At 55.7% G+C, this 115343-nt stretch carries 112 protein-coding genes, 3 tRNA genes and 2 riboswitches (2 of these 117 only partly in view); of the genes, 50 read left to right on the top strand and 65 right to left on the bottom strand.

Features of this window, described 5'->3' with window-relative positions; genetic code table 11:
* From ACR0BD_RS01120 to ACR0BD_RS01110, 3 genes are all read right to left on the bottom strand, one after another.
* On the bottom strand, positions 1–206 hold the beginning of the coding sequence (locus ACR0BD_RS01120) for a DUF4910 domain-containing protein (RefSeq protein ID WP_480828409.1). Its footprint begins 1093 nt before the window's first position; only the first 206 of its 1299 coding nucleotides appear in the window; its start codon is at positions 204–206; its stop codon lies off the left edge, out of view.
* A gap of 1 nt (position 207) precedes the next feature.
* The gene (locus ACR0BD_RS01115; RefSeq protein WP_480828408.1) at positions 208–1476 is read right to left on the bottom strand and encodes a class I SAM-dependent methyltransferase; all 1269 of its coding nucleotides are present in this window, start codon (positions 1474–1476) and stop codon (positions 208–210) included.
* 425 nt (positions 1477–1901) lie between these two features.
* Positions 1902–2720, bottom strand: coding sequence for an alpha/beta hydrolase (locus ACR0BD_RS01110; protein WP_480828407.1), 819 nt, complete (start codon positions 2718–2720; stop codon positions 1902–1904).
* Positions 2721–3263: 543 nt separating this feature from the next.
* Here ACR0BD_RS01110 and ACR0BD_RS01105 point away from each other — a divergent pair.
* Positions 3264–3806, top strand: coding sequence for a hypothetical protein (locus tag ACR0BD_RS01105; protein WP_480828406.1), 543 nt, complete (start codon positions 3264–3266; stop codon positions 3804–3806).
* A 171-nt stretch (positions 3807–3977) separates the two neighbouring features.
* Here ACR0BD_RS01105 and ACR0BD_RS01100 read toward each other — a convergent pair.
* Positions 3978–4053: transfer RNA gene (locus ACR0BD_RS01100), tRNA-Lys, on the bottom strand.
* A 210-nt stretch (positions 4054–4263) separates the two neighbouring features.
* On the opposite strand from ACR0BD_RS01100, the gene dapF reads away from it, so the two are divergent.
* Complete coding sequence (gene dapF, locus ACR0BD_RS01095) at positions 4264–5106, top strand: diaminopimelate epimerase (RefSeq protein ID WP_480828405.1); 843 nt, start codon at positions 4264–4266, stop codon at positions 5104–5106.
* Complete coding sequence (gene mtaB / locus ACR0BD_RS01090; protein WP_480828404.1) at positions 5103–6359, top strand: tRNA (N(6)-L-threonylcarbamoyladenosine(37)-C(2))-methylthiotransferase MtaB; 1257 nt, start codon at positions 5103–5105, stop codon at positions 6357–6359. The genes dapF and mtaB overlap by 4 nt, the downstream gene beginning before the upstream one ends.
* A gap of 11 nt (positions 6360–6370) precedes the next feature.
* On the opposite strand, the gene ACR0BD_RS01085 is transcribed toward mtaB, so the two are convergent.
* The 4 genes from ACR0BD_RS01085 to petA all read right to left on the bottom strand — a co-directional run bounded on the left by ACR0BD_RS01085 (position 6371) and on the right by petA (position 9654).
* Positions 6371–6784: a nuclear transport factor 2 family protein gene (locus ACR0BD_RS01085; protein ID WP_480828403.1), complete on the bottom strand. Its 414-nt coding sequence runs from the start codon at positions 6782–6784 to the stop codon at positions 6371–6373.
* 139 nt (positions 6785–6923) lie between these two features.
* The gene (locus ACR0BD_RS01080) at positions 6924–7709 is read right to left on the bottom strand and encodes a cytochrome c1 (RefSeq protein WP_480698456.1); all 786 of its coding nucleotides are present in this window, start codon (positions 7707–7709) and stop codon (positions 6924–6926) included.
* Between the two features lie 17 nt (positions 7710–7726).
* Complete coding sequence (petB, locus tag ACR0BD_RS01075) at positions 7727–9058, bottom strand: cytochrome b (RefSeq protein WP_480698458.1); 1332 nt, start codon at positions 9056–9058, stop codon at positions 7727–7729.
* Positions 9059–9069: 11 nt separating this feature from the next.
* Positions 9070–9654, bottom strand: a complete 585-nt coding sequence (gene petA / locus ACR0BD_RS01070) for a ubiquinol-cytochrome c reductase iron-sulfur subunit (protein WP_480698460.1) — start codon at positions 9652–9654, stop codon at positions 9070–9072.
* A 491-nt stretch (positions 9655–10145) separates the two neighbouring features.
* Between petA and ACR0BD_RS01065 the strand changes: the two genes are divergently transcribed.
* Complete coding sequence (locus tag ACR0BD_RS01065; protein ID WP_480828402.1) at positions 10146–10592, top strand: c-type cytochrome; 447 nt, start codon at positions 10146–10148, stop codon at positions 10590–10592.
* A 17-nt stretch (positions 10593–10609) separates the two neighbouring features.
* On the opposite strand, the gene ACR0BD_RS01060 is transcribed toward ACR0BD_RS01065, so the two are convergent.
* Positions 10610–11224 (bottom strand): FMN-binding negative transcriptional regulator, encoded by a 615-nt coding sequence (locus ACR0BD_RS01060; RefSeq protein ID WP_480828401.1) that lies wholly within the window; start codon positions 11222–11224, stop codon positions 10610–10612.
* A gap of 55 nt (positions 11225–11279) precedes the next feature.
* Positions 11280–11430: riboswitch (FMN riboswitch) on the top strand.
* Positions 11431–11503: 73 nt separating this feature from the next.
* Here ACR0BD_RS01060 and ACR0BD_RS01055 point away from each other — a divergent pair.
* The 5 genes from ACR0BD_RS01055 to cobO all read left to right on the top strand — a co-directional run bounded on the left by ACR0BD_RS01055 (position 11504) and on the right by cobO (position 15473).
* A complete protein-coding gene (locus ACR0BD_RS01055) occupies positions 11504–11944 on the top strand; it encodes a 6,7-dimethyl-8-ribityllumazine synthase (protein WP_480828400.1) in 441 nt (146 codons plus the stop codon).
* Positions 11945–12089: 145 nt separating this feature from the next.
* Positions 12090–13190: a chorismate synthase gene (gene aroC, locus ACR0BD_RS01050; protein ID WP_480828399.1), complete on the top strand. Its 1101-nt coding sequence runs from the start codon at positions 12090–12092 to the stop codon at positions 13188–13190.
* Complete coding sequence (locus ACR0BD_RS01045; RefSeq protein ID WP_480828398.1) at positions 13174–13848, top strand: HD domain-containing protein; 675 nt, start codon at positions 13174–13176, stop codon at positions 13846–13848. Before aroC ends, ACR0BD_RS01045 begins: the two co-directional genes overlap by 17 nt.
* Positions 13849–13880: 32 nt before the next feature.
* Positions 13881–14816: a DMT family transporter gene (locus ACR0BD_RS01040; protein WP_480698470.1), complete on the top strand. Its 936-nt coding sequence runs from the start codon at positions 13881–13883 to the stop codon at positions 14814–14816.
* Between the two features lie 57 nt (positions 14817–14873).
* The gene (gene cobO, locus ACR0BD_RS01035) at positions 14874–15473 is read left to right on the top strand and encodes a cob(I)yrinic acid a,c-diamide adenosyltransferase (protein WP_480698506.1); all 600 of its coding nucleotides are present in this window, start codon (positions 14874–14876) and stop codon (positions 15471–15473) included.
* 50 nt (positions 15474–15523) lie between these two features.
* Here cobO and ACR0BD_RS01030 read toward each other — a convergent pair whose 3' ends face one another.
* The 4 genes from ACR0BD_RS01030 to ACR0BD_RS01015 form a co-directional block, all read right to left on the bottom strand.
* Positions 15524–17092: an alkaline phosphatase D family protein gene (locus ACR0BD_RS01030; protein ID WP_480828397.1), complete on the bottom strand. Its 1569-nt coding sequence runs from the start codon at positions 17090–17092 to the stop codon at positions 15524–15526.
* A 134-nt stretch (positions 17093–17226) separates the two neighbouring features.
* Positions 17227–17592: an SPW repeat domain-containing protein gene (locus ACR0BD_RS01025; protein WP_480828396.1), complete on the bottom strand. Its 366-nt coding sequence runs from the start codon at positions 17590–17592 to the stop codon at positions 17227–17229.
* A 109-nt stretch (positions 17593–17701) separates the two neighbouring features.
* Entirely contained in the window at positions 17702–18652 is a 951-nt protein-coding gene (locus tag ACR0BD_RS01020; protein ID WP_480698476.1) for an AraC family transcriptional regulator, read from the bottom strand.
* A 126-nt stretch (positions 18653–18778) separates the two neighbouring features.
* Positions 18779–19645, bottom strand: coding sequence for a branched-chain amino acid aminotransferase (locus tag ACR0BD_RS01015; RefSeq protein ID WP_480828395.1), 867 nt, complete (start codon positions 19643–19645; stop codon positions 18779–18781).
* 160 nt (positions 19646–19805) lie between these two features.
* Between ACR0BD_RS01015 and ACR0BD_RS01010 the strand changes: the two genes are divergently transcribed.
* The 6 genes from ACR0BD_RS01010 to dxs all read left to right on the top strand — a co-directional run bounded on the left by ACR0BD_RS01010 (position 19806) and on the right by dxs (position 25061).
* On the top strand, positions 19806–20318 hold the full coding sequence (locus ACR0BD_RS01010; protein WP_480698480.1) for a MarR family winged helix-turn-helix transcriptional regulator: 513 nt from the start codon (positions 19806–19808) through the stop codon (positions 20316–20318).
* Positions 20315–21016, top strand: coding sequence for a response regulator (locus ACR0BD_RS01005; RefSeq protein WP_480698482.1), 702 nt, complete (start codon positions 20315–20317; stop codon positions 21014–21016). Before ACR0BD_RS01010 ends, ACR0BD_RS01005 begins: the two co-directional genes overlap by 4 nt.
* A gap of 69 nt (positions 21017–21085) precedes the next feature.
* On the top strand, positions 21086–22012 hold the full coding sequence (locus ACR0BD_RS01000; protein ID WP_480828394.1) for a histone deacetylase family protein: 927 nt from the start codon (positions 21086–21088) through the stop codon (positions 22010–22012).
* Positions 22009–22251, top strand: coding sequence for an exodeoxyribonuclease VII small subunit (locus tag ACR0BD_RS00995; RefSeq protein WP_480828393.1), 243 nt, complete (start codon positions 22009–22011; stop codon positions 22249–22251). Before ACR0BD_RS01000 ends, ACR0BD_RS00995 begins: the two co-directional genes overlap by 4 nt.
* Entirely contained in the window at positions 22252–23118 is an 867-nt protein-coding gene (locus ACR0BD_RS00990; RefSeq protein ID WP_480828392.1) for a polyprenyl synthetase family protein, read from the top strand.
* A 14-nt stretch (positions 23119–23132) separates the two neighbouring features.
* Entirely contained in the window at positions 23133–25061 is a 1929-nt protein-coding gene (gene dxs / locus ACR0BD_RS00985) for a 1-deoxy-D-xylulose-5-phosphate synthase (protein ID WP_480828391.1), read from the top strand.
* A gap of 32 nt (positions 25062–25093) precedes the next feature.
* Here dxs and ACR0BD_RS00980 read toward each other — a convergent pair.
* Positions 25094–25169, bottom strand: a tRNA-Thr gene (locus ACR0BD_RS00980).
* 223 nt (positions 25170–25392) lie between these two features.
* On the opposite strand from ACR0BD_RS00980, the gene ACR0BD_RS00975 reads away from it, so the two are divergent.
* The 4 genes from ACR0BD_RS00975 to arsB are packed head-to-tail and all read left to right on the top strand — an operon-like array spanning position 25393 to position 29508.
* Positions 25393–26226, top strand: coding sequence for an arsenate reductase/protein-tyrosine-phosphatase family protein (locus ACR0BD_RS00975; RefSeq protein WP_480828390.1), 834 nt, complete (start codon positions 25393–25395; stop codon positions 26224–26226).
* Positions 26223–27221, top strand: a complete 999-nt coding sequence (locus tag ACR0BD_RS00970) for an ArsJ-associated glyceraldehyde-3-phosphate dehydrogenase (protein ID WP_480828389.1) — start codon at positions 26223–26225, stop codon at positions 27219–27221. Before ACR0BD_RS00975 ends, ACR0BD_RS00970 begins: the two co-directional genes overlap by 4 nt.
* Positions 27218–28483, top strand: a complete 1266-nt coding sequence (arsJ, locus tag ACR0BD_RS00965) for an organoarsenical effux MFS transporter ArsJ (RefSeq protein WP_480828388.1) — start codon at positions 27218–27220, stop codon at positions 28481–28483. Before ACR0BD_RS00970 ends, arsJ begins: the two co-directional genes overlap by 4 nt.
* 41 nt (positions 28484–28524) lie before the next feature.
* Entirely contained in the window at positions 28525–29508 is a 984-nt protein-coding gene (gene arsB / locus ACR0BD_RS00960; RefSeq protein ID WP_480828814.1) for an ACR3 family arsenite efflux transporter, read from the top strand.
* Between the two features lie 16 nt (positions 29509–29524).
* Here the strand turns inward: arsB and ACR0BD_RS00955 are convergent, their stop codons facing one another.
* Positions 29525–31960, bottom strand: a complete 2436-nt coding sequence (locus tag ACR0BD_RS00955) for a glycosyltransferase (RefSeq protein ID WP_480828387.1) — start codon at positions 31958–31960, stop codon at positions 29525–29527.
* Positions 31961–32273: 313 nt separating this feature from the next.
* Between ACR0BD_RS00955 and ACR0BD_RS00950 the strand changes: the two genes are divergently transcribed.
* The 3 genes from ACR0BD_RS00950 to ACR0BD_RS00940 all read left to right on the top strand — a co-directional run bounded on the left by ACR0BD_RS00950 (position 32274) and on the right by ACR0BD_RS00940 (position 37313).
* Positions 32274–34121, top strand: a complete 1848-nt coding sequence (locus ACR0BD_RS00950) for a M10 family metallopeptidase (RefSeq protein WP_480828386.1) — start codon at positions 32274–32276, stop codon at positions 34119–34121.
* Between the two features lie 310 nt (positions 34122–34431).
* Positions 34432–36225 carry a DUF4422 domain-containing protein gene (locus ACR0BD_RS00945; RefSeq protein ID WP_480828385.1) on the top strand — a complete coding sequence of 598 codons (1794 nt, stop codon included), beginning with the start codon at positions 34432–34434 and terminating at the stop codon, positions 36223–36225.
* Positions 36226–36368: 143 nt separating this feature from the next.
* On the top strand, positions 36369–37313 hold the full coding sequence (locus ACR0BD_RS00940) for a hypothetical protein (RefSeq protein WP_480828384.1): 945 nt from the start codon (positions 36369–36371) through the stop codon (positions 37311–37313).
* A gap of 56 nt (positions 37314–37369) precedes the next feature.
* On the opposite strand, the gene glf is transcribed toward ACR0BD_RS00940, so the two are convergent.
* From glf to ACR0BD_RS00925, 3 genes are read right to left on the bottom strand one after another with little or no spacing between them, the layout of a single operon-like run.
* Positions 37370–38527, bottom strand: coding sequence for a UDP-galactopyranose mutase (glf, locus tag ACR0BD_RS00935; RefSeq protein WP_480828383.1), 1158 nt, complete (start codon positions 38525–38527; stop codon positions 37370–37372).
* Positions 38528–39418 (bottom strand): hypothetical protein, encoded by an 891-nt coding sequence (locus ACR0BD_RS00930; RefSeq protein ID WP_480828382.1) that lies wholly within the window; start codon positions 39416–39418, stop codon positions 38528–38530. It abuts the gene before it with no gap.
* Positions 39415–40215 carry a glycosyltransferase family 25 protein gene (locus tag ACR0BD_RS00925; protein WP_480828381.1) on the bottom strand — a complete coding sequence of 267 codons (801 nt, stop codon included), beginning with the start codon at positions 40213–40215 and terminating at the stop codon, positions 39415–39417. The genes ACR0BD_RS00930 and ACR0BD_RS00925 overlap by 4 nt, the downstream gene beginning before the upstream one ends.
* A 583-nt stretch (positions 40216–40798) precedes the next feature.
* Here ACR0BD_RS00925 and ACR0BD_RS00920 point away from each other — a divergent pair.
* Positions 40799–42583 (top strand): ABC transporter ATP-binding protein, encoded by a 1785-nt coding sequence (locus ACR0BD_RS00920; RefSeq protein WP_480828380.1) that lies wholly within the window; start codon positions 40799–40801, stop codon positions 42581–42583.
* 49 nt (positions 42584–42632) lie between these two features.
* On the opposite strand, the gene ACR0BD_RS00915 is transcribed toward ACR0BD_RS00920, so the two are convergent.
* Positions 42633–42709: transfer RNA gene (locus ACR0BD_RS00915), tRNA-Arg, on the bottom strand.
* Positions 42710–42822: 113 nt separating this feature from the next.
* Between ACR0BD_RS00915 and ACR0BD_RS00910 the strand changes: the two genes are divergently transcribed.
* Both ACR0BD_RS00910 and ACR0BD_RS00905 read left to right on the top strand, forming a co-directional pair.
* Positions 42823–43848, top strand: coding sequence for a LacI family DNA-binding transcriptional regulator (locus ACR0BD_RS00910; RefSeq protein ID WP_480699233.1), 1026 nt, complete (start codon positions 42823–42825; stop codon positions 43846–43848).
* A 4-nt stretch (positions 43849–43852) separates the two neighbouring features.
* On the top strand, positions 43853–45064 hold the full coding sequence (locus tag ACR0BD_RS00905) for a winged helix-turn-helix domain-containing protein (protein ID WP_480828379.1): 1212 nt from the start codon (positions 43853–43855) through the stop codon (positions 45062–45064).
* Between the two features lie 3 nt (positions 45065–45067).
* On the opposite strand, the gene ACR0BD_RS00900 is transcribed toward ACR0BD_RS00905, so the two are convergent.
* Together ACR0BD_RS00900 and hpaR are read right to left on the bottom strand one after the other, a co-directional pair.
* The gene (locus ACR0BD_RS00900) at positions 45068–45766 is read right to left on the bottom strand and encodes a fumarylacetoacetate hydrolase family protein (protein ID WP_480828812.1); all 699 of its coding nucleotides are present in this window, start codon (positions 45764–45766) and stop codon (positions 45068–45070) included.
* 447 nt (positions 45767–46213) lie between these two features.
* Positions 46214–46648 (bottom strand): homoprotocatechuate degradation operon regulator HpaR, encoded by a 435-nt coding sequence (gene hpaR / locus ACR0BD_RS00895; RefSeq protein ID WP_480828378.1) that lies wholly within the window; start codon positions 46646–46648, stop codon positions 46214–46216.
* Positions 46649–46704: 56 nt separating this feature from the next.
* Here hpaR and ACR0BD_RS00890 point away from each other — a divergent pair, with 56 nt between their 5' ends.
* A complete protein-coding gene (locus tag ACR0BD_RS00890; RefSeq protein ID WP_480699239.1) occupies positions 46705–46884 on the top strand; it encodes a hypothetical protein in 180 nt (59 codons plus the stop codon).
* Positions 46869–47639: an HpcH/HpaI aldolase family protein gene (locus ACR0BD_RS00885; protein ID WP_480828377.1), complete on the top strand. Its 771-nt coding sequence runs from the start codon at positions 46869–46871 to the stop codon at positions 47637–47639. Before ACR0BD_RS00890 ends, ACR0BD_RS00885 begins: the two co-directional genes overlap by 16 nt.
* Positions 47640–47643: 4 nt before the next feature.
* Here the strand turns inward: ACR0BD_RS00885 and ACR0BD_RS00880 are convergent, their stop codons facing one another.
* Entirely contained in the window at positions 47644–48786 is a 1143-nt protein-coding gene (locus tag ACR0BD_RS00880; protein WP_480828376.1) for a DUF3095 domain-containing protein, read from the bottom strand.
* Between the two features lie 140 nt (positions 48787–48926).
* Between ACR0BD_RS00880 and ACR0BD_RS00875 the strand changes: the two genes are divergently transcribed.
* The 3 genes from ACR0BD_RS00875 to ACR0BD_RS00865 all read left to right on the top strand — a co-directional run bounded on the left by ACR0BD_RS00875 (position 48927) and on the right by ACR0BD_RS00865 (position 52304).
* Positions 48927–50099, top strand: a complete 1173-nt coding sequence (locus tag ACR0BD_RS00875) for an MFS transporter (protein WP_480699245.1) — start codon at positions 48927–48929, stop codon at positions 50097–50099.
* Between the two features lie 33 nt (positions 50100–50132).
* Positions 50133–51170, top strand: a complete 1038-nt coding sequence (locus ACR0BD_RS00870; RefSeq protein WP_480828375.1) for a glycosyltransferase family 4 protein — start codon at positions 50133–50135, stop codon at positions 51168–51170.
* Positions 51171–51281: 111 nt separating this feature from the next.
* A complete protein-coding gene (locus ACR0BD_RS00865) occupies positions 51282–52304 on the top strand; it encodes an aspartate-semialdehyde dehydrogenase (RefSeq protein WP_480699249.1) in 1023 nt (340 codons plus the stop codon).
* Between the two features lie 567 nt (positions 52305–52871).
* Here the strand turns inward: ACR0BD_RS00865 and ACR0BD_RS00860 are convergent.
* Entirely contained in the window at positions 52872–53564 is a 693-nt protein-coding gene (locus ACR0BD_RS00860; protein WP_480828374.1) for an imm11 family protein, read from the bottom strand.
* A 309-nt stretch (positions 53565–53873) separates the two neighbouring features.
* Here ACR0BD_RS00860 and ACR0BD_RS00855 point away from each other — a divergent pair, with 309 nt between their 5' ends.
* Positions 53874–53999, top strand: coding sequence for a hypothetical protein (locus ACR0BD_RS00855; RefSeq protein WP_480699255.1), 126 nt, complete (start codon positions 53874–53876; stop codon positions 53997–53999).
* Positions 54000–54086: 87 nt separating this feature from the next.
* Here ACR0BD_RS00855 and ACR0BD_RS00850 read toward each other — a convergent pair whose 3' ends face one another.
* The gene (locus tag ACR0BD_RS00850; protein ID WP_480699257.1) at positions 54087–54737 is read right to left on the bottom strand and encodes a carbonic anhydrase; all 651 of its coding nucleotides are present in this window, start codon (positions 54735–54737) and stop codon (positions 54087–54089) included.
* A gap of 144 nt (positions 54738–54881) precedes the next feature.
* On the opposite strand from ACR0BD_RS00850, the gene ACR0BD_RS00845 reads away from it, so the two are divergent.
* The 3 genes from ACR0BD_RS00845 (at position 54882) to ACR0BD_RS00835 (ending at position 57451) form a co-directional block, all read left to right on the top strand.
* Positions 54882–55271: a hypothetical protein gene (locus ACR0BD_RS00845; RefSeq protein ID WP_480828811.1), complete on the top strand. Its 390-nt coding sequence runs from the start codon at positions 54882–54884 to the stop codon at positions 55269–55271.
* A 63-nt stretch (positions 55272–55334) separates the two neighbouring features.
* Positions 55335–56717 carry a leucyl aminopeptidase family protein gene (locus ACR0BD_RS00840; protein WP_480828373.1) on the top strand — a complete coding sequence of 461 codons (1383 nt, stop codon included), beginning with the start codon at positions 55335–55337 and terminating at the stop codon, positions 56715–56717.
* Positions 56714–57451, top strand: a complete 738-nt coding sequence (locus tag ACR0BD_RS00835; protein WP_480828372.1) for a C40 family peptidase — start codon at positions 56714–56716, stop codon at positions 57449–57451. Before ACR0BD_RS00840 ends, ACR0BD_RS00835 begins: the two co-directional genes overlap by 4 nt.
* Here the strand turns inward: ACR0BD_RS00835 and ACR0BD_RS00830 are convergent.
* The 15 genes from ACR0BD_RS00830 to ACR0BD_RS00760 form a co-directional block, all read right to left on the bottom strand.
* Entirely contained in the window at positions 57448–57798 is a 351-nt protein-coding gene (locus ACR0BD_RS00830) for a DUF2794 domain-containing protein (protein WP_480699262.1), read from the bottom strand. The genes ACR0BD_RS00835 and ACR0BD_RS00830 overlap by 4 nt on opposite strands.
* Positions 57799–57870: 72 nt before the next feature.
* Entirely contained in the window at positions 57871–59538 is a 1668-nt protein-coding gene (locus ACR0BD_RS00825) for an ABC transporter permease (RefSeq protein ID WP_480828371.1), read from the bottom strand.
* A 120-nt stretch (positions 59539–59658) separates the two neighbouring features.
* On the bottom strand, positions 59659–60876 hold the full coding sequence (locus ACR0BD_RS00820; RefSeq protein WP_480828810.1) for a phenylacetate--CoA ligase family protein: 1218 nt from the start codon (positions 60874–60876) through the stop codon (positions 59659–59661).
* A gap of 19 nt (positions 60877–60895) precedes the next feature.
* Positions 60896–61729: an ABC transporter ATP-binding protein gene (locus ACR0BD_RS00815; RefSeq protein WP_480828370.1), complete on the bottom strand. Its 834-nt coding sequence runs from the start codon at positions 61727–61729 to the stop codon at positions 60896–60898.
* Between the two features lie 73 nt (positions 61730–61802).
* Positions 61803–63083, bottom strand: coding sequence for an ABC transporter substrate-binding protein (locus ACR0BD_RS00810; protein WP_480699268.1), 1281 nt, complete (start codon positions 63081–63083; stop codon positions 61803–61805).
* A gap of 72 nt (positions 63084–63155) precedes the next feature.
* A complete protein-coding gene (locus ACR0BD_RS00805) occupies positions 63156–64232 on the bottom strand; it encodes a branched-chain amino acid ABC transporter permease (protein ID WP_480699270.1) in 1077 nt (358 codons plus the stop codon).
* A gap of 3 nt (positions 64233–64235) precedes the next feature.
* Entirely contained in the window at positions 64236–64493 is a 258-nt protein-coding gene (locus ACR0BD_RS00800; protein ID WP_480699272.1) for a hypothetical protein, read from the bottom strand.
* Positions 64494–64495: 2 nt separating this feature from the next.
* Entirely contained in the window at positions 64496–65482 is a 987-nt protein-coding gene (locus ACR0BD_RS00795; protein ID WP_480828369.1) for a branched-chain amino acid ABC transporter permease, read from the bottom strand.
* 29 nt (positions 65483–65511) lie between these two features.
* The gene (locus ACR0BD_RS00790; protein ID WP_480699276.1) at positions 65512–66330 is read right to left on the bottom strand and encodes an ABC transporter ATP-binding protein; all 819 of its coding nucleotides are present in this window, start codon (positions 66328–66330) and stop codon (positions 65512–65514) included.
* A 29-nt stretch (positions 66331–66359) separates the two neighbouring features.
* A complete protein-coding gene (locus ACR0BD_RS00785) occupies positions 66360–66578 on the bottom strand; it encodes a hypothetical protein (protein WP_480828368.1) in 219 nt (72 codons plus the stop codon).
* Between the two features lie 23 nt (positions 66579–66601).
* Positions 66602–68545 (bottom strand): AMP-binding protein, encoded by a 1944-nt coding sequence (locus tag ACR0BD_RS00780; protein WP_480828808.1) that lies wholly within the window; start codon positions 68543–68545, stop codon positions 66602–66604.
* 264 nt (positions 68546–68809) lie between these two features.
* Positions 68810–69181: a hypothetical protein gene (locus tag ACR0BD_RS00775; RefSeq protein WP_480828367.1), complete on the bottom strand. Its 372-nt coding sequence runs from the start codon at positions 69179–69181 to the stop codon at positions 68810–68812.
* 75 nt (positions 69182–69256) lie between these two features.
* Positions 69257–69655: an 8-oxo-dGTP diphosphatase MutT gene (gene mutT / locus ACR0BD_RS00770; RefSeq protein ID WP_480828366.1), complete on the bottom strand. Its 399-nt coding sequence runs from the start codon at positions 69653–69655 to the stop codon at positions 69257–69259.
* Positions 69652–70878 carry a bifunctional glutamate N-acetyltransferase/amino-acid acetyltransferase ArgJ gene (argJ, locus tag ACR0BD_RS00765; protein WP_480828365.1) on the bottom strand — a complete coding sequence of 409 codons (1227 nt, stop codon included), beginning with the start codon at positions 70876–70878 and terminating at the stop codon, positions 69652–69654. The genes mutT and argJ overlap by 4 nt, the downstream gene beginning before the upstream one ends.
* A gap of 6 nt (positions 70879–70884) precedes the next feature.
* A complete protein-coding gene (locus tag ACR0BD_RS00760; RefSeq protein ID WP_480828364.1) occupies positions 70885–71733 on the bottom strand; it encodes a peptidylprolyl isomerase in 849 nt (282 codons plus the stop codon).
* A gap of 176 nt (positions 71734–71909) precedes the next feature.
* On the opposite strand from ACR0BD_RS00760, the gene secA reads away from it, so the two are divergent.
* From secA to ACR0BD_RS00745, 3 genes are all read left to right on the top strand, one after another.
* Entirely contained in the window at positions 71910–74627 is a 2718-nt protein-coding gene (gene secA / locus ACR0BD_RS00755; protein WP_480828363.1) for a preprotein translocase subunit SecA, read from the top strand.
* A 100-nt stretch (positions 74628–74727) separates the two neighbouring features.
* Positions 74728–75645: a hypothetical protein gene (locus ACR0BD_RS00750; RefSeq protein WP_480828362.1), complete on the top strand. Its 918-nt coding sequence runs from the start codon at positions 74728–74730 to the stop codon at positions 75643–75645.
* 24 nt (positions 75646–75669) lie between these two features.
* Positions 75670–77226, top strand: coding sequence for a phosphate ABC transporter substrate-binding/OmpA family protein (locus ACR0BD_RS00745; protein ID WP_480828361.1), 1557 nt, complete (start codon positions 75670–75672; stop codon positions 77224–77226).
* A 3-nt stretch (positions 77227–77229) separates the two neighbouring features.
* On the opposite strand, the gene radC is transcribed toward ACR0BD_RS00745, so the two are convergent.
* The 13 genes from radC to dnaK form a co-directional block, all read right to left on the bottom strand.
* Positions 77230–77985 (bottom strand): RadC family protein, encoded by a 756-nt coding sequence (gene radC, locus ACR0BD_RS00740; RefSeq protein ID WP_480828360.1) that lies wholly within the window; start codon positions 77983–77985, stop codon positions 77230–77232.
* 35 nt (positions 77986–78020) lie between these two features.
* Positions 78021–78755, bottom strand: coding sequence for an ABC transporter permease (locus ACR0BD_RS00735; protein WP_480699294.1), 735 nt, complete (start codon positions 78753–78755; stop codon positions 78021–78023).
* Positions 78752–79477 carry an ABC transporter ATP-binding protein gene (locus tag ACR0BD_RS00730; protein WP_480828359.1) on the bottom strand — a complete coding sequence of 242 codons (726 nt, stop codon included), beginning with the start codon at positions 79475–79477 and terminating at the stop codon, positions 78752–78754. The genes ACR0BD_RS00735 and ACR0BD_RS00730 overlap by 4 nt, the downstream gene beginning before the upstream one ends.
* Positions 79474–80148 carry a thiaminase II gene (gene tenA, locus ACR0BD_RS00725; protein WP_480828358.1) on the bottom strand — a complete coding sequence of 225 codons (675 nt, stop codon included), beginning with the start codon at positions 80146–80148 and terminating at the stop codon, positions 79474–79476. The genes ACR0BD_RS00730 and tenA overlap by 4 nt, the downstream gene beginning before the upstream one ends.
* Positions 80145–81080, bottom strand: coding sequence for an ABC transporter substrate-binding protein (locus ACR0BD_RS00720; RefSeq protein WP_480828357.1), 936 nt, complete (start codon positions 81078–81080; stop codon positions 80145–80147). Before ACR0BD_RS00720 ends, tenA begins: the two co-directional genes overlap by 4 nt.
* Before the next feature lie 20 nt (positions 81081–81100).
* Positions 81101–82066: a ThiF family adenylyltransferase gene (locus ACR0BD_RS00715; RefSeq protein ID WP_480828356.1), complete on the bottom strand. Its 966-nt coding sequence runs from the start codon at positions 82064–82066 to the stop codon at positions 81101–81103.
* Positions 82063–82659, bottom strand: coding sequence for a thiamine phosphate synthase (locus ACR0BD_RS00710; RefSeq protein WP_480828355.1), 597 nt, complete (start codon positions 82657–82659; stop codon positions 82063–82065). Before ACR0BD_RS00710 ends, ACR0BD_RS00715 begins: the two co-directional genes overlap by 4 nt.
* Positions 82656–83420, bottom strand: coding sequence for a thiazole synthase (locus ACR0BD_RS00705; RefSeq protein WP_480828807.1), 765 nt, complete (start codon positions 83418–83420; stop codon positions 82656–82658). Before ACR0BD_RS00705 ends, ACR0BD_RS00710 begins: the two co-directional genes overlap by 4 nt.
* A 2-nt stretch (positions 83421–83422) precedes the next feature.
* The gene (thiS, locus tag ACR0BD_RS00700; RefSeq protein WP_480828354.1) at positions 83423–83617 is read right to left on the bottom strand and encodes a sulfur carrier protein ThiS; all 195 of its coding nucleotides are present in this window, start codon (positions 83615–83617) and stop codon (positions 83423–83425) included.
* The gene (locus tag ACR0BD_RS00695; RefSeq protein WP_480828353.1) at positions 83601–84578 is read right to left on the bottom strand and encodes an FAD-dependent oxidoreductase; all 978 of its coding nucleotides are present in this window, start codon (positions 84576–84578) and stop codon (positions 83601–83603) included. Before ACR0BD_RS00695 ends, thiS begins: the two co-directional genes overlap by 17 nt.
* The gene (gene thiD / locus ACR0BD_RS00690; RefSeq protein WP_480828352.1) at positions 84575–85378 is read right to left on the bottom strand and encodes a bifunctional hydroxymethylpyrimidine kinase/phosphomethylpyrimidine kinase; all 804 of its coding nucleotides are present in this window, start codon (positions 85376–85378) and stop codon (positions 84575–84577) included. Before thiD ends, ACR0BD_RS00695 begins: the two co-directional genes overlap by 4 nt.
* 47 nt (positions 85379–85425) lie before the next feature.
* Positions 85426–85530, bottom strand: a riboswitch (TPP riboswitch).
* A gap of 175 nt (positions 85531–85705) precedes the next feature.
* Complete coding sequence (dnaJ, locus tag ACR0BD_RS00685) at positions 85706–86854, bottom strand: molecular chaperone DnaJ (RefSeq protein ID WP_480828351.1); 1149 nt, start codon at positions 86852–86854, stop codon at positions 85706–85708.
* 74 nt (positions 86855–86928) lie between these two features.
* Complete coding sequence (dnaK, locus tag ACR0BD_RS00680) at positions 86929–88836, bottom strand: molecular chaperone DnaK (protein WP_480828350.1); 1908 nt, start codon at positions 88834–88836, stop codon at positions 86929–86931.
* Positions 88837–89047: 211 nt separating this feature from the next.
* Here dnaK and ACR0BD_RS00675 point away from each other — a divergent pair, with 211 nt between their 5' ends.
* Positions 89048–89650: an alpha-ketoglutarate-dependent dioxygenase AlkB family protein gene (locus ACR0BD_RS00675; protein WP_480828349.1), complete on the top strand. Its 603-nt coding sequence runs from the start codon at positions 89048–89050 to the stop codon at positions 89648–89650.
* Here the strand turns inward: ACR0BD_RS00675 and ACR0BD_RS00670 are convergent.
* Entirely contained in the window at positions 89647–90474 is an 828-nt protein-coding gene (locus tag ACR0BD_RS00670; RefSeq protein ID WP_480828348.1) for an ABC transporter permease, read from the bottom strand. The genes ACR0BD_RS00675 and ACR0BD_RS00670 overlap by 4 nt on opposite strands.
* 122 nt (positions 90475–90596) lie before the next feature.
* Here ACR0BD_RS00670 and cysQ point away from each other — a divergent pair, with 122 nt between their 5' ends.
* The 7 genes from cysQ to ACR0BD_RS00635 all read left to right on the top strand — a co-directional run bounded on the left by cysQ (position 90597) and on the right by ACR0BD_RS00635 (position 98610).
* Entirely contained in the window at positions 90597–91394 is a 798-nt protein-coding gene (cysQ, locus tag ACR0BD_RS00665) for a 3'(2'),5'-bisphosphate nucleotidase CysQ (RefSeq protein ID WP_480828347.1), read from the top strand.
* Positions 91394–92194 (top strand): 3-deoxy-manno-octulosonate cytidylyltransferase, encoded by an 801-nt coding sequence (locus ACR0BD_RS00660; protein ID WP_480699322.1) that lies wholly within the window; start codon positions 91394–91396, stop codon positions 92192–92194. Before cysQ ends, ACR0BD_RS00660 begins: the two co-directional genes overlap by 1 nt.
* An 84-nt stretch (positions 92195–92278) precedes the next feature.
* Positions 92279–93262, top strand: a complete 984-nt coding sequence (galE, locus tag ACR0BD_RS00655; RefSeq protein ID WP_480828346.1) for a UDP-glucose 4-epimerase GalE — start codon at positions 92279–92281, stop codon at positions 93260–93262.
* A 7-nt stretch (positions 93263–93269) separates the two neighbouring features.
* Positions 93270–94337, top strand: coding sequence for a glycosyltransferase family 2 protein (locus ACR0BD_RS00650; RefSeq protein WP_480828345.1), 1068 nt, complete (start codon positions 93270–93272; stop codon positions 94335–94337).
* A 137-nt stretch (positions 94338–94474) separates the two neighbouring features.
* Entirely contained in the window at positions 94475–95461 is a 987-nt protein-coding gene (locus tag ACR0BD_RS00645; protein ID WP_480828344.1) for a glycosyltransferase family 2 protein, read from the top strand.
* Positions 95458–97158, top strand: coding sequence for a DUF5927 domain-containing protein (locus tag ACR0BD_RS00640; protein ID WP_480828343.1), 1701 nt, complete (start codon positions 95458–95460; stop codon positions 97156–97158). The genes ACR0BD_RS00645 and ACR0BD_RS00640 overlap by 4 nt, the downstream gene beginning before the upstream one ends.
* A gap of 6 nt (positions 97159–97164) precedes the next feature.
* On the top strand, positions 97165–98610 hold the full coding sequence (locus tag ACR0BD_RS00635) for a nodulation protein NodH (RefSeq protein ID WP_480828342.1): 1446 nt from the start codon (positions 97165–97167) through the stop codon (positions 98608–98610).
* On the opposite strand, the gene ACR0BD_RS00630 is transcribed toward ACR0BD_RS00635, so the two are convergent.
* The 8 genes from ACR0BD_RS00630 to hslO all read right to left on the bottom strand — a co-directional run bounded on the left by ACR0BD_RS00630 (position 98594) and on the right by hslO (position 107820).
* The gene (locus ACR0BD_RS00630) at positions 98594–99112 is read right to left on the bottom strand and encodes a L,D-transpeptidase family protein (RefSeq protein ID WP_480828341.1); all 519 of its coding nucleotides are present in this window, start codon (positions 99110–99112) and stop codon (positions 98594–98596) included. The genes ACR0BD_RS00635 and ACR0BD_RS00630 overlap by 17 nt on opposite strands.
* 61 nt (positions 99113–99173) lie before the next feature.
* Complete coding sequence (locus tag ACR0BD_RS00625) at positions 99174–99959, bottom strand: ion transporter (protein WP_480699334.1); 786 nt, start codon at positions 99957–99959, stop codon at positions 99174–99176.
* Between the two features lie 21 nt (positions 99960–99980).
* Positions 99981–101204: a class I SAM-dependent RNA methyltransferase gene (locus ACR0BD_RS00620; RefSeq protein WP_480828340.1), complete on the bottom strand. Its 1224-nt coding sequence runs from the start codon at positions 101202–101204 to the stop codon at positions 99981–99983.
* A 39-nt stretch (positions 101205–101243) separates the two neighbouring features.
* Complete coding sequence (locus ACR0BD_RS00615; RefSeq protein ID WP_480828339.1) at positions 101244–103076, bottom strand: ABC transporter ATP-binding protein; 1833 nt, start codon at positions 103074–103076, stop codon at positions 101244–101246.
* Positions 103073–104911: an ABC transporter ATP-binding protein gene (locus ACR0BD_RS00610; protein WP_480828338.1), complete on the bottom strand. Its 1839-nt coding sequence runs from the start codon at positions 104909–104911 to the stop codon at positions 103073–103075. Before ACR0BD_RS00610 ends, ACR0BD_RS00615 begins: the two co-directional genes overlap by 4 nt.
* Before the next feature lie 191 nt (positions 104912–105102).
* The gene (locus ACR0BD_RS00605) at positions 105103–106257 is read right to left on the bottom strand and encodes a CCA tRNA nucleotidyltransferase (RefSeq protein ID WP_480828337.1); all 1155 of its coding nucleotides are present in this window, start codon (positions 106255–106257) and stop codon (positions 105103–105105) included.
* On the bottom strand, positions 106254–106859 hold the full coding sequence (locus ACR0BD_RS00600) for a CoA pyrophosphatase (protein WP_480828336.1): 606 nt from the start codon (positions 106857–106859) through the stop codon (positions 106254–106256). Before ACR0BD_RS00600 ends, ACR0BD_RS00605 begins: the two co-directional genes overlap by 4 nt.
* Positions 106843–107820 carry an Hsp33 family molecular chaperone HslO gene (hslO, locus tag ACR0BD_RS00595; protein WP_480828335.1) on the bottom strand — a complete coding sequence of 326 codons (978 nt, stop codon included), beginning with the start codon at positions 107818–107820 and terminating at the stop codon, positions 106843–106845. Before hslO ends, ACR0BD_RS00600 begins: the two co-directional genes overlap by 17 nt.
* Before the next feature lie 76 nt (positions 107821–107896).
* Between hslO and ACR0BD_RS00590 the strand changes: the two genes are divergently transcribed.
* The gene (locus ACR0BD_RS00590; protein WP_480828334.1) at positions 107897–108340 is read left to right on the top strand and encodes an NUDIX hydrolase; all 444 of its coding nucleotides are present in this window, start codon (positions 107897–107899) and stop codon (positions 108338–108340) included.
* Here ACR0BD_RS00590 and ACR0BD_RS00585 read toward each other — a convergent pair.
* Entirely contained in the window at positions 108337–109608 is a 1272-nt protein-coding gene (locus tag ACR0BD_RS00585; protein WP_480699350.1) for a PP2C family protein-serine/threonine phosphatase, read from the bottom strand. The genes ACR0BD_RS00590 and ACR0BD_RS00585 overlap by 4 nt on opposite strands.
* Positions 109609–109753: 145 nt before the next feature.
* Between ACR0BD_RS00585 and ACR0BD_RS00580 the strand changes: the two genes are divergently transcribed.
* A complete protein-coding gene (locus ACR0BD_RS00580) occupies positions 109754–110083 on the top strand; it encodes an Hpt domain-containing protein (protein WP_480699352.1) in 330 nt (109 codons plus the stop codon).
* On the opposite strand, the gene ilvA is transcribed toward ACR0BD_RS00580, so the two are convergent.
* Together ilvA and ACR0BD_RS00570 are read right to left on the bottom strand one after the other, a co-directional pair.
* Positions 110080–111306, bottom strand: a complete 1227-nt coding sequence (gene ilvA / locus ACR0BD_RS00575; RefSeq protein ID WP_480699354.1) for a threonine ammonia-lyase IlvA — start codon at positions 111304–111306, stop codon at positions 110080–110082. The two genes, ACR0BD_RS00580 and ilvA, sit on opposite strands and share 4 nt — an antisense overlap.
* Before the next feature lie 59 nt (positions 111307–111365).
* The gene (locus tag ACR0BD_RS00570) at positions 111366–112091 is read right to left on the bottom strand and encodes a hypothetical protein (RefSeq protein ID WP_480828333.1); all 726 of its coding nucleotides are present in this window, start codon (positions 112089–112091) and stop codon (positions 111366–111368) included.
* Between the two features lie 177 nt (positions 112092–112268).
* On the opposite strand from ACR0BD_RS00570, the gene ACR0BD_RS00565 reads away from it, so the two are divergent.
* The 3 genes from ACR0BD_RS00565 (at position 112269) to msrA (ending at position 114679) form a co-directional block, all read left to right on the top strand.
* Entirely contained in the window at positions 112269–113495 is a 1227-nt protein-coding gene (locus tag ACR0BD_RS00565) for an argininosuccinate synthase (protein WP_480828332.1), read from the top strand.
* Positions 113496–113637: 142 nt separating this feature from the next.
* On the top strand, positions 113638–113919 hold the full coding sequence (locus ACR0BD_RS00560; RefSeq protein ID WP_480699360.1) for an SCP2 sterol-binding domain-containing protein: 282 nt from the start codon (positions 113638–113640) through the stop codon (positions 113917–113919).
* A gap of 88 nt (positions 113920–114007) precedes the next feature.
* Entirely contained in the window at positions 114008–114679 is a 672-nt protein-coding gene (gene msrA / locus ACR0BD_RS00555; RefSeq protein ID WP_480828331.1) for a peptide-methionine (S)-S-oxide reductase MsrA, read from the top strand.
* Here the strand turns inward: msrA and ACR0BD_RS00550 are convergent.
* A protein-coding gene (locus ACR0BD_RS00550) for a ribokinase (protein WP_480828330.1) crosses the window boundary here: on the bottom strand, positions 114676–115343 show its 3' portion. The gene runs 202 nt beyond the window's last position; 668 of the gene's 870 nt are visible here — the last part of the coding sequence; the start codon falls outside the window, past its right edge; the stop codon is at positions 114676–114678. The genes msrA and ACR0BD_RS00550 overlap by 4 nt on opposite strands.

Below are 115343 nucleotides of genomic sequence, written 5' to 3'. Positions count from 1 at the left end.
CGAATTGTCCATTCCTTGGGTACGTGCCAGTCCAACACGGGTTCACCAGTGGGTACTTCGGTGACGGTCAGTGGAATGCGCTCGCCGATGATAGATAGCGTTTCGCGCACACCCTGGCCTGTGATCGAACGACAAATGGGATAGAGGCGCTCAATCTGGGTAAGAAGTTCAGCCCCGACCGTCGCCTCTGAACCGGTATCAGTCATTTTAATCAAGGACCTCGACATGCGGCAGCGGCACAACGAAACGGCCACCCCATTCGGCGATCCCCTTCATTTGCTCAGTGATCTCTTCTGTGATGTTCCAAGGCAGAATAAGCACATAATCTGGCTTGGTTTCAAAGATCATTTCAGGCGCGTGGATCGGAATGCGCGTGCCAGGCAAAAGCTTACCCATCTTTGCGGTACTGACATCCACTGTGTATTCAAGCAGATCTGTCTTGACCCCGCAAAAATTCAGCAACGTATTCCCTTTGGCAGGCGCGCCATAGCCGACGACCGTTTTGCCAGTTTCCTGCGCATCCATGAGGAATTTCAACAAGTCGCGCTTTGTCTTGTGCACCTGCTTGGCGTAATCCCGGTAACGCTGCAGAGAAGTCAGGCCTTCGGACACTTCACGTGCTTCCAGATTCGAAACGGATGGATGAATCTCATGATGCGACCCAACGTCTTCCGCCCGACAAGCGAAAACCCGGAGCGACCCCCCCTGAGGAGCAATCTCTTGAACATCAAAAACCTTCAATCCATGCCGTTCGAAAATCGTCCGAACGGCGATCAGCGACAGGTAAGAATAGTGTTCATGATAGATTGTATCGTAATAGTTTTTCTCTATCAGGTTCAGCAGATGCGGAAATTCCATGGTCACCACACCGCCTTCTGCCAACGCAGGATGAAAACCGCTGACGAAGTCGTCTATATCGGGAACATGGGCCAGAACGTTCGCCCCATGCATCAGGTCGGCTTGCAACCCCTCGTTCTTCAGCCAATTGCCAGTCTCTGCGCCGAAAAAACGAATCTCGGTGGGAATGCCATTTTCTCGTGCGACATTGGCAACTCCGGCTGACGGCTCAATCCCAAGTGTCGGCACACCATTGGCATGAAAATATTGCAAAAGGTAGCCATCGTTACTTGCGATCTCGACAACCCGCTGTTCAGGACCAATCCCAAAACGTTCTGTCATTTCAGCGACGTAACCCTTGGCGTGGTTCAGGATAGTCGACGAGAACGACGAGAAATACGCGTAGTCTTCGTTGAAAATAGCTTCGCGCTGCTCGACGGCGGGCAACTGAACCAACCAACAGTTGGGGCAGACATACGCATGCAACGAAAAGAAAGGTTCAGGCTCAAGCACCTTAGATGGATCAACATAGGAATTCGCCAGCGGCGTCGTACCCAGATCCACAAATGTTTCCGTTAAATCTTCGCCGCACCCTCGACAAACGAGTTCGGCCCCCCCCGAAATAACCTGTTCAGGCATAACTACACTCTTAAAACTAACAAACACCAATTCGTTAGCATGGAACCCCCGTTGCCCAAAGCCATTTCTTAACACGTCAGGCAAAGCGTTCTGCACTCCGCCCCTGATTGTGCCGTGTATAGTAGCATTTAGAAGGTAACTGATGAATTCGCAGGCACTCCGCGGTGCGTGCAACAGGTCCTCTGCGCCACCCCCGTCTGGAGTTCATGCAGAGGTACTGCGGTAGAATGAAATCCAACTATCAGAAGGCTTTAGCACAAAGCATACGAGCGTTGACCAACTACTCATACACTGCCCTTCGACGCAATTTCTTAAGCTAAATTTGGAATCAACCGACTATCTGGATAAAGGTTTCCCAGCATCAACCGCATTCCCTCAGCAACAGGTGAATCGAGAAACAAGTACTCGCCAAGCCGGACACTGTCTCAGTTTGGAGGCAAATGTGTTTCTAGGAATTCGGTCAGCGCCAACCAGTACTCTGTACCGTCATTGCTCACAAGCGCTGAGGCACCGTGACGCCCTCTGCCTTTTGGTTGAAACCCGGTGACGGGACCCGCGATTTTTGCCTCAAACGGCTTCCACTGACCGGTTTCATTTCTTGCCGAGGTTAGGAAGACCGGCGCTTTCAGTTTTCCAAGCTCGTTCGATACATAATTTCGACCAAAATATTCACCCGGAGAAAAGGCCATGACGGCATCAGCAAAGCTCTTATCCTGAGAGGCAAGGACAAGGACCAAACCTGCAGAGTATGAAGACCCGATAACGCCGACATTTTTCGCGTTTGCGTTCTTTCTCGTCCAAGACGCCGCCGCTTGCATATCGGGGATCGCCTCGGTGTACGCGACATTTCCGCCCGCTTTGGCAGCGGTTTCGTTCCTGACCCCGTTGAACCTACCGCCCGAGCGCTGATCGACAGCAAGCGTCGCATACCCGAGTTCGTTAAGCCGTTTTGCGATATCAGAATATTCTCCACGGCTGGCACCTGCCATGTGGTATAGAATCAGAGCTGTTTCATAAGCTTGAGTTGGCTTCTGAAAATCGGCGGTCACGACAACACCATCAGCTGCCTTAAATCGAACAGTTTCGGCAAATACACCAGTGGCAGTGAGAAAGAAAACGGCAAGCGCAAGAAGTGGTCTTTTCATAGGTATCTCCTGAGGTTCAAGACACTCTATCACCCCGATCGCTTCGGCAGCGGTCACGTTTTGAGGATCGAGACGTGCAGGAGAAATCAGACGACTCATACGCGATGCTGACGCAATCGTTATTGATGATATGTCAGTTCATCAGAATAGCCTGGTTGCGCTCGAATGCGGTACACGATCAGGGCAGAACGCCAAGCGTTGGAATGCTACTAACGGACCAATGATCTCAGGCTTCAGATCGCAACTTTAGTTTGCTTACTACAACCAACGGCGCGATCGCGAGAGCCTGCAAAACTTCGTCCCGGTCAATTTCTTCTTCGGTCGCGGTCATAAAACTATGAAACAAAAAGACAAGACAAAACAGAAGACCATCGAAACCCGAGACTTGCTTCGCCGATGTTCCACGGCATAATTACAACAAGAAGATGTTGCAGTTCATCTCACTGCTTAGGCCGCCATCTGCTCCAAAGCCTCTGACGACGCACTTACATTGGTTAGGACACTATAACCAGCCACTAAACATTTTAACTACTTGACCCTGGTTACCGCATTTTAAGTTTAGGTGGCTAAGTAGCACAGATAACCTGCAGAAGAGATGTTGCTAAAACTAAGAAATTTCGCGTTTATGAAAGAGTTCCAACTTTGCGCAAAGTATTAATGTATCTCTGTGCCACTCTGCTCGCATGTGGATTATCCAACAAGACTTACGCTGATAGTCGTTTGACCGTCAGCACTTTTGCCGCACCGGAAAACTTCTTGCTTTACTTGCGCGAACACGATGAACGCGGTGGTAAGTTTGATGACAGTTCAAAATGGGTCAACCCATCTGATGCCAATGTAATAGTGATTTTTGTTGAGGACCTGAATGATATTCGGTTTGTCCCAGCCCTGTTATATTCACCGCTAGTTAAAGTTTTTTCGATCGTGGATACTCATTTCTACGAGCTTTCCAGCAAAACCTTCGGCGACTCATTTAGTTCAGATGTATATGTTTTCTCTGTCCAAAGGTTGAAACTTAAAATGGAAGCAAGCGAATCTCCTTCGAGGCTAGTGGAGAACGTCGACTATCTTTCCTGTTTCTCTGCTGGTTTATTAAACTCATTCTATGAAATTCGTAGTCTTGACGCTGATTACTCTAAGATTGGCTATTTCTGTGAAGAGCTTTTGGCAAGAAACGCGCAGTAGGTTCTCGAGGGGGCGTCTCAGACAAAAGCTTCAACCAGCATCTCAGATGACTTGCTCATTTTTTCGCAACGCGGTCCAACATACTCCCTCCCAGAAATCAACTTCCAAACTTCAAAGAAAAGTCTTCAGATCGCTATATCGACGTAAAGTATCGGTTCGATATCTAAAAAGTGGTGAGCCGTGCAGGATTCGAACCTGCGACCCACTGATTAAAAGTCAGTTGCTCTACCAACTGAGCTAACGGCCCACTCTTTTGTTGGATCTGTGCGATCCGTGGCGCTCTCTAAGGCATTTCCGTTGTCGGGTTCAAGACCTTATTTGCGCTTCGTTCCGCTTGAATTTATTTGACTTCCAGCGTCCCGATAGGCGGCCTAATTAGGCAGGTGGCGCAGGGGGGTCAACCCCTTTTTTCATGAATCTTCGCGATAGGGTGGATTCATTCAAACCACAGGGTTATATGCCCGCAATGCAACGAAGACTGAATACCGGTTTGCCCTTCATGAAGATGCACGGGCTGGGCAATGACTTTGTCATTGTGGATGCGCGCGCGCAATCTGTTGACGTGACACCTGCACTCGCAAAGGGAATTGGCCACAGACAGTTTGGCGTTGGTTTCGACCAGTTGGCCGTAATCGAAAATGGCACGTCAGATGCGCATCTGGTGTTTTACAATGCCGACGGGTCGACCTCGGCGGCGTGCGGGAACGCAACACGTTGTATCGCCCGTTTTCTTATGGAAGAGAGCGGTAAATCAGATCTGACCCTGACGACAGAGCGTGGTACGCTTTACGCGCGTGACTTGGGCGACGGCTTGACGTCGGTAAACATGGGCCAGCCCCAGTTGTTATGGAATGAAATTCCGCTGGCCGAAGACCTGGATACGCTTGAACTACCAATCGAAGGCGCTCCCACCGCAACTGGCATGGGGAATCCGCACTGTACGTTTTTCGTTGAAGATGCCGAGGTCATTCCGCTGGCAGAATTTGGTGCGCGTTATGAGCACCACCCGCTGTACCCGGAACGAACCAATGTACAGGTGGCCCATGTCATTGGGCCTGATCACATCCGGATGCGGGTCTGGGAACGCGGCGTTGGCATCACTCTGGCGTCCGGGTCGTCCTCTTGCGCGACAGCCGTTGCTGCCGCTCGGCGCGGTTTGACAGGGCGCAAGGTACAGATTGAACTGGATGGTGGAACGATCTGGGTTGATTGGCGCGAAGACGGTGTCTGGATGACCGGTCCGACATGTCATGTATTCTCAGGTGTACTCACGCCGGAATTCCTGAGGACACTGGGATGAGCGCGCCAAAATTCACCACGCTTGGCTGCCGCCTGAACGCTTATGAAACCGAAGCGATGAAAGAGTTGTCGCGGAACGCCGGCCTGACAAACGCCGTGGTGGTGAACACTTGCGCAGTGACGGCGGAGGCTGTGCGAAAGGCGCGGCAAGAAATCCGTAAACTGCGCCGTGAAAACCCGGATGCGCGCCTGATTGTGACCGGATGCGCCGCCCAGACCGAGCCCGACACTTTCGCGCAAATGGAAGAGGTGGATGCCGTTATTGGCAATACCGAAAAGATGCAGCCCGACACATGGAAGGGCATGGCGGCAGACTTCATTGGCGAAACCGAAACCGTGCAGGTCGACGACATCATGTCCGTTACTGAAACGGCGGGTCATCTGATCGACGGATTTGGGACCCGGTCGCGGGCGTATGTTCAGGTGCAAAACGGGTGTGACCATCGCTGTACCTTTTGCATTATCCCTTACGGCCGTGGAAACTCGCGCAGCGTGCCTGCCGGTGTGGTTGTCGATCAGATCAAACGGCTTGTTGACCGGGGGTATAACGAGGTCGTTCTGACAGGCGTAGATCTGACCTCCTGGGGTGCGGATCTGCCAGCGCAGCCGAAACTGGGCGATCTGGTGATGCGAATCCTGAAACTGGTGCCGGATCTGCCGCGCCTACGGATCAGCTCGATCGATTCGATCGAGGTCGATGACAACCTGATGCAAGCAATCGCGACCGAGCCGCGTCTGATGCCGCACCTGCACCTGTCACTGCAACATGGCGACGATCTGATCCTGAAACGCATGAAACGCCGCCACCTGCGCGACGACGCCATTCGGTTTACCGAAGAGGCCCGAAAACTGCGCCCTCAGATGACCTTTGGCGCCGACATCATCGCCGGTTTTCCAACCGAGTCCGAGGCGCATTTTGAAAACTCAATGAAGCTGGTGAAAGACTGCGACCTGACATGGCTGCATGTCTTCCCTTACTCCAAGCGCGCAGGCACGCCCGCCGCCCGCATCCCACAGCAGGTCAACGGAACCGTCATCAAAGAACGGGCGGCACGTCTGCGTGCGGCAGGGGCAGCGCAAGTTGACAAGCATCTGAGCGCACAAGTCGGTGAAACCCATCAAATCCTGATGGAAAACGCCCATATGGGACGGACAGAGCAATTCACCGAAGTGACCTTTGGCGCTCCGCAGATCGAAGGTCAGATCGTAAAGGCCAAGGTTTCAGGCCGCACAGATTCGCAACTGACCGCGTGATCAGCGCAGGTTCAGGCCATAGCCGCTGACACCGCCGCAGTGTCGTAGAACTCCTCATACTCGCAGACCAATCCGCCCCGGAACCGGCAGATAATGACGATCGGAGTTTCTACCGTCTTTCCGCTGCTTTTGTGTGTCCACGCGCATTCACCAATGCCGACGACACGATCATCTTGGGCGATTGTGTCTTTCAGGGTCCAATGTTGCATCGTGAAAGCGCTGGTCAGATCCTCAAGATAGGCCTGCATTTCTGTGCGCCCGTCGCGCGCGCAGCTGAAATCCAGCCCGTACTGCCCACGACCCAGCGATCGCATACACAGATCGTCGGTCGTGTACTTTTCCCACATTTTAATGTCCAAGGCCTTGCATTCATTCCACTCTGCGAAAGCTTGCTGCATCCTTTTGACATTGCCCTGCGTGTCCATAATCCGTTTTCCCAAATGAAATTCGCTGAATATCGTCGACCCCCAAAAAAGGCGGCTGAGGAATTATAGCACCGGGCGGCACGCAATCAAAAAAGCCCGGCGCGATGCACCGGGCTTTACAAATTTCATTTAGTACCGATCAGACGGTTTTTTTGCCTTTTACACCAGCCCACAGGCGCTTGTTGACCAGATACAACAGCACCGACAGAACGGACAGGAACAGCACGCCGACAAAACCGGAATACTTCCGCTCCATCATTTTCGGCTCGGCCGTCCACATCAGGAAGGCTGCGATGTCTTCTGACATGGCTTCGACAGTGGCCGGATGGCCGTCCGCGAATTCCACCTGATCCTCGGACAGCGGTGGCCCCATCGAGATCCAGCCTCCGGGGAAGGCTTTGTTCTCATACAGGATGGTTCCCGCTTCTTCCTTTTCCTCGCCGGTATAACCATCCATCAGCGAGGCGATGTATTCAGCGCCACCCATGCCTTTGAACAGTTGGTTGATCCCCAGACCGTACGGTCCGTGGAAACCAGCGCGGGCCTTCGCCATCAGGCTCAGGTCCGGTGCGCCAACACCGTTATTGGCCGGGAAGTGGTCAGTCGGGATGGCCGGGCGGAAATCGTCCAGCTCAGGATCGAACACTTCGAAGTTCTCTGCCGAGTAGGCGATAACCTCTTCTTCCGAGTAACCCAACGCTTCGAGATCACGCAGAGGGACATATTGCAGGCCGTGGCAGGCCGCGCATACCTCAGTGTAGATCTGAAGACCGCGCTGCAGCTGGTTTTTGTCCCAAGTGCCAAAAGGCCCTTCGAAGGAAAAGCTAAAGTCCTCGATATGCTGGTCGCCGCCGCCTGCCGCGAAGGACGCAGCAGGGGTAAGAGCGATGGCAAACGCGGCACCGATTGCAAGTTTCTTGAACATGTTTCCGGTCCCTCTTCTTACTCGGCCGGCGTGGCTTCGGCGTCAGCCTTGCCATAATGCGCGTTGAAGTCTTCTTCGATGGTTTCCGGCTGAGCATCGGGTTTTTCGATGACACCCAGGATCGGCAGGATCACGAAGAAATAGGCGAACCAGTAGGCCGAAGCGATCAGCGAGAAGGTCGCATAGGGCTCTTCAGCCGGCATCGCACCCAGCCACATCAGGGCAAAGAAGTCGACGATCAGCAGGTAGAACCACCATTTGAACATCGGGCGGTATTTACCCGAACGTACGCTGGATGTGTCCAACCAAGGTGCCAGCGCCATGGCCAGAATCGCGCCGAACATCGCCAGAACACCAAAGAACTTGGCGTCGATGATACCGCCGGTGATGAAGCTGGCGAATTGCACAACCCAAACCTCACCGGTGAAGGCACGCAGGATCGCGTAGAATGGCAGGAAGTACCATTCAGGCACGATATGTGCAGGTGTGACCAGCGGGTTGGCTTCGATATAGTTATCGGGGTGGCCCAGATAGTTCGGCATGAAGCCTACAACCGCCCAGAACACGACCAGAATAACGGCCAGCGCGAACAGGTCCTTGATCACGAAGTACGGCCAGAAGGGCAGTGTGTCTTTCTCAGCATCGGCTTTCGATGTGCGGCGAACCTCAACACCCGTGGGGTTGTTGTTGCCGGTGGTGTGGAAGGCCCAGATATGCACGATCACCAGCGCCGCAATCACGAACGGCAGCAGGTAGTGCAGCGAGAAGAAACGGTTCAGCGTGGCGTTATCCACCGCAGGTCCGCCCAGCAGCCAGGTCTGGATGGCGTCACCCACGAACGGGATCGCACCAAACAGGCCGGTGATCACGGTCGCACCCCAGAAGGACATCTGACCCCAGGGCAGAACATAGCCCATGAAGGCGGTGCCCATCATCATCAGATAGATAAGCATCCCGATGATCCACGTGATCTCACGCGGGGCTTTGTACGAGCCGTAGAACAGGCCGCGGAAGATGTGGATGTAGACCGCAACAAAGAACAGCGACGCGCCGTTCATGTGCAGATAGCGCAGCATATAGCCGCCATTCACGTTGCGCATGATGTGTTCGATGCTGGCAAAGGCCAGATCAACATGCGGGGTGTAGTGCATCACCAGAACGATACCGGTGACAATTTGCAGCGCCAGGCAGAACGCCAGAACGATGCCCCAGATCCACCACCAGTTCAGGTTCTTGGGGGTGGGGATCATGATGGTGTCGTAAATCAGGCCGACGATGGGCAGGCGGCTGTTCAGCCACTTCTCGCCGTTTGTCTTCGGCTCGTAATGATCGTGGGGAATTCCGGACATCTGGGTCTCCCTTAGCCGAGTTTGATGGTGCTGTTGTCCACCCATTCAGCGGGCGGAACGGGCAGGTTTTCAGGCGCGGGGCCCTTACGGATACGACCTGCAAGGTCATAGTGCGAGCCGTGGCAGGGGCAGAACCAGCCACCAAAATCACCGGCATCGCCCAGTGGAACGCAGCCCAGGTGCGTACAGACGCCCATCTGAACGATCCATGCGCCTGCCGCTTCGCCCTCTGGCGATGGCATCACGCGGTTTTCGTCGGTTGCCGGCGCATCTGCGCTCAGGTTGAAGTTGCGGGCCAGCGGATCGGGCAGATCGCCAACGGCTTCTTCATCCTGTTGCTTGGCGTCCTGAATTTCGGCACCGGTACGGTGACGAACAAACACGGGCTTGCCCAACCATTTCACGGTCAGCTGCGTACCCGGCTCAACGCCGCTTACGTCCACACGGATCGAGGACAGCGCCTGAACGTCTGCCGATGGGTTCATTTGGTTGATCAGGGGCCATACGGCTGCACCCGTCGCAACGACACCTGCGCCGCCTGCGACGTAGTAGAGGAAATCTCTGCGGGTGCCTTCGTGGTCTTCTGCGTGGGACACGAGGTTTTCTCCGATTCCGGCGCCCGGAGGATACCGGGCAAACATGCATCAGCACCGCATCAAAGCGGCGTCTCATCGCGGCTATCTAGCCGGGAGAAATCGGTTCGTCCAGCGGTCATAGGCGCGCACTACGCCGCATCTGGGCATTCATGACACAACGAAAGCTGAAAAAAGGCCGTTTCAGCCGCGAACCTGCGGCTCAATGACTGCATTTGCGCGAATCGGTAAGCAACTGATTCGCAACACTCGAGGTCCTGTGCGCGGGCAAGAGAACAGCCGCGCGTCGGGCCACGAAAAGGCCGGAAAGTCACCTGAATTCGGCCGCGAGTTTGCCGCAGGAATTTCAATCTTCACACGTTTTCGAGCCACCTAAATTACATGTCTGAAATAGATATTCGCTGATGGCCCCGTTCGATCAGATTTTGATTGCACTTCCCCGACACGTGTTCTTACCCAGCGCCTATTCATTCCCCCTATGCACGAGAATAGCCATGTCAAAGATCATAGCCGCCGCCACAGTCTTCCTGCTCGCAACCTCAACGAACGCTCTGGCCGCCGGGGACCCGGTCAAAGGCGAGCAACTTTATAACCGCTGTTCATCCTGTCATGCGATCATCAAGGACGGTGAGGTTCTCGTCAAAGGCGGCATTACCGGGCCGAATCTGTACGGGGTCGTTGGCCGCGTCGCCGGTGTGGAAAACGACTATCGCTATGGCAGTGAGCGTTTGCCCATTGGCATGTTTACCGACGACATGATCCGCGCCGGTGAAGAGGGGTTGGTCTGGACCCAAGAAAACATCGTTGCCTATTCGCAGGATCCGATCGGGTTCATCCAAGAGTTCTTACAGGATGAAACGGCCCGTCCGAACATGAGCATCAAGCTCAAGAAAGGTGCCGAAGACATCGCAGCCTACCTTGTCACATTCAGTGATCAATAAAATCGCAAGCCTTATGGTCACGCTTTTCGCATAAGCGTGGCCAGATTGGCGGTTTCACTGCCCAACCCCACTTGTTCAACCTGATCCGCGGCAGCAAACCGCGCGGCATCAGGTTTGTTTTGATTCAGCTTCCACGTGCCTTCGATATCACTGATATGCAGATGACAGGGCACGATCATCCGAAGAAACCGCGCCAGCACCTCATCGCTCATCTTTTCGATCATCCAAGGCGGCTTTGGATGTAAACGCCCCTCAAAAAAGGCAGATTGCCGATCCAACATGTCGCGCAATTCGTCCTGTGGGCGCAGCTCCAGCCGCCCGGTCAGATGCACGGCCACGTAATTCCAAGTCGGTACCTGATCTTCGGTCTGATACCAGTCGGGCGAAATATAACCGTCCGCCCCAGATACAGCGATCCGTGCAGGCTGTGCGCTTTCCAGTCGCCGAACGATCGGGTTTGACCGCACAAGGTGCAATTCCGCCAAGCCTCCGTCCTCGTGCAGCAAGAACGGAACATGGCTAAGAAGGGGCGCGTCGTCGGTCGACAAGACCAGCACACCAAAGGCCCGCTCGCGGGCAAAGGCGATATGTCGATCCCGCGACTCGGCACGGAAGGCGGGGTTGGGGTGCATGATAGTCCTCCTGCCAATTTCTCTTGCAGAACGAGCCGGTCCTTGGCAAGTTCCGCGTCGTTCTCAGGGCGGGGCGGAATTCCCCACCGGCGGTATGCGGACAGCGATCCGTAAGCCCGCGAGCGGCCCCGGCCCAACCGGGGTGACAAGCAGATCTGGTGAGAAGCCAGAGCCGACGGTTACAGTCCGGATGAAAGAGAACGTGCAGCGTGCCGGTAATACGGCGCGCCTGCCCGTGATCGCCTTGGGTGAAGTGTCTGTTTTGCTAAGGAGATCATGATGACACACACCCGCTATGCTTTCGTCAAAGCCAACTGGCATTCCGATATCGTTGACCGCGCGCTGGACGGGTTCCAACAGCTCATCCCAGCTGACCAGATCGACGTCTACGATGTCCCCGGCGCCTTCGAAATGCCCCTGCTGGCCCGTGACCTGGCGCAAACCGGGCGCTATGCGGCCGTCGTGTGCGCCGCCTTTGTGGTCGATGGTGGCATTTACCGTCACGATTTCGTAGCCCAGGCGGTGGTCGACGGCCTGATGCGCGCCGGGATGGACACAGGCGTGCCAGTCCTGTCGGTCTCGCTGACCCCGCACCAGTATCAGGAAACCGACCATCACAACGCGATCTACCGCGCCCACTTCGTCGAAAAAGGCCGCGAGGCCGCGCAAGCCGCGTTGAAAGTCGCCGAAACTCGCCAATCCCTGAAGATCGGGACCTGATCCGCCCTTCATCTGGCCAAAAATATCCCGGGGGTGAATTGAGCCGCAGGCTCAAGAGGGGGCTGGCCCCCTCCCCGCCTTGCCGAAATCCGCTTGAGGCCGCGGGCCTTGCCCGCTAATCACGACCCTCAAAGGAGCATGCCCCATGTCGATGAACAGCTTTGGACACCTTTTCCGCGTCACCACCTGGGGTGAAAGCCACGGACCCGCATTGGGCGCCACTGTTGACGGCTGCCCGCCGGGCGTCTCGATCGACGAGGCCATGATCCAGCACTGGCTGGATAAGCGTAAACCGGGCCAGAACAAGTTCACAACGCAAAGGCGTGAGCCTGATCAGGTGAAAATCCTCTCTGGCGTGTTCGAGGGTCAAACGACCGGCACGCCCGTTCAGTTGATGATTGAGAACACGGATCAACGCTCGAAAGACTATGGCGACATCATGGACAAGTTCCGTCCGGGTCACGCCGATATCACCTACTGGCAAAAATACGGTATTCGCGACTATCGCGGTGGCGGGCGCAGTTCTGCCCGCGAAACTGCATCGCGTGTGGCAGCTGGTGGGCTGGCGCGTGAGGCGATCAAACAGATCGCGCCAAACGTAAAAATCACCGGCTACATGACCCAGATCGGCCCACAAAAGATAGATCGCGCCAATTTCGACTGGTCACAGATCGAACAAAACCCGTTCTGGACCCCTGACGCCCAAGCCGCCGAGGACTGGGCCGCCTATCTGGACGATCTGCGCAAATCCGGCAACTCGGTCGGTGCCGTGGTCGAGGTCGTTGCGCGCGGTGTGCCAGCCGGGCTGGGCGCGCCAATTTACGCCAAGTTAGACACTGATTTGGCAGCAGCGATGATGTCGATCAACGCGGTCAAAGGCGTTGAGATAGGCGAAGGCATGGCCGCCGCTGAACTGACCGGCGAGGCGAATGCCGATGAGATCTTCATGGGTCAGAACGGCCCTCAGTACAGCAGTAACCATGCAGGTGGCATTCTGGGTGGAATCTCTACTGGGCAGGATATCGTGGTGCGCTTTGCGGTGAAACCGACCTCGTCGATCCTGACAACGCGCAAAACCATTACCAAGTCCGGTGAAGAGACAGAGATCATCACCAAGGGTCGTCACGACCCTTGCGTGGGTATACGCGCGGTTCCCGTGGGCGAAGCGATGATGGCTTGCGTGCTTCTGGATCACCTGCTGCTGCATCGCGGTCAGATTGGCGAAAATCGTGGACGGATCGGCTGACCTGCGGGCGCGCCTGCGCGGTGTTGTCCTCCAACGGATGGAGACAGACCCGGCGCATGATCTGGCGCACCTGGATCGTGTCTGGGTAAATGCACAAGCTATTGCAGATGCTGCGACCGACCTACGCGTTCTGCTGGCGGCCAGTTACTTGCATGATCTGGTCAATCTTCCCAAAAACGACCCGAACCGGCATCTGGCCTCTCGCCAGTCCGCTCAGGAATCAGAGCCTATTCTACGGGGTTTCGGCTATTCCAAGGCCGAGATTACCGTCATCCAGCATGCGATCGCTGCACACAGTTTTTCGGCAAACATCACACCAGAGACTGCTGAGGCATGCATTTTGCGGGACGCGGATCGGCTGGATGCGTTGGGGGCTATTGGGATTGCGCGCAATTTCTCAGTTTCCGGTGCCTTGGGCCGGTCGCTTTATGATCCGGCCGATCCATTCGCCCGAGATCGGACGCTGGATGATCTGCACTTCTCGCTGGATCATTGGAAGGTCAAACTGTTGCACCTACCCCAGGACATGTTGACCGTACGTGGCAAAACTCTGGCCCAGGAACGCGTGACCCGCATGGTTCGTTTCCTGAACGAGTTTGCCGATGAAATAAACGAAGCTTTGCCGGCAGAATGGTTAAATCTGAATTCCTCGCATTGATCTGACCCGGCAAAAAGCGCAGGTTCGCGCCAATGACCAAGCCGTTAACATCGCAAAAGCCAGTATTGGCTGTATCGCTGAAGCTCAGCGCGTTGGTCCTGTTCACGGTGATGCAGGCCATCGTAAAGGCGCTGTCGGAGGATTTCCCACCCGGAGAAATGGTTTTCTTCCGGTCACTTTTTGCCGTGCCCGTGATCATCGCCTGGCTCAGCTGGCGAGGCGAGCTGTCCAAAGGCCTCGTCGTTAAGAAGCCGATGGGTCACTTCTGGCGTGGCGTCTTAGGGACAAGTGCGATGGGCCTGACGTTCACCGGCCTTAGCCTGCTACCGTTGCCCGAAGTGACGGCCATCGGCTACGCAACGCCGATTTTCACCCTGATTCTGGCGGCTGTCATGTTGGGTGAGCGTATCCGCATGATCCGGATCGGAGCCGTCGCGCTGGGGCTATTGGGTGTTCTCATCATGATCTGGCCCAGACTTGGCGGAAACAACATGGACACCGCTGCCACCGTCGGCGCTTTGTGCGTGCTAGCGGCGACCATTGCCAGGGGGTTTGTTCAAATCCACATCAGACAGTTGGTTCAGGTCGACCATCCTGCGGCTGTGGTCTTTTACTTTTCCATCACGGCAACGCTGTTGTCTTCCCTGACGGTGTTCTGGGGTTGGACCATGCCAACGTTAGAACAGGCTCTAATATTAGTTATTACAGGCCTCATCGGCGGGGTCGCGCAGATTCTGGTGACGACGTCTTACAAGTTCGGACAGGCGTCGATGCTGGCACCTTATGACTACACAACGATGCTGTTTGCGGTCGTCATTGGATATGTCTGGTTTGACGAACTACCGACCGCCGTGATGTTGGGTGGTGCCGCGCTGGTGATTGCGGGCAACGTGGTCGTCATCCTTCGCGAACGCCAGTTAGGGTTGGAACGTGGCAAAGCTCGTTCTGCGACAGACCCCAAAGCGTGATCTTTACCTTTGGCGAACTTCACCTAGGTTGGGCGCAACATCATGAAAGGTTCCGCAATGAGCGACGCACAAGACCACAAGGAAAAAATGCAAAAGGTGCAGGCCAAGCACCGTAAGAAAGTGTCCGAGGCCGTCGATCCTGATCGTGGCTTGGTTCTGGTCAATACCGGCAAAGGCAAAGGTAAATCTTCGGCTGCGTTCGGTGTGGTGATCCGTGCGTTGGGCTGGGGGCAAAAGGTCGCTGTGGTTCAGTTCATCAAAGGTAAGTGGAAAACGGGCGAGCGCCGTTTCTTCGAAGAGCGGGAGCTGGTGACGTGGCACACCATGGGCGAAGGGTTTACCTGGGACACACAGGACCGCGAACGGGATATCGCCGCGGCAAACGCAGCTTTTGACAAGGCGCGCGCTTTGATGAACAGCGGAGAATATGATCTTGTCGTCTTGGACGAGATAAATATCGCGCTGCGCTATGAATATTTGACGGTTGATCAGGTGATCGACGGGCTGAACGCACGGTCAGACAAGACAAGCGTGTTCCTGACAGGACGTGACGCACCACAAGCCCTGCGTGACTACGCCGATCTTGTCACCGAGATGACAGAAGAGAAACACCCGTTTCAGGCCGGTATCAAGGCGCAGCGCGGCGTGGATTTCTAACTCCAGAAAGACTGCGCCCCGGAGAACTCACCGGGGCGCTGATCCTTGCTTCAGATCGCCCGCGACTTGGGATCCAGTGTGATTGACCACAGCTCTGTGTCTGCCCGGTCCATAAGACGAACCGTCATCTGCTCGGTCGCGCCGTCGATATCGACCAAACCAAAGAACTGAAGCCCTGCGCTTGGCGGTAGGTTTGCGCCTTGCTCAGCAGTTGGGGCTTTGACGAATTTCACTTCGGGACCAAAGGTGCCATCCAGCGCATTCGGGCCAAATGTCCCGGCATGCAACGGCCCTGACACAAATTCCCAGAAAGGTTCGAATTCCTGAAATTGCGCTTTGTTAGGGTCGTAATAATGCGCGGCAGTGTAATGAACATCAGCGGTGAACCAGACCGTGTTTGTGATCTGCGCGGTCTTGATAAACTGCAAAAGGTCCGCGATCTCCAACTCTCGTCCCTTTGCAGGTCCGTTGTCACCATTCGAAATCGCCTCGGCGCCGGTCTGGTCCTTCCAACGGTCCCAGACAACCAAGCCAATTGGCATATCTGACGCGATGACTTTCCAGGTTGCTTCCGAAGATGCCAGTTCACGCTTGAGCCAGGCCAACTGCTCAGCCCCCAGAATGCGTGACTTATCTGTGATTTCATCTTCCATCGAAGTGCCGTTCGGGCCGCGATAGCTGCGCAGATCCAGGAAAAACACATCCAGCATCGGCCCGTAGGAAATCTTACGATAAACACGCCCCGGTTCTGTCGGGGTAAAGCGCAGTGGTGTCATTTCGTGGAACGCACGCCCAGCGCGTGATTGCAGAACGTGCACCGATTTTTCGGTATACCTGTCATCCGAGATCAGGTCTTTGGCATCTGACCAGTTGTTGACGACCTCATGATCGTCCCATTGGAAAAAGGTGGGGCACACGGCATTCATGGCGCGCACGTGGTCGTCCATCATGTTGTATTTCCACTGCGCGCGAAATTCGTCCAGCGTTTCTGCTACCTTGCGTTTTTCGTCGATCAGGGTGGTGTTTTTCCAGATCAGCTGGCCGTCTTTCTCGACTTCATCCTGCATGGGACCATCGGCATAGACCGTATCACCTGAATGGATAAAAAAGTCCGGTTTGTGCTGGGCCATCGTTGCGTAAGTGCGCATCCCGTCGTCGTCGATTCCCCAACCCTGACCTGCTGTATCGCCCGACCATGCGAACCGAATATTCCTGCGGGATGTTGGTGCTGTTCGGAATTGGCCAATAATAGGCTCTGATTTGACGTTAATGTCACTCAGATCGGATGCGACAAAACGGTAGAAGATATCCTGATCTGACGGCAGCCCATCAACCAACCGCTTCACAGCGAAATCACTGTTGGGCAGCGCATCCAAAGAAGCCAACTGACGGGCATCTGCGAAACTCTCCGTGGTCGATATTTCCATCGTCACACACGCTGGACGATCAGTGCGGGTCCAGATCATACCGGATGATGTATCGACATCTCCTGATTGAACGCCATGCGTGAAAACTGGGCGTGACGACGCGCGGCTGATGGCTGGCATCGACAAGGACGCGGCAAATGCAGTGCTGCCTGCCAGAAAGGCGCGGCGGTTGGGGCGTAAAACTCGGTTCATCGGGCTCTCCTGTCTGGTGGTCGACTCGTCGACCACGCGATTGGTGAGCGTCACTAAGCCGCCCATTTGTAAAACAGGCGGCTCAGATTCTTGAAACTATCACGATGTTATTGTGACAGACGGCCCCTTAATGCTCAAGCAGTGGCGGCCTGTTCCGGCGCACTCAGAGCGATCACAACGACCACTGCCGCCCCGTTCAGCCAGTAAAATGCGGCATCCAGACCAGTGAAACCCAATAGGCTGGGCGCGGCCAGGAACGTCAGGCCAACCAGCAGATCGACGGTCAGGTGAAACTTGTAGGGCAGCACCCGCCAAATTCCCAGATGATGATCGGTCAATACGGTCAGAACAAAAGCTGCGACCCCGGTGACAACAGACAACCACAAAGCCAGCGGGTTCGATTGCCCAAGACCCAGCAAGAAGGGCAGCGTCATCAGGGCGAAGGCGACAGGATAGTCAAGATAGGCGTGGATATTTCGGGTGACGAAACGGACAGACATTGGGGGTTCCTTTTCTAGCTTGGGATATCCTTAAGCTAGGAGACAGAGCCCGAACGTATCAGCCCGGATCGTCCGGAAAGACTTGCAGATCGTCCGGAACTGCGGCGTATCAGTGCATTGCCCTATACGCGGCCGGAGATAGCCCAACCTGTTTCTTGAACACGCGCGAAAACGCGGCCTCGGATGCATATCCCACTTCGGCAGCGGCGTCCGCCACATTCCATCGGCTTTCCGTCAGGCCGTGACAGGCGATCTGCATACGCCAATCCGTCAGGTATTGCATCGGGGTCGTTCCCATCTTTTCGGTAAAAAGCTGGGCAAAGGCGGTACGGGACATGCCCGCTTCGCGCGCCAGAGATTCCACACTCCAGTCCTGTGCCGGTGCCTGATGAAACGCGGTCAGCGCGCGGGATACGCGCGGATCGGCGAATCCTGCCAACGCAGATTGACTAGGGCTTTGATGTTCAAGATGCGCGCGAATGGCCTGCGCAAACAGAACCTCGGACAGTTTCAAGGCAATCAAGTCACCGCCAATGCGTGCGCCACTGACCTCGGACCCGATCATGCGCAACGTGGACTCGATCCATGCGCCGGCTTCTTCGCCGTAGTTTTCAATCAGAATGTAAGGCGGCAATCGGTCAATCAGCATATGACCCGTCCCTTTGCGGCCCGGCGGGCCCGTGAAGGAAAAATGACCGCAGATCAATTGGGTATCTCGGCTTTTGTCCTCTCCGCCATAAACCAGAACTCCATCACCTTTATATCCAGCATCCTGCAACACCTGCTCCAACGGTAATGCATCGAGTGGCTTGACCTCGTTGCACAACAGCGCATGCGCAGAGCCATGGGGTATCAGGATAAGATCGCCCTGCTTCAAACGAAGCGTTTCGCCCGTATGCGAAACATGCACTTTCAATTCACCACGTTGCACAAAGTGGAAACGGGCCACGTTTTCAAAAGCGGGCACCTGTATGCCAAAGGGCGGCGTAAACGATGTGCGAAAGTAAAACGTCCCGCGCAGGGACAGGCGGGTTAGGATATCACTGAGTAGGTCTAACATAGCAGTAAACTATGGCATTATGCGCGTACGTCCAGCCAGTTGAACGATCTGCGATAATTCCTGCACGAACGGCAAAGAAAAACCCTCGCCCCAGGGCGAGGGTTGAATGTCTGACATAGCCGTATATCAGGCGCGCACCAGCGCCTCGTAATCCGCCGCAATCTCGCGGGTCAGGTCGCCGACCTCGAAGGTGTAGTCGCCAATTTGACCGACCGGAGTGACCTCGGCCGCAGTGCCCGTCAGCCAGCATTGCTCAAAGTCAGCCATTTCTTCGGGTTTGATGCGGCGCTCATGAACAGTGATGCCCTTGTCTTTCAACATCTGGATCACCGTCTGGCGCGTGATGCCGTTTAGAAAGCAATCCGCCAGCGGGGTATGCACCTCGCCATCCTTGACAAAGAAGACGTTCGCGCCGGTCGCCTCGGCCACATATCCATTGTAATCCATGAAAAGGGCGTCCGAGCATCCCTTGGCCTCGGCCTTGTGCTTGGAAATGGTACAGATCATGTAAAGACCCGCCGCCTTGGCGTGCACCGGGATCGTTTCCGGGCTGGGGCGCTTCCATTCCGCGATATCCAACTTGGCGCCTTGCATCTTGGCGTCGCCGTAATAGGCGCCCCACGGCCAGACCGCCACGGCCATACGGACCGGGTTTTTGGCCGAAGCCACGCCCATGTCATCACCCGAGCCGCGCCAGACCAGAACACGCACGTAAGCATCCTGCAAACCGCTGGCCTTCAGGGTTTCTTCCTTGGCCGCTTCGATCTCGTCCAATGAGTACGGCATTGGCATATCCAGCGCATCAGCCGAAGCGATCAGACGCTCGGAATGCTCGCGGCTTTTGAAGATTTTGCCGCCGTAAGCACGCTCGCCCTCAAAGACCGAAGACGCGTAATGCATCGCATGGGTCAGGATATGCACATTGGCATCCCGCCAGGGCACCAGCTTGCCATCCAACCAGATGACGCCGTCACGATCATCATACCCCGCCATGCGAACCCTCCTGACTTGGGCTAAATTTTTCGAATGTTGCGTTATTTAAGTCCGAACCGGACATAAAGTTGCGCGAAAACTGCGATTCGATACCTGTCCGCTCTTGGAATGTCAATAACGCTGACATAAAGTCGATCAGGTGTAACGAATGAGGCGTGATATGTCGGATACCCGCCCCGCCCAGGTGTTTGGCGGTGAGAGCCTGCTGTTTCTGACGGATGAACAGCTCAGGCAAGGGATTGAGGCGATGTTTTTCGCCTATCGCGGTTTTACCGCAGACCCCGATCGCATCCTGTCAGAACTTGCCTATGGACGTGCGCACCACAGGGCGATCCATTTCATCAACCGCGCGCCCGGTACAACGGTCAACAACCTGCTTGCAATTCTCGGGGTCACAAAACAGTCGCTGAACCGTGTGTTGCGCACGTTGATCGAGGACGGCCTTGTCGAAAGTCGGGTGGGTACTGTGGACAAACGGGAAAGACACCTATTTTTGACGGGTGAGGGGAAGGCACTTGAAGGTAGACTGTCCGAAGCCCAGCGCGTCAGAATGCGTGCGGCCTATAAGGATGCGGGCCCCGAGGCTGTATCGGGGTTTCGTAAAGTGCTTGAAGCGATGATGGATGCTGATATGCGTCATGCCTATACTAAACTGCGGGATACCACCTCATGAGCGATATGGACGCCCATCTGCTGATCGTTGACGATGACGAGCGAATTCGGGATCTGCTCAAGAAATTCCTGATGCGGAATGGCTTTCTGGTGACCGCCGCCAGGGATGCGGCTCATGCGCGCCGGGTGTTGTCGGGGTTGGATTTCGACATGATCGTTTTGGACGTCATGATGCCCGGCGAGGATGGTGTAAGCCTGACCAAAGCGCTGCGCGAAACACATGCAACACCCATTCTTCTGCTGACCGCCCGCGGCGAAACCGAACATCGGATCGCTGGATTAGAGGCAGGCGCAGACGACTATCTGGCTAAACCGTTTGAGCCGAAAGAGTTGTTACTGCGCATCAACGCAATCCTGCGTCGCATGCCGGAAACACCTGCGCAGGAAACGGTGTCGAAAATCCTGAACCTCGGGCCCATTCGATATGACGTCGAAAAAGGCGAAATGTGGCAGGGCGAAGACCCTGTTCGGTTGACAGCGACGGAAAGCCAGTTGATGAAAATCTTCTCGGCTCAGCCGGGTGAGCCGATCAGTCGCGCCAAACTGGTTGAGGATCTGGGGCGCGACAAAGGTCAGGCGCAAGAACGTGCAGTCGACGTTCAGATCACGCGTCTGCGACGTAAGATTGAGCAGGATCCGAAACAGCCACGGTATCTTCAGACCGTCCGGGGCGCCGGGTATATGCTCGCGCCCGATTGATCTAGCCGCTGTGCGGCGATTTTATGCCTTCGGCGAGGATATTTTTAGCCAGATGAACAGGGGACCCCGATGAAGACCGCCCTTTTGACTCATGCCGATTGTCTTGAACATGTGACACCGGACGGGCATCCCGAGCGTGTAGCACGGTTGGAACATATCCTGCATGCCTTGGAAGATCTGGACCTGAACCGTAAGACGGCTCCGATGGCGGCGGATGATGACCTGCTGCGTATCCATCCCCAAAGTCATATTGACGACCTTCGTCGGGCGCGACCAACGGAAGGGTATCGTCAGATTGACGGAGATACGTTTTTGTCACCGGGGTCAATCGATGCTGCCTATCGCGCAGCCGGTGCGGCCGTAAAGGCGGTGGATTTGGTGTTGAACGGTGACGTACAAAACGCGTTTTGTGCGATCCGCCCGCCAGGACATCATGCAGAAACAGATACTGCGATGGGATTTTGCCTGTTTGGCAATGCGGCTTTGGCTGCGAAACACGCACTGGATCATCATGGCCTGAGCCGGGTGGCAGTGGTGGATTTTGATGTGCACCACGGCAACGGCACGCAGGATTTGCTATGGGACGAGCCGCGCGCCTTGGTGATCACCAGCCAGCAGATGCCGCTATGGCCGGGATCGGGACGCGCGGATGAGACCGGAGCATTTGATACCGTTCTGAATATACCCCTGGCCCCTGGAACTGGCGGGGCCGAAATGCGCACAGCCTACGAAGCGCAGGCTTTTCCCCGTCTTCGCGCCTTCAGACCCGAACTCATTATTATCTCGGCCGGGTTTGATGCGCATCAGGACGACCCGCTGGCCAATCTGAACTGGTCGACAGGCGATTTTGCATGGATCACTGCCCAGCTTTGTCAGATCGCGGATGAGGTCTGCGCGGGCCGTATCGTCTCGACTCTGGAAGGCGGGTATGATCTGAAAGCCTTGGCCAACGCCACCCGCGCCCATGTGGAAGAACTTATGAAAGCAGCCCGATGACCGAAACACCCGTTGATCAGATGACATTTGAACAGGCGATGAAAGAGCTGGAAGCCGTTGTTGGACAGCTCGAACGCGGCGACGTTGCTTTGGATCAGTCTATCGCGCTGTATGAGCGGGGCGCGGCCCTGAAAAAGCGCTGCGAGGATGAACTGAAACGGGCCGAGGAAAAGGTTGCAGCGATCACTTTGGATGCGGATGGCCAACCGACCGGGACGACACCTGTCGAAGGGCTGTAAATGTTTCTGGACGTATTGGCGCAGGATGCAGATTGGATTCAGCGCCATTTCGATAAGGTTCTGGGCACTTTCGACGATCTGAACGTGACCCGTGCCATGGGGTACGCGACACAGGGCGGAAAGCGCCTGCGTGGGTTTCTTGTGATGGAAAGCGCCCGCTTGCATGGCATCGACCCAAACCGCGCGATTTGGCCAGCAACGGGGATTGAGGCCCTGCACGCCTATTCGCTTGTTCACGATGATTTGCCCTGCATGGATGATGATGACCTGCGCCGGGGTCGTCCCACAGTGCATGTGAAGTGGAATGAGGGTACCGCTGTTCTGGCCGGGGATGCCCTGCAGACTCTGGCGTTTGAAATGTGTGCCCGGCCCGAAGTTGGCGATGCGGAAATACGCGCGGATTTGACCCTAACACTGGCAAAAGCCAGTGGTGCGCAAGGAATGGTTCTGGGTCAGGCGCTGGATATCGCGGCGGAAACGGCAGCGGCGCCGTTGACGTTGGATGAAATTACACGGTTACAAGCCGGAAAAACCGGTGCCCTGATTGAATGGTCCGCTGTCGCTGGTGCGATCATGGCAAAAGCCGATCAGGCACCCCTGCGCCGTTATGCCCAAGCCTTGGGTCTTGCCTTTCAGATCGCCGACGACATCTTGGATATTGAGGGCGATGCCGAAAAGGCGGGAAAGCGTCTGCAAAAGGACGCCGAAGCAGGTAAAGCGACCTTTGTCTCACTGCTTGGGCTGGATCATGCCAAAAGGCGTGCGGCGGAACTGGTAGATCAGGCTTGCGATGCGCTCGACGGTTACGGCCCTGATGCGGAAACCTTGAAGGACGCCGCGCGCTTCGTTATTGCCCGGGACAGCTAAGTCAGGAAAGACCCATGTCTGATCGCCCAAAAACGCCCCTGCTGGATCTTGTGAACCGCCCTGCGGATCTCAGGCAGTTTTCGGATGCGCAACTTCGGCAGGTCGCTGATGAATTGCGGGCTGAAACAATTTCGGCTGTGTCGGTCACAGGCGGTCATTTGGGCGCGGGACTTGGCGTGGTCGAACTGACCACGGCCCTGCACGCTGTATTTGACACTCCGCGTGACAAGATCATCTGGGATGTGGGCCATCAGTGCTATCCTCACAAGATTCTGACCGAACGGCGCGACCGTATTCGCACGCTGCGTCAGAAAGGCGGTCTAAGCGGTTTTACCAAGCGGAGCGAAAGCCCGTATGACCCCTTTGGTGCCGCTCATTCCAGCACGTCCATCAGTGCGGCGCTCGGGTTCTCGGTTGCGCGTGATCTGGGTGGTGTAACGCCCGAAGGCCTGGGTGACGCAATCGCGGTGATCGGTGACGGTTCGATGTCCGCAGGCATGGCCTTTGAGGCGATGAACAATGCCGGTCACCTGAAAAAGCGCCTTGTTGTGATCCTCAACGACAATGAGATGAGCATCGCACCACCCGTCGGGGCCTTATCCAGCTATCTGTCCCGGATCTATACCGAAGAACCCTTCCATGACCTGAAAGCCGCCGCCAAAGGCGCTGTGTCTTTGCTGCCCGAACCCTTCCGCGAGGGGGCCAAACGCGCCAAAGAAATGCTCAAAGGTATGGCAATGGGTGGAACCTTCTTTGAAGAGCTGGGTTTCTCTTACATCGGTCCGATCGACGGCCACGATATGGATCAGCTGCTACCGGTGCTTCGTACCGTCAGGGCAAAGGCGACAGGTCCAATTCTGATCCACGTGCTGACGAAAAAGGGCAAGGGCTATGCCCCCGCCGAGCAGGCCCGAGATAAAGGGCATGCCACAGCCAAGTTCGACGTGGTGACAGGCAAGCAGCAAAAGGCGCCATCCAACGCGCCATCCTATACCTCGGTTTTCGGCAAGACACTGGTTGAGGAAGCGGGCCGCGACGACAAAATCGTTGCCGTAACCGCGGCCATGCCCGATGGCACTGGCTTGAACCTGTTTGCTGAGCGCTACCCCTCGCGCTGTTTTGACGTGGCAATTGCAGAACAGCATGGGGTCACCTTTGCCGCGGCGCTGGCCGCTGGAGGAATGAAGCCGTTTTGCGCGATGTATTCAACGTTTCTGCAACGTGGTTACGATCAGGTCGTGCATGATGTGGCGATTCAGCGCCTGCCCGTGCGTTTTGCCATCGATCGCGCCGGTCTGGTGGGTGCGGATGGCGCAACCCATGCGGGGTCCTTTGACATTGCCTATTTGGCAAATCTGCCCGGAATGGTTGTGATGGCTGCGGCTGACGAAGCCGAGCTGATGCACATGGTGGCCACCGCGGCCGCCCATAACGACGGGCCTATCGCCTTTCGCTACCCGCGCGGCGAAGGTGTCGGGATAGACCTGCCCGAACGGGGTGAAATTCTGGAAATCGGCAAGGGCCGTATTATCCAAAGAGGCGCGCGCGTTGCCCTTTTGTCTTTTGGCACCCGACTGTCCGAGGTTCAGAAAGCAGCCGAGGCTCTGGCTGCACGTGGGATCACGCCAACCATCGCCGACGCACGGTTCGCCAAACCGCTGGACCGCGATCTTGTCCTGGACCTTGCAACCAATCACGAGGCCCTGATCACCATAGAAGAGGGGGCAATCGGCGGCTTTGGCAGCCATGTCGCCCAACTTTTGGCAGAAGAAGGTGTTTTCGACCAAGGACTGAAATACCGCTCGATGGTGCTGCCGGATATCTTCATCGACCAGGCCAATCCTGCAGACATGTACGCGACGGCCGGAATGAACTCTGAGCATATCGAGGCAAAGGTGTTGTCGGTTCTTGGGGTAACCACGATTGGTGAAAAACGCGCGTGATCGCGCTATAGTTCTGCCAAAAACGATTGAACTGGTGCCTCAAGAGGGACTCGAACCCCCGACCTTGTCCTTACGAAGGACCTGCTCTACCAGCTGAGCTATTGAGGCAAGCGACGCTTCGTTTAAACCGTCACCTTGAGAGGCGCAAGTCTCGAAATCAGAAGGTTGCGCACCGTTTTATGCGCCAATTGATGCTGTACAGACGTGCGGTTCTTTCGCGCTGCCATGTTGGCATTCTGTATTTGCCATTTGTTTTCAGTGATATACGAACATCCAAGCTCATTTCAGGAGGTCGTTGACTCACAATCATTATTTCAATATTTCATGAAATATGATAGAATCTACGTCTGATAAGCTTTCAACACTCGGCCATCCACAACGCCTGATGGTGTTTCGCATGTTAATGCGACGTTTTCCTGACAGTGTCCCTGCCGGAGAGCTCGCATCCGAGCTGGGGATCAAAGCCAGCACTTTGTCGAATTACCTGAATGCGCTGCAGCGTTCGGGGCTGGTGCGGCATGACCGGTCAGGAACCTCGCTGCTGTACTCGATCGAGATGAAGAACGTGCAGCACATGCTGGATTTTCTGCTGAACGATTGCTGCCGTGGACGTCCCGATATCTGCATGCCTTTTTCACAAGGAACCAAGACGATGACGGATCACAAATACAACGTTCTGTTTTTGTGTGTCGGTAACTCTGCTCGTTCGATCTTTGCAGAATCCCTTTTGCGCACGTTGGGCGAAGACCGGTTCGAGGTTTATTCCGCAGGGACGCAACCAACATCTGAATTGAACCCGTTTGCAGTGCAGGTCCTTAAGGACAAGGGGCATGACACGTCAGTCTTGCGTTCCAAGCACATGTCCGAATTTGCCGTCGAGGGCGCTCCGGAAATGGATTTTGTGTTTACGGTTTGCAATCAGGCTGCAAACGAGGAATGCCCGGCTTGGGAAGGGCAGCCCATTAGCGGTCACTGGGGCATGGTTGACCCGGTCAAAGCCACCGGTACGGACGCAGAAGTAAGTCTGGCGTTTCAGAACGCATATGGCGCGCTCAAGCGCCGGATTGAGGCTTTCACATCCCTGCCCGTCGAAAGCCTGGATCGGATCGCCTTGCAATCCGCTGTCGACGACATCGGAAGAACCCCCTCTGAGGACATGAAATGACGACATATGCGCTTAACGGCCTGGGCCGTATGGGAAAGCTGGCGCTAAAGCCCTTGCTGGACAAAGGTGCGAACATCGCCTGGATCAATGATGGGGTCGGCGACCCGGAAATGCACGCGCATCTGCTGGAGTTTGATACCGTCCACGGGCGTTGGGACGCGGAGTTTGAGCATGATGCGGATAGCGTCACGATCAATGGCACGCGATTGCCGTTTATCGGGACCAAAAACCTAAGCGAGCTTCCCCTAAATTGGGTGGACGTCGTCATTGACTGCACAGGTGTGTTTAAAACCGAGGCCAAACTTGCCCCGTATTTTGAGGCAGGCGTGAAAAAGGTTGTCGTTTCGGCCCCGGTCAAGGACGGACCGACCGCTAATATTGTCATGGGCGTAAATGAAGACACCTATGACCCCGCAACACATCACATCGTAACAGCCGCATCCTGTACCACCAATTGCCTGGCACCGGTGGTCAAGGTCATTCATGAAAATCTTGGCATCCGGCACGGTTCGATGACCACGATCCATGACGTGACGAATACGCAAACCATCGTGGACCGCCCGGCCAAAGATCTGCGCCGTGCGCGCTCGGCGTTGAACTCGTTGATCCCAACGACCACAGGCTCTGCCACGGCAATCACCCTGATCTATCCCGAACTCAAGGGTCGGTTGAACGGTCACGCGGTGAGGGTCCCGCTGTTGAACGCATCGCTGACGGACTGCGTGTTCGAAGTAGAACGGGACACAACGGCCGAAGAGGTCAATGCGTTCTTCAAGTCCGCTGCCGAGGGCGAGTTGAAGGGCATTTTGGGCTATGAAACCCGGCCTCTGGTTTCAACCGACTACACCAATGATGAACGCTCCTCGATCATCGATGCGCCGTCGACAATGGTTGTGAATGGAACGCAGGTGAAAATCTATGCGTGGTACGACAACGAAATGGGCTATGCCCACCGTTTGGTCGACGTCGCGCTGAAGGTTGGAGCCTCGCTGTGACATCCCGGCCCGAAGGACTGTCGGCCTATATCGCGGTCACGGCGGCCTATTGGGCTTTTATGCTGACCGATGGGGCCTTGCGTATGTTGGTGCTACTGCATTTTCATACGATGGGGTTCTCACCGGTTCAGCTTGCCTATCTGTTTGTTCTGTACGAAATCGCAGGGATGGGCACTAACCTTGCCGCGGGCTGGATTGCAGCAAGGTTCGGGCTGACCTCGACACTTTATGCGGGGCTTGGTCTTCAGGTCAGTGCATTGCTTTTACTGACACAGTTAGACCCTAACTGGGCGATTCCTGCGAAAGTTGTCTTCGTTATGGTCGTCCAAGGGGCAAGCGGTGTTGCCAAGGATCTGGCCAAAATGTCCTCGAAATCCGCGGTCAAGCTGTTGGCTCCGACGCAAGGGGGTGGCCTGTTTCGCTGGGTCGCCATCCTGACGGGATCGAAGAACGCGGTCAAAGGCTTGGGTTTCCTGCTCGGGGCCGCCCTGCTTGCCACTTTGGGTTTCATGTGGGCCGTATTGGTTATGGCGATCGTGTTATTGGCGATCCTCTTGGCGGTCATCCTGTTCATGCCCGACGGGCTGCCCAAGGGCCGCAAAAGCGCGAAATTCTCCGAGGTGTTTTCGAAATCGCCGAACGTAAACTGGCTGTCAGCCGCCCGCGTGTTCCTGTTCGGAGCGCGAGATATCTGGTTCGTGGTCGGTATCCCGATTTATTTCTACGCCGTCCTGTCGGATGGCACCGAGGATGGCAACCGCGCCGCCTTTTTCATGATCGGTACGTTCATGGCCGTCTGGGTGATCCTTTACGGCGCAGTACAGGCCAGCGCGCCAAAAATTCTACGCGCGGCGGACCGATCCGAAGGCGACTTGATCCATGCTGCCCGAAACTGGGCAGCTGCTTTGTTCTGTGTGCCAGCGGCGCTGACAGTCGCTGTACTGATGTCTTCGGGTCCGCAGCCTTGGCTGACTGTCACGCTGGTCATTGGCCTTTTGGTTTTCGGCGCAATCTTTGCCGTCAACTCCTCATTGCATTCCTATCTCATCCTGTCTTTCACCAAATCCGACAGGGTCACGATGGATGTGGGCTTTTACTACATGGCCAACGCAACCGGGCGTCTTGTGGGAACTGTCTTGTCTGGTCTGACCTATCAAATAGGGGGGCTGGCTCTGGTCCTGGGCACTGCCGCAATCATGGTTGCGTTGGCTGCGCTGACGTCCTCCAAACTGACAAATCCCGCGTCCGAGGCTTACTCTTGAGTGTTTTTGAGCGATACCTGACAGTCTGGGTCGCTTTGGCGATGGTGGGTGGCGTGCTGATCGGCTTGATTGCCCCGGGCCTTGTCGAGCTGATCGCCGCAACCGAGGTCGCCAGCGTGAATCTCGTGGTCGCATTGCTGATCTGGGCAATGGTTTATCCCATGATGGTCGGTGTCGACTTTGGCGCAGTCGCTGGCGTGGCGCGTCAACCACGTGGGCTGATCGTCACCTTGGCCGTCAATTGGTTGATCAAACCTTTTACAATGGCCGCATTGGCCGTTTTGTTCTTTGACTACGTCTTTGCACCTTGGATTCAACCCGAGGACGCTGCGCAGTACACCGCAGGTCTTATCCTGTTAGGGGCCGCCCCCTGTACCGCGATGGTATTTGTCTGGTCGCAACTCACCCAAGGAGATTCCACCTACACGCTGGTCCAGGTGTCCGTAAACGATCTGATCATGGTGATTGCTTTCGCCCCAATCGTGGCGTTTTTGCTTGGGGTTACAGATATCGCGGTCCCCTGGCAGACACTTGTTCTTGCGACGGTCCTATACGTGGTGCTGCCTTTGATCGCCGGGCTGTTGACCCGCCGTCGACTGAAATCACAACAAGCGATCGACGCGTTCACGGCGCGGGTGAAGCCGTGGTCGATCATTGGGTTGATTGCAACTGTCGTCATCCTGTTCGGGCTTCAGGGGCAGACCATTCTGGCCAAGCCACTGGTCATCGTGCTGATCGCTGTGCCAATCCTGATCCAAAGCTACGGGATCTTTGCGCTGGCCTACGGGGCCGCCTATGCCCTGAAAATACCGCATCGGATTGCGGCCCCTTGCGCAATGATTGGCACCTCTAATTTCTTTGAGCTGGCCGTCGCAGTTGCCATCAGCCTTTTCGGCCTGAACTCGGGCGCAGCACTTGCCACCGTTGTTGGTGTATTGGTCGAAGTACCCGTGATGCTTTCGCTCGTCGCCTTTGCAAACCGAACGCGCGCCCGGTTTGCCCAACAAGCAACTTTGCACCTGTAAGTTTTCTGGTACCAGGTCAGGTTTCAGACGGCATCACCGCCAACCCGTAGTCCTTCTGGATTTCCTCAACAAGCCGGGTGTAATTTTCCGCAAACGCAAGCTCGGTGTAATGCACGTCGTAAGCGCTCCGGGCTTTGTCGCCCAAAGCACGACGGCGGTTATCGTCGATGAGAAGTTCGCGAACCTTGGCAGCCAAAGCTTGGCCTGTAGGCTCGGCCAATTCAATTGCGCCATCCGTGTCTGCCGCAACAGTTTTGTTGCCTCCGGTCGCACTGGCCACAACCGGCGCGCTCAAAGACAACGCCTCAAGCAAGACCAGATCAAAATACGTGTTCTTATTTGGCAGGACAAATACATCCGATGCCCGGATCACCTGTTCAGGTTTGTTAAACCACCCCAGTTCCTTCCAACGCGGATGATCCAACGCGGGAAGACCATCTTCTTTGCCGGCGACAAGAACCGTAAGGTCTTCAAATTCCTCCAAAAGCGCGGCGCCAATTTCTTTCATCAAATCATAGCCCTTGGCCTCGATATGACGACCGATGAAAGAGATCACGCGCTGGCCGGACAAGCCAAAAGACTCTTTGGCCGCATCCTGATCCATCTCGCAAGGCTTTGCCGGCGACCCGGTTCGTACAAACCGTATATCCTTGTGCGCTGCCCATTCTCCGAACCTTGGTATTGTCGCGTAGTAGGGCTCCATCGCTTCGGCGCTTGGGAAAACCCAGACATCAGCTTCGCGGAAGGCCTTGGCCTCAATTAGCCGCGCGACGCGTTCCAATTGCTCAACTTCAGATCCACTATGACCTTTGGATCGCCAGATGTCCGCAACTTCCTTTCCCCAGCTTTCTGGCGCATGACTCGAGAAAATGGTCAGTGGTCGCGGTAAACCTTCGCGATCAAAATGATTATATGTCCCGACCATATCCGTACAGATGTGTGTATGAATGCTGCGAGGAGAAAGAAGCTTAATCTTATCTTTCGCCGCTTCCGGTAGCGTCAGATTGTCTGTGTTTGCAAACCACTCCACCAACCGTGTCAGGTCTTCGGGTCCATATTCAGGCTCATAGTCGGCGGACTTTTTCGTCAGCCGCTGAATATAGATCGGATGAGATGTCTCATCCGTTCGCAGATCCAACCCACGTCGTAGATTTGCGAGATATCCTGGCGGGCCCCCAGCGCCATGAGCCAGAAACCAATTCATCAGAACCATGTGGTGAAAATCTTCCTGTGCACCGATCCCGCGTGGCTTTTCAGTCGCAGAGCTTTGGCCAGTATCTACAAGTATTTGCGCGGACAATTCTGAAACCAGCCTCCGGCGACGGCGCAGACGTCGGTCCTTGAGTTTTTTCAGTGCTTTTGAAAGCTTACGTGAGGTGCGGCTGTACTTTGTGACCTTTTCGTATTTGGTGGGCTCGACCCCCAACAACAGATAGCGTGCATACCGTTTATCGGCCCATTCCGGTCTAAGTGCATCCACCAAGTCTTGTCTCTCGCCCTCGGGGACACCTGCTTTAACCCAGATATCGGCAATCACCTCACGCGCTTCCTCACGGAATTGACGTGACAATTCTGTATCCAAATCCAGGCCGACAAAGCGCTCAAGAAGTACGCGCGTCAAGTAGCGAGCATACGCGCGATCATCACCTTGCAGTTTTGGATCATCCGCAACGAGCTTACGAACGCTATTCAAAACAGGAAAGATCTCAAGACAGCGCGAAGAGTTGTCTTTGGTGATCTGAGCCCCATGCGTACGGTAAAGGTACAGAGGCTCTTCGGTCGCAACAAAGGACTTCGCTTTCTGCCCGAATTCAAAATGAAATCTGTGGTCCTCGTAATATAGGTTTTCGTCGAACCGAAGGTCGCCAATTACACTTCGCCGCCTCACGCCCAACCACATCGAGGGCCAGACGTCGAACAGAACGCTTCGGCTTTCACTTAGATCAACTACGCCAGATTGCGCCATTTGGCGTGCGTAAGCCGTGTGATACGGCGGAATAAAACTAACAACTGGTGCGTCTTCTTCTGAGGCAAAAGTATTCTTTGCCCTGTCCTCCAAATACTCCAAGAGGTTTTGACCAGTCATCAAGGACGAGCAAACCGCCCAGTCGACCTCGTTCTTTTCTGCAAGATCGACCAACTTCTGACACATGTTTGGTCGCAAAGCATCGTCCGAATCCACAAACTGGATGAATTCGCCGCGGGCAAGATCAAGGCCTGCGTTGCGGGCTCCGCCTAGGCCGCGGTTCTTGTCATTGTGCACGATACGAAACCGTTTGTCCCCATCAATTGCCCGCTTGAGCAAAGGGATCGCGTTGTCCAAAGTCGCATCGTTTACACAAATGACTTCAAAGTCTGTCAGCGTTTGCGCCCGGATCGAAGCAACACATTCCTGTATGTAATCTTCCACTTCAAAAATCGGCAAGATAATCGACAGTTTTGGGGCCGACATGCGCTGCACTCCCGAGCTAAGGCGTTTCCGGTCTAATAGGGCTGCGCCTTAAATCAAGAACCAATCGCCCACAAGCTGGAGCAAACCGGCCATAAATGCCGCTCCGCAAGTTTTTTGCCTTAATTCACCCGTATTTCCGCCCAAAACCTATACAAAAGATCACTGCGTGCAAAAACAACTGTAGCGAGAACGAGACACGTTGACACAATTCTCCAACCTTTCTTGACGCATCTCATGGATGAGTATCAAGCTTTCCTGTAGCGCTACGAGTGATTGAATTAGCTGAACCAATTAACCGGAGTTTAAAAGTTCCATGGTAGTATACACGAATGACCAAATTGCCGACTTTCTTATTTATGAGGATGGCACACGCGAAAAAAAGTTCGATAGCACAGTAATTACCTTCAACTACCAGTTCGTGGAAAGCAGCGTCAAAGCCATGGTGCAGTCCGCACTCAACACATGGTCAGCTGTCACTGGTTTGACATTTGTCTGGGAAAGCACTGCTCTGGCGTCAGACATCCTCTTTGATGATGAGAACCCTGGTGCTTACGCTGGATCGTCTTATACACCGTTGGCTGAGTATGACCGGATTAACTATTCAGACGTAAACATCGGCAAAGGTTGGATCGATACCTACGGAATCGGAACAGTCACATACTCATTTCAAACCTATCTGCACGAAATCGGGCATGCGATCGGGCTTAACCACGCGGGGCACTACAACGGCAACGCCGTGTATGGCGTTGACAATCATTACGACAACGACAGCTGGCAAGCATCGATTATGTCGTATTTCTCGCAAGGCGAGAATACGACGATCAATGCTTCGGACGCTTTGGTTATCACGCCAATGATCGCGGACGTTCTTGCGATTTGGGAATTGTATGGAAAATCCGACGATCTCAGAACCGGCAATACCAAATACGGTTGGGGCTCTAACGCAGGTGGTGTTTACGATCAACTTCCTCAAATCGGAGGCAGCGTTGCTTTCAATATCGTAGATGATGGCGGTTGGGACGTAATTAATTTTTGGAACGACACCAAAAACCAGTATGTCAACCTGAATGACGAAACCTATTCAAACGTCTATGGCCTTATCGGCAACATGGCCATCATGCGCGACACAATTATTGAGGAGTATGTGGCCGGTAAGGCGAATGACACAGTTATCGGTAACGAGGTAGGTAACCATCTCTACGGGTTGACGGGTCACGATACTCTCAGAGGAGAAGGCGGCAACGACAAACTGTTTGGGGGCGACGGCAACGACTTGATCGTTGGCGGCGCAGGAGCCGATCTTTTGTTCGGACAGAACGGGAATGACCGCCTGGCAGGGTCAGAAGGTGTCGACCGCATGTACGGAGATGCAGGAGATGATCGGTTCTGGGGCGGATCCGGTGGGGATAAATTGTACGGTGGCTCTGGAAACGATTTTATTCTGGGACAAGAAGACAATGATGCCCTGCTTGGCCAAGCCGGGAGCGACCGTTTAGCAGGCGGCGATGGTGAAGACTGGATCAGTGGCGGCGACGGAAGTGACACGATCTGGGGAAATGATGGGGCAGACCGCCTGTTCGGCGACAATGGAAACGACTTTCTCTTCGGTCAGGACGGCAATGATTATATCGAGGGCGGAGCCGGCAATGATAAAGCCTACGGCGGAATTGGTAACGACACCATTGTTGGCGGGTTTGGAAATGATTCTCTGAATGGCGACAGCGGAAATGACCTGATCAACGGCAACGCCGGAAACGACAAACTGGCAGGAGGAATCGGAGAAGACCGCATATATGGCGGTGGGAACCGAGACGTTCTCTGGGGTGGGGACGACGCAGATTTACTGGATGGCGGATCTGAACAGGATTGGCTTTTCGGCCAAAACGGCAATGATAAATTGATCGGCGGAGCTGGAAACGACTTCCTTACTGGCGGAACTGGCGCCGACGAGTTTGTATTCTACAAAAACCACGGGAGTGACGTCGTAACCGATTACGTCGATGGCGAAGACTCTCTTGTGATTGGCGGAGGACTGACTTTTGCAGACCTTTCGATTGTGCAAGCGGGCGACAACGTTTCTATCAATACAGGTACAGGCACCATTACACTTGAGAATGCGCTTGCAACCGACCTGACTGCAGACGACTTCCAGTTCGTCTGATAAACATACCGGTTCATGAAAAGGGCAAGATGGTGACATCTTTGCCCTTCTCTTTGCGGAATGGTTCATCCCTAGTTATCAAAAAACTGACCAAGCAACATTGGCTGCACCTAGGTTGATTGACTAGGGTACTCGCGCGTCGAATGGCGCGAGTAGAAGCATTGACCCGCCTTCCCAATACAAATACTGGTCTATTTAGCTGTGCAGGCGATTGGATTGGTTGGCAAAGACACGCTTTTGTTTGAACCGTTGACCACCTAAAGCTCCCTCCGGCGCTCTATTCGGTCGAGACCCAAAAAGACAAAACAAGATGGAAACGATTAAGACCGACATATTTGTGGGCGTTTGCTATCATAAACCAGCCCCTGTTGTTAAAACCGGGATTTTGCAACCCATTCATGTTGGCGCAGCTTTATCCGACCAGACTTTGGACTACGCATTGCGGGACGACCGCGGGCGCAATATCTCTGAAAAGAACAAAGAGTGGTGCGAACTGACGGCTGCGTACTGGATGCGCCACAATGTCGACGCCGAGTATTATGGCCTTATGCACTACCGTCGCTTGGTGTCGTTTTCGCCTGCGCTAAAAACGGATAGATCGTTTATCCATGTCGACCAGTCCGAAAAGCAAAGGTTCGGTTGGGATGACAGGGTCATTCGGGAAAGGATGGTGAAAATAGATATCCTGACCCCGCCTGTCTATGACACATATGCGTCGGGGATGCCCGATTATCCGATGACCAATTACGCGCTTTATGCGCGGGATCACTATGCCCGGGACTTAGATACCTGTGTGGACGTCTGCCGATCGGCCAACACTGAGATTTTCCCGTACGTTCTGCAATCCTTGAAGGATCGGCAAACGCGTTTCGGAAATATCTTTGTCATGAAACGCGAGCTGTTCTTTGAGTACTGCGACTGGATGTTCCCGGTTCTGGAAGAGACCGAAAAACACTTGGATACCAGCGGATATGACAGCTATCAGGCTCGTGTTATCGGTTTTCTAGCCGAACGCCTGACCGAAGCTTTCTTCCGCTATGCACAAGCCGCCCGCAACGCAAGGGTCGAAGAGGGGCGCATAGCCTTTGCCGCAAAGCCGCCGCAACAGGCAAACATAACCCGTGCTCTGGCGAATGCCACGCAATCGATCGAACAGCAGCCTGTCGCGGCGCAATCTTTGGGTGACCGGATATCAATTGCTTATGCAATAGACGAAGGCTATGCAAAACATGCTGCGACGTCTCTGCATTCTGTGTTGAAGCATGCAAAACAGCCCGAGCGGTTTGAATTCTTCGTCTTCCACAAAGGCGACATGACGGAAGAATCCTGTCTTCACCTAGCTGACATTGCAAAGCCTTACGGCGCGCGCGTCTCGTTTCCGATTGTCCCGGTTGAAACGCTTCTATGGCTGCCGATGAACCGCGCCCACATCTCGATGACCACCTACTATCGGCTGGTCATGGATCAGTACCTTCCTGATCATGTCCATCGCTTAATTTACATGGACGCCGATACCTTGGCGACTGCCGACCTGGACACGCTTTGGGAAACCGACATGAAAGGTATGACCGTCGCCGCCGCACCGGATGAAGGAGGGGTTTTGCAGTCCCGGCGCCTTCGACTAAGCACGAGCCATAAGTACTTCAACGCCGGAATTCTGGTTCTGGATGTCGATCAGCTTAGGCAGATGGATCTGAAGGCAGAGGTGATGTCAGCGTTTGAACAAAATGGTGAATATATTACCCTTCAGGATCAGGACCTTCTCAACATCATTTTTGAGAATAAAGTAGCTCCGGTAGATCTGCGGTGGAACGCCAACAACCGGTTGTATGTCAGAAACGAACTGGAGCCTGCATACTCCGACGACGAAGCCCTTCAGGCGGCTGAGGATCCGGGAGTTTTGCATTTTACCGATTCCCGAAAACCCTGGCATCTTAAGTGCTACAACCCTTTTTACGAGCTCTACTGGGCGCATCGAAATCAAACGCCTTGGCGTGAAACGTCATTCGAAAGAACCAAAAGGCAATTCTCGCGCTGGATCTGGTGCCGATTGAACGCCAAATACCGCCGTAGCCTTTCGGATACTCACAATAGAAACACCTGAAATTTCCTAGCGACACTTCGCGGCAGATATTGGCGCTGGATTGATGCCGTCCGAATGATCTGGACGCTAAGCTGCATGTCGGTGCTTTAGGCCATTTCTCAATTGCGGACCGCCATAAAACGCTTCATACGTGCACGCAGTTTTTGGGGGAGGCTTGGCCGCCTAAGGGACATCAAATGAGTCTAAAGAAAAACATACCAGATGCGGCAAAAAAGCTGTTTGGCCTCAAGAAAGCGAAACCAAAATCCAGACGCGCAGTCATCCATATCGGGCGTTACAAAACAGGCAGTTCCGCCCTGCAAAGATGGCTTACAGACAATTCGGAATTTCTAGCCGAACACAATTTTCTCTACCCCGAAAAGGGAAGGCTGGAAGATTGGCCCTTTGCACATCATGTGGCAGCTGACTTTTTGGAAGAAACTGGAAAACTACCCGATGACCTCGTCGAAGAAATAGGGGCGTCAGACAACAACATCCTTCTATCATGTGAGGCTTTTGGCGAAATCGCGATCCATAGCCCAAGCTATTTGTCTGAATTCGCTCGTGTTTTTGAAGGCTTCAAAATCGAAATTGTTTATTTCACCCGCCATCCCAACCCATGGATCGAATCCTTTTACAGGGAACAGGTCATGCGCGGCGAGATGCATCGCGGCATCGAGAGCTTCTCTACGTTCCTAAAACATGAAGAAGACCATCTGTCTGACGAAAAGCTTCTGGCGCCTTGGCGTACCGCAATTCCCTCAGCTAGTTTTCACGTCATTTCCTACGAGGACTCGTTAAATGGAAACGGCGTCGCTGCAAGTCTGCTTTCAGCACTTGGCTTACCGCAAAATCGCGTGTCTTTGGAAACACCGATCGAAAACACCGGCTTACCTGAGGCGTACCTTCATTTCCTGCGCGAGATGCGCCCTGAATTTGGCGAAGATATCGCGCCGTACAACCGGATGATCAATGCCGTCTGGCGCCTAAAGGCACGTCTTGATACTAAACCAGGCCCACTTGTTATCAGAACTCAGGAAGATAACGCCATCATCACAGCAGCAGAAGAAGAATACGGCCGCTTTCTGAAACGTGCTCTCAAAAGATAGTGCGCGTTCGGGGATCCACTACCCCCAAACGCATCGCGGTAAACTGCGACCCGGCCTTACAAAACAGAGACGAAAAACGGTTTAAGCTTTTCACCGCTTGAAATGGCGTCAAGTGCGGCTTTGGCGGTATCCAGGGACTCGCGTATTGTTACATCCATATCCAGATAGCGATACGTGCCCAATCGACCGACAAACGTGACGTTTTCCGTTTTGTCAGCCAACTCAACATACTCTCCCAGTAAAGCCTTTTCTTTGACTTGTCGGATTGGATAATAGGGGATGTCATCCGGACCAGCTGCACGTGAGAATTCTCGGTAACAAACCGAGCCGTCATGCGTTTCCCATGGTGCAAAGTGCTTGTGCTCGGTGATGCGCGTGTATGGGACGTCTTCTTCGCCATAATTCATGACGGCACAACCTTGATAGTCCCCGTCATAAGTAAAGCGTTCGAAATCCAGCGTGCGATACCCAAGACGTCCCAATTCAAAATTGAAATATCCATCCAGCGGACCCGAATAAAATACGTGGTCGAACTCATCGCCCATGGCACGTTCAAATGTTGTATTCAGGTTCACTTTGATCGCGGGATGATCAAGGATCTGCTCAATCATGTCGGTGTAGCCATTTTCGGGCATGCCTTGGAACTTATGAAAAAAGTAATTGTCGTCGTAATTGAACCGCACCGGCAATCGCTTGAGGATCGAAGCAGGCAGTTCAGAGGGGTGACAACCCCATTGCTTGATCGTGTACCCTTTGAAGAACGCTTCATACAGGTCCCGACCTACGAACCGCATGGCCTGTTCTTCAAAGCTCTGAGGCTCTGAAATCGACGTGTCAGCCTGTTCTTGGGTGATAAACTGGTATGCTTCGTCCGGGCGCATCGTCTTACCAAAGAACTGGTTGATCGTGTGCAGATTGACCGGCAGCGAAAAGACCTGACCCCTAGAGGTGGTCTTGACCCTGTTTTTGTAGGGCAGGAAATTGGTGTAACGGTTTACGTATTGCCATACTTCTTCGTCGTCGGTGTGAAAGATGTGTGGCCCATAAACATGTACCATAACACCCGTGTCGGCATCGCGTTCCGTGTGACAATTGCCGCCGATGTGATCCCGGCTGTCTACTATCGTCACATCATGCCCGTTCTCGGCCAATTCACGGCCAATAACGGCTCCGGACAGGCCAGCGCCTACCATCAAAAAACGCCCGGTCGTCATCTAGATACCTTTCTGTTTCGGCACAATCGTGGACATATCCAACGGTTTGACCAACTGCCGCCTTGCAATCTTGAGTATTCCCGCACGCGCTTCACTGGCGTCACGGAATTCGGACAGATTGGACAGCCATCCCTTACACATGCGCCAACCTGTCTGAAACCGGCCGGAAACTGGCTGTCCGTCCGGGGTTAACCCGGCAAAGACAATAGGCACCGTACGACGCGACAGATCGAACATTTCTTTCAAAACGGCCTCTTCTTCTTCCGAACTGAGGTTCCCGCTTTCTGCCATCGCAACCTTTAGGTTTTTGCCAACCGGTCGCGTATGATGCATTGCGATCTCATCCAGTATCGCCGCTCGAAATGCGCCGGCTTCGGCCCAACGGCACCATATGTAATCCAGCCCATAGCCGCTCATCGTGCCCTGAAACAAAGGCAAAGCGTTTTTCAGGATATCCCGATGCAGGCAAGGCGCCATGATTTCTATGTAGTTAATGTAGCGTAGCGCGAAACCTGGGCACTGGCTGAACACGAAATGAGAAAAGTAGCTGTCTGGCGTCAAAGACGGCTGCGCAATGCGTAGCCCATGCCGCTCCATGGCTTCGAACATGGCATTAACTTCTTTGGCACCGATATCCAGGTCATCATCAGGAAGCCAATAATAGGAATATTGATCTAATTCCCGCTCGGTGAGCGTTTTGAACAAACCATCCCATTTCCCGCCCTTTACCAAAACGGCTTCTACGCCGGGTTCAGGTTCAAATTCCGCAAATGCCTCGTCCGAAAAGAAGCTGACGAGCAGATCATAGGCGCGGTCTTCGTAGGGAATTTCCAGCCAACGATGATGCAAAGACTTGTTGCCCGCACGGACAACCACAAGGCTCTTTTTCATATGCGGTTCCGGGCCGGATTATCCGTTTTCAGCAAAGGACCGAGACCCTCGATGGCATCGGGTTTTAACGGATGGCTCAGACGACCATGGGTGTACTTCGCCTGATACATCAAATTGCGCAGAAATCTTTGCAGCGGCGATCCGGTCTTAGTCTTGCGCCGTTCAGCATCTATGGTGCTGCCGCACGCTTCGCGCTCGGCGATCATCTGTTCCGCCAGTGTCAGTATCGGAACGTTGTGCTCCCAGTAGAATTTGAGATCGATATCGATCGGTCGCGAGATCGGGGCATCAATCTCTAGCAATCTCGCCGCGGCCCGCCGGCCAATGATGTATCCGGTTGTTCTGGGCGGCAGAAGGTCAGAAAGTACCAGGTTTTGACCCGCAAACTCTGTCAGTACCTGACAGTTCTTACCCGGAACGCCGTCCAGCTTGATCATGACATCCTCGAAACACTCGGGGCATTCCGAAAGTGCATCCAAAAAGAACCGCGGGTCACGGACAAATGTCGCGTCATCCTCCAGGACCAAAGCAACATATTCGTCCGATTCAGCAATTTCTTGCCAGATTTGACGATGCCCCAACGTACACGCCACTTCGTTCCGGCTAAGAGGACGCTTGAATTTCAAGCGGTTCATATCCGCATCGTAAATGTTGTGCAGATCCGAGCTTAATAGCTGTTCGCCTGAAATCGCATCCGAGAATTCATAACTAAGCCCGAGACGCGCGAATTCTTTTTCGCAGAAATCGCGGCGCTCTATATCTTTTGGAAGACTAAGTATGACAGCCTTGATGGACACTTGTACTAACCGATCAAATTTTTGGCGCTTCTACGGATCGCATATAGCAATCTCAACAACAAAAGAACGAGACTTTATTTTTTGCAGCGCAACACCTTCGCAGTGTAGCGAAAAATTGCCAGATACGCAGCCCGTGTTTTCTCTGGCAAGGTTGTCCCAAAAAAAATATGCGCATTCAAGACAATACCTCACTGTATCACATTGAAACCTTTTGGAAAGCATCCGTTTCGGGCGGAACGTCGTTTGTTGGTAAAATCAGAGCCCATCTTCTAAAAAGCTCGATTGCTTGATTTATGGGCAGTTTGCACCTCAAACAGGCATTGTTTTTACGCAACACATTTAGACCAACTTCGAGAGGATTATCGGACTGAACCAATGGTCAAAACCCCATCCAAGCCGCAGGTATTTATGACGCTGAACACGTTCTTACCCTTGCTTTGACCGAGGCGCGCCCTTATTTGCCCCAAGCGATCGCGGAACTTTCAATACGAGCCACACTGTCACGCCTCATCTTCTGCCCTTTAGGCAGAATTGATTATAGGTTATCTGAGCGACCGCGAGGTTTCATAATCTGGAGAACGCAATGCTGACGCGCGCCTGGCACAACTGGCGATCTGGCTATATGGGGCGACTCATCAGCGAGAGCTTTTTTGCGCAAGGGCATCTTTATGCTATTGCCATCATTGCCATGATTGGTGTTGCGGCAACCACCGCAGGCTCAGCATATATGATGGAATATATCGTCGATGCCATGACCAGCCCTGAACTGCGCGGGTGGGCACATATCATTGCCCTGAGTGTAATTCTTCTGTTTCTGACCAAGGCCGTCGCATCTTATGTGCAAGCGATCTATCTGGCGCGGGCGGGGAACCGGATTGTTGCCGCACAACAAGACAAGGTTTATCGCAAGCTACTTCGGCACGGTGTTTCCTTCTTTTCAGCGAATGAATCCTCGAACCTGTTGATGCGAACCACACAAGGTGCGCAATCGGCCCGCAAACTGATCGACGTTCTGGTTACCGGTTTTGTGCGTGACGCCCTTACACTAGTGGGCCTTGTCATCGTCATGGTGTACCAGCAGCCAGTTTTGTCGGTCATGTTCTTCATCGTCGGCCCTGTTGCGCTTCTGGGTGTTCGTTACCTGTTGCGCAGTGTTCGCTCGATCATGCAGGCCGAGTTCAAATCTTTGGCGGAAATCATCCGTGTTCTTCAGGAAACTTCTGCGGGCATAAAAGTGATCAAGGTCTTTTCTTTGGAAGACAAGATGATCGACCGGATGGACACAGCCATTCGGAAAGTAGAAGCCCGGGCAAACGACATCGCCAAGCTGCAGTCGATAGCCAGCCCATTGATGGAATTTCTGGCCGGTCTGGCTGTTGCTGGTGTGTTGATCGTTAGCACTATGGGTCTTGCCGGCACGGAACAGCCGTCAGCCGGGCAATTGATGTCCTTCATCACCGCACTCTTGATGGCGTATGAACCGGCCAAACGTCTGTCCAAGATGCGCGTTCAGATCGAAACCTGCATGGTGGGGGTCGGCTTGCTGTTTGGGCTACTGGACCAAGAAGATACGATGCAGGAAAGCCCGGATGCGCGTGATCTGTCCAAAGGACCTGGCGAGATTGCTTTGCGCGATATTACCTTTGGCTACCAGGGCTCGATGCCCATCATCGAAAACCTGAACCTGAAGTTCGAAGCCGGAAAAACGACCGCCCTGGTCGGGCAGTCGGGAGGCGGAAAATCGACCCTATTTGGGCTTATCATGCGGTTTTATGACCCGGATGAGGGAACAGTCGAGATTGACGGTCAAGACATTCGCCACGTGAGTTTTTCGTCTCTGAGGCAGAAGATCTCGTATGTTGGACAAGACACGTTTCTGTTTTCAACCTCTGTGATGGAAAACCTGAGATGCTCGGCCCCTGATGCGACAGATGACGAAGTCATAGCCGCGGCCAAGGCCGCTCATGCCCATGATTTTATCATGGGGCTGCCAAAAGGTTATGACACCCCGGTTGGAGAAAACGGAACATTTCTGTCAGGTGGGCAAAAGCAGCGCGTGGCGATCGCGCGTGCCATTCTGCGCAAGGCAGAAATTTTGCTGTTGGATGAAGCAACCAGCGCATTGGACGCTGAATCCGAGTCCTTGGTGAAAGAAGCGCTGGATGCTTTGACCCGGGATGTGACAGTTATTGTGATCGCACACCGGCTATCAACCGTCCTTGAAGCCGATAAGATTATGGTTGTGCAGGACGGAGCAGTGGTGGAACAGGGGAACCTTAACGAATTGATGGAAAAAAACGGCAGTTTCCGCAATCTTTTCGATCAACAATTCAAAAAGCACGAGGCCGGACCGAAAGTCGCAGAATAAACTCCGCGGTCGCAATCAAATCACGATTCCTGTTTAGTAACCAATGAACTGGCGACCCCGGCAGGATTCGAACCTGCAACCTGCCCCTTAGGAGGGGGCTGCTCTATCCAGTTGAGCCACGGGGCCGCGCAAAGCTCTCTCTACCTGCGTTTTTTCGGGATGTCATGACCTTTGCTGAACAGTTGTAAATTACATCGTGTTCACGCTACCATTCAAAAAACAACAACGCAGGTGCATCCGTGACAACAGAAACCAAACGCCCGCTTACTCTTCGAGATGTTTCAGAGGCTTCGGGGGTATCCGAGATGACGGTCAGTCGGGTGCTGCGGAACCGTGGGGATGTATCCGACGCCACCCGAACCCGCGTTCTGGCCGCTGCAAAAGAACTTGGGTATGTGCCTAACAAAATCGCAGGCGCTCTGGCCTCTAGCCGCGTAAATCTGGTTGCTGTGATTATCCCGTCTCTGTCCAACATGGTCTTCCCCGAAGTGCTGACCGGCATCAATCAGGTGCTAGAAGATACCGAGCTGCAGCCAGTTGTCGGGGTCACCGATTACCTGCCCGAAAAAGAAGAAAAGGTTCTGTACGAGATGCTGTCGTGGCGTCCGTCAGGCGTGATAATCGCGGGACTGGAACACACCGAAGCCGCCCGCGCAATGCTGGATTCCTCTGGGATTCCAGTGGTCGAGATCATGGACACTGATGGTAAGCCTGTCGATGCGATGGTCGGTATCTCGCATCGCCGTGCAGGCCGTGAAATGGCACAAGCCATTCTGAAGGCGGGGTACGAACATATCGGTTTTATGGGCACGAAAATGCCCTTGGATCACCGCGCCCGAAAAAGGTTCGAGGGGTTTACCGAAGTTCTGGGTAAGCACGGGGTCGAGATCGAAGATCGCGAATTCTACTCGGGTGGCTCGGCCCTGGCCAAGGGGCGCGAGATGACGCAGGCGATGCTGGAACGTTCGCCTGAACTGGATTTTCTGTACTACTCCAACGACATGATCGGGGCCGGTGGTTTGCTGTACCTGCTGGATCAAGGAATTGATGTGCCGGGTCAGATCGGATTGGCCGGATTCAACAATGTAGAATTGCTGCAGGGCCTGCCCCGTAAATTGGCCACAATGGATGCGTGCCGGTTGGAAATCGGACGTAAAGCGGCAGAGATTATCGCCACGCAACTGTCTGATCCCGATACCGCGATCGATACACGCGTGACTTTGACCCCTAAGATCAGTTTTGGCGACACGCTGAAACGGCGGTAGGTCCGTGGCCCTGCCACAGCTGGACAACCAAGCGGCGCGTCGGCTTTTCATGGATCGCCACGCATTGGCCGAGCCCCCCTCGGGCGGCGCAAAGGGCGCTGACTTGTTGGAATTGATTCACCGGCTGGGTTTCGTGCAGTTGGACAGTATCAACACCGTGGCACGGGCCCACGACATGATCTTGTTTTCACGCAGGACGAGTTACCGCCCGACGCATCTAAAGCGATTATATGAACAGGACCGTGCGCTGTTCGAACACTGGACGCACGATGCTGCGGTTATACCGATGGCTTTTTATCGCCATTGGCACCTGCGCTTTCAGCGTGATGCCGATTTACTGAAGTCACGCTGGAAAAACTGGCGCAGAGATGGATTCGAAAAACAGTTCGAAACCGTTCTGCAACACATCCGCGATCACGGTCCGGTATCCTCGTCAGACGTCGGCAAGGATGAAAAGAAGGGCTCGGGTGGGTGGTGGGATTGGCATCCATCCAAAACCGCCCTTGAATTTCTGTGGCGGTCGGGGGCGCTGACAGTTGTCGGCAGACAAGGGTTTCAGAAACGCTACGACCTGACGGAAAGAGTTATCGAAACCCATCTTTGTCCAGGAAACCTGAGCTGCGACGCCGAGGAAACGGTAGACTGGTTGTGCACCGCGGCGCTGGATCGGCTGGGTTTTGCGACCTCGGGCGAATTGGCAGCGTTTTGGGACACGGTCAGCGCCAACGAAGCGCGGGAATGGACAAAACAGGGTCTAACAAAAGGGATACTGCAAGAAATCGAAGTCACCTGCGCAAACGGCCAACTCAGAAAAGTTGTGGCCCGACCAGAGGTGCTTGAGCAAGTGTGGGATGCACCGCCACCCGGCCGTATCCGCGTACTCAGCCCGTTTGACCCCATGTTGCGCGACCGGAAAAGAGCTGAAAGGTTGTTTGGCTTCCATTATCGCATCGAAGTTTTCGTGCCCGCCGCAAAACGCACTTACGGCTACTATGTGTTTCCACTGCTTGAAGGGGACCGGATCATCGGGCGTATCGACATGAAGGCAAACCGTGATCGCGGTATCCTTCACGTAAAGGCCCTTTGGCCTGAAAGGACAGTTCGGTGGTCCAAAGCACGGACGAAACGCCTGCAATCTGAATTGGAACGCGTCCGCCGGTTCGCCGGTCTAGACAACGTTGAATTCGCGCCGCACTGGGAAAAAGACCCTAAATAGGACTTATTCAGCCGCAGACAGCGCCAGTGTGATAGGTGCCAACCCGTCAATTGCGCCCTCTAGTACATCGCCGGCCTGCACCGGCCCTACTCCGGCCGGTGTCCCTGTCAGGATCAAGTCACCCGGTCGCAAATGATAGTAGCCGGACAAATGGCTAATGATTTCGTCAATTTTCCAGATCAGCTCATGCAGCGTGGCATCCTGTCGGACGGACCCGTTGACCGACAAGTGGATGCGCTTGTCATCGTCGGGGGACCATTCGGTGGCCAAGGTAAGCGGTGCCAGAACTGTGCCGTTTTCCAGGTCTTTCCCCAAATCCCACGGCCGTTGCTTGTTTCGCTCGCGGATTTGCAGATCGCGGCGGGTCATATCCAAGGCGCACCCATAGGCATATACGGCCTCGGACGCTTGAGAAGCCGATGCCCGGAAAACAGGCTTTCCGATCGCGACGGCCAGCTCCATCTCATGGTGAAAATTGTCTGTTCCGGGTGGATATGGGACCTGCGCACCCGACAAAACGGCATTTGCCGCCGATTTGGTGAAATAGAATGGCGCCTCACGATCAACTTCATGGCCCATTTCTGCAGCATGAGCTGCATAGTTTCGGCCCACACAGAATATGCGGCCCACCGGATATCTGGTCGAAAGGCCATTGATCGGCACCGAGATCGGTTCAGGCAGCGCAAACAACTCATCCGACATCAGGGCTCCTTTCCATGTCATGTCACCATCATCCTAGAGGGCATGACAGGATCGACAAGCCGAACGGGCCCTGCAATTCGTTAGATCAGCTAATTCTGATCACTTTGACGCAGTATGGCTTGGCATTTTGCCAAGACATCCTAAATGTGTAACATCATACAGAAAAACACGTCAGACGCGACAAATTGCGATCGTTCGTTGCCACAGGCAGCGCAGGTTGAACAAAGACTTTCCCAGCTTGTGAGCGAACCAGCAAGCAAACGTACGGATTTCAAAGAACCGCGATGTGCGATCCTGCCCCCCCTTGGATCGCAATATTCGTCTCGCAACCTTGATTGAGGGTTCAGGTTCTTTGGAGCGTCGGCCAGACGCGCAGTCCAGTCAAAGTCTGGCCATCCCGCCAGAGGTAAACTACCGCCACCTCTGGCGGGGCGCATCTTTTGGCGATCAGTTTTTCAGGTTGTGCAACTCATTGAGCAGGTCCAACAAATCCTCATGGCGTTTCGGCCCCAGCTTCGCTTTGATTTCCTCAGCCAACTGAACCGTCACATCAATATTGTCGCGGATGATCTGTTCACCTTGCACCGTAATCTCGACAATCTGCCTGCGTTTATCACCGGGATGGACCTGTCTGCGGATCAGGCCTTTGACCTCCAGTTTTTGCAGGATTCTGGTCAGGCTGGGCAGTAGAAGGCATGCACGTTCAGCGATAAGCGTCGGCTCCTGCGGTCCATCCTCTTTCAGAACACGCAACACGCGCCACTGTTGTTCTGTCACCCCTGCGTCAGCCAGCATTTTCCGGATAGGGCCCATGACCCGTTCGCGCGCACGTAACAAGGCAATAGGCAGGGAACGGGAGGTCAGTGGCAGTTGCTTGGGCATAACAAACCTTGGACGAATTCCGGCTGGACTGCAACCAAACCTAACTGAGGCAACGTGTGACCAAGCCGGACATCGCACCGCCATTTGCGGCCTGTGCTTTTGCCGGGAAAAAGGTTGACCTCTATCTGCAAATGGCGATCACTTACACGGTGCAAAACCGAGATGATGCCTTTCTTGGCCAATTCGGTATTCACATCACTTTATCTGAAAAGGGTCCAACATGCCTGCACCTGTAAACACCTTCAAACAGGCTCTACTAAGCGGCGAACGTTTGATTGGCTGTTGGACCAGTTTCGCAGAATCCATAACCGCCGAGATCATGGGCACGGCCGGTTTCGACTGGCTGGTCATCGATGGAGAGCATGCGCCAAATGACATCAGATCCATCCGCGACCAACTCATCGCGCTGAGCGCAAGTCCCACACACCCGGTTGTCCGGGTACCTGTTGGGGATGCAGCACTGATCAAGATGGTGCTGGATGCGGGAACACAAACTATACTGGTGCCGATGGTAAACAGCGCCGAACAGGCCCGCGATCTGGTGCGTGCCTGCCGCTATCCACCAGAAGGTATCCGAGGGGTGGGCGCAGGGGCGGCCCGCGCAACCGGTTACGGCGCGTACAGCGACTACATCAAAACAGCAGACGCTCAGATCTGCCTGTTGGTGCAGGTTGAAAACCGCGCCGGAATTGCGGCCTTGGACGAGATACTAAAAGTCGAAGGTATAGACGGCGTTTTCATTGGCCCGGCGGATCTTTCAACCGATATGGGATATCAGGGCAACAGCGCCGCGCCCGAGGTTCAGGCAACCATTGCAGACGCCATTCGTCGGATCCAAGCGGCGGGCAAGGCTCTGGGTATTCTCGGAACCAATGATGAGGCGACGCAGGCTTATCTTGAAATGGGGGCCCAGTTCCTTGCGGTGGGCATTGACGTCATGCTGTTGACGCAAGCTGCGCGAAGCCTTTCCGCAAAATGGAAAGCAAAATGACCTGTTAGCCCTGCATCGCAGCAGCAGCCTGCGCATAGCCGCCCGAGGCACCATCCACGAAATGCACGTGATCGTCCCGGGTTGCCGAAGGCACAAAACACGTCATCATCGCCTCGTCCTGTAAATGCAGGCCGTACCGGATTTTCCCCTGTCCGCGCGCTTGATCCAGCATCATCTGAATTTCGCCCAACGTGACTGGGTCGCAATCCAGCGTCATTTTCAAACCGTCATCGAATTTCCGGAAATCCGCGTTACGGCTGACCATGGTCTTGTAATGCCCGGGCTCGAAATTCCCCAACCGCTTGCCCGAACGAAACAGCAGGGCAATCAAAAGGTTCTGCGCCAACAGCTTCAGTTTTTGCACAAACAAATTTCGCCCGGCACGCGCGACATGGGCATCCACATCCAGCCCCGGCGGCGGCCAGCCAATTGGCGGTCCATTCTCGGGAACAGGGTGGCCCGCCCGTTCCAACCTTTCTGATGTGGATAGAACTGATTGGACGAGATCGGCAAAATCGCTCTCGGTCGCTCGGGCGGTGGGCTCAACGACCAGAGACAGGATCTGGCCATGCCGGGCCCGCACGTTTGACCACCGACAGGATAGACCGGTCAAATCGGGCAAAGCGCCCGGTTCCGCAATGGGAACCGAGATATTGCCTTGTTTCATCTCAGCTTCCAGCCACGCCAACCCACCACCGGAAAACATGGCGTAGTCCACACCATCCGAAGGCGCATATCTGGCAACGCGCAGGTCTTTGCCAGCCGCCCGAATATCTGACACGGTAATCAAAGCGGCACGCAATGAGATTGAGAATTCGTCTTCTGCCCATCGGCGCATAGCAGCCAGAGCGTCACGCGCGGTATCCGCCGCACTGGCCGGCACGGCAAATCCGGCCCCGTCACCGCCAAAAACATAAGGAAAGCGCTTACCCGCCATCGCGTTGATCATGGACGAGATGACCGCCGCGCCAACCATGTTGACCGTCTTGTACCGGCCTTTTTCGATTTCACCGGTCGAATCCACGATGTCTGCAACACCCAGAACCCAATCATCGGGCAATGCTGCAAATTGTTCGGGATTTGCAAGGCGAGTGAAGTCACGCAATAGCGGAAGACCGTCGTAAAACGCGACCTGAGCGTCCTTCATTTTCACCTCACCTCATCCTTAACTATAACATAGTCCTTAAGTGAGACCTGTCGCGCGAAATCGTCATCCAACACGTGCTTGTGCATGGCCGTGCCACGTGCCAATCATGTCCGGTCATCGATTGGGGGAAGAGACGTCACATGAAGGCAGGTCTGATCGTTTTGTGTCTGGGCTATGTGCTCAGCCAGTTTTTCCGCGCCTTTCTGGCTGTTCTCAGCGTTGATCTGGGCCGGGATATTGGCGCCACCCCCGAAGATTTAGCCTTTGCGTCAGGGCTTTGGTTTCTTGTGTTTGCCGCAATGCAATTGCCGGTCGGCTGGGCTCTGGACCGTGCAGGGCCACGGGTCACCTCTGCCATTTTACTGCTGATCGGTGGTGCGGGCGGGGCATTGCTGTTCGCTGTGGCCAGCACCCCGTTTCATATCGCTTTGGCCATGGGGTTGATTGGCGTCGGATGCTCGCCAGTGTTGATGGCGTCATACTACATCTTCGCGCGCGAATACCCGCCTGCCCGCTTTGCGACCCTGGCGGCCGTGATGCTTGGGGTCGGATCCGTTGGCAATCTTGTCGCGTCCTACCCAACGGCACTCGCGGTCGAGCTTATGGGGTGGCGGGCCACAATGGTCACACTCGCCGCCTTTTCTGCGGCCATAGCTTTCGGCATCTGGATCAGCGTAAAGGATCCAAAACGGGTCGAAACCGAACAAAAAGGCTCACTTCTGGATCTGCTGCGAGAACCGGCCTTGTGGACAATCCTGCCCTTGATGCTGGTGGCCTACGCCCCTTCGGCTGCGACGCGCGGGTTATGGGCCGGCCCCTACCTGAGTGATATTTTCAACCTCAGCACCACGCAAATCGGCACTGCCACACTCATCATGGGGACCGCCATGATCGCTGGCACCTTTGTGTACGGCCCCCTTGACCGGCTGCTGGGTACACGAAAATGGGTGATCTTCGGTGGCAACGCTATGGGTGTTGTCGCGATGCTGCTACTTTGCCTGTGGATCGACAGTGCCGTCTGGCTCTCTGTTGTCCTGATCGCCGTGATTGGTTTCACCGGTGCCAGCTTTCCTGTCATCATGGCACATGGGCGGGCGTTTGTTCCCCCGCATCTGGTCGGGCGAGGTATGACGCTTCTGAACCTGTTCGGGATCGGCGGCGTCGGTTTGGCACAATTCGTCACCGGGCGCATACATGCTGGCACAGTGGACATCGGACCCACTGCCCCCTACACAGCGATATTCGGGTTTTTCGCGATTACGCTGGCGATCGGTTGCGTGATCTACCTGTTTAGCCGCGACAGCGTCGAGTGATCCCACCACGGGTCATCGGGTAAGGAGAACGCAATGCAGAATATCGAAGTGCTGGCGCCGAACCTGAAACACAGCCTATCGGGCGTCACGACAACCGTTATCCGGTTGCTGCCAATACAAGCCAAGATGATCAATATCCGCGCCACAGGGCCGGGTTTGCCAGACGATATTCCCCATATTCGCCTTTGGAAGACTCTGTTTTTGCCGAATAAGGCTCCAATGGTCTGGCATGCGCGTCGCAACACCGAGATGTTGATGGGGCTGGTTCTGAAGACCGTGTTTCGTCGAAACTACAAGCTGCTGTTCACCTCTGCGGCCCAGCGCGATCATTCAGGGTTCACCAAAAGGCTGATCTCAAAAATGGACGCGTTGATTGCCACGACCCCTCAGGCAGCATCGTTTCTAGAGCATCCTTCAAAAGTGATCATGCACGGCGTGGATACGCAGATATTTCACCCTGCTAAGGATAAGGATGCACTGCGCACAAAGCTTGGATTGCCTGCAGGGACACTCATCGGCTGTTTCGGACGTATACGCCCCCAAAAAGGGGTCGATTTGCTGGTGGATGCCGCGATCAAAGTGCTGCCCTCATTTCCCGATGCCAAAATTGTCTTTACCGGCAACGCCACGAAAGAGTTTGAAGCATTCCAGCAAGAACAGGAAGACAAGCTCAAACAGGCCGGGTTGGCCGATCGCGTCCGGTTTCTGGGTGAACGTCCTTGGTCAGAGATCGTGGAAACCTACCGCGCTCTGGATTTGTTCGTCGCCCCTGCGCGTCACGAAGGGTTCGGCCTGACCCCGCTAGAGGCCATGGCATCGGGTGTGCCCGCCATTGCCTGCCACGATGTGGGTGCCTTCAGCGCGCAAATTCAGGACGGAATTACCGGTCGCCTCGTGGAAAAGGACAACGCAGATGCGCTGGCCGGCGCATTGCACGACATGCTGAGCGATCCAGAGAAAATGGCCACCGCTGGACAGGCTGCCCGCCAGCATATCGAAGAGAATTTTCGAATCGAAGGCGAGGCGGAAGAGATCGTAAAGGTCTATCGGTCCCTGTTGAACCAGACCTGAGGTCAGGAAACGCCTCAAAACGCCGTCATAGTCCGAATATTAGCGCGTTTGCTCTTTTTTCTTTGCCGCAACGCAGCTATGAACGCGCGTCCTTAACTTTGGAGACATGAAATGGGCTATCGCGTCGTTGTCGCCGGCGCCACGGGTAACGTGGGCCGCGAAATGCTGAACATTCTGGCGGAACGCCAGTTCCCCGTCGATGAACTTGCCGTGCTGGCAAGCCGTCGTTCGTTGGGTACCGAAGTAAGCTTTGGCGACAAGACACTGACAACCCAGGACATCGACACCTTTGATTTCACCGGCTGGGACATGGCGCTGTTTGCCATCGGCTCGGACGCAACCAAGGTCTACGCGCCCAAGGCGGCTGCGGCGGGTTGTGTGGTAATCGATAACAGCTCGCTCTATCGCTATGACCCGGAGATTCCGCTGATCGTACCAGAGTGTAACCCGCAGGCGATCCACGACTATAAAAACAAGAACATCATCGCCAACCCCAACTGCTCGACCGCGCAGATGGTTGTCGCGTTGAAACCGCTGCATGACCGCGCGCGCATCAAGCGCGTTGTCGTGTCGACCTATCAGTCGGTATCAGGCGCGGGCAAAGAGGGCATGGATGAGCTTTGGGATCAGACCAAAGCGATCTACAACCCCACGACTGAGGTTGAACCAAAGAAATTCCAAAAACAGATCGCTTTCAACGTCATCCCGCAGATCGACGTCTTCATGGAAGACGGCTCGACCAAGGAAGAATGGAAGATGGTGGTCGAGACCAAAAAGATCGTCGATCCGTCGATCAAGGTCACCGCAACCTGCGTCCGCGTTCCCGTTTTCGTCGGCCATTCCGAGGCCGTGAATATCGAGTTCGAGGAATTCCTGGACGAAGACGAGGCCCGTGACATCCTGCGCGAAGCACCGGGCATCATGGTGATCGACAAGCGTGAGGCCGGTGGCTACGTCTCGCCCATCGAATGCGCGGGCGACTTCGCGACATTCATCAGCCGTATCCGTCAGGACTCGACCATCGAAAACGGCATCAACCTGTGGTGCGTTTCAGACAACCTGCGCAAGGGCGCTGCCCTAAACGCAGTGCAGATCGCCGAGCTGCTGGGCCGCGAAGTTCTGAAAAAGGGCTGATGTCAATTCGGCTTAAAAAAAAAGGGTCAACTATGGGTTGACCCTTTTTTCTGCCGGTTGCCAACTGCCCCCGTCAAATCGCATATGGCTATAAAAACAGTTTCATCAACGCTCCACCCGGGAAATACCCGACGAAACACATTAAGATGACCCAAGCGAACCGGGGGCGTTTTCGGAATGTGAATAAAGAAAACGCGCCTCCTGCAAACATGAAAATCACAAAACCGAGCGCAATGTAAATCAGCGGAAGCAAATGCGCTGATTGTTCGAAACTGAAATTTTCGTCCGCCCCCATATCAACAATCTGCCGCGCCGTCACAGCGATTGGATACACGATGAGGGCGACGACAATGCGGTACCCGATCGTGATTCCATTGTTTTTTGCAGCCGGTATCGCAGAAGGACGAGGGTGCTGTGCAGCAGAAGCTCTTTCGGCCTGCAGTTTTCGAATACGATCATTCTGTCGCTGATCGAACATACTAATACTCCATTAACTCAATACAGCCGCAGATTGCACAACCGGTCAGATCAATTCAAGCGATGCAGCGCGAAAACAGTTGGCTTGCGTCAAAGAACGCCAACCGGGCAGCGGACTAAACCCCAACCGTCATCGACTCCGCCAGATTTCATGGCTGAGACAAGACGTTCGGAGAGAAACAAGAGTTCGGGAACTTTCGGATCGAGCCAGATGTCGGGACCACCCAGTGCTTCAGGAACAACGACCAGTTTGTGCTCCGACCCTTTTCTTGGGAGGAAAATCTGACCAACTAAGTTGTCCAAGGGCGCTGTCAGATCACCTTCGGGACCCAACGCCTCGTAGTTGCCCATCGACCGTTTGTTGCACACATTAACGATGTAATACGGCTCGTCCGTAGTTGCATGGCCCGCGGGAGCCTGCAATCTGATCGAGTGGAAATAGGTTTCACCCAGATCGAACTGTTCCAGAACCGTTTTGGCAGAGTCTGACAGCACCGGCAGACCGCCTCCGTTCATGAAACTTGGTGCCGGATTGCCGTCCTGTGAGCCATAGTACCAGACATCGCCGATTTCTTCTGCCGTCAGAACCTCGCCCTTAGGAACTTTGTTATAGGTCCGTTGGAGCAATTCACTGTATTTTTCACCGATTTCATTGGGCTGACCCGCGCGCCAGTGCCGTTCATATTCCCTCCGCGTCATAGGAGTGACACCGACTTTGTCGTTCCAGGTCGTCGAAATCCAGACATGAGAATCCCGGCGAGACGGGTTGTTTCCTGAATCCATGGCAAACGCCTAAACTAGTTTAAATCAATCGTGGGTTTTCGAACAATCTATACGCAGGAAGACTTTCGGGAAGTCTAAAAAAACACCGAAAATGACTTCTCGTTAAGGGAAAGTCGAAAGCCCGGGCACTGCCATGACACGCGCAGGGTAGTCGTCAATTTACGGGATCGGGCTCAGCCCCTCTTGTTCGCGCTGCGGCACTCACTGCGGCGTCACACAGGTTTGACCATACGCGATGGGGGTTTCAGTGCGATACCAGACCCGAGCGTATAGCCTTGTTGGTGCAGATCGAACGCAAAGGACATCAACATGATCAGAGCCGCCCTCATCACCGCAAGCCTGCTTTTCGTGGCCGCATGCGAAGGCCCAAGCGGTGGCAGCGCCGACAACCAGACACCCGAATTCGAAGAGCGCTTTCGCAATCAGGGCAGTTAATGCCGCAATACCGGGCTAAGTGGTCTTAGCCCGGTAACCTCAAATAAAAACTGATCTACTCTGGCGTGTACCGGCAGTATTCGCAATTCAGACGATATTGAACTTCTTTTCCTCGGGGTCGTAGCACTGCAACCCGCCCTCGCCGATATCGGTCCACAGACCGTGCAGGCTCAGTGATCCATCCTGAACAGCCGAAGCGATGAACGGGAACGTCATGAGGTTCTCTAGCGACGCAACGACCGCGTGGCGTTCGAATTGGCGCGCCTGATCAACGCTATCTTCAACATCGGCAACCAGATCGTATTTCGGCTTGAGGATATCCATCCAGCGCCCGACAAAGCTGTCCTTGGCTTCAAGCTGCGGGGCCTGTCCCTTGCACATATCGATGCAGCCCTGAACACCGCCACATTGCGAATGGCCCAGAACGATCAGATGCGCCACTTTCAGCGCGGTCACGGCGTATTCGATCGCAGCACTGGTGCCGTGGTGATCTCCGTCAGGGGCATAAGGGGGGACAAGATTGGCGATGTTGCGGTGAATGAAGAAGTCACCCTGATCCGCGCCAAACATCGACGTCACGTGCACACGACTGTCGCAACAGGAAATGACCATCGCGCGCGGGCGCTGTCCCTCGGTCGCGAGTCGCCTGTACCAGACCTGGTTCTCGGAATATGTCGTGGCTTTCCAGCCGTGATACCGTTTGACCAGATAGCTCGGCAGAGGTTTGGCGCAATCCATTCTTATGTCCTTAGTCTTTTCTATGCCGAGTGCTGTAACCCGAATTCGCCGAAAATTCGAGCAATTATCCCGCAACGCGGCAAGGTTTTGCAAAGGAATTGACAGTCTAAGTCAATCTATGCCGTGGGGGCATCAATAATTGGGGTGAATGTGGTGGAAAAGATAATTTCGCTTGAACACAAGGAATCCGTCCGATTGGACCCGGATCGTCTGAATGGATTGTATACGCAACTGGGCGATAAAAACGCGCTGGACGTCTTATGTCGCACTGTTGAAGAGCTGGCGGTGCGCCTGTCAAATTGCGAACGTTACTGGCGTCAACGCGACTGGGCAGGGCTGCGAAAATGCGCGCGGTCCCTGGTGGCAATTTCAGATCAGATCGGCATGACGGTTTTGGCAAGGGTTGCTGGTGACGTGGCCAACAACGTGGACGCCGGGGATGCCGTGGCAACCGGGGCGACCTTGTCGCGATTGATCCGGGTTGGTGAGAAATCGTTGACCGTAATCTGGGATCAGCAGGACCTTTCGGTCTGACGGGGCTTGCGGACGGATCGTGGGCAGATAGGCTGGGCGCAATTCGAACCAGCCGAGATCGCCATGACCCTGTCCTTTGCCCCCTCCTCTGACCCGTCGATACCGTTGCATGTCGTTGCGCAAACAGATCTGGACGATTGGTTGAATGACCAACCGGACTCTGTGGCCGCCTGGGTCAGCAGCAACGGATTTACGGGCGCGATTGGACAGGTGCTGCTGATACCGGATGCAAACGGGGCACCAGTATCCGCGCTGGCCGGGTACGGCAAAAGCGCTGGGCGTGCCCGCAAACGGTTTCCTTTAGCTGCCGCGGCCGAGGCTTTGCCCAAAGGCACATATGCCATCGCATCCGGGGTTCCGGATAACGTGCTTGAGACCGAATGCCTTGGCTGGTTGCTAACCGGATACTCGTTTGACCGTTACGCCAACCAGTCCCCGACTAAAGCGCGCCTTGTCGCACCGAAAGGTGTAGATGCGACCCGATTGGAGACCATTGCCAGCGCCGAGGCTTTGATTCGAGATTTGGTCAACACGCCCGCCTCGGACATGGGGCCAGACCAATTGCAGGCCGCGAGCGAGGCTCTGGCGCAAGAGTTTGGCGCCGCTTGCAACGTCATCGCGGGTGACGCCTTGTTGGACCAGAACTTTCCCATGATCCACACGGTTGGCCGCGCATCCGCGCAGGCGCCCCGTCTGATCGAGATGAACTGGGGCAAAAGCGGTCCAAAACTGACTCTGGTTGGTAAAGGTGTCTGCTTTGACACCGGCGGGCTGAATCTGAAGCCCGGTGCCTCGATGGGTTTGATGAAAAAGGATATGGGCGGCGCTGCAAATGTGCTGGGTTTGGCCCGAATGATCATGGCGCTGGGCTTGCCTGTGCAGTTACGGGTATTGATCCCGGCGGTTGAAAATTCCGTAGCCGGGAACGCCTTTCGGCCCGGCGATATCCTGACGTCACGCAAAGGTCTTACGGTTGAAATCAACAACACTGACGCCGAAGGTCGTCTTGTTCTGGCCGATGCGTTGACACTTGCAGATGAAGGAAACCCCGATCTCGTGATCTCGATGGCGACACTGACCGGGGCTGCGCGGGTTGCCGTCGGTACAGATTTGGCGCCGTTCTATACCGACAGTGACGACACCGCAGCCACCCTGAGCCGAGCCGCACAAACCGTTGCCGATCCAGTGTGGCGCATGCCTTTCCACGACCCGTATGAGGGTTTGATCGAACCCGGGATCGCTGATCTGGACAACGCACCAGCGGGCGGTTTTGCCGGGTCGATCACAGCCGCGCTGTTCCTGCGACGCTTTGTTGGTGACAGCCCGTATATGCATTTTGACATCTTCTCATGGCAGCGCAGCAAGGAACCGGGCCGCAGCAAAGGTGGGTTGGGGCAAGGTCCTCGGGCACTTCTGGCCGCTTTACCGGAAATTCTGAATCTATGACGCGGCAGCGCGTCATTCATCCGGTCGTCGACCTGATGCGCAGCCCCGATGGGCCGCGGGACAGGCAATTGCTGTATGGTGATAGTGTTGAGCGCTCCGAAGATCAGAACGGTTGGAGCAAGGTCAGATCAGCAAAAGACAATTACACAGGGTGGGTCAAATCCGATCAGTTGGGGCCCGACATTTCGGCAACCCACTGGATTACAGCCCCGGCAACTCATGCCTACGCACTGCCCGACATGAAAAGCCCGGACCGCCTGTCACTCAGCTTTGGCAGCAAGATCGCTGTTAGATCCGAGATTGGCGGGTTTCTGGAAACAGAACTTGGGTTCATCCCATCACAACACGCCAAACATGTCGGGGTGAACCTGACCGATCCCGTCGCTGTGGCCGAGCTGTTTTTGGGCACGCCCTATCTTTGGGGCGGCAACAGCCGCTTCGGGCTGGATTGTTCCGGTCTTGTTCAGGCCGGGATGCTGGCCTGCGGGTTGCCTTGTCCGGGCGACAGCGGTGATCAGGAACGCGAATTGGGACATGTGTTACCCAATGGAACATCGCCACAGCGCGGTGATCTGTTGTTTTGGAAAGGCCATGTGGCTTGGGTGTACGAAGAGAACATGCTGCTCCATGCGAACGCCTTCCATATGGACGTCACATTCGAGCCGCTGGATCAGGCAATCGCACGTATTCAGTCACAGGGCGACGGACCTGTCACAGCGCACAAAAGGCTCTAATCCAGGTCGACCGAGCGGATAAGCTTGCGTTCCAACACTCTAAGGACAGTACGCAGGTCGTGGCCGCGTTTCAGGATACGTCCATCCATACCAACCACGGAATACATCCCCTGCTTTTGCCGCAGACGCGGATGTTTCTCGACCCGGTAAATCGGATGTTCTGCCGTGCGCCGAAAGATAGAGAACACTGCCATCTCGCGCAGGTTGGAAATTCCATAGTCACGCCATTCACCCGCTGCGACCATTCGGCCATATACAGACAGGATATGTGACATCTCGTGCCGGTTAAACGCGACGGGCATTTGTGCCGAGTTTGCAGAGAACCGGCTGGGAGGCTGCATGTTCATACACCAAGCCTCGCCGGAAAACGTGTTTGAATCAAGCCCGCGCGCGACTCGATCCGGTATTTTTGAATCCCTTTAGCGTCGGCGTCCGACCTGTCGGCAGATCAGAATCACGGGTAGCAAACCCACCGCCAGAATGACCAAAGACGGTACGGCCGCACCTTCAAGCCGCTCGTCTGATGCAAGCCGATAAGCTTGAACTGCAAGGGTATCAAAGTTGAACGGCCGCATGATCAAGGTCGCGGGCAGCTCTTTCATCACGTCCACAAACACGATCAGCAACGCGGTCAACAAAGAGGGCGTCAGAATCGGCAAATGCACACGGCGCAGTGTCCCCAAAGGAGATTGGCCAAGTGACCGCGACGCTGCATCCATATTCGCGTGCACGGTGCTTTGCCCGCCCTCATAAGCGCTCAGCGCGGCGGCTAGGAAACGCACCATGTAAGCCGCAACCAACAACCAGATCGACCCTGTGACAAGGAGGCCGGTGGATATATCAAAGGTCTCGCGCATCCACGCATCCAGCGCATTGTCAAAGCTTGCGAACGGGACCATCAGGCCAACCGCGATCACGCCGCCGGGGACTGCGTAACCCAACCGCGCCAAATATCCGGTGCTCGATGACACTCGCCCGGGACGTAGCCTTTGGAAAAAGCCCACGCAAATAGCGGCCAGAACCGTGATAACCGCAGCCACACCCGCAAGGGTCAACGAATTTTGGATGAACCCGATATACCGGCGGGATAGCAGGTTCTGCTCTGACTCCATGCCCATGGACACCAGAATGAAAACCGGCAGGAGAAAACCCAATAGAACCGGGATGGCGCATAGGGTAAAGGCCGCGATCGCCTGCCATCCCTTTAGTGTCGCTGAAGGTAAAGTCGCGTGGCTTTTACCCGCCTGATAGTATTTGGCCTTGCCACGTTGCATCCGCTCGGCCACGGCCATGACCAGAGCAAAGCCCAAAAGACAAAGCGCCAGTTGCGCGGCTGCCGCGCGGTCCCCAATGGAAAACCAGCTGGTATAGATACCGGTGGCAAAGGTTTGCACCCCGAAATAGGCAACCGTGCCAAAGTCGGCCACGGTTTCCATGATGGCCAGCAAGACACCTCCGGCGATTGCGGGGCGGGCCATTGGCAAGGACACCCGCCAGAACGCGCCCCAAGGGCTGTTGCCCAGCGCACGCGCGGCCAAAAAGGCTGTGGCGCTTTGCTGTAGGAAAGCTGCCCGCGCCAGAAGATAAACATAAGGGTACAGGACGAGGATCAGCATCACCGCTGCCCCCTCGGTCGAACGAATCTCGGGGAACCAATAATCGCGTGGTCCCCATCCGGTCACATCCCTTAATGTGGTTTGGACGATACCGGGGTGATCCAAAATAAATGTGTAGGCATAGGCCAATACGTAGGCCGGAAACGCGAGGGGCAGCACCAGCGCGATCTCAAGAAACCGAACACCGGGAAAACGGGTCATGGTGACCAGCCATGCCGCACCGACCCCGACAGCGAAGGTGCCAGCCGCCACCAACACCACCAATACTGCCGTCGTCAGTGCGTAGCCGGGTAGTACCGTTGTCAAAAGATGCGAGATCGTGTCAGTGCCACCCGTAACCGCCGCCAACACAACAGCCACCATAGGCAAAAGGCAGGCCGCCGCCACCAGACACGCCACAGCACCCACCAGGCGTGTGCCCAATGCACCCCGGTTGCGCGTACCGTGTTCTGAGAATTCGATGTCGGCCATGATCCCGGCTTTTTACTGGCTAAGGCGCAGAGTTGATCTTTAATCGACCAAAACGCTCAGAAACACCAGTAGGAGGCTGAACAAATCTGCGGCACAAACTGCCGCAGATCCCATAGCGCCCTATTCGTAGACCCGCTGATCCTCGATCACCAAACCATCTTTGGGCAGCGATCCCGGTGCCACAACCTCGATCGCGCCTTTCAGTTTCAGCACCTCAACCACCGATTTGGCATAGGCCATGTCATCGCCGGTTGGGCTTTCGATCTGGACCGTCATGGTGTCCATCTCACCCTGACGCGCTGCGATGACGCGGGCTTTGACAATTTCATCATGCTTGTCAACCAACGCCGCCACCTGTTCGGGCCGCACAAACATCCCCTTGATTTTGGTGGTCTGATCCGCGCGCCCCATCCAACCCTTGATCCGTGCGTTGGTGCGCCCACACGGAGATGCTCCGGGCAGAATGGCCGACAAATCCCCGGTCGCAAAGCGGATCAACGGATAGTCCGGGTTCAAAGACGTCACTACCACTTCGCCAACTTCGCCTTCGGGAACAGGTGTGCCTGTTCCCGGCGTGACGATCTCGACAATCACATGCTCGTCTATGATCATGCCTTCGATTGCCGGGCTTTCGTAAGCAATATTGCCCAGATCAGCCGTCGCATAGCACTGCAAACAGGAAATACCGCGATCTGCATATTCCTGACGCAGCGATGGAAACAACGCCCCGCCGCCAACAACGGCTGTCGTGAAATGAAGCGCGACGCCCATCTCATCCGCCTTGTCCAGAATAACCTTCAGGTAGTCCGGCGTGCCTGCATAAGCAGTGCACCCAACATCGCGGGCGGCAGTGACCTGAAGCTCGGTCTGGCCGGTACCCGCAGGCAGGACGGCTGCGCCAACAGCGCGCGCGCCGCTTTCAAAGATCATGCCCGCTGGTGTCAGGTGATACCCAAAACAGTTCTGCACGATGTCGCCGGGGCCGACCCCCGCCGCGTGCAGGAACCGCCCCATGCGCCACCAATCGGGATCCGTACTGCCCGGTTCGTAAATCGGGCCCGGAGACTGAAAGACATGGTGGAAATGGCGCGCGGGTTTGACTGTGAAGCCACCAAATGGCGGTCGGGCTGCCTGCGCATTGGCCAGATCGGATTTGCGCAGTACAGGCAGCTTTGTCAGATCCTCTGCAGTTTTGACCGCACCAGTATCCGCATCCGCCAGATGGGTCTGAAACCCGGGCGCTGAAAGTGCGCGGCCCAACTGTTGCTGCAACGCCAGCGCCTGATCGGCGGCGCGTTTGTCGGCTGATCGGGTCTCGAGTGCATCGAAATAGGTCATCGACAGATCCTCCATCCGCTCACAGCCACCGTTTGCGGCGACGGTATGAACGTACATCGCGGAAGCTTTTGCGGCCCTCGTCAGACATGCCCAGATAGAATTCCTTCACATCCGGATTCTCGCGCAATTCGGCCGCAGGTCCGTCCATCACGACGCGACCGGATTCAAGAATATAACCGTAATGCGCAAATCTAAGCGCCACATTTGTGTTCTGTTCAGCTAGCAGGAAGGACACGCCCTCTTTCTCGTTCAGGTCCTTCACGATGCCGAAAATCTCTTCGACCAATTGCGGCGCCAAACCCATCGAGGGTTCGTCCAGCAAGATCGTTTCAGGTCGTGACATCAGCGCCCGACCCATCGCAACCATTTGTTGCTCACCTCCCGAGGTGTAGCCCGCCTGCGATTTGCGGCGTTCGGCCAGACGCGGGAAGTAGGAATACACAAGTTCAAGGTCTTGTTGAATCGCGGCCTTACCGTCCTTGCGCGTATAGGCCCCGGTCAACAGGTTTTCTTCGACCGTCAGATGTTCAAAACAATGGCGGCCTTCCATCACCTGAATAACGCCTTTTTCCACCAGATCGGCCGGGTCGCTTTCGTGGATGCTGGTTCCGCGATACTTGATCGAACCTTTCGTGACTTCTCCGCGTTCGGAATGCAGCAGGTTCGACACCGCCTTGAGGGTCGTCGTCTTGCCGGCCCCGTTGCCACCAAGCAGCGCGGTAATCCCCCCTTTGGGCACGGTCAGGCTTACGCCCTTCAGGACAAGGATCACGTGGTTATAGATCACCTCGATATTATTGACCTCAAGCAGGGTTTCCGCCTGCACTTCGGTGTTTTGAGCCGCATCCAGCATCAGCGCGTGTCCTCGTGCGAGTGTTGGGATCGGGACGGCGACAGGTCGCCGCCCCGGGTTTCAAAGCGTCCGTTCAGCAGCGACCGTCGATGTTGTTTTCCGCAGCAAAGGCCGAGGAATCTGCATCAATCAGCGGCTGGATCACGTCCTGATCCGACTGTTTGAAGTCCGAGATCAAAGACCATGTCTTCGCCGATGCATCCCACTGGGTCACACCAACCAGACCGTCACCACCGTGGTTACCGCACGAGACCGAGAAGGTCGGGCCGAAATTCGGCAGACCCAGTTCGGACATCAGCGCCTCGTCAATCACCAGCGCTTCCATCCCGTCGCGCATCATGACCGAGTCTATCTCGGCAACATCATGCATGGCTTGGGCTTTCTTGGCGGCTTCGGCCACCAGCATCGCCGCATAGAGACCCCGGTTGTACAGCACTGTGCCGTGCTGGTCGCCAGCGCCAGCCGACAGGTTCTTGTCATAGACATGCGCCTTGAGGTCGTCATAGATCGGGTAATCCGCGCCCACATTGTGGAAGGTCAGCGCCTTGTAGCCATTTGCGGCCTCGCCCGAGGGCAGCACGTCGTTCTCAGACCCGGACCACCAGACACCGATGAAGTTCTCCATCGGATACCGGATGTTCGCGGCCTCTTGCACGGCTACCTGGTTCATCACGCCCCAGCCCCACATCAGGACATAGTCAGGACGGTCGCGGCGGATTTGCAGCCATTGCGATTTCTGCTCCTGACCCGGGTGATCGACGGGCAGGGCCACAAGTTCGAATCCATGCTTTTCAGACAGCTCTTCAAGCGTACGGATCGGTTCCTTGCCATAGGCCGAGTTGTGATAGACAAGCGCGATCTTCTTGCCCGAGATATTGCCGTCATTGATATCCAGAATGTGGTTGATCGCACCGGATGCGCCATCCCAGTAGTTGGCAGGGAAGTTGAACACCCACTCAAAAACCGATCCGTTTTTGGCCGAGGTACGCCCCAGACCCGATGTCAGCATCGGGATCTTGTCGACCGCCAGTTTCGGGATCAGCTGATAGGTGATCCCGGTCGACAGCGGTTGGTAAACCAACGCGCCTTCTCCCTTGGTCGCCTCATAACATTCCACGCCTTTTTCGGTGTTATAGGCGGTTTCGCATTCCGGGACGCTGACGGTCACACCGCCAATGCCGCCATCGCGTTCATTCAGCAGCGTAAAGTAATCAGCATAGCCATCCGCAAACGGGATACCGCCTGCCGCATAGGGCCCGGTCCGATAGCTGAGCGATGGGAACACGAGGTCGGCCATGACCGGACCTGCCGCCATCACGGCGCCCAGCGCCAGAGTTGCCAGTTTCAATTTCATCGGGTGTCTCCTCCCTTGGTTAGTCCGATGTGTGTTTCGGGCTTGCCACCCGTTATCTGATTGGGCCTCCCCTTAGTGCGGGAACGGCCAGAGTCTGAGTTTCTCTTTGGCGACACGCCACAGCTGCGCCAATCCATGCGGTTCAAGGATCAAGAACATGATGATCATCAGACCGACGATCACGAGGTTCAGGTGGGCCACGATATCTGTCGGCCAGCCCAGCATGTCCGCACCAACAACTTTCAGGACCACCGGCAACAGAACAAGGAATGCCGCCCCCGCAAAGCATCCGAAAATAGAGCCTAATCCGCCGATAATGATCATGAACAGCACAAGGAACGATTTCTGGATACCAAAGACTTCGCCCACCTCGACCGCGCCAAGATAGACCGCAAAGAACAGTGCGCCCGAGACACCAACAAAGAAGGAGCTGACGGCAAAGGCAGTCAATTTAGCCTTCAACGGGTTCACCCCGATGATCTCGGCGGCGATATCCATGTCGCGGATCGCCATCCACTTGCGCCCGGTTGATCCACGCGTCAGGTTGCGCGCGATCACGGCGCTGAGCGTCAGGAAGATCAGACAGAACAGATAAGTCGCCCATGCCGGAGCATTGGGGCCAGTGATGATGATGCCAAACACATCCCGTTCCGGCGCGTTGATCTGCCCCGAAGCCGAATAGTTGTAGAACCACGGCACCCGATTAAACAGCCACACAAGGAAAAACTGCGCGGCCAACGTTGCCACCGCCAGATAAAACCCCTTGATCCGAAGGCTCGGCAGGCCGAACAAAACACCAACGATCGCCGTGATCCCACCGGCAAGTATGACATGGATGAACATGCTGACATCCGGGAACGCCGTCATAAGCTTATAGCAGGCATACGCCCCTACAGCCATGAACCCCCCAGTCCCCAACGAGACCTGCCCGCTGTAACCCACCAGAATATTCAACCCAATCGCCGCGATGGCGTAGATCAGAAAGGGCAGCAGCAGGGCATTGGCCCAGTAATCATTGATCAGGAACGGTATGATACCAAACGCGATCGCCAACACGCCGTAATAGCGGTACCGGTCGAACTTGATCGGGAAAGTTTGGCTGTCATCCGCGTATGAGACTTTGAAGTCTCCGGCCTCACGATAGAACATATCTTACTTTCCCCATTCTTCCTGCGCCCGGTTACGGGCAGCGGCGTCCAGTTGATTGGACCCTTTGGCGTATCCGCTCGCCTCGGACGCTCGGACCAGTTTCAGATAAGCCAGGATCCCCATCACCAGCCCCGCAAAGGCCAGGATTGCTGCGATTGTCACCTGACCTTCTGTCAGATCATCCGATGTCAGAGCGATGTATCCAAATGCCCAGAACCCGGCCCAGGCAATGACATTGGTGATCGCGATGAGTTTTTGCATCGCTACACCCTCTCGATAATCTTCTCGCCAAACAGACCTTGCGGCCGGAAGACAAGGAAAATTAGCGCCAGCACATAAGCGAACCAGTTTTCGGTTGCACCGCCGACCATCGGACCGATGGCGAACTCGAACAGTTTCTCACCCACGCCGATGATCAATCCGCCGACAATCGCCCCGGGGATCGAAGTAAACCCGCCCAGCATCAGGACTGGCAACGCCTTAAGCGCGATCAGCGACAATGAAAACTGAACGCCCGACTTGGTGCCCCACATGATGCCGGCGACCAACGCCACGAAACCAGCCACAGACCAGACCATGATCCAGATGAAGTTCAGCGAAATCCCCACCGAAAGCGCCGCCTGATGGTCGTCGGCCACAGCCCGCATCGCGCGGCCTTGCTTGGTGTATTGGCTGAACACCACCAGCGCCCCGACCAAGAGCGCCGCGATCACGGTCGCAACGATATCCAGATTGTCGATGAAGAAGCCGTAGCCAAATACGTTGAATGTGCTTTCATCAATCCAAAGGTTAATGCCCTGCGGCAGACCAACATCAAGCGTCTTGATCTCAGAGCCCCACATGAGGTCTGCGACGCCTTCCAGCAGATAAGCCAGGCCAATCGTTGCCATGAACAGGATGATGGGCTCTTGCCCAACCAGATGTCGCATGACAAAGCGCTGCACGGCCCAGGCCAGCAGGACCATAACGGCCATTGTCAGAATAATTGCCAACAGCGCGGGTATGTTCCAGCCAAAGTGGTGAACATGCGTTCCGAACGTGGCGTTGATCAGATGTGCAAAAGGCACCTGCCCGTTCATGATACCCACAAGGGTCATAGCCGCAAACAGCGCCATAACCCCTTGTGCATAATTGAAAATTCCGGACGCCTTGTAGATCAGCACAAAGCCCAGCGCGACCAGAGCGTAAAGGACCCCGGCCATCAGGCCATTCAGAATGACCTCCATCGCGAATATCAGCTGATCAGGCATGTCCGCCCCCTCTCACGTCTGTCAGATGCTCAGTCATGGCTCACCCCCAGATAGGCGTCGATGACTTCCTGATTGTTACGCACCTCATCGGGTGTGCCGTCGCCGATCTTGCGGCCGTAATCCATCACCACAACGCGGTCGCTCAGGTCCATCACCACGCCCATGTCATGCTCGATCAGCGCAATCGTGGTGCCGAACTCATCATTCACGTCCAGAACAAAGCGGCTCATGTCCTCTTTTTCTTCGACGTTCATTCCCGCCATCGGCTCGTCCAACAGCAGCAGCTTGGGTTCGGCCGCCAATGCGCGCGCCAGTTCGACCCGCTTTTTCAATCCGTAGGGCAGACGAGATACAGGCGTCTTGCGAATGTGCTGGATTTCCAGAAAGTCGATGATCTTTTCCACGGCTTCCCGGTTTTCCGTCTCTTCCGCCTCGGCCTTACCCTTCCACCAGGCCTGCTGGAAAATGTTCGTCTTCATAAACCCCAACCGCCCAGTCATGACGTTGTCCAAAACGCTCATGCCCTCGAACAAAGCGATGTTCTGAAACGTCCGCGCGATGCCCTGCTGCGCCACCTCAAAGGGCCGCATCGGCGGGCGCTTGGATCCGTGAAACCAGACCTCACCTTCCTGCGGGACATAAAACCCCGAGATCACGTTCAGCATCGAGGATTTCCCGGCCCCGTTCGGCCCGATAATGGCGCGGATTTCACCTTCTCGAATGTCGAACGAGATATCCTTGATCGCCACCACGCCGCCAAACCGCAGAGTGATGTTCTTCATCTCCATCACCACACCGCCGATCTTACGGCCGTCTTCGGTGATATATCCTTCGGAATTATCAAGCATCTTTCTGACCTTCCGGAAAATTCAGCAACTCAAACATCGCCGACCCATCTCACAAACACGTTCAAAAGCATAAAGATCACTGCACAAAGCACGATGTATTCGCCGAATCCTCTCTCGGGATATGCTAAACCGCACATTCCGCCAACGGCTGCACCAATGAATGCACTACAGAACAATGAAACAAAGTTCGAAAACCGTTCCGAGATGTAGAACGAGATACCAACGCCAACCATTATCGAAACTGCCACTATCAATGCTGGCAAAATGAAACTCATTCCGCAGCAACCTTGTGATGGGCGACCGGGAAAACCGGCGCATCCACGATCTCAAGCGTCGCGCTGATTGATCCTTTTCGGCCATCCTCATAAGTCACTTCAGTCGTGGTCGACACGCTGGACGACCCGTCATAAAGCGCTGCGATGATGTCGTCGAACTTGTCCTCGACGAAACCACGCCTGACCTTGCGCGTCCGGGTCATCTCGCCATCGTCAGCATCCAGTTCCTTGTGCAAAACAACGAACCGATGCACTTGGCAGCCAGACAGCATTTCATCGGCGGCGACAGACTTGTTGACCTCTTCAACATGCGACTTGATCGTCTCTAGCACGCGGGGATGCGCCGTAAGTTCCTGATAGGACCCGTATGCAACATTGTTCCGTTCTGCCCAGTTTCCTACGGCAGTCAGGTCAATATTGACGAAAGCCACACAGCGGTCCTTGCCGTTTCCGAACAGAACAACTTCCAGGATATCCGGGAAGAACTTCAGCTTGTTCTCAACGTATTTGGGCGCGAACATCGACCCGTCAGCCATCTTACCCACATCCTTGGCACGGTCGATGATCCGCAGATGGCCCGAATCTTCCTCGATGAACCCAGCATCACCAGTGGCGACCCACCCTTCGGCATCCTTGGTCGAGGCGGTCGAGTCCGGATTATTGTAATATTCAACAAATACACCCGGCGAGCGGTAGTGAATCTCACCCTTATCGTCGATCTTCAACTCGACATCCGGTGCGGGAACACCCACCGTATCCGCCCGCACTTCGCCATCGGGCTGCACGGTGATGAATACGGTCGCTTCGGTCTGGCCGTAAAGCTGTTTCAGGTTGATGCCCAAAGACCGATAGAAATCAAAAATCTCAGGCCCGATTGCCTCACCTGCCGTATACCCGACGCGGAACCGGCCATAACCCAGCGTGTCCTTGAGCGGGCCGTAGACCAGCATGTTGCCCAGCGCATATTTTAGCTTGTCGCCAAAGCCCACCGGCTTGCCGTCCAACAACTGACCACCAACCTTTTTGGCATGGTCCATGAAGTGACGGAACATGCGCTGCTTTAACTTGCCCGCGTCCTCCATCCGGATCATCACATTGGTCAGCTGCGTCTCAAACACCCGCGGCGGGGCGAAGAAATAAGTCGGCCCGATCTCGCGCAGGTCGGTCATCATCGTGCCGGCGCTTTCGGGGCAGTTCACGCAGAAGCCGCACCAATAAGCCTGACCGATGGAAAAGATGAAATCACCCACCCATGCCATCGGCAGATAGGACAGGATGTCTTCATTCCGGGTCAGATGATCGAACTCGGCCGAGTTCTTGGCGCTTTCGATGACATTGCGATTCGACAGCACTACGCCCTTGGGCTTGCCCGTCGTGCCCGAGGTATAGAGCATCACGCAGGTATCGTCATAGGTGATCGCGGCGATACGCTTGTCCAGTTCCGCATCAAACCGCGCATGGCCTGCGCTGCCCTCAGCCATAATGTCGTCCAGCGCGTTCATCTGGCTGTGGTCGTATTTCCGCATCCCGCGCTTGTCGGTATAAAGGATGTGTTTGACCTGATGCAGCCCCTGCTGAATCTCGATGACCTTGTCGACCTGTTCCTGATCCCCGCAAACAACGTATTTCGCGCCGCAATGTTCCAGAACATAGGCCATCTCTTCCGCTACCGAGTCCTGATACAGCGGCACCGGAACGGCCCCAACCATCTGTGCCGCGACCATCGACCAGTAATGGGCCGGGCGGTTGCGGCCTATGACGGCAATATGGTCGCCTTTCTCAACGCCAAGTTCCAGGAACCCCAGCGCAATGGACCGGATTTCCTTGGCCGTCTCGGCCCAGGACCAGCATTGCCAGATCCCGAATTCCTTTTCCCGATATGCCGGAGCGTCCCCGAACTGAGTGACATTGCGGTATAGCAGCGCCGGAAGAGAGGTCATCCCTTCTGCGCCCGACTGCGTCTGAGCCAATCTCTTTCTCCTCCCCATCCGGCCCCTCCCCGGGCCGGAAATGGCGGACTCGGACCAAGGCCCGAACGCCAATGCCCCATCAGGGACAGTGACACGATCAGCAGCAAGTTTTGCCTGATGTTTTCTCAATTCTTACGAATTGTAACAGGAGTTGAAGAGAGAGTTCCTAAAATTTGTCATGACAAATTGGCCGCGAAACAAAAATGTCTTTCAAAAGCCCAGCTTGTAGTGCCCCTAATCCGTTTCTCTCATCGACATGATTTTCATATCTTGTTCTTCTTTCTTTTTGGCCTCTTCGAACTGACTTAACTCAAACTCAAGATGTCGAGCCAAAGCGATCCTTCTCGATCCGATCAAGCCATGGACGCAAGCGATGGCAATAGCCAAGAGCGCCGCTAACAATACCCACACGACCGTTGGGCGTATCTGCAAAAATTCGGCTAAAGGTAAGAACGTAAGGTCACCAAACCAAAACAAGACGACCATCAATGCGGCAAAACCAGCAGAAAGGATAAGCGTAATCTCAGAACCGATATTGCGCCGCGCACGCTTTGCGATTCTGCTGCGTTCGGCCACAGTTATTTTGGAAAAATCAATCTTGGACATTCCAGAAAACCACCCCAATACGCCCTGTCTGTATTTGCCGCAAATCCGGCCCTAGGCTAACTTTATGCTCCGCATTTACAACCAATCCCGCAAAATCGGGATCAGCGGCACATCCGCCGCAGGCATCGGATAATTCCGCAGATCATTCGCCCGCACCCATTTCAACGCCTGACCTTCTTTTGACTGAGGGATGCCCTCCCACTTGCGGCAGGCGAACAGCGGCATCAGCAGGTGGAAATCGTCGTAGCTGTGGCTGGCGAAGGTCAGGGGGGCGAGGCAGGAGGCCCAGGTGTTGATGCCCAGTTCCTCGTGCAGTTCGCGGATCAGGGCGACCTCGGGGGTTTCGCCAGGCTCGACCTTGCCGCCCGGGAACTCCCACAGACCGGCCATGGATTTACCCTCCGGGCGTTGGGCCAAAAGGACCCGGCCCTCGATGTCGATCAGAGCAACAGCAGACACTAACACAGTCTTCACGAGCGATAATCCGCGTTAATCTCAATATAGCCGTGGGTCAGGTCGCAGGTCCAAACGGTGGATTTGCCCTCACCCAGCCCAATGTCGACAGCGATCACGAGGTTTTGGCCCTTCATGTAGGCGGCTGCGTCTTCCTCTTGGTAGTCCGGGCTGACCCAGCCTTTCTCGGCGACCAGAATGTCACCGAAAGAAATGCTCAACTTATCCCTGTCAGCGGCGGCACCGGATTTGCCGATGGCCATGACGACGCGACCCCAGTTCGGGTCCTCGCCTGCGATCGCCGTTTTTACGAGTGGTGAGTTGGCAATCGCCAGACCGTGCACCTTGGCGTCCGCGTCCGAGGCTGCCCCGGTCACACGAATTTCTACGAATTTCGTGGCGCCTTCACCGTCGCGCACAACCTGCTGCGCAAGGTCCAGCATCACCGTCTCAAGTGCCTGCGCGAAGGCTGTGTTGCCTGTCGCGTCAACACCGGACGCCCCGGTTGCACAAAGCAGCAAGCTATCAGAGGTCGATGTGTCGCTGTCGACCGTAATACAGTTGAAGGTGCGATCTGTCTGCGCGCCCAACATGGCCTGCAGTGCGGTTTGGTCGACTTGCGCGTCGGTAAAGATATAGACCAGCATCGTCGCCATATCCGGCGCAATCATCCCCGAACCTTTGGCAATCCCCGCAATAGAGACTGTTTTGCCATCAATCTCGACCTGCGCCGACGCCCCTTTCGGGAAGGTGTCGGTGGTCATGATCGCACGCGCCGCGTCTTCGATTCCGTGGCGACTCAGGCCTGCCTTCAAGGCCTCAAGCTGGGAAAGAATGCGATCATGCGGCAGTGGTTCACCAATCACGCCCGTCGAAGAGGTGAAGACCCGCTGGACCGGAACACCCGTGGCCTTGGAAACAGCTTGGGTCACCTCGGACACCGAAGTTTGCCCGTAATGCCCGGTAAAAGCGTTGGCATTTCCCGAGTTCACCAAAATCGCCGCCGGACCTGTGTTGTCCCCACCGATCTTGTCCTGACAATCCAACACTGGTGCGGCGCGTGTGGCAGAGCGTGTGAACACCCCCGCAACCGAACTGCCGGGGTCCAATACCGCCAGCATAACATCCGTGCGCCCCTGATAGCGGACACCGGCCTCGACGGTGGCAAATCGCACACCGTCAATCGCAGGCAAATCTGGAAATGCCGCAGGAGCCAGCGGCGAGACCTTGGTAATCGTTGCCACGGGGGGTTACTCCTGAATCAGATCCAGCTGCCGTACGATGCCCGGCGTCAGACCTTCGATCTCGGGGCGCTCGATCTGTGCGGCCTGTGTCAGTTCGTCAATACGGGCCTGGATCGCTTCGTTTTGCAGATTTTGCGACAGTTCATCCCGTACGGCAGCCAAATCAGGCGCTTCGGTTTTGCGCGTGTCGTTCAGAATGATCACGTGCCAGCCGAATTGAGTCTGAACCGGATCGGATACCTGCTCTTTTTCCAGCGCGACAACTGCATTTTCGAACTCTGGCACCATCCGACCTTTGCCGAACCAGCCCAGCGCACCGCCGTTGGGACCCGAGGGGCCGGTGGATTTCTCTTGCGCCAACTCAGCGAAATCGGCGCCACCGTCCAACTGAGATTTGATTTCTTTAGCCTCATCTTCGGTTTCAACCAGGATGTGGCTTGCGTTAAATTCATCCTCGCCCTCGTAATCAGCATACTGGGCGTCATAAGCGGCCTGAATGGCTTCGTCGGTTACAACATCACCCACCAGCGCATTCACGGTTTGCACAGCCAAAAGCGATCGCGTCTCGTTCGACAGGGCAAGGGCATTCAGCTTGGTCAACGCGTCCTGCTGTTGACCCAGTAGCTGCTGCTGGATCAACTGCTCGATAATAAAGTCGAACAAAACGTCGTCTTCGATCTGCTGATAATTCGCAGGCAACGTCGCCACGGTGGCGATAACGTGACCCAAAGTGATCTCATCCCCGTTCACACGCGCGATCACGGTGTCGGCATCGGGCTGGGTTTCGGCGGCCAGTGGCAGGGCCATCACGGCAGCAAGCGCCAGAGATGGCAGAAAAGTGAGGCCTTTGGGCATGGAATCATCCTATTTTCTTGCCGCGACAGGGCGCAGCGTTGACACTTCAGAACCTGCCGCTTACATCGCTTTGAAGCCTTGGACAGGGCCGCCTTTCACCCCCCGTATCTATGGGTTGCGCGCAAGGTGGGCAAGCCTGTCGCAACCAAGACAAGAACAGATCCGCTGGAGTGAACATGCTGGGACTCGGAACGCTCGCCAAAAAGGTGTTCGGAACACCGAACGACCGCAAGATCAAGGCGACCCGCCCCCTGATCGAAAAGATCAACGCGCTGGAGCCCGAGTTCGAGAAATTGTCCGATGACGGTCTGATCGAAAAAACCGCCGAGCTGCGCAAACGTGCACTTGATGGCGAAAGCCTAGATGATCTTCTGCCAGAAGCCTTCGCCAACGTGCGCGAAGGCGCGAAACGGGCACTGGGTCTGCGCGCCTTTGACGTGCAGCTGATGGGCGGCGCATTCCTGCATCAGGGCAACATCTCGGAAATGAAGACCGGTGAAGGCAAGACGCTGGTCGCCACCTTCCCCGCCTACCTGAATGCGCTGACCGGCAAAGGTGTACACGTGGTCACCGTGAACGAATACCTTGCCAAACGTGACGCGGAATGGATGGGCAAAGTCTTCGGTGCCCTTGGGATGACCACAGGTGTGATCTGGTCGGGTCAGCCGGATGCCGAAAAGAAAGCCGCTTATTCCTGTGACATTACCTATGCCACAAATAACGAACTGGGCTTCGATTATCTGCGCGACAACATGAAAGCCGACCTGGCTGAGATTTATCAGATGCACCACAATTTCGCGATTGTGGACGAGGTCGACTCGATCCTGATCGACGAAGCGCGGACGCCGCTTATCATTTCGGGCCCGTCTGAGGACCGGTCGGATCTTTACACCTCGATCGACGGGCTGATCCCGTCCTTGCAGGAAGATCACTTCACACTGGATGAAAAGTCGCGCAACGTGACCTTCACCGATGAAGGCAATGAATTTCTGGAGCAACAGCTGCTGGCGGCCGGGCTCATTCCTGAAGGTCATTCGCTGTACGATCCCGAAAGCACAACAGTGGTTCATCACGTGAATCAGGGCCTGCGCGCGCACAAGCTGTTCCAGCGCGACAAGGACTACATCGTTCGGGACGGGAACGTGGTGCTGATTGACGAATTCACCGGTCGTATGATGCCGGGACGCCGACTGTCAGAGGGTCTGCACCAGGCAATCGAAGCCAAGGAAGGCGTGCCGATCCAACCTGAAAACGTCACACTGGCCAGTGTGACATTCCAGAATTACTTTCGCCTGTATGACAAGCTGGGCGGCATGACAGGTACCGCGCTGACCGAAGCTGAGGAATTTCAGGAAATCTACGGCCTTGGCGTTGTCGAAGTACCAACCAACAAGCCTATCGCACGCGCGGACGAGGATGATCAGGTCTACCGCACCGCTGGTGAGAAATACGGCGCAATGATCGAAGAGACGAAACAGGCGCAGGAAAAGGGTCAACCGGTCCTTCTGGGCACCACGTCCATCGAAAAATCCGAACTGCTGAGCCAACTGCTGCAAAAAGAGGGGATCGAACATAACGTTCTGAACGCCCGCCAACACGAGCAAGAGGCGCAGATCGTTGCCGATGCAGGCCGCCTGGGTGCGGTGACCATCGCCACCAACATGGCTGGCCGTGGTACCGACATCCAACTGGGCGGCAATGTCGAGATGAAGGTCCTCAAGGCGCTGGCCGAAAACCCTGAGGCCGACCCGGCCGAGCTACGCGCAGCAGAAGAGGCGAACCACGCCGAAGAGAAAGAAAAGGTGTTGGCTGCCGGCGGTCTCTATGTGATGGCGTCGGAACGCCACGAAAGCCGCCGCATCGACAACCAGTTGCGCGGTCGTTCGGGTCGTCAGGGTGACCCGGGCCGTACCGTATTCTACCTGAGCCTCGAAGACGACCTGATGCGTATCTTCGGCTCGGAACGGCTGGACAAGGTTCTGACCACTCTGGGTATGAAAGAGGGCGAGGCCATCGTTCACCCTTGGGTCAACAAGTCGCTGGAACGCGCGCAATCCAAGGTCGAAGGCCGCAACTTTGACATGCGCAAAAACGTTCTGAAGTTTGATGACGTGATGAATGACCAGCGTAAGGTGGTATTCAGCCAGCGACGCGAAATCATGTCCTCGGACGATCTGTCCGAGATCGTGTCGGACATGCGTGAACAGGTCATCGACGATCTGATTGACGAATACATGCCGCCGAAATCCTACGCCGACCAGTGGGACACGGATGGTCTGCACGAGGCCGTCAAAGACAAGCTGACCATCGACGCCCCTGTGCAGGACTGGGCAGCAGAAGAAGGCGTGGACGACGAACAGGTGCGCGAGCGTCTGGTCAAAGCCGCCGATGAGATGATGGCGCAAAAGGCTGCCGCATTCGGCCCCGAAAACATGCGCAACATCGAAAAGCAGGTCTTGCTGAACACAATCGACAGCAAGTGGCGTGAACACCTGCTGACGCTGGAACACCTGCGGTCGGTCGTCGGTTTCCGTGGATATGCCCAGCGCGATCCATTGAACGAATATAAGAACGAAAGCTTCCAGCTTTTCGAAACCATGCTGGATACCTTGCGTGAAACTGTCACCCAGCAACTGTCACGCGTTCGCCCGCTGACCGAAGAGGAACAGCGCGAGATGCTTGCGCAAATGCAGGCGCAACAGGCTCAGGCGCAAAAAGCAGTCGACCAGGCGGCCGGTCAGGCAGAAGCGGTGGCTGAAGCCGAAGCATCGGGTGATCCGCGTCCCGGCTTTGTTGAGGATGATCCAGAGACCTGGGGCAACCCTTCCCGCAACGACAGATGCCCTTGTGGTTCAGGTAAAAAGTTCAAGCATTGCCACGGCAGACTGACCTGACATAACCCCAATTCAGACACAATGAGTCCGCTACACGGCCACATATTGGCCGTGTTTCGGCGTAAACATCCGACTCGCTCCTTCAACTGGGGAGGGTGTTTTGTTTGTAATCAAGAACTACGTGACCACGGGGGGCACTGTCGCTTGCGCCCTGGCAATTGGTTACCTCATGCAGAATGGAACGCCTGCGCAGCCGGACGGCACGCAGGTGGCTTCGAATGCGGCTGCTTATCAGGCGTCCGGCATCAATGGGCTCGACAGTATCGTTTTGACCTCCTCGGCTTCGAGTATTGATGCAAGCGTGGAAACCCAAAGACGTGTTGTGCAAGCAGGCCAGCCAGCCCCCTCTGGTTCGTCAAACTGTGCCATCAGTGCCCGCGCGATAGCCGCTCCTGGTGCCGCGGCACATCTGACCATCAAAGCCCCCTGCCACGGCAATGAGCGGATCGAAGTACATCACAGCGGACTGACCGTGACTCAGACCACAGATGAAGATGGCGCACTGGATCTGACGATACCTGCATTGACAGAATACGCGATCTTTCTGATCTCGGTTGATGATCAGACCGGAACAGTCGCAACCACCCACATCCCCGAAATCGCCTACTACGACCGGGTTGTTCTGCAATGGAAGGGTGACACCGACTTGCAGATCCACGCGTTGGAGTTCGGGGCCAGCTATGGTGGAAAGGGCCACGTATCCGCGGACCCCGAAACGCAAGGCATTGGAACCGTAGTGCACCTGGGCCAGGCGGGACTGGACGACGCCCAAAACATTCAGGTCTATTCCTACCCTGCGGCTCAGTCGGCGCAATCAGGCTCGATCGCTTTGTCGGTCGAAGCAGAAGTAACCGGAATCAACTGTGGTCAGGAACTGAACCTGCAATCCATGGAACTGCGTGGCGACCTGCCTTTGCGCTCACGCGATTTGTCGCTGACATTGCCGGATTGCACGCAGTCCGGTCAGTTTCTGGTGTTGAATAATCTGCTCGAAGACCTGACAATCGCGGCAAACTAAAACCAAGGCAGGCTCGGGCTTCTAATGATCAATTTGCGTGTAGCGGCAGCTGCACTTTTTTGGGCGGCATGCGCGTGTCACGCATCCGCGCAAGACATCACACTCACCTCGCATGACGGCGAGGTCGAAGTGGTGGGTAACCTTCTGAGCTTTGACGGTGAATTCTATCGTCTGGAAACCCGGTTTGGTGAACTCACAGTCGACGGGTCCGGGGTGACCTGTTCTGGTCTCGCTTGCCCCAGCCTGACGGACTTTGTTGCCGAAATTCATTTTTCCGGCTCGTCCGCGATGGCCGAAAAAGTACTCCCTGCATTGATAGTAGGCTTTGCGCGGCAAGAGGGGTTGTCCGCCAAACCCAACCGCGAAACACCTGACAGATTTTTCTATGAGCTGAAGAAGCCGGACCGTGCGGCGCCGTTGGCGCGCTTTTATTTCTACCCGGGCACAACAGGGCAAGGATTCGCAGATTTCATTGCAAACGACGCGGACATTGTTATGGCCTTGCGCGAAGTTCGCCCCAGCGAACAGGACGCCGCCCAATCTGCTGGCTTGGGCGATCTGGTCGGGTCGCGTCGGTCCCGCGTGATCGCGTTGGACGCACTGGTTCCGATCGTCGCGCCGGATAACCCGCTGGCTCAGATTTCGCCGTCCGATCTTGTCGCTGTCCTTGCAGGAGACATTACGAACTGGTCCGATCTTGGCGGGCCCGATGCTCCCCTCTCTGTGCATTTACCGGACGAGGGTTCGGGCCTTGCGCAGGGGGTCGAAGATCAGTTGCTTGGCCCTGCAGGCGCGGCACTGTCTGACGGTGTGATCCGGCATGATCGCAGCTCGGTCTTGGTGCGCACGGTGGCGGATGACCCGTTCGCGCTTGGCATCGTCAGCCAGGCCGAAGCTGGTGCAGCACGGCCTTTGTCCCTGACCGGAGGCTGTGGACATGCGCTAGGGGCGACGCGGCAATCCATCAAAACCGAAGACTACCCTCTGACTTCGCCCATGTTCTTGTACCTGCCCAATCGCCGCCTACCCAGAATTGCCCGCCAGTTTCTGGCTTATACCCAAAGCGCGCCGGCACAGCTGGCAATTCGCGACGCCGGTTTTGTCGATCAAGCGCCCGAGTTAATGCCGATCGGACTGCAAGGAAACCGGCTGGCAAATGCGGTTGCATCAGGTGGGGCTGAGGTCGGGCTGGACGAATTGCAGCGCATGATCGAAACGCTTCGGCACAAATCCCGGCTGTCTTTGTCCTTCCGGTTCGAAGCTGGATCATCCCGACCCGATGCCCAATCGCGATCCAACATAAGGCAGCTCGCGCAGTTACTGGAATCCGGGGAATTCAATACGCGCAACCTTGTTTTTGTCGGCTTTAGTGACGGGGATGGTCCAGCTGGGGCAAATGCCAGAATTGCACTCCTGCGCGCGAAAACGGTGCGCAATGCCGTGCTGGCCGCGATCGAGACATCCCTGCCCGACAGCGTCGAGCTGAGTGTGGACGGCTTTGGTGAGGCTATGCCAATGGCTTGCGATGACACCGAATGGGGCCGCAAGGTCAATCGCCGTGTCGAAGTCTGGATTGAATAAGGTTTACAGGTAGCCTGATGACCGAAAGCTCAGCTCGGTTGATTTTCCGATGATCAGGTGATCATGCAGTGTCAGCCCAAGCGCCAGACAGGCATCCTGAATCCGGTTGGTCATATCAACATCCGACTGCGAGGGGGTTGGATCGCCCGAGGGGTGATTGTGAACCAAAATAATGGCCGAAGCGTTCAGCTCTAGCGCCCGTTTGGCCACTTCGCGTGGGTAGACAGGGACGTGGTCCACAGTTCCCTTTGCCTGCTCTTCATCCGCGATCAGCACGTTCTTTCGATCCAGGAAAAACACGCGAAACTGCTCGATCTCGCGATGGGCCATTGTGGTGTGGCAGTAATCCAGCAGCGCATCCCAACCCGAGATCACATGCCGTTGCATCACGCGCGCGCGGGCCATTCGATGGGCGCAAGCCTCAAGCACCTTGAGATCGGTAATGACCGAGTCGCCGACACCTTTGACCTGACGCAACCGTTCTTCTGGCGCCGTCAGAACCCGGTTGAAATCACCAAAAGTATCCAGCAGCAATCGGGCAAGCGGCTTCACATCTTGTCGGGGGATAGAGCGGAACAGGACCAGCTCCAACAGCTCATAATCCGGGATTGCTGCCGAACCACCTGACATGAACCTTTCGCGCAACCGCTTGCGATGGTCTTTGATGTAGGAGGGTAACCGACCAGTCGGCAGCGGTTGCGCCGGCGCTTCGTCCGTTTCAAACAGCATTGGGGCTTCGGCAAAGGCGTCCTGTGTCATGAAACTACAGTGGCGCAGAATCAGTTTCTGAAAGGTTAACGCATCTCGCCCGCCATGCGGGCTGTCGCCTTGCGAACAACCAAATGCAGCAAGATTGAAAACACACCCAGCGTCAGCATCGCTGCGAACATCAGGTCTGTCTTGGCGCGACCGTTGGCCAACAACATCAGATAGCCAAGCCCCTGTGACGAGCCAACCCACTCTCCGATCACTGCCCCGATGGGTGCATATACCGCCGCCAGTCGCATCCCCGAGGCCAATGATGGCAAGGCCGCCGGAATACGGATGTGCCATAGGACAGAGCGGGGACTGGCCTGCATAGTGCGCGCGAGATCCAAGTAACCCGCAGGCGTACGCATCAGCCCGTCAAAAAAGGATGAGGTGATTGGGAAATATATGATCAGAACCGCCATCGCGACTTTGGACCACAGACCATAGCCTAGCCATAGGGTCAGCAACGGTGCCAGCGCAAAAACCGGCAGTGCCTGCGTAAACACAAGCATCGGCTGAACCAAAACTCGCGCCGCCCGAGAATTGGCCAATTGCAGCGCTGTAATGACCCCCAGAACCGTTCCAAGCGCGAGGCCTATCACAACCTCAACCGCCGTGATCCATGTGTGTTCAGCAATCACCCACCGGTTCTGCCACCATGTTTCAGCAACCAGTGCAGGCCCCGGCAGAATGAACTTAGGCAAACCGGTTAGGCTGACAATGGTCTGCCAGACGGCCAACGCAAAAAGCGTCGCGGCAATGGCGGAAAGCACCTTCATGCGGCCTCTCTCAGCAATCGCAGAAGCGCACCTTGCGTCTCAAGGGTTTCACGATCATCCACATAACGCGGCGCGGGTGCTTGAGGTGGTGCGCATGGGGTCAGGCCCTGTGCCGTCATTACGACGATCGACTGGCCCAGCCGCGCGGCCTCACCCGGATCATGGGTGACAAGCAACACGGTTCGCCCCTGCAGTGCCTCGGCCGCAAGGTCTTGCATATCAGCGCGCGTGCGCGCGTCCAGAGCTGAGAACGGTTCATCCAGCAACACAATAGGCCGGTCTTCCATCAGCGTACGGGCAAGAGCCACACGTTGCCTTTGTCCGCCAGACAGCTCTGACGGTTTCTTGGTCATGTGATCCTGCAACCTCATCCGGTGGATCAGGCGATCGCGACGCTCTTGATCAACTTTTTCGCCTCTCAGGCGCGCGCCAAGTGAGACATTCTGGGCCACGGTCGCCCAAGGCAGCAGCAGGTCGTCCTGCGCCATGTAAGCCACCCGGTCTGGCACCGTCTGACCATCACTTGCCGCGATCTGACCATTGAACTCGGCCCCGGTATCCAGACCCGCGATCAATCGAAGTACCGTGGTTTTTCCAACGCCCGATCCACCCAGCAAGCAAGTCCATTGCCCGGCCTCAAGCGTCAAGGACAAAGGCGCAAACAACAGCGCCCCGCCGATGCTTGCCTGTCCGCTGATGGTCAGATCGGGCGCTTGGGTCATGGCGTCAGACCCATTTGCCAGAAATTAACCTCTAGCTCCGTCGCTGTGCGGAAGGTTTGGCAAAGGCGTTCCCAGCGCGGAGAAGCCTCGAAATTTGCACCAATACGCCGTGTTAGAGCCTGATCAAGCAACTCTCCAACCGCCTTGCATGCACCTTGATAGTCCTCACCGGCATAGGTGTTGATCCAATCCCGATAGGTCTCGGATGTCGCCTCGGAAGCCAGTCTCTTGCCGATTTCGCCATATCCCATGACGCAAGGCGCAAGTGCCGCCAGCAAGTCCAGCAGATCTCCGCTATAACCAGCTTCGAGCACAAACCGCGTATAGGCCAGATTTTCCGCCCGCTCGGGGGTGGAAAACAGCTCTTCCTGGGAAATACCGGCCGCTTCGCAGATACCGATATGAAGCTGCATTTCTTCAGCGACCAGCGCATTCACTGTACCCACAGCCGTCAGCATTTCGGAATGCGTTTCCGATTTTACAACCGCCAGCGCCCACGCGCGCGAAAAGTGGATCAGGAACACATAATCCTGCCGCAGGTAATGAAGAAACGCAGCGCGTGGCAGTGTTCCATCTTTCATACCTTCGACAAAGGCGTGACGGGTATAATCCCGCCACGGCCCTTGTGCGGCGTCACGCATCAGGCCAAAGGCTTTGCCGTACTCGCTCATTGCGCGGTCACATCAATGGTGATGTCGCTGACTGGGTTAATGCTGTCGATCATACCGCTGTCTTTGAGAAACGCCTCAAAGCGTGCGTAACGGCCTGCGTCAAAACCCGCCGGACGCAGAGCAAACCGGGGCAGAGTATCGACCCACGCACGCGCGTTCAGCTCATCCTGCAGTTCAGTCGACGTGCCCGCAAAGATTTCCCAGCTTTTTTCTGGGTTATTGACGATGTACTGAGTGGCCTTTTCGGTCGCGGCCAGGAACCGGGCGATTTTGTCGGCGTCCATCGTTTCGGGATTGGCGACGTAAATCAGCTCGTCGTAAGACGGCACGCCTTCTTCTTCGATGTAAAAGCAGCGGCCTGCTACACCTTCAATATCCATCTGGTTCAACTCAAAGTTCCGGAAGGCACCGATGACGGCATCCACCTGACCGGTCATCAAAGACGGTGACAGCGAGAAATTGACGTTGATCATCTCAATGTCGTCCAACGACACACCATGTGCGTTCAGCATTGCCGTCAGGATCGCCTCTTCGACGCCGGCGACCGAAAAGCCGATTTTCTTACCCTTAAGATCAGCCAGCGATTTGATTGGGCCGTCTTCCAATACCAACAGGCAGTTCAACGGAGTCGCGACCAGTGTACCCACACGCTTCAACGGCAGGCCCTCATGGATTTGCAGGTGCAATTGAGGTTGATAGGACACTGCCAGATCGGCCTGACCAGCAGCCACCAGACGCGGCGGTGCAGAAGGGTCGGCAGGCGGTACGATCTCGACCTCAAGACCCTCGTCCGCGAAGTACCCGTTTTCCTGCGCAACAATGATCGGACCGTGATCGGGGTTGATGAACCAGTCCAAAAGAACGGTCATCTTGTCCTCGGCCCATGCCGGTGCAGCAGCCAGCAAAGAGATAGCTGTGATCAGTTTTTTCATGTCTTGCGTTTCCTTTTCATTCACGAGGTTGAGGCCGCAACGAGGACGATCTCGCCCGGCCAATTCGGTTGTACTTGCTCAGCCGCGCGCCAAGCCCGCAGGCCGGTTGCACAGCAAAAGACCAGTCTTTTTCCATTTTTAGGGTCTAAACTGGATAGATCATTCATCTCTACCCGCTGCGCATTCGGGTGCGCAGGCTTGGGGGCTTCGTCTTCGCCGCGCAACTCAATGATCTGGTCATCGGGTGTAAGTTGGCTGGTCGAAAGAAAACGGAAACAGCTGTTTGGCTCGGGTGCAGTATCAAACCGAAAATTGGAACTGCGCAAAGTTCGCGCATCAAATTGTACCATTTGACCCAAAGGGGATGGCGACAGATCCAAGATCAGGTTCAGTGCCATCTGCGCCTGCATCGAGCCCATGACGCCGACAACCGGCCCCAATACACCTGCAGTGGCGCAGCTGGCCCCGCTTTCCGGTGCATCCGGGAACAACGCCCGCAGCGAGGGCGCATTGCCGCAAAATCCACCGACATACCCCGTCATCCCCAGAACCGAGGCGCTGATCAAAGGTTTACCCTGCGCCAGACAGGTGTCCGACAAGATATAGCTGGCGGCATAACTATCTGCGCAATCGAGGATCACGTCCGCCTGCGCAACCAGATGCGGAGCGTTGTCACTCGTGAGCTTTTGCTCAAGACCATGGATCGTGATCTCGCCGTTCAAGGCACGGCACCGTTGGGCGGCAACGTCAGCCTTGAGCTGTCCGCAATCTGCCTCGGTGAACAAGGTCTGGCGATGCAGGTTCGACAGATCCACTGTGTCGCTATCCACAATCGTGATCTGACCGACGCCTGCACCTGCCAGCAAAGGCAAAACAGGCGCAGCCAAACCACCCGCACCCACCACTAAGACGCGGGCCGACGACAGGCGTGCCTGCCCTTCGGGCCCAAGTTCGGGCAGCAGGGTTTGACGCGCATATCGGCTCATCGGGTGACCTCAATCCATTCACGCACGCGCGCCTCGGGGTCGGTATTCAAAGTGATGTCTGTTACGACCGAAACGATGTCCGCACCTGCGTCCAGTACGCCGGGCGCACGTTCGACGCTCATCCCGCCGATACCAACGAGCGGTATATCCCCCACTCGTTCTTTCCATTCGGTCACGCGTGGCAATCCTTGCTCATGCCACTTCATCTTTTTCAAAATGGTCGGATAGACCGGACCCAGCGCGACATAGTCCGGGTCCATGGCCAGAACGCGCTCAAGCTCATCATCATCATGGGTCGAAACGCCAAGCTTTAGACCCGCTTTTCGAATGGATTTCAGATCAGCCTCGTCCAGATCTTCCTGGCCCAGGTGAATCCAGTCACATCCCAGATCGATGGCTTGTTGCCAGTAGTCGTTTACAACCAGAACCGACCCATGCGCCCTGCATAATTCCTGAGATACGGAAATCTGTTCCCGCACTACGTCAAAAGGCTGATCTTTCACCCGAAGCTGTACCAGCTTCACACCCAATGGCAGCATGCGCTGCAACCAGTCCGAGTGATCGAAAATCGGATAAAAACGATCCAGTTTCATGACAAAAACGCCTTGCCAATGACAGGGGTCGAAGGCTCGGCCATATCTCTTGCCTCGATCGGGTCAGCCTGATGGGCCAGTTGTCCGGCTTCGATCGCGCGCATCATTGCTTTGGCCATCAATACGGGATCTCCGGCACGGGCGACCGCAGTGTTCAACAAAACGGCGTCAAAACCCAACTCCATCGCGTGGGCCGCGTGGCTGGGCAGGCCGATGCCTGCGTCGATGACCAGCGGAACATCCGGGAATTCGGCCCGCATGGCGCGCAGGGCGTATTCGTTGTTCAACCCGCGGCCCGATCCGATTGGCGCACCCCAAGGCATCAGAACTTCGCACCCAGCGGCCAAAAGCCGTTCACCGACGATCAGATCATCGGTTGTGTAGGGAAATACCTGAAACCCATCGTCAGTCAGAATACGCGCGGCTTCGACCAGCTGGAATACGTCCGGTTGCAGACTGTCTGTGTGGCCGATCAATTCCAGTTTGATCCACCGAGTATCAAACACTTCGCGCGCCATATGGGCTGTGGTGACTGCCTCTTTGACGGTGTGGCACCCGGCGGTATTGGGCAGCACCTGGACGCCCAGATCGCGGATCATCTGCCAGAACGTCTGACCCGCCCCCGATTCCCGCCGAAGCGAAACGGTGGCAACGCCCGCACCGCTTTGGCGGAAGGCTTGCTCCAGGATCGCCGGGCTGGGGTATTGCGCGGTACCCAACATCAGAGGATTGGAAAGTTCGGTTCCGTAAAACATCTTCATCATCAGCCCCCCTGCATTGGTGCGACGACCTCGACCCGGTCGCCATCTGCCAGTTTATGAGCAATGCGCAGGCCCGAGGGCACGAATTCCTCGTTCACGGCTGTAGCGACGCGGCCGGAAAAGCCACATTCGGTCAGCAAATCTGACAAGGTTTCTGCCTGCACCTCGCGCAGCTCACCATTAAGCACGATCTTCATCGACCATCTCCGAGTGTTTGTTCTCAAGCGCCAGATCCACGACGCCTTGCGCCAGCGCAGGGGCCAACAGGTATCCGTGGCGATACAAGCCATTCGCATAGATCGTATGCCCAAGCCGTCGGATTCTAGGCAGGTTATCGGGGAACGCCGGGCGCAGATCGACACCGATTTCCAACACTTCAGCCTCACCAAAAGCAGGGTTCAACGCATAAGCCGCGCTGAGCAATTCCAGCATCGAGCGGGCAGTAATGCGGCTGCTGTCCTCGGATTCGATCATTGTTGCGCCCAACATGTAGACGCCATCGCCACGCGGCACGACATAGAGCGGCATGCGCGGATGCAGCAGGCGCACAGGTCGGGTCAGGGTGACGTCCGGACAACGGATTACCAGCATCTCGCCCTTTACACCGCGCAGATCATGCAGTGTTTCTCGGGCGTGCAGCCCCCGACAATCAACGACATTCTGTAACCGGGTAGGGGCAAGCTTTCGGTGAAAGAGGACGCCTTGATCTTGCAACTGGCGATACAAATCCAGCAAAGCCTGACGCGGATCCAGATGGGCCTCGTTCGAAAAAAACAAACCGTTAGAGAAACCGTGCAAATCAGGCTCTAACTCATGGATTTTTGACTGATCTACGCTGTCGAAACCTTCGGTTCTGCGGGAAAACCGGCGTAGGTCCGGCAGGTCACGCGCGTTGGCGACAACCAAAGTTCCACGACGGTGCAATTGCGTGCGGGCGTCCCACCAATCCAAAGCAGCCTGACCAAATCGCAACACGGGTTCTTCGGCGTTCTCATATTCGCACCAGGGCGCTAGCATACCACCGGCCCACCACGAACACCCATGCGCCCCAGGTGGTCCGCCTGGATCAAAAACCTGCACCTGCGCGCCACGGGACACAAGTTCGCTTGCGACAGCAAGTCCGGCGACTCCGGAGCCTATGACCGTCCAGACCGTCACGCGGACCAAAACCGGTGAAAGTGGTGCACAGGCCCATGACCTTTACCAATGTCAAGCGCGTCTGCCTGCGCTATAGCGCCCTGCAGATAGTCGTGAGCCTCAGCGACAGAGGCCTCGACCGACAACCCCTTGGCAAGCCCAGCAGCAATCGCCGAGGACAACGTGCAGCCAGTGCCATGTGTGTTCTTCGTTTGGTGTCGAGGCGCTGAATACTCTGCCACAAGGCCAGTGTTGTCGATCAAAAGGTCATGACAAACCTCGCCGCGACCATGCCCACCCTTCATAAGTACAGAACTGGCGCCCGACGCGCATAGCGCCTGACCTTGTTCTTTCATTTCATCCGGACCTGCAGCCTCTAGTACACCCAGCAAACAGCCAGCTTCCGGTAAGTTCGGCGTAAGTACGGTGGCGCGCGGAAGCATTACCTCGCGCAGCGTCTGAACGGCCTCTTCCGCCAAAAGAGCATCGCCTGATTTCGCGATCATGACCGGGTCCAACACAATTGGACCTTCAAATGAGACGATGGATTCCGCAACCGTTTGGATGATTTCCGGGGTCGCCAACATGCCGATCTTGATGGCCGTCACATTTAGATCATCCAAAACTGCGTGAATTTGCGCAGCAATAACCTCTAGCGGGATACCATGCACAGCAGTTACGGCCCTGGTGTTTTGGGCTGTCACAGCCGTTATGACGCTGGATCCATAAACCCCCAGCGATGACATGGCTTTTAGATCGGCTTGGATTCCAGCGCCGCCACCACTGTCTGACCCTGCTATGGTTAATGCGATAGACGCCATGTCGCCGCTCCGGTTTTAGGGGGCAACTCGGGATGGAAAACGTCTGTTTGGTATTTAAGACCGTTCCCTCCGCCGGTATTGCCCGGATCAGGTTCGATGGGTTGACGCAAGCGCCTCTCAGCCCTGTAGACAGGGCACCCCAACGGTTGCGCGGAACATCTCAGGCGACGCGTAAATAATCAAGGGGTTTTTGCGAGGCTCTGCCTCGCGCTCCGGGATATTTTTAGCCAGATGAAGAATGGATCCCCTGCTTCATCTGGCCCTAAATATCCCGGGGGAGTCGCGGCTTGTCGCGGCGGGGGCAGCGCCCCCATCTAGCGTCACTTTTCAGCCTTTCATCCCATCCCAGAAGGACTTAACCGACGAAAAAAAGCTTTTTGATTCTGGGTGGTTATCTTCGCCCAGATCATCGAACTCTCGCAGCAGTTCTTTTTGTCGGCTTGTCAGGTTGACCGGTGTCTCGACAGCCAATTCGATGAACATGTCGCCTATGCCGCCACCGCGCAACGCGGGCATACCTTTGCCACGCAAACGCATCTGACGACCGGATTGGCTGCCCGCCGGGATTTGTACGCGGCCTCTGCCGCCGTCAATTGTGGGAACCTCAATCGACCCACCCAGTGCCGCCTTGGCCATACTGACGGGTACACGGCAATACAGGTTCACGCTATCGCGTTCGAACAGTTTGTGATCGGACACTTCGACAAAGATGTAAAGATCGCCCGGAGGGCCACCGCGCATCCCGGCTTCGCCTTCACCCGCAAGGCGAATACGCGTTCCAGTCTCGACACCCGCCGGAATGTTGACAGACAGTGCGCGTTCTTTTTCAACACGACCCGCGCCCCCGCAGGACTTACATGGGTTTTTGATTATCTGACCCAAGCCTGAACAGGTCGGGCAGCTGCGTTCAACGGTGAAAAAACCCTGTTGTGCGCGTACTTTACCCATGCCCGAACATGTTGGGCAGGTTGTCGGTTCAACTCCGCTTTCGGCACCGGATCCATCGCAAGCTGAACACGCCACTGCGGCCGGAACGTTGATGGTTTTTTGCAGACCGGCAAACGCTTCTTCCAGAGAGACCCTGAGATTATAGCGCAGATCAGATCCACGCGCAGCGCGACGTCCGCCGCCGCCACCACGTTGGCCACCCATGAAATCGCCGAACAGGTCGTCGAATACGTCTGAGAACGCGCTGGAGAAATCGCCCTGGCCGAATCCACCGCCCGGACGACCGCCGCCACCCATACCGTTTTCGAAAGCTGCATGGCCAAAGCGATCATACGCGGCCTTTTTCTCGGCATCGCGCAACACGTCATAGGCTTCGTTGGCTTCTTTGAACTGCGCCTCTGCATCCGGGTTGTCTTTGTTGCGGTCAGGATGCAATTCCTTGGCTTTCTTGCGAAAACCCTTCTTGATCTCATCCGCCGATGCACCCTTGGATACGCCGAGCACATCGTAGTAGTCGCGTTTTGACATCAGTATTTCCTTCTGCCTCAACGTAATCGGGCCGGCCCGGCGAGCGGACCGGCCCAAATTGGCCCGGTTACCCGTTAGTTACGTTTGTCGTCGTCCAGATCTTCGAACTCGGCATCGACAATGTCATCATCGCCCGGCGCGGCATCTGCTGCGGCCGGTTCGTCCTCGGCCTCGTCAGATTGTGCCTTGTAGATGGCCTCGCCCAGCTTCATCGCGGCCTCGGTCACGTTCTGGATGCCAGACTTGATTTTGTCGGCGTTTTCAGTTTCCAGCTCGTCCTTCAGTGCGGCAATCGCCAGCTCGATTGCTTCGATGGTGGTTGGGTCGACCTTGTCGGCATGCTCTTCCATCGACTTTTCGGTCGAATGAATGAGGCTTTCCGCCTGGTTCTTGGCGTCCACCAGCTCGCGGCGTTCCTTGTCGGCCTCGGCGTTTTCCTCGGCGTCCTTGACCATCTTTTCGATGTCCTCGTCGGACAGGCCGCCCGAGGCCTGGATGGTGATCTTCTGCTCTTTGCCGGTGCCTTTGTCCTTGGCCGAAACTGAGACAATGCCGTTGGCGTCGATGTCAAAAGTCACCTCGATCTGAGGCATACCGCGCGGTGCGGGCGGGATGTCTTCAAGGTTGAACTGACCCAGGATCTTGTTGTCCGCGGCCATTTCACGCTCACCCTGGAACACGCGGATGGTCACGGCATTCTGGTTGTCCTCGGCGGTCGAGAAGACCTGAGACTTTTTGGTCGGGATCGTGGTGTTGCGGTCGATCAGACGGGTGAATACGCCGCCCAGCGTCTCAATCCCCAGCGACAGCGGGGTCACGTCCAGCAGAACCACGTCTTTGACATCGCCCTGCAGAACACCGGCCTGAATGGCGGCGCCCATGGCAACCACTTCGTCCGGGTTCACACCTTTGTGCGGCTCTTTACCGAAGAACTTGGTGACCTCTTCGATGACTTTGGGCATCCGGGTCATACCACCGACCAGAACAACCTCGTCCACGTCGCCAGCCGACAGACCCGCGTCTTTCAGAGCAGCGGCACAGGGCTTCATCGACTTTTTGATCAGATCGCCAACCAGCGATTCCAGCTTGGCACGGGTCAGCTTCATGACCATGTGCAGCGGCTGACCGTTTGCGCCCATCGAGATGAACGGCTGGTTGATTTCGGTCTGCGAGGTCGAGGACAGCTCGATCTTGGCTTTTTCGGCGGCTTCTTTCAGACGCTGCAGAGCCATCTTGTCCTGAGACAGATCGACACCGTGTTCCTTTTTGAACTCATCCGCCAGGTAGTTGACGATGCGCATGTCAAAGTCTTCACCACCCAGGAAGGTGTCGCCATTGGTCGATTTGACCTCGAACAAACCGTCGTCGATTTCCAGAATGGTCACATCGAAGGTACCACCACCAAGGTCATAAACCGCGATGGTTTGGGTTTCTTCCTTGTCCAAACCATAGGCCAGAGCGGCGGCTGTCGGTTCGTTGATGATCCGCAGCACTTCGAGGCCGGCGATTTTACCGGCGTCTTTGGTGGCCTGACGCTGGGCGTCGTTGAAGTATGCCGGAACAGTGATGACCGCTTGCGTAACTTCCTCACCCAGATAGCTTTCTGCGGTTTCCTTCATCTTACCCAGAGTGAAGGCCGAGATTTGGCTTGGGGAGTACTTTTCACCGCGGGCTTCGACCCACGCGTCGCCGTTACCGCCATTGACGATGTTGTACGGCACCATTTTCTTGTCTTTTTCGACTTCGGCATCATCCACGCGACGACCGATCAGACGCTTGACGCCAAAGATCGTGTTGTCGGGGTTGGTGACCGCCTGACGTTTTGCAGGCTGACCGACCAGTCGCTCATCTTCGGTGAAGGCGACGATCGAGGGCGTGGTCCGCGCCCCTTCGGCGTTTTCGATGACCTTCGGCTGCGAACCATCCATGATCGCGACGCACGAGTTCGTGGTCCCGAGGTCAATCCCGATTACTTTACCCATATGTTCAATCCCTTTCTCTTCAAGGCGATGTCCGAGGTCCGGACCCGTTATGGCACCCGCCCCCGATCTGATGTGCGCGATAGCACTACACCATCACGCGTCCCGGCGTATATAAGGGCGAGACCAAAAGCCTGCAAGCGGTGTAAATCGCAGGTTTTCGGGAATCTGCGGCCTTTTTTGCAAGGTTTTGGTAAGGATCGGGGAATCTTGGATGACACGGCTGGTTTTGCGGGATTTTGAAATCCGAAAAGCTTATCTGGATGGAACCGAACAGACCCGTCTGATTGAACTGCTTCGCCCGATTCTGAAATCTGCGCCGTTGTTTCGACCAGTGACGCCTTCGGGCAAGGAAATGTCGGTGCGGATGACCTCGGCCGGGTCTTTGGGCTGGGTGTCAGACCGAGGTGGATACAGATACCAAAATCAACACCCCAAAGGCATGGCATGGCCCGCGATACCGGAGCCGATCCTCGCGATTTGGCGCGATCTTGCCAGCCCTGAGCGCGAACCGGACTGCTGTCTTATCAACTATTACGGCGAAGGCACCAGAATGGGTTTGCACCAAGATAAGGATGAGGCGGATTTCTCATGGCCCGTTTTATCCATTTCGCTTGGAGATGATGCGTTGTTTCGGATTGGGAGTAACACGCGTGGCGGTTCAACCGAGTCCATTTGGCTGAATTCAGGTGATGTGGTCGTGATGGGCGGACCCGCGCGCCTGACCTATCATGGGGTCGACCGCATCCGCTTCGGCTCATCAAAGCTGCTGCCAAAGGGCGGGCGCATCAACCTGACGCTGCGCGTAGCCACTTAACGACGGGCACCCCAGCTTTGGGAGACGTGTTGCCGGGTGAAGAAGATGCCCAGCAAACCGATCAACAACAGAATGATACCCACCCAAAGCGGGTATTCCCAATTCGTATTGCGCGGATAGTAGTTGCGGAACACAAACCCGCGGCATTGGTCAATAATGTGAAATAGCGGGTTCCAGATAAACATTGTCAACGTGAACCCGCCCAGCGCATTTGCGACAAACATCTTGCCCGAGAAGATCATGTTTAATCGCCTGTAAACATTTGTAAAAATTTCAACCAGAGTTGGCAGCCACGGCTTCAGTGCCATCATAACCACGCCGATTGAACAGCCGGTGAACCACGCCAATATCAGCATGTAAAATGCGCCACCCGGATACTGCACTTCCAGGGGTTCGACCCCGACATGAACCACAAACAAGATCACCAGAATGGAAACCACTTGCGTGTAAAGCGTTCCAAACGCTTTCGCCAAAAGCATCACCATCATGTTCATCGGTGAATGCAGCATCATCGGGTTGTTCCCGGTCGCAACCCCCGCCATGCTGGTTACGGATTTGATATGGGTCATGAACAAAAAGATCCCTGACAGCAGAAACAGGATCGCGTTCCCCCGTATTTTGGCCACACCCGTGAACCGCCCAAGCAGGCTCATGATCAGGTAAAACACGACGACCAGCGCGACGATCTGAACGATATTCATGACAACGGCGAGAACGGCATTCGAGCGTTGCGAGCGGATACTGCGCACCACTGCGTGAAACACCAATTCCGCGGTTGTAAACGCGCCACCCAGAAGGGTTCGATTTCGCTCAAAATAAAACAACTGCGTGTTCTTTCCTGTCGATTTGCCCGCAATCTGTCACGAATTTCTTGCCGTTCCGTAACCGGCACATCATAAGGCCGTCAGGTTTTTCGATCAACAAACCATCGGAACGGAGCATTTTTGTGACTTACGACGCCCTCATCCCTGTCATTCGACGTCTGGCCCTGGAAGCAGGCGACAAGATCATGGGGATCTATGAAGCAGACGACTTTGACGTCAAAGTCAAATCGGATGCCAGCCCCGTGACCGAAGCTGACGAGGCCGCCGACGCTCTGATCTCGGCCGGATTGCGTGATGCGTTTCCCGACATTCTTCTGATAACTGAAGAACAGGCCGCCTCGCATTCAGAAAAAGGTGATACGTTCCTGATTGTTGATCCGCTGGACGGCACCAAAGAATTCATCAATCGCCGTGGCGATTTCACCGTGAACATCGCCCTGGTGGAAAACGGTACACCAACCCGTGGTGTCGTTTATGCCCCCGCCAAGGGACGGATGTTCTACACACAGGCCGATGGTCAATCCGTTGAAGAGACCGGTGCGCTCGACAAAGCTAAGGCCGGGGATGTGTCGCCTATTTCAGTGTCTAATCCAGACAATTCGGCGCTTTTGATCGTGGCCTCCAAGTCGCATCGGGATCAGGCAACCGAAGACTACATCAACAAATACCAAGTTCAGGATAGCAAAAGCGCGGGCTCATCCCTGAAGTTCTGCCTGGTCGCTACGGGCGAGGCAGATCTGTACCCACGGGTCGGTCGGACGATGGAATGGGATACCGCAGCCGGACATGCGGTTCTGGCAGGCGCAGGCGGGAAAGTCGTTCGTTTCGATGATCACTCGCCTTTGACATATGGCAAGGACGGCTATGCAAACCCGTTCTTTATCGCCTACGCTCCGGGCGTTGAGCTGAAGGACGCCTGATGTCGGTACTGATTGCAATTCCTGCCCGCTACGCCTCGACCCGTTATCCCGGGAAACCTCTGGTCCCGTTGACGGGGGTAAGCGGAAAGGCGATGACGCTGGTGGAAAGATCATGGCGTGCGGCCTGCTCTGTCTCGGGCATCGACCGTGTTGTTGTTGCAACCGACGATGACCGGATCCGCGAAGCCGCCGAAGGGTTCGGGGCCGAAGTGGTTATGACCTCGGAAAGCTGCGGCAATGGAACGGAACGCTGCGCCGAGGCGCATACGATCTTGGGCACAGAACATGATATCGTGGTGAACCTGCAGGGTGATGCGCCGCTGACACCGCATTGGTTTGTCGAAGATCTGGTTGCAGGGCTGCGTGCCGCACCCCAAGCAGGTGTTGCGACACCCGTCCTGCGTTGCGATGGCGATGCCCTCAACAGCTTGCTCAATGATCGCAAAAACGGGCGCGTGGGTGGAACAACGGCGGTTTTTGCCGCGGATCACAGCGCCATGTATTTCTCAAAAGAAGTCGTGCCCTACACCGCGCAGACCTATGCCGCAGCCGACCCAACCCCTGTATATCATCACGTCGGCGTTTATGCTTACCGTCCTGACGCCCTGGCTGCTTATCCAAATTGGCCAGTTGGCCCACTGGAGAAACTTGAGGGGCTTGAGCAACTGCGTTTTATGGAAAACGGCCGCAAAGTTCTGTGTGTCGAGGTCGAAGCCAAAGGCCGTCAGTTCTGGGAGTTGAACAACCCCGAAGACGTACCAAAACTGGAACGCATGATGGCCGAGATGGGCCTGGACTGACCTTTCCCACTGTTATCGCACCGCGCCACATCTTAAACAGCATCCCAGCCTGATCGCAGGTGGAACAACTTACTGGACGCTCCAATGACCAATATTCTTGTGACCGGCGGGGCCGGATATATCGGATCGCACGCTTGCAAGGCGCTCAAACAGGCCGGATATACGCCGGTGACCTTCGACAACCTGATCACGGGCTGGCAGGACGCCGTCAAATTCGGACCGTTTGAGCAGGGTGACCTGCTGGACCGCGCCCGTTTGGACGAAGTGTTCGCCAAGTACCGACCGGCAGCCGTCATGCATTTTGCTGCGCTCAGCCAGGTGGGTGAAGCGATGTCAGAACCCGGGAAATACTGGACCAACAACGTCACCGGTTCGCTGACTCTGATCGAAGCGGCTGTGGCGGCGGGTTGTTTGAATTTCGTTTTCTCGTCGACATGCGCAACTTACGGTGAACATGACAACGTGGTGTTAGACGAAAACACGCCGCAACTTCCGCTGAATGCCTATGGGGCCTCGAAACGTGCGATCGAGGACATCCTGCGCGACTTCGAAGCAGCCCATGGCCTGAAACACGTTGTGTTCCGCTACTTCAACGTAGCTGGGGCCGACCCGGACGGAGAGGTCGGCGAATTCCACCGCCCCGAAACACATCTTATTCCGCTGATGCTGGACGCGATTGATGGCAAGCGCGACGGTCTGACTGTTTTCGGTACCGACTATGACACGCCCGATGGGACCTGTATCCGGGACTATGTGCATGTTTGTGATCTTGTAGACGCGCATGTGCTTGGCCTGAACTGGCTAGAGCAAGACAAGGCCAGCCGTATTTTCAACCTAGGTACAGGATCCGGCTTTTCGGTGATGGAGGTGATCGGGCATTCGAAATCGGTTACGAACCGTGAGGTGCCTTATTCGATCGGACCGCGACGTGCCGGGGATTGCACCAAGCTGGTCTCGGGATCGGTCCGCGCCGGGGATGAGTTGGGATGGACGCCGAAACGCTCAACGTTAGAGACGATGATTTCGGATGCATGGCGGTGGCACCAAAACGGGAATTACGAACGATAGGACCATCGTGACCGGTGCGAAACACCATACGCTTCCTTCGATAAGCTGGGTGCAGAAATACCGGTTGCGCCTGAAACGGCGGCGGTTGTTGTGGCGGTCTTTTTGCAGTCGGCACCAGATAACGTGCCTGCAGGACCGGACCTCTGCGATCAGTCCCAACTCGGTGCTGGCGTTCACGACGTTGCGCAACGAAGCCTCTCGGTTGCCGTGGTTTCTGCACCATTACCGAGATCTGGGCGTCGGGCACTTTCTGATTGTCGACAACGCCAGCGACGATGGTTCGGTTGCGTTTCTCTTGGATCAGCCCGACGTGTCGCTCTGGCAGACACATTCCAGCTACAGGGCATCGCGCTTTGGGCTGGATTGGTTGACCTGGTTGCAAATCCGATACGGGCACGGCCGCTGGACCCTGATGGTGGATGCAGATGAACTGCTGATCTATCCGGATCACGACACCCGGTCGCTGAGCGAACTGACTTCGTGGCTGGATGATCGCGGGCAGAACGCTTTTGGTGCATTGATGCTGGATCTGTATCCCAAAGGTCCATTGGGAACACAGCACTACGAGCCCGGAACAGACCCGACCGACATTCTGAAATGGTTTGATCCCGGCCCTTACCGGTCAAAAAGACAGGAGCCGATGGGTAATCTCTGGGTTCAGGGCGGCGCGCGCGCGCGGATGTTTTTTGCCGATCAGCCGATGCGATCTCCGACTTTGAACAAGATACCTTTGGTTCGGTGGTCGCGCCGCTATGCCTATGTGAACTCATGCCATTCTGCCCTGCCGCGGAATTTGAACGCAGCTTATGACGGACCAGATGGCTCCGGGCCGTCAGGTGTTTTGCTTCACACCAAGTTTCTGCCCGAAATCGTCGACAAGTCGCGGGTCGAACAAGCCCGTCGCCAGCATTTTCACGATCCCGCCCAGTTCGACAGCTACTACGACGGCATTCTTAATCAGCCGGTAATGTGGACACCGGAATCCGTCCGCTATACCGGTGCCAGACAATTGCAGCAGATCGGGTTGATGGGCGCGATTGAGTGGAATTCCGCCACGCGCGCTAACAAGTTGTAAATGCATTGCTTTGATAGATGAAAAAGTGGCATAAATCGATGATCACCCGGCACCACTCTGGCTGATCCAGGCCCCGGGGATGCTCGCGTAGATGATGAAGGTTGGGCAGTGACGTGAGCCTGTTGGATTCTTACCGGATGAGATTGCGGCGCAAGCGCCGTATTTTGCGTTGCGTCCGCAAACGGCGTGAGCTTGTGGCGACGTCCAACAAAACCGGCACTATTCGACGTCGCGACACGCTGCTGATGAGCGTGGTCAGAAACGAAAAGATCCGCCTGCCCTTTTTCCTGGAATACTACCGTAATCTGGGCATCAATCACTTCTTGTTTGTGGACAATGACAGCGACGATGGAACTGGAGACTTCCTTGCCGCGCAGCCGGACGTCTCGGTCTGGCGTGCCAATGCCAGCTACAAACGCGCGACCTTCGGACTGGACTGGTCAAATTACCTGCTGCGCAAATATGCGCACGGGCACTGGGTGCTGACGGTCGACCCGGATGAGTTCTTTATCTACCCGTTTTGCGACACACGCCCGCTCCAAGCACTGACGGATTGGCTGGACGGTTGCGCCGTGCGCAGCTTTGGTACCATGCTGTTGGATATGTATCCGCGTGGGCCGGTGGACGCTCAACCCTATCAAGAAGGTCAGGATCCATTCGAAATCGCACGCTGGTTCGATTCCGGAAACTACATGATCACCAAGAATCCAGAGTATGGAAATCTTTGGATTCAAGGCGGGCCGCGGGCTCGGGTATTCTTTCGCGACAGCCCGTCGAAGGCCCCGGCTTTGAACAAGATCCCCCTGGTCAAATGGGATCGCCGTTATGTTTATGTCAGCTCGACCCATTCGCTGCTGCCACGGGGGTTAAATCAGGTCTACGACGAATGGGGCGGCGAAAAAACAAGCGGGGCCTTACTGCACGCCAAACTCATAGACACTCTGGGCCACAAAGCCCGGGAAGAGGTCGAGCGCGGGCAGCATTACCGAAGGTCCGGCGAGTACCGCGCCTACGCGCAAGGTTTGGATGAACAGCCGGTTTTCTGGTGTACGTGGTCAGAGAAATACATCAACTGGCGGCAACTGGAAATTCTGGGCCTCATGTCGAAGGGCAACTGGGCATGAGCAGTCTGGGCGTCGTCATGCTGGTTCACACAGCCCTGCACCGCGCCGAGCAGGTCGCCCGCCATTGGTCTGCTGCAGGCTGCCCGGTTATGATCCACGTGGATCGAAAAGTGCCAGACGCGGAATATTCCCGGTTTGTTGCATCCTGTGCCGATGACGCGCTGATCCGTTTTTCGAAACGGCACACATGTCAGTGGGGCGGGTGGGGCATCGTGGCCGCGTCGCAAACTGCAGCCGAAACGCTGTTGGATAGCTTTCCCGATGTTCACCACGTTTATCTCGCGTCGGGTGCATGCCTGCCGCTCAGGCCGGTTGCCGAGCTGGTGGATTACCTATCGCATCGCCCGCGGGTGGATTTCATCGAAAGCGCAACAACCGCGGATGTCAGCTGGACCATCGGTGGGCTGGATCAGGAACGCTTTACACTGCGGTTTCCGTTCTCTTGGCGCCGGCACCGCAAGTTGTTTGACGCTTATGTCAAAGTGCAGCGTGCGCTGGGGATGCGCCGCCGTATTCCCGAAGGTCTGGTTCCACATATGGGCAGCCAGTGGTGGTGTCTGACCCGCCAAACGCTAACGGCGATTCTTCAGGATCCGAAACGCAAGATTTATGATCGTTATTTTCGCAGGGTCTGGATACCGGATGAGAGCTATTTTCAAACGCTGGCTCGGTTGTATTCGACCCATATCGAAAGCCGGTCGCTGACTTTGTCCAAATTCGACTTTCAGGGTCGACCGCACATTTTCTATGATGATCACCTGCAGCTTTTGCGTCGGTCAGATTGCTTTGTCGCCCGCAAGGTCTGGTACAACGCCGACCGACTGTATCAGGCTTTTCTGACCGATCAGACTGGCGCCATGAAACCGGCCGAGCCCAATCCAGGAAAAATTGACAGGGTTTTCTCTAAGGCGGTCGAGCGTCGGACCCGAGGGCGCGATGGCCTGTACATGCAAAGCCGGTTTCCGCGACACGGCAGTGAAAACGGTCTGACATGCTTTCCGTATTCAGTATTTCAGGGTTTCTCGGACTTGTTCGAAGACTTCGAGCCTTGGTTGGCCGATACCACGGGCGCGCGTGTACATGGACATCTGTTCGCCCCTGAAAGGGCCGAGTTTTCTGGCGGTGAGGCAATCACCAACGGTGCACTTAGCGATTGCGCGACGCTGCGCGACTATAATCCGACCGCCTTTGTGTCTAACCTGATCTGGAACACACGCGGTGAACGGCAGTGTTTCCAATTCGGCCCGCGCGACACGCAAGCCGCAAATTGGTTTCTGGCACGGGACAGAAACGCTCAGATTTCGGTAATCACCGGCGCATGGGCTATTCCGCTGTTTCGGCAGAACCTGAACTTTGGCGACATACGAAATGAGGCGGCGCGCCTGCAGCGGATCGAAACCAAGCAGCTTGAGGTCCTGAACTCGGTCTGGACCAAGGCGCGCGTGCGCACATGGTCTTTGGCGGAATTCATTGAATCCCCGATCGAAGCCCTGCAGACGATAACGGATGAAATCGGTGCGTCGGCCCCTAGCCATCTGACAACTGCCCCAACCATGGTTGACCTGACGGGCTTTGGGAAGTTTCTGCAAAACCTCAAAAACCAGGGAATGCACCCGTATCTTATGGGCGATTTCCCCGTGGATGACGTGTTTGGCAGCAAGCCCAAGCCTTACCGTAAACCGTATCTTGTGCAGTAGGCCGCCATGCAATCCGGGTTCGACTATTTCGTCATTCTTGCCGCCATGCGCACCGGGTCCAACTTGCTTGAGGCCAACCTGAACGCGCTGGAGGGGATTACCAGCCATGGCGAAGCCTTCAATCCGCATTTTATCGGACGGCTGAAATCGGATGAGCTGTTGGGCGTCTCACTGGAAACACGAGATAGCGATCCCGCAACCCTGCTGGATGCCATTCGCTCAGGTCCGGGGAAGATCAACGGGTTTCGGTTTTTCGATGGGCATGATCCGCGTGTGTTAGAGCCTGTTTTGGATGACCCACGCTGTGCAAAGATCATTTTGACGCGCAATCCCATGGACAGCTACATTTCCCTGCAAATCGCGCGTGAAACCAAGCAGTGGCAGCTCAAAAACGTTAAGCGCCGCCGGGATGCGCAGATCGAGTTCGACTCTACTAAGTTTGAACAATACCTGGAGCAACTAGAGCAGTTTCAACTGCTACTATCGCATCGTTTACAGGCGTCGGGACAAACAGCTTTCTACATCTCGTATGATGATCTGAACCGGTTGGACACGATAAACGGTCTGGCCGAATGGCTGGGTATAGACAGCCGCCTTTCCGCACTCGATGATACGCTGAAGCCCCAAAATCCAGAGCCGCCTTTGGAGAAGGTCACGAACCCGGTTGAGATGGAAGCCGCCTTGTCCCAGTTCGACCGGTTCAATCTGCACCGCTCACCCAATCTGGAGCCTCGTCGCGGGCCCGCAGTAGCGAACTATGTCGCGGGCCCAAAGACACCGCTTATGTATCTTCCTGTTCGCAACGGAGTTGAAGCGCAGATCAGGGAATGGATGGCGGCGCTGGATCGCGTTGATCCCGATGAATTGTTGATCAACCAAAACCGCAAACAAACCCGCCGGTGGATGCAGGCGCATCCCGGACATCGAAAATTCACGGTTCTGCGTCACCCGTTGGCAAGGGCACACACAGCATTTTGCCGGTATATCCTGAGCACCGAACCAGGTGCATACCTAAAGATCCGCAATATGCTGCGTAACAGGTTCAAAATTCCAATCCCCGGACAGGTGCGCGACGAAAACTACACAGTTGATCAGCATCGCGAAGCTTTTGCGACATTTTTGGTGTTCTTGCGCCAGAATCTGGCAGGGCAAACCCCGGTCCGCGTGGATGGCGTCTGGTGCAGTCAAGCACAGGTGTTGGAAGGGATGGCATCCTTTGCCATGCCGGATCTTATCCTGCGCGAAAATGAATTACCCTTGGCGCTATCGAAGATGGCCCAACAGATGGGTCACGCCAGTCCACCTGAACCCAAAGAAATCGCTGCGGATACGCCTTACACGCTGGCCCAGATCTACGACGAGCAACTCGAAGCGCTGGCAGGGGAGGCCTACCAACGCGACTATATGCAATTCGGGTTTGGAGCTTGGAAACCGTCTACGGACGCAACGTGATGATCGTACCGCGATTAACCATCGCGTAGATTTCTTCGATCTCTTCGTTCTTGACCGCTATGCAGCCCGCTGTCCAATCCGGTGTTTTGCTTGCGCGCTTACGCTCTGCACGGCGATTCGGCTGACCGTGGATAAATATATCGCCGCCCGGATCGACACCGGCAGCCTTGGCCTGTGCAATATCTTTGGAGTTCGGATAAGAGATGCCCAGCGACAAGTGATAGCGGCTGTTCGGATTGCGGCGGTCAATCAGGTAAGTACCTTCGGGTGTACGGCCATCGCCACGTTCGGTTTTGGTCCCGGCAGGCGCAAAGCCCAAATCAACCTTATATTCCTTAAGCACATGTTCATTGTGCAAAAGATATAATTTTCGTGCACCTTTATTGATGACCAATGAGGTCACTTCGGGTCCATCATAAGTCAGAAATCGTGGGCTGGCTGATGCGCAGGCCGAAAGGCCCAGCGTAGCCACAGCACCCAATCCAAATGCTCGACGATCCATGTTTCACTGCCTGCTGCTCTGTTTTTTTTAAGGATTATGCCAGAAATTGCAAAAACTGAAATCACTTTTTGCTGTTCGACTGTTCCATCAATCGGCGTTCAATTGATTCCAGCCGCTCTAGCACTTCATCGCGATAGGCATCGGTTTTGACTTCATCCTCGGCATGATGGGCGTCCTGCATAGAGTTCACGATCAAACCGACCAAAAGGTTAACGACCGCAAATGTCGTGACCATGATAAAGGGTACAAAGAACATCCAGGCATAGGGATAAACATCCATGACCGGACGCACGATACCCATCGACCAGCTTTCCAGTGTCATGATCTGGAACAGTGTATAGGCGGACAACCCAAGATCGCCGAACCAGTCCGGGAAGGATGACGAGAACAGCTTCGTCGAGATCACCGCACCGATATAAAACAGGATCGCCATCAACAGGAACACGCTGGCCATCCCCGGCAAGGCCGAGATGAACCCCTCGACCACCCGACGCAAGCGCGGCGCAACCGAGATGACCCGCAGAACCCGCAAAATACGCAGTGCACGCAACACCGAAAGCGCACCCGCGCTGGGGACAAGGGCGATACCAACGATCACGAAATCAAATATATTCCAGCCACTTGTGAAGAACTTGCGTCCGGTGGCGATCAGCTTCATCGCGATTTCTGCCACAAAGATTGCAAGACACACTTTATCCAGTGTCACGATCAATGGCCCAGCCACCTCCATTATTGTTGGAGAGGTTTCCATCCCCAGCAACACCGCGTTGAACAGAATGACACCTGTGATGAATTTCCCGAAAATCGGGGCTTCAATGATGGTCAGCAAGCGTTGGGTGATCCCCATTCGGGTGCTCTCCTGTTCGGGTTAAGAGTTCAGGGTAAACCGGGCGGCAAGTTCGGTGTGTGACGACCATCGAAATTGGTCAACCACCTGTACCCATTCAAGGGTATATCCCGCGTTAACAAGTATTTTTGCGTCGCGCGCAAACGTCACAGGATTGCACGAGACATAGGCGATAACAGGTCGTTTGGCCTGAGCAAGTTCGGAAACCTGTGCTTCAGCACCGGCACGGGGTGGATCCAGTACGACCGCATCAAAGGATTTCAGTTCATCGGGCATCAAGGGACGGCGAAACAGATCCCGCGCCTCGGACGTGACCCGCTTGAGACCTTGTGCGCGTCTCCACCCTTGGTCCAGCGCTTGGGTCATCTCGGCCTCGCCCTCCACGGCATGCACTTCGGCCCCTTGGGCGAGCGGCAGCGAGAACGTACCGCTGCCAGAAAATAGATCTACGACACGCTTCGCACCACCTACAGCTTGCAAAACAGCCTTTGCTAGAGCCTCTTCTCCATCTTTCGTTGCCTGAAGAAAAGCGCCCGGCGGCGGTACGACCGCGGCTGTTCCAAACCGTTGAACCGGCGCGTGGCGCATCGCTATGACTTCATTGTCCCAACTGAGCCGTGCCAATCCATATTTCTCGGTCGCTTGCGCCAACGCCAATTCCAACGGGCCGTCCAGTGGTTTTCCACCTTTGACCGCTACATCAAGCCCGCCTTCGGACAGGGTCAGTGTAACGGCAAGTAGGCCTTTGCGGCTGCCTCCGAGAACGGCCACGGCTTCGGCAACCGGGATCGCCGCAATCAAATCGGGCTCCAGTAGATGGCAATCAGAAATTTCAGTGATCGTATCTGACGCCCGACCGTGAAAACCCGCCAAAGTGCCCTTTTTTGTCCGCCGAACAGCGATGGTCGCGCGACGGCGCGTGCGTGCAGGCGACGTATGGATCGGGCGCATATGCGCCTCCAACCCCTGAGCCGCCAAAGCGTTGCGCACGACTTCAACCTTCCAGCTGGCAACAAAGCCATCCGCAGCATGCTGCAACTGACAGCCACCGCACGCTTTGTAATGGCGGCAAGGCGCCTTAACCCGTTGATCTGACGGCGTTTCGACTCGGATATCCGTCAACGCCTGACCTTCGACGACACCGGTGACGACTTCGCCAGGCAGAGTCCTTGGGGCGTAGATCGGTCCATCTGCAATGCCGTCGCCCTGATGTCCAAGGCGGTTTATGGTAAACTGCTGCGTCATGACGGGCGTGATACCGGGGCTTTTGATGCAACAAAACCCTTATTCTGCGGCTTCGGCCTGAATAAACCCGCCCGACTGCCGGTGCCAGAACCGCGCATAGAGCCCACCCTTTTCAAGCAATGCGTCATGGGTGCCGCTTTCGACAATACGCCCCTGATCCAGAACCACGATCCGGTCCATCTCACTTAGGGTGGACAAGCGGTGAGCGATGGCCAAAACCGTCTTGCCTTGCATCACCCTGTGCAACGCCGCTTGAATCGACGCCTCAACCTCAGAATCCAGGGCCGAGGTCGCCTCATCCAGAACCAGAATTGGCGCATCCTTGAGGATGGCGCGGGCCAACGCGATCCTTTGACGCTGTCCACCGCTAAGCTTTACCCCCCGCTCACCCAAATGCGCGTCGTAACCCGTACGACCATGCGCATCCTGTAGGCCTAGGATAAAATCATGCGCTTCGGCCTTCCGGGCCGCTGCAACCATCTCGTCCTCTGTGGCGTTCGGGCGACCGTACAGGATATTCTCGCGGGCCGACCGATTAAACATGGCGGTCTCTTGTGTGACCATCCCAATCTGGCTGCGCAAACTGTCCTGAGTAACCTGCGCGATATCCTGATCATCGATACGAATTACGCCATTTTCCCCATCATAGAGCCTTAGCAACAGCGACACCAACGTTGACTTGCCCGCACCCGAGGCGCCAACGATACCTAGTTTCTCACCAGGTTGAGCCATCATGTCGATGCCGGACACACCGCCGATATTGCGGCCATAGGCAAAACTGACATGGTCAAATTCAATTCGACCTTCAGTCACCGCCAGCTGTTTTGCCGTGGGGCTGTCTTCGACGCGCTCTGGCTTTGCCAGCGTTTTCATGCCGTTTTCGATTTCGCCGACATTGGAATACAGCCCCATGAGCGTGAAGCTGACCCAACCCGTCATTTGTGATATCCGGATCGAGACGGCACCCGCCGCCACTATATCACCCGGTGTCGCATTGCCCGCTTGCCAAAGACCCAGTGTTACGCCCATCAGAACAACAGGCAGGACACCGGCCAAAGCCATCAGGATGAACCGAAAGCTGGCCGATAGACGACCAAATTCCAAAGACCGCTCTCGCAGATCCACCATCGAATCTCGCGCTGCCTGATCCTCGAACACGGAATGCGCGAATAGCTTGACGGTTTTGATATTGGTGATCGTATCAACCACTTGCCCTGAAACCATCGCGCGCGCGCCGGCACGTGCAGCCGACCGTTTGCGAATGCGCGGCAGATACCAACGGATCAACAAAAAATAGACGCCCAGCCATACGACGAACGGGATCATCACCAACGGATGAATAGAGCCTAACAAGAGCAAAGAGCCGATCAACGAAGCCATCGCAAAGACAATCGCACTGATCGTTTCCGACACAACAGACGCCATAGCGGTCGCCGTTTGCATCTGTTTTTGCGCGATCCGCCCGGCGAAATCGTCATCGAAATATGTCACCGACTGGCCCAGCGTCCAGCGGTTCAGCTTGGCCAATACAAGCGGTGGTATGTTGGGCATGACCACATAGTTGTTCGAAAACGCCGACAGGCCAAAGAAGACCGGGCGCACCAGCATGAAGAAGGCTGCCGCGCCGGCAATCATCCAAATATTGCCAGCGCTGAAAAAGCTTTCTGGTGTGCTGGTGGTCGCAATGTCGACCACAAGGCCCAGTATCCACGCCGTTCCCGCCTCAAGCGCCCCGGCACTGGCCGAAAAGAACGCCGCGACAAACAGCATTGGCCACGCGCCAGACAAGCTCCAGCGGATGAACGCCCCCAACGATTGCGGCGGGGGCGTTTCTACGTTTTTGAACGGGTTTATGAGGTCGGCGATCCTCATTCCGCGGCCTCGGGGTTCAGGAAGCCACCTGATTGCCGCGCCCAGAATTGAGCGTAAAGCCCACCCTGAGACAGCAGGTCGGCATGACCGCCCTGCTCGACGATCCGGCCGCCATCCATAACCAAAATCCGGTCCATTTGGGCAATCGTGCTGAGGCGGTGGGCAATAGCGATCACGGTTTTACCTTGCATCATACCGTAGAGAGTTTCCTGAATCGAAGCTTCGACCTCGGAATCTAGGGCAGATGTCGCCTCATCCAACAGCAGGATTGGCGCGTCCTTCAGGATCACTCGTGCCAGGGTCACACGTTGCCGCTGCCCGCCCGACAGCTTCACGCCCCGTTCGCCCACATGGGCATCGTAACCCGTGCGCCCCTGCGGATCCTGGAGGTCCAGAATGAACTCATGCGCCTCGGCCTGTTTGGCGGCGGCGATCATCTGTTCTTCTGTGGCGTCCGGTCGACCATACAGGATGTTTTCACGGACCGAACGATGCAGCAACGAACTGTCTTGCTGAACCATACCGATACGACTGCGCAAACTGTCTTGTGTGACATGCGCAATGTTCTGATCATCGATCAGAATTGCACCCTGCTCTACGTCGTAGAACCGCAAAAGCAGCTTAACCAAAGTCGATTTCCCAGCGCCTGAACGTCCGATCAACCCGATCTTCTCACCCGGCTGGATCGTGAGGTTGATATGATCCAGCCCACCGGTTTTACGCCCATAGTGGTGCGACAATTCACGGATGTCGATCTGACCGTTGGTCAGGTTCAGAGGTTTGGCGTCGGGGGCATCCAGCAGGTCAATGGGTTGGGCAATCGTTTCCATCCCTTCGGCCACAACGCCCAGCTGGCGAAAGAAACTGGTCAGGGCCCACATGATCCAACCGGTCATCGCGTTCAGCCGTAAAGTCAGCGCCGTCGCAGCCGCCACCACCCCGACCGAAGCGCTGCCCTGCATCCAAAGCGCAATAGACCAGCCGACAACGCCCACAATCAGCAACCCGTTCAGGGTGACAAGAACGGCATCCATGATGGTGAAGATCCGCATCTCGTGTTGGAAAGTACGACGCGTTTCCTCGATCGCTTCGCGCGCATAGTCCAACTCTTGCTCGGCATGGGCAAACATCTTGACGGAATGGATGTTAGTATAGCTGTCCACCACACGGCCCGTCACGGCCGAGCGCGCGTCAGAGGCTGCCTTGGACGCGGGCCCAACCCGCTGAACCGTCCAATGCACCAACAACCCGTACAACACGAACCAGATCAAAAGGGGCAACAACAACCTGGGATCGGCCGCCATCAAAAGAATTGCTGCGCCAACCAGATACGCCAGCGAGAATGATATGGCATCGAACACCTGAAACACGGCTTCGCCTGCGGCGGGAGGTGTCTGCATGATCCGGTTTGCAATGCGGCCTGCAAAATCATTCTCGAACCATTTGACGGACTGACGCAGCACATGCTTATGCGCACGCCAGCGGAATATCGTGCCGATATTCGGAAGGATCGCGTTGTTCAGCAGCAAAACGTCCACCACATGAAGCAGCGGCCTGAGCAGCAGAACAAACACGGCCATTAGGATCAGTTCCGTACCGTGGGATTGCCAGACCTCAGCCGGTGAACCCGACAACAGATCGACCACGCGACCCATGTAATAGATCAACCCCACCTCGACCGCCGCAACGACAACCGAGATCAGAGCAGCCCAGGCAAAAAGCCGATAGAAGGGCCGGGTATATTCCAACATGAACGGCCACAACCGTGTGGGCGGCGTATTGGTTTCCTTGTAGGCAACAAAAGGGTCAACAAGGTTTTCGAAATAGCGAAACATGGAGAGTGCTCCGATTGAGCAGAAAATTAGTCATGCGAAGAAAGATGGCGCCAGAACACCACCCCTACGGGTCAAAGTGTTCCAGCCTTAGCTGTCCCAGATCCCGTAATACATTCGCATCCCTCCATTCATGTGACTGGCGCACGTAACCACAAACAATTCAAATTGTCATCCCCTTTTGAGACTCGGGACTAGCCGCCCAGCAAGTCATCGCGGGTCAGGGCAAAACCGGACGCGATCCAGCGCGCCTCAAGCTCGGCCAGTTTTTTGCCCAGCGCAGGGCCAGAAAACGCGGGGATCAGATCGGTTGCGCGTACTGGAAAATCTGCGGCAGATCCTTTGCGCAGATCGTCTCGCATGTTTTCGGTCCAGGGTTGTTCGAGAAAAGCACAACGCAGCAGAACTTCGTGCATTCCATCTTCTTCACCGTATCGAAACCCAAGCTCGGCAATGCCCGCATTTCCGGCCGCCTCTTCCCGCATTCGGGTCAGGCGTTGTAGTTGCGCCTTGCTGAGACGCAGTGTTTGGGCCAGCTCGGGCGTTGCAATTGCCGCCAATCGCCGAAGCGGTTCTGGCCCAACACCAGCTTGTTGTTCCAACGCAATCAGCGGGGCCAGTGCGCGGTCTTCGGCCCCCGGTAGAACTTGCGCCAAGACACCCGCACTGCGCATCGCTGCAACCGAGGGCGCGGGGTCGGGCGCGCCCAGCAGCTTTAACAATTCTGCTCCGACGCGTTCCCGTGACAGGCTGGTCAGCCCGTCCAGATTGGCGGCAATCGCTGCAAGAGCATCAGCGTCGAAACCTGCATCCGCATCGCCGTACCAAGCGTGAAACCGGAAATAGCGCAGTGACCGCAGATAATCTTCGCGGATTCGGTTTTCGGCAGAGCCTATGAAACGGACACAGCGCGCATTCAGATCTGGCAACCCGTTCAAAGGATCCAGAACCGTACCATCCGCCTGCGCATACAACGCATTCATGGTAAAGTCGCGACGAGCAGCGTCTTCTTTAATGTCATTTGCAAAAGCGACCACCGCCCGGCGTCCATCCGTTTCGACATCTCGGCGAAAAGTGGTGACTTCGTGCGGGATGCCTTCGGAAACAACCGTAATCGTTCCGTGGTCTATGCCGGTTGGAATTGCCTTTAACCCAACCGCCTGTGCCAGTTCCATAACCCTTTCGGGACGCGCGTCTGTGGCAATGTCGATATCAGATACTGGCGCACCCAACAGCGCATTTCGAACACATCCGCCAACAAACAAAGCCTGTGCCCCGGCATCGCCCAGCGCAGCGCATACTTTCTGCGTTGCCGGGTTGGAAACCCAGCTATCCGTCAGTTTGATCATTCACTCATCCGCGCGGCCAACCCCCGCAACATACGCGCCGTCGCACCCCAAATGTAATAGGGGCCATAAGGCACCGTGAAATAATACCGCCGTTGACCCCGCCAGCGACGCGCTTCGACGATATAATTCGCAGGGTCAAGCACATGATCAAGCGGAACCGAGAAAACCTCGTCTACTTCGCCTGTCTCGGGGATCGGGTCAAACCTGTCGCGCAGAACGGCAACAACAGGTGTGACGGTAAACGACGTCACCGTTTCATGCGTTGGCAGATGACCCAAAATCTCGGGCAATTCGGGCGGCAGGCCGATCTCTTCCTGTGCTTCGCGCAGGGCTGTCGCGGTCACGTCGGGATCTTCCTGATCCTGTTTGCCGCCAGGAAACGCGATCTGACCGGGATGGTGTTTCAGGGCCGAGGACCGTTTCGTCAAAATCAGCCGCGGCCTATCATCCACAAGCGATATCGGGACCAATACACCTGCCGGGCGCAATTTACGGCCTTCCGGCAAGACGGTCTCTGGGTTGAGATCGAAATCGCTTGAGCCATGGCCGGGGCGGCGCAAAGCCGCCCGCAGCGTTTCTGTTGCGTCAGGCACCGTCTGCATCAAACCCGACCGTTGCGGGATCCAGCACGTAGTGCGCCCCACAGAACTGACAGTCCGCTGTCACCTGACCTTCGTCCGTTGTCATCTTTTCGATGTCCTTGGCCGAATAGATCGAAAGGCTCTGGCGCACGCGATCTTCAGAGCAGGTGCACCCAAACTGCACCGGTTGGGCGTCATAGACCCGCGGCTTTTCTTCATGGAACAGACGGACAAGCAGGTCAGTCGGCGCAACCGAGGGACCGATCAGCTCAAGGTCTTCGACCGTGTCCAGCAGGATGTTGACCCGACCCCAATTCTCACCCTCTTCTCCGTCGACCAGATCATTGGCGGTCAGTATTTCACCGCTGCCTTCGCCTGACGCCGCAAACGGGGATGCTTTGGGCATGTGCTGCAACATCACGCCACCCGCGCGCCAGTGTTCACCAACACCCGGTTCGGTCGATTTTCCAAAACTCAGCGAAAACCGCGTTGGAAGCTGTTCGGACTGAGCAAAATAAGCCTCGGCACAGGCGCTCAGCGACCCTCCGGCCAGGGGTGTAATGCCCTGATATGGCTGCGTGCCTTCACCCTGATCGATCAGAATGGCGAAATACCCTTCGCCAACCTGATCAAAAGGTGCCGCATCTGTCAGCTTGTCACGGTCAAAGCTGGCATAGGCGCGAATTCGGGCCGGTTCACCTTCTGTCTTAGGCGCGTAGTAGTCGGTGGCAATCATTCGGACAGCCCCTTTGGTCTGCACTTGCAACGACAGTTTCCAGCGCAGCGATACCGTCTGGCCGATCAACGCGGTCAGCAGGGCCATTTCGGCCACCAGAGCTTCAACCTTTTCCGGATAATCATGCTGTTTCAGGATGCCATCCAGCACCCCGTCCAGCCGCGCCACGCGGCCACGCATATCCGATACATCAAGTTGAAAGGGCAGGACGGTGTCGTCCCACGCGATTTTGGTTCCAAGAGACATGGGGTTTCCTTACACGCCACAGGTTGGCATACCGCCAGCATATAGGTCGAACAATTCGGGTTGTAAGGGGCCATACATGATCAGACGGTTCGGTGAAACCCCACAAGCGGGGCGCAAATACACACGGCGTGTGGGCGTATACGCATTATTACCCAAAGGTCGAAGCCTTTTGCTGACCTGCCAAATGGAACCCGGCCCTGATCTGCAATTACCCGGAGGCGGCATAGATCCCGGCGAATCACCCATTACTGCGCTGCATCGCGAAGTGTTCGAAGAAACCGGTTGGCGCGTGGCTGACCCGCGGCGGGTCGGAGCATTTCGCCGATTCACCTACATGCCAGAATATGACCTTTGGGCCGAAAAGGTTTGCCTGATCTATACAGCTCGCCCTGTCCGTCGCGTCGGACCCCCGACCGAACCCTTTCACGAAGCCCTTTGGATGGACAGCGCAGAAGCCGCACAAATGCTGGGCAATGGCGGAGACCGGTATTTCGCGACGCGCCACCTGCTGAGGCTCTAAGCTCCGTTGAACTCAAAAAACACGGCGGACACATCGTCATCCATGCCTGTGTCCGGGACCATCGCCTGCGTCAACCTCCAGAACATGTCATCCAGAAATTCCGTCCCGCCACGACCTTGCGCGCAATCCTCTGCCAGTTTGTGCAACCCTTCTTCTTCTAACAACCCGCCTTCGGCCATACGGCACTCGGTAAAGCCGTCGGAATACAGCAGCAGCCTGTCACCGGGTTGCATGTAGGTCTCGGTCCGTTGAAATGTGACGTTGGGCAAAAGTCCAATGGGAAGGCCCCCCTCGCCCAAAAACTCAGTCGTTCCGTCCTGGCGCAACATCAGCGGATGAGGATGCCCGGCCTGCACCATTTTCAGATGTCCGTTGCGCAGGTCCACAATGGCATAGACCATGGTGAAATATTCTTCGACACCTGCATCGGCCATCAAACGGCAATTGAGCATCTCTGCCACCTGTTCAGGCGGCAACAACGCGTAGAACTTGTCAAAACGCTTTTCCATCGCGACGTTCTGATCGAAGTGCTTACTGGAAAGATAGCCACCCAATCGTGCGGTCATCATGGCCGAGGTGATCCCGTGACCTGACACATCTATGCTGTAAAACCCCAACCTGTTCACGCCGGGTGAAAACATACCGACCAGGTCGCCACCGATATGCCCACACGGTTTAAGCAGCATGCTGACCCGGGACTTCCCGAAATCTCTGGTCAATTCGGGTACAAGGGATTCCTGAATTTTCCTTGCCTGAATCAAGTCCTTGTCGATGGCATCATGGGCCACGCGTAATTCTTCCAAAGCGGTTTCGATCATGCGGTTTTTCTCGGACAGCTCGCGTTGCATTCCCAGAATGCGCGCGCCGGCCGAAATACGCGCGCGCAGCTCATCCGCCTCTAGCGGTTTGATCAGAAAGTCATCGGCACCTGCATCCAATCCGCGCGCAACCTCCTGCTTTTCACTCTTGGATGTCAGAAGGATGAAATAGCTGTAATGCCTGCAATCCAAGGCCCGAAAAGATCGACAGAACTCCAGACCGCTCATCCCGGGCATGACCCAATCGCTAAGCACAAGATCCGGTGGATCATCCGCGCAGATACTCAGCGCGGCTTCTCCGGTGTCAGCCTCAAGAACGTCGAAACCCCATTTCTTAAGCGACGCGACCAATATGCGGCGTTGCAGGCGGCTGTCATCCACGACCAGCACCTTTCGGATCACGCCGAAGTCCAGCTCTGCTCTGGCGTCTGCCTGATTGACCTGTGCCACCTGTTTCCTCTGCGATGCAGCGTTTTCCGACCTGAGGCGACCCTACCGCGCTGCGGTTTAACAACCGGTGAAAGGTTAGCTTAACTGGGCCTTTACCTGTCGAAGGCTATCAAACACCTATCGCTATACCCAAAGAGAGGGCGCCATGATCGACTGGGGCAGGGTCAAACAGCTGCGGAACGAAGTCGGTGCCAGCGAGTTTGACGAGGTGGTGCAAATCTTTCTGGAAGAAGTTCAGGAGGTGATTGAGCGCATGAACAGGGACAAGGGCCGCATCGATTTGGAACAGAATCTGCACTTTCTGAAAGGCAGCGCCCTAAGCCTTGGGTTTCAGCAATTTTCCAAACTCTGCCAAGACGGAGAGCGTGCCGCCGCTGCCGGTTGTGCAATGGATGTTGATCTGGCCGCAATTCTCACCACTTACGACGCCTCGCGCGCAGAATTTCACGCCGAGGCTGAAAAGAATCTGGTCTAGATCACAAACTGCGCCAGCGTTTCGTCTTCGGTGATGTCGGTATAGGTGAACCCGGCTTCGTCCAGATGCGCGAACAATCTTGCAAAGTTCTCGGGCTTGCGGGTTTCAATACCGATCAGGACCGAGCCGAAATTCCGGGCTGACTTTTTCATATACTCAAACCGCGCGATGTCATCCTCGGGGCCGAGAATACCTAGAAATTCCTTCAGCGCGCCGGGTCGCTGCGGCAAGCGCAGAATGAAGTATTTCTTGACCCCGGAATAACGCTGGGCGCGCTCTTTGACCTCGGGCAAACGCTCGAAATCAAAATTGCCGCCGGACGTGACGCAGACGACGGTCTTACCACGAATAAAGCTTTGAATATCGCCCAGCGCCTCGATAGCCAGCGCGCCAGCAGGCTCTAACACGATGCCTTCAACGTTCAGCATCTCGATCATCGTTGTGCAGATGCGATCCTCGGACAGAACATGCACATCAGATAAGTGCCGCCCTTTCAACAACTCGAACGGCTTGGCACCAATCCGACCAACAGCTGCCCCGTCGACAAAGTTGTCCACGTGATCTAGCGAGACCGGGTGACCCGCTGCCATAGCCGCATGCAAACATGCGCCACCCTTGGGTTCGACAAACAGACAATGGGTTCGATCCCCAAACCATGTCGCCACACCTGACGACATGCCGCCTCCACCTACCGGAAGGATGACGTGATCGGGCAACCCTCCCAATTGCTCTTCGATTTCTACGGCTAAGGATGCCTGCCCCTCAATCACGTCTTCATCGTCAAATGGGGACAAAAAGTAGCCGCCCTGCTGAGCGCACCAATCCTGCGCTGCGGCCAGAGTGTCGTCGAAATAGTCGCCGATCAGGTGGATCTCGATATTGTCGCCGCCGAAGATGCGGGTTTTCTGGATTTTCTGCTGCGGCGTGGTGACCGGCATGAAAATTACACCGCGCACATTGAGGTGCTTGCACATATAGGCCACGCCCTGCGCGTGATTTCCCGCACTGGCGCAGACAAACAGGTCCTGACCCTGCTGTTTACGCATCGCGTTGAACGCACCGCGTATCTTATACGACCGCACCGGGCTGAGATCCTCGCGCTTGAGCCAGATATCAGCGCCATAGCGATCAGACAGATGGGCATTCCGCTGCAACGGCGTTGCCGGAAAAACAGAGCGCATCGCCTGTTCGGCGGCGCGGGCACGGGTCATGAAATCGGTCATGCCGCAGTCCCTGCCCCATCACTGCTGAAAGGGCAAGGAATACATATGTGTACGGGCGCTCAGGTCAGTTCACGTTTTTCTATGAACACGCCGTACATAGTGGTCAGTATACTGACGTTGATCAGTGGCAGCACCAGGGTTCCAAAGAACACGCTTGCCAGAATTCCCAGGACGGGAATTAACGCCAGTGTCGTGAAAACCAGTTGCACCAAAAGCTGGAACACGAAGTTCACGACCAAAAGTCCGAAGATTGCTCCTGCGGTTCCCTGAGTGCTGTTCCAGGCATCCCCCAGTGACAACGGATGGCCAATTGCTGCGGCGGGCAGAATTATGGACAAGCGGTAAAAGCTGACAAACAAAAAGATGGCGTACACCGCCATAACCGCCAGTGCCAGCACCCCGCCACCAAGGGCGGCCGCAACAAACCCCATGGGAAGAAAGGCAATCGCCATAAGAATACCCAGCAACAGAATACGTCCCAGATAGGCCAGAATTCTGTCGAATCGGAACGTTGGGAATATACCGCTGGGGTATTCCTCCATCAGAATGAAGCGGTGCCATGAAACAGCGATCCAGAACACTGTTGTCACCGCGACAAACACCACACCGGCGACAAAAAGAACCACCGACGCATAAGATGTACCGGGCGGCAATTCACCCGTTTCCGCATCCAACTGATCCAGTGGTACGTCCAACAGCAGAAACAAAGCGACGATTGCGGCCGTCGCAACCATCGCAGGTCCGAAGGTAATCTGAAGAACCTGCTTGAGGTTTCCAAAAACCATTCGCACGGAATGCGTGAAAATCTGCAAACCCAACATCTTGAAACTGTCCCTTCAACCAATCCTTGTTTTATATGTGAATGTTTCATCCTAATTCGGCGTTCAGGTCAACGCAGATAACTTGCCCCCACGTTCAAAACCCGCTAGGGGCCAAGCGTCTTACGAATAAGGGGAAGTCAGATGTCCGCGCCCAAGAAAGTTGTTCTGGCCTATTCCGGTGGCCTTGATACCTCGATCATCCTGAAATGGCTGCAGACCGAGTATGGCTGTGAGGTCGTCACCTTCACCGCCGATCTGGGTCAGGGTGAAGAACTTGAGCCCGCGCGTCAAAAGGCCGAGCTGTTGGGTATCAAACCCGAGAACATTTATATCGAGGATATCCGCGAGGAATTTGTCCGCGATTTCGTCTTCCCGATGTTCCGCGCCAATGCGCAGTATGAGGGGCTGTACCTGCTGGGCACCTCCATCGCGCGCCCGCTGATCTCAAAACGTCTGGTAGAGATTGCCGAAGCCACCGGTGCCGATGCAGTCGCCCACGGCGCGACCGGTAAGGGCAACGATCAGGTGCGGTTCGAACTGGCAGCTTACGCGCTGAACCCCGACATCAAGGTGATTGCCCCGTGGCGTGAATGGGACCTGACCAGCCGTACCAAGCTGTTGGAATTTGCCGAACAGAACCAGATCCCGATTGCTAAGGACAAACGTGGTGAGGCTCCGTTCTCGGTCGATGCGAACCTGCTGCACACCTCGTCCGAGGGCAAGGTTCTGGAAGACCCCGCCGATATGGCACCCGATTACGTCTATCAGCGCACTGTCCACCCCGAGGATGCGCCTGATCAGCCCGAATTCATCGAGATCGGCTTTGAAAAAGGTGACGCGGTCAGCATCAATGGCGAGGCGATGAGCCCCGCAACCATCCTGACCAAGCTGAACGAATATGGCGGCAAGCACGGCATTGGTCGTCTCGATCTGGTCGAAGGCCGCTTTGTCGGTATGAAATCGCGCGGCATCTATGAGACGCCCGGCGGCACCATCCTGCTGGAGGCGCACCGTGGTATCGAGTCGATCACCATGGACCGTGGCGCGATGCACCTGAAAGACCAGCTGATGCCGCAATATGCCGAGCTGATCTATAACGGCTTCTGGTACTCGCCCGAGCGTGAGATGCTGCAGGCCGCAATCGACAAATCGCAGGAACACGTCACCGGCACCGTTCGTGTGAAACTGTATAAAGGTCTGGCCTCGACCGTCGGGCGCTGGTCAGAACATTCGCTGTATTCCGAGGCACACGTGACCTTTGAGGAAGACGCCGGTGCCTATGATCAGACCGACGCGGCAGGTTTCATCCAATTGAACGCGCTGCGGCTTAAGCTGTTGGCGGCCCGCGACAAGCGCGTTTCAAAATAACCCAGCCTTTTGCAAGACATACAACCCCGGCCATCCGCGCCGGGGTTTTTTCATTCACTGTCACGTCAGTTCCAGTTGGGTCATCCTTGCCCGCCTGATCGGTTTACCTTTACGTCATGTCAAACCGAAGAATGAGGACATCATGTTGCAAGAGATCGCTGACGGAATTCAAAAAGGCCTGACCGGCAAAAGCTTTGACGGGTCGCTGAAATTCGATTGCGGCGAAGATGGAGTCATTGTTCTGGCCGACAATCAGGCCACGACACAGGATCAGGACACCGACTGTACCATCCGAATTTCAAAAGACAATCTGACCAAACTGCTGACCGGCAAGCTGAACCCAATGACCGGGGTTGCGTTGGGTAAGCTCAAGATTTCGGGAAATATGGGGGTCGCGATGAAGCTGGGGCAGCTGCTGGGATAAACTCGTCTCACCAGCGCGTTACAAACGATGTCAGACGATTGCACCGGACGAAAAGAGAGGGCAGCTTAATCTCAGAAGGAGACCTGCCATGACCCGCATCGCTTATCTCGACTACGTCAAACCGACGCTTCTTTTTGCTTTGATCACCATCGCTGCTTTGTTGCGTGCCGCACCGGCCCCGGCAGCCGAAACCGAAACCCTGACCGTAGCAGGCGGGTGTTTCTGGTGCGTTGAATCCGATTTCGAATCCGTTCCCGGCGTTATCGGAGCCGTTTCGGGCTTTACCGGAGGCAGTGTCGCAAACCCGACCTACGATCAGGTCTCCAAAGGTGGCTCTGGACACTATGAGGCGGTTCAGATCACGTTTGATCCCGCGCGCGTTTCCCGTGAAACCCTGCTGAACATGTTCTTCCGCTCCGTCGATCCGACCGACGCCGGCGGACAGTTCTGCGACCGGGGTGACAGCTATCGCACGGCCATTTTCGTCTCTGGTGCAGGGGAAAAAGCACTGGCCGAAGCTGCCAAGGCAAACGCCCAGCGCGCCTTGGGTCAGACCGTAGTGACCCCGATCCTGCAGCAGGACGCATTCTACCCTGCGGACGAATACCATCAGGATTACTACAAGGGGAACAAGCTGGTGTTTACCCGCTTTGGCCCCAAACGTCAGCACAGCGCCTACAAAGCTTACCGTAAAGCCTGTGGCCGTGATGACCGTGTCAAACAGCTGTGGGGCAGCGACGCGCCGTTCGTCGGATCTTAATCGAACTGCGCTTCGCGCACCTCTTTCAAATCGGGGATGACATCAGCTGTACCGTGCCGCGTGACCATCAGAGCCGCGGCACGGTTTGCTTGTGAAATCGCTTGCGGCATCGGCATCCCTCGATCCATTCCCGCAAGAACGTAACCGGTGAAAGTATCTCCTGCGCCGGTTGTGTCGACAACCTGCACCTTATGGGCCGCGAAATCCGCTGCTTGGTGGTTATGGAAGTACCGCGCACCATCCGATCCCATGGTGACAATGATGTGCTCGACGTTCAGGTCGGCCACCTTCTGTCCGGTCGCCTCGAACAACTGTTCCGCTTCGACCTCGTTCAGGATCAGGAAATCGAGGTAAGGCAAGACCGCCTGAACGGACTGGGCCTGAAACGGGGCCGCAGCATAGCAAACGGTCAGGCCCAGTTCCGTTCCCATCTTTGCAGCCTCAACCTGAAGGTTGGTTTCGTTCTGCATCATCAACAAATCGCCACGCGAAGCGGATGACAGCGCCTGCCCCAACTGCGCGGCTGAGATCACATGGTTCGCACCGGGAAACAGGATGATATTGTTTTCACCCTCTGCATCCACCGCGATAATGGCGTGTCCTGTCGGAATTTCGACCTCTGAGATATAGCGCGTATCGACACCATATTCGGTCAGCCGATCGC

This window comes from Ruegeria sp. G5, assembly GCF_056533365.1.
The sequence above is the reverse complement of the archived record's forward strand: the minus strand, read 5'-3'. Positions and strand labels throughout refer to the sequence as shown.

Excerpts from the sequence above, each read along its gene's own strand:
- ACR0BD_RS01115 (WP_480828408.1), bottom strand. The coding sequence starts at position 1,476 with ATGCCTGAACAGGTTATTTCGGGGGGGGCCGAACTCGTTTGTCGAGGG.
- ACR0BD_RS01110 (WP_480828407.1), bottom strand. The coding sequence starts at position 2,720 with ATGAGTCGTCTGATTTCTCCTGCACGTCTCGATCCTCAAAACGTGACC.
- dapF (WP_480828405.1), top strand. The coding sequence starts at position 4,264 with ATGCCCGCAATGCAACGAAGACTGAATACCGGTTTGCCCTTCATGAAG.
- mtaB (WP_480828404.1), top strand. The coding sequence starts at position 5,103 with ATGAGCGCGCCAAAATTCACCACGCTTGGCTGCCGCCTGAACGCTTAT.
- ACR0BD_RS01085 (WP_480828403.1), bottom strand. The coding sequence starts at position 6,784 with ATGGACACGCAGGGCAATGTCAAAAGGATGCAGCAAGCTTTCGCAGAG.
- ACR0BD_RS01080 (WP_480698456.1), bottom strand. The coding sequence starts at position 7,709 with ATGTTCAAGAAACTTGCAATCGGTGCCGCGTTTGCCATCGCTCTTACC.
- petB (WP_480698458.1), bottom strand. The coding sequence starts at position 9,058 with ATGTCCGGAATTCCCCACGATCATTACGAGCCGAAGACAAACGGCGAG.
- ACR0BD_RS01065 (WP_480828402.1), top strand. The coding sequence starts at position 10,146 with ATGTCAAAGATCATAGCCGCCGCCACAGTCTTCCTGCTCGCAACCTCA.
- ACR0BD_RS01060 (WP_480828401.1), bottom strand. The coding sequence starts at position 11,224 with ATGCACCCCAACCCCGCCTTCCGTGCCGAGTCGCGGGATCGACATATC.
- ACR0BD_RS01055 (WP_480828400.1), top strand. The coding sequence starts at position 11,504 with ATGACACACACCCGCTATGCTTTCGTCAAAGCCAACTGGCATTCCGAT.
- aroC (WP_480828399.1), top strand. The coding sequence starts at position 12,090 with ATGTCGATGAACAGCTTTGGACACCTTTTCCGCGTCACCACCTGGGGT.
- ACR0BD_RS01040 (WP_480698470.1), top strand. The coding sequence starts at position 13,881 with ATGACCAAGCCGTTAACATCGCAAAAGCCAGTATTGGCTGTATCGCTG.
- cobO (WP_480698506.1), top strand. The coding sequence starts at position 14,874 with ATGAGCGACGCACAAGACCACAAGGAAAAAATGCAAAAGGTGCAGGCC.
- ACR0BD_RS01030 (WP_480828397.1), bottom strand. The coding sequence starts at position 17,092 with ATGAACCGAGTTTTACGCCCCAACCGCCGCGCCTTTCTGGCAGGCAGC.
- ACR0BD_RS01025 (WP_480828396.1), bottom strand. The coding sequence starts at position 17,592 with ATGTCTGTCCGTTTCGTCACCCGAAATATCCACGCCTATCTTGACTAT.
- ACR0BD_RS01020 (WP_480698476.1), bottom strand. The coding sequence starts at position 18,652 with ATGTTAGACCTACTCAGTGATATCCTAACCCGCCTGTCCCTGCGCGGG.
- ACR0BD_RS01015 (WP_480828395.1), bottom strand. The coding sequence starts at position 19,645 with ATGGCGGGGTATGATGATCGTGACGGCGTCATCTGGTTGGATGGCAAG.
- ACR0BD_RS01010 (WP_480698480.1), top strand. The coding sequence starts at position 19,806 with ATGTCGGATACCCGCCCCGCCCAGGTGTTTGGCGGTGAGAGCCTGCTG.
- ACR0BD_RS01005 (WP_480698482.1), top strand. The coding sequence starts at position 20,315 with ATGAGCGATATGGACGCCCATCTGCTGATCGTTGACGATGACGAGCGA.
- ACR0BD_RS01000 (WP_480828394.1), top strand. The coding sequence starts at position 21,086 with ATGAAGACCGCCCTTTTGACTCATGCCGATTGTCTTGAACATGTGACA.
- ACR0BD_RS00995 (WP_480828393.1), top strand. The coding sequence starts at position 22,009 with ATGACCGAAACACCCGTTGATCAGATGACATTTGAACAGGCGATGAAA.
- ACR0BD_RS00990 (WP_480828392.1), top strand. The coding sequence starts at position 22,252 with ATGTTTCTGGACGTATTGGCGCAGGATGCAGATTGGATTCAGCGCCAT.
- dxs (WP_480828391.1), top strand. The coding sequence starts at position 23,133 with ATGTCTGATCGCCCAAAAACGCCCCTGCTGGATCTTGTGAACCGCCCT.
- ACR0BD_RS00975 (WP_480828390.1), top strand. The coding sequence starts at position 25,393 with ATGATAGAATCTACGTCTGATAAGCTTTCAACACTCGGCCATCCACAA.
- ACR0BD_RS00970 (WP_480828389.1), top strand. The coding sequence starts at position 26,223 with ATGACGACATATGCGCTTAACGGCCTGGGCCGTATGGGAAAGCTGGCG.
- arsB (WP_480828814.1), top strand. The coding sequence starts at position 28,525 with ATGGTGGGTGGCGTGCTGATCGGCTTGATTGCCCCGGGCCTTGTCGAG.
- ACR0BD_RS00955 (WP_480828387.1), bottom strand. The coding sequence starts at position 31,960 with ATGTCGGCCCCAAAACTGTCGATTATCTTGCCGATTTTTGAAGTGGAA.
- ACR0BD_RS00950 (WP_480828386.1), top strand. The coding sequence starts at position 32,274 with ATGGTAGTATACACGAATGACCAAATTGCCGACTTTCTTATTTATGAG.
- ACR0BD_RS00945 (WP_480828385.1), top strand. The coding sequence starts at position 34,432 with ATGGAAACGATTAAGACCGACATATTTGTGGGCGTTTGCTATCATAAA.
- glf (WP_480828383.1), bottom strand. The coding sequence starts at position 38,527 with ATGACGACCGGGCGTTTTTTGATGGTAGGCGCTGGCCTGTCCGGAGCC.
- ACR0BD_RS00930 (WP_480828382.1), bottom strand. The coding sequence starts at position 39,418 with ATGAAAAAGAGCCTTGTGGTTGTCCGTGCGGGCAACAAGTCTTTGCAT.
- ACR0BD_RS00920 (WP_480828380.1), top strand. The coding sequence starts at position 40,799 with ATGCTGACGCGCGCCTGGCACAACTGGCGATCTGGCTATATGGGGCGA.
- ACR0BD_RS00900 (WP_480828812.1), bottom strand. The coding sequence starts at position 45,766 with ATGTCGGATGAGTTGTTTGCGCTGCCTGAACCGATCTCGGTGCCGATC.
- hpaR (WP_480828378.1), bottom strand. The coding sequence starts at position 46,648 with ATGCCCAAGCAACTGCCACTGACCTCCCGTTCCCTGCCTATTGCCTTG.
- ACR0BD_RS00885 (WP_480828377.1), top strand. The coding sequence starts at position 46,869 with ATGCCTGCACCTGTAAACACCTTCAAACAGGCTCTACTAAGCGGCGAA.
- ACR0BD_RS00880 (WP_480828376.1), bottom strand. The coding sequence starts at position 48,786 with ATGAAGGACGCTCAGGTCGCGTTTTACGACGGTCTTCCGCTATTGCGT.
- ACR0BD_RS00875 (WP_480699245.1), top strand. The coding sequence starts at position 48,927 with ATGAAGGCAGGTCTGATCGTTTTGTGTCTGGGCTATGTGCTCAGCCAG.
- ACR0BD_RS00870 (WP_480828375.1), top strand. The coding sequence starts at position 50,133 with ATGCAGAATATCGAAGTGCTGGCGCCGAACCTGAAACACAGCCTATCG.
- ACR0BD_RS00865 (WP_480699249.1), top strand. The coding sequence starts at position 51,282 with ATGGGCTATCGCGTCGTTGTCGCCGGCGCCACGGGTAACGTGGGCCGC.
- ACR0BD_RS00860 (WP_480828374.1), bottom strand. The coding sequence starts at position 53,564 with ATGGATTCAGGAAACAACCCGTCTCGCCGGGATTCTCATGTCTGGATT.
- ACR0BD_RS00855 (WP_480699255.1), top strand. The coding sequence starts at position 53,874 with ATGATCAGAGCCGCCCTCATCACCGCAAGCCTGCTTTTCGTGGCCGCA.
- ACR0BD_RS00850 (WP_480699257.1), bottom strand. The coding sequence starts at position 54,737 with ATGGATTGCGCCAAACCTCTGCCGAGCTATCTGGTCAAACGGTATCAC.
- ACR0BD_RS00840 (WP_480828373.1), top strand. The coding sequence starts at position 55,335 with ATGACCCTGTCCTTTGCCCCCTCCTCTGACCCGTCGATACCGTTGCAT.
- ACR0BD_RS00835 (WP_480828372.1), top strand. The coding sequence starts at position 56,714 with ATGACGCGGCAGCGCGTCATTCATCCGGTCGTCGACCTGATGCGCAGC.
- ACR0BD_RS00830 (WP_480699262.1), bottom strand. The coding sequence starts at position 57,798 with ATGAACATGCAGCCTCCCAGCCGGTTCTCTGCAAACTCGGCACAAATG.
- ACR0BD_RS00825 (WP_480828371.1), bottom strand. The coding sequence starts at position 59,538 with ATGGCCGACATCGAATTCTCAGAACACGGTACGCGCAACCGGGGTGCA.
- ACR0BD_RS00820 (WP_480828810.1), bottom strand. The coding sequence starts at position 60,876 with ATGACCTATTTCGATGCACTCGAGACCCGATCAGCCGACAAACGCGCC.
- ACR0BD_RS00815 (WP_480828370.1), bottom strand. The coding sequence starts at position 61,729 with ATGCTGGATGCGGCTCAAAACACCGAAGTGCAGGCGGAAACCCTGCTT.
- ACR0BD_RS00810 (WP_480699268.1), bottom strand. The coding sequence starts at position 63,083 with ATGAAATTGAAACTGGCAACTCTGGCGCTGGGCGCCGTGATGGCGGCA.
- ACR0BD_RS00805 (WP_480699270.1), bottom strand. The coding sequence starts at position 64,232 with ATGTTCTATCGTGAGGCCGGAGACTTCAAAGTCTCATACGCGGATGAC.
- ACR0BD_RS00800 (WP_480699272.1), bottom strand. The coding sequence starts at position 64,493 with ATGCAAAAACTCATCGCGATCACCAATGTCATTGCCTGGGCCGGGTTC.
- ACR0BD_RS00795 (WP_480828369.1), bottom strand. The coding sequence starts at position 65,482 with ATGCCTGATCAGCTGATATTCGCGATGGAGGTCATTCTGAATGGCCTG.
- ACR0BD_RS00790 (WP_480699276.1), bottom strand. The coding sequence starts at position 66,330 with ATGCTTGATAATTCCGAAGGATATATCACCGAAGACGGCCGTAAGATC.
- ACR0BD_RS00780 (WP_480828808.1), bottom strand. The coding sequence starts at position 68,545 with ATGACCTCTCTTCCGGCGCTGCTATACCGCAATGTCACTCAGTTCGGG.
- ACR0BD_RS00775 (WP_480828367.1), bottom strand. The coding sequence starts at position 69,181 with ATGTCCAAGATTGATTTTTCCAAAATAACTGTGGCCGAACGCAGCAGA.
- ACR0BD_RS00760 (WP_480828364.1), bottom strand. The coding sequence starts at position 71,733 with ATGCCCAAAGGCCTCACTTTTCTGCCATCTCTGGCGCTTGCTGCCGTG.
- secA (WP_480828363.1), top strand. The coding sequence starts at position 71,910 with ATGCTGGGACTCGGAACGCTCGCCAAAAAGGTGTTCGGAACACCGAAC.
- ACR0BD_RS00745 (WP_480828361.1), top strand. The coding sequence starts at position 75,670 with ATGATCAATTTGCGTGTAGCGGCAGCTGCACTTTTTTGGGCGGCATGC.
- radC (WP_480828360.1), bottom strand. The coding sequence starts at position 77,985 with ATGACACAGGACGCCTTTGCCGAAGCCCCAATGCTGTTTGAAACGGAC.
- ACR0BD_RS00735 (WP_480699294.1), bottom strand. The coding sequence starts at position 78,755 with ATGAAGGTGCTTTCCGCCATTGCCGCGACGCTTTTTGCGTTGGCCGTC.
- ACR0BD_RS00730 (WP_480828359.1), bottom strand. The coding sequence starts at position 79,477 with ATGACCCAAGCGCCCGATCTGACCATCAGCGGACAGGCAAGCATCGGC.
- tenA (WP_480828358.1), bottom strand. The coding sequence starts at position 80,148 with ATGAGCGAGTACGGCAAAGCCTTTGGCCTGATGCGTGACGCCGCACAA.
- ACR0BD_RS00720 (WP_480828357.1), bottom strand. The coding sequence starts at position 81,080 with ATGAAAAAACTGATCACAGCTATCTCTTTGCTGGCTGCTGCACCGGCA.
- ACR0BD_RS00715 (WP_480828356.1), bottom strand. The coding sequence starts at position 82,066 with ATGAGCCGATATGCGCGTCAAACCCTGCTGCCCGAACTTGGGCCCGAA.
- ACR0BD_RS00710 (WP_480828355.1), bottom strand. The coding sequence starts at position 82,659 with ATGAAACTGGATCGTTTTTATCCGATTTTCGATCACTCGGACTGGTTG.
- ACR0BD_RS00705 (WP_480828807.1), bottom strand. The coding sequence starts at position 83,420 with ATGAAGATGTTTTACGGAACCGAACTTTCCAATCCTCTGATGTTGGGT.
- thiS (WP_480828354.1), bottom strand. The coding sequence starts at position 83,617 with ATGAAGATCGTGCTTAATGGTGAGCTGCGCGAGGTGCAGGCAGAAACC.
- thiD (WP_480828352.1), bottom strand. The coding sequence starts at position 85,378 with ATGGCGTCTATCGCATTAACCATAGCAGGGTCAGACAGTGGTGGCGGC.
- dnaJ (WP_480828351.1), bottom strand. The coding sequence starts at position 86,854 with ATGTCAAAACGCGACTACTACGATGTGCTCGGCGTATCCAAGGGTGCA.
- dnaK (WP_480828350.1), bottom strand. The coding sequence starts at position 88,836 with ATGGGTAAAGTAATCGGGATTGACCTCGGGACCACGAACTCGTGCGTC.
- ACR0BD_RS00675 (WP_480828349.1), top strand. The coding sequence starts at position 89,048 with ATGACACGGCTGGTTTTGCGGGATTTTGAAATCCGAAAAGCTTATCTG.
- ACR0BD_RS00660 (WP_480699322.1), top strand. The coding sequence starts at position 91,394 with ATGTCGGTACTGATTGCAATTCCTGCCCGCTACGCCTCGACCCGTTAT.
- galE (WP_480828346.1), top strand. The coding sequence starts at position 92,279 with ATGACCAATATTCTTGTGACCGGCGGGGCCGGATATATCGGATCGCAC.
- ACR0BD_RS00645 (WP_480828344.1), top strand. The coding sequence starts at position 94,475 with ATGAGATTGCGGCGCAAGCGCCGTATTTTGCGTTGCGTCCGCAAACGG.
- ACR0BD_RS00640 (WP_480828343.1), top strand. The coding sequence starts at position 95,458 with ATGAGCAGTCTGGGCGTCGTCATGCTGGTTCACACAGCCCTGCACCGC.
- ACR0BD_RS00635 (WP_480828342.1), top strand. The coding sequence starts at position 97,165 with ATGCAATCCGGGTTCGACTATTTCGTCATTCTTGCCGCCATGCGCACC.
- ACR0BD_RS00630 (WP_480828341.1), bottom strand. The coding sequence starts at position 99,112 with ATGGATCGTCGAGCATTTGGATTGGGTGCTGTGGCTACGCTGGGCCTT.
- ACR0BD_RS00625 (WP_480699334.1), bottom strand. The coding sequence starts at position 99,959 with ATGGGGATCACCCAACGCTTGCTGACCATCATTGAAGCCCCGATTTTC.
- ACR0BD_RS00620 (WP_480828340.1), bottom strand. The coding sequence starts at position 101,204 with ATGACGCAGCAGTTTACCATAAACCGCCTTGGACATCAGGGCGACGGC.
- ACR0BD_RS00615 (WP_480828339.1), bottom strand. The coding sequence starts at position 103,076 with ATGAGGATCGCCGACCTCATAAACCCGTTCAAAAACGTAGAAACGCCC.
- ACR0BD_RS00610 (WP_480828338.1), bottom strand. The coding sequence starts at position 104,911 with ATGTTTCGCTATTTCGAAAACCTTGTTGACCCTTTTGTTGCCTACAAG.
- ACR0BD_RS00605 (WP_480828337.1), bottom strand. The coding sequence starts at position 106,257 with ATGATCAAACTGACGGATAGCTGGGTTTCCAACCCGGCAACGCAGAAA.
- ACR0BD_RS00600 (WP_480828336.1), bottom strand. The coding sequence starts at position 106,859 with ATGCAGACGGTGCCTGACGCAACAGAAACGCTGCGGGCGGCTTTGCGC.
- hslO (WP_480828335.1), bottom strand. The coding sequence starts at position 107,820 with ATGTCTCTTGGAACCAAAATCGCGTGGGACGACACCGTCCTGCCCTTT.
- ACR0BD_RS00590 (WP_480828334.1), top strand. The coding sequence starts at position 107,897 with ATGATCAGACGGTTCGGTGAAACCCCACAAGCGGGGCGCAAATACACA.
- ACR0BD_RS00580 (WP_480699352.1), top strand. The coding sequence starts at position 109,754 with ATGATCGACTGGGGCAGGGTCAAACAGCTGCGGAACGAAGTCGGTGCC.
- ilvA (WP_480699354.1), bottom strand. The coding sequence starts at position 111,306 with ATGACCGATTTCATGACCCGTGCCCGCGCCGCCGAACAGGCGATGCGC.
- ACR0BD_RS00570 (WP_480828333.1), bottom strand. The coding sequence starts at position 112,091 with ATGGTTTTTGGAAACCTCAAGCAGGTTCTTCAGATTACCTTCGGACCT.
- ACR0BD_RS00565 (WP_480828332.1), top strand. The coding sequence starts at position 112,269 with ATGTCCGCGCCCAAGAAAGTTGTTCTGGCCTATTCCGGTGGCCTTGAT.
- ACR0BD_RS00560 (WP_480699360.1), top strand. The coding sequence starts at position 113,638 with ATGTTGCAAGAGATCGCTGACGGAATTCAAAAAGGCCTGACCGGCAAA.
- msrA (WP_480828331.1), top strand. The coding sequence starts at position 114,008 with ATGACCCGCATCGCTTATCTCGACTACGTCAAACCGACGCTTCTTTTT.